This window comes from Actinoplanes sp. NPDC051537 (assembly GCF_055586105.1).
This window is the reverse complement of sequence record NZ_JBVJIU010000012.1, coordinates 134,303-244,959: the sequence shown is the minus strand read 5'-3', so window position 1 is coordinate 244,959 and position 110,657 is coordinate 134,303. Positions and strand designations below refer to the sequence as shown.

The 110,657-nt window shown below is 70.7% G+C and carries 113 protein-coding genes and 2 pseudogenes (1 of these 115 cut by a window edge); 70 read left to right on the top strand and 45 right to left on the bottom strand.

Annotation, left to right across the window (positions count from 1 at the left end; translation table 11 throughout):
* The 15 genes from ACZ6TB_RS29220 to ACZ6TB_RS29150 all read left to right on the top strand — a co-directional run.
* Window positions 1-312, top strand: partial view of a flagellar hook assembly protein FlgD gene (locus tag ACZ6TB_RS29220; RefSeq protein ID WP_465559033.1) — the 3' portion only. Its footprint begins 195 nt before the window's first position; only the last 312 of its 507 coding nucleotides appear in the window; its start codon lies beyond the left edge, outside the window; the stop codon is at window positions 310-312.
* Window positions 313-343: 31 nt separating this feature from the next.
* Complete coding sequence (locus tag ACZ6TB_RS29215) at window positions 344-1,603, top strand: flagellar hook protein FlgE (RefSeq protein WP_465559031.1); 1,260 nt, start codon at window positions 344-346, stop codon at window positions 1,601-1,603.
* A 207-nt stretch (window positions 1,604-1,810) separates the two neighbouring features.
* Window positions 1,811-2,104, top strand: coding sequence for a flagellar FlbD family protein (locus ACZ6TB_RS29210; protein WP_465559029.1), 294 nt, complete (start codon window positions 1,811-1,813; stop codon window positions 2,102-2,104).
* Window positions 2,104-2,895 (top strand): motility protein A, encoded by a 792-nt coding sequence (locus tag ACZ6TB_RS29205; protein WP_465559027.1) that lies wholly within the window; start codon window positions 2,104-2,106, stop codon window positions 2,893-2,895. Before ACZ6TB_RS29210 ends, ACZ6TB_RS29205 begins: the two co-directional genes overlap by 1 nt.
* Before the next feature lie 3 nt (window positions 2,896-2,898).
* Window positions 2,899-3,954 (top strand): flagellar motor protein MotB, encoded by a 1,056-nt coding sequence (locus ACZ6TB_RS29200; RefSeq protein WP_465559025.1) that lies wholly within the window; start codon window positions 2,899-2,901, stop codon window positions 3,952-3,954.
* A gap of 16 nt (window positions 3,955-3,970) precedes the next feature.
* Window positions 3,971-4,420: a flagellar basal body-associated FliL family protein gene (locus ACZ6TB_RS29195; protein WP_465559024.1), complete on the top strand. Its 450-nt coding sequence runs from the start codon at window positions 3,971-3,973 to the stop codon at window positions 4,418-4,420.
* 121 nt (window positions 4,421-4,541) lie between these two features.
* Window positions 4,542-5,489 (top strand): flagellar motor switch protein FliM, encoded by a 948-nt coding sequence (locus ACZ6TB_RS29190; protein WP_465559022.1) that lies wholly within the window; start codon window positions 4,542-4,544, stop codon window positions 5,487-5,489.
* Window positions 5,486-6,244: a flagellar motor switch protein FliN gene (gene fliN, locus ACZ6TB_RS29185; protein ID WP_465559020.1), complete on the top strand. Its 759-nt coding sequence runs from the start codon at window positions 5,486-5,488 to the stop codon at window positions 6,242-6,244. Before ACZ6TB_RS29190 ends, fliN begins: the two co-directional genes overlap by 4 nt.
* Window positions 6,245-6,249: 5 nt before the next feature.
* Window positions 6,250-6,657, top strand: coding sequence for a FliO/MopB family protein (locus ACZ6TB_RS29180; RefSeq protein WP_465559018.1), 408 nt, complete (start codon window positions 6,250-6,252; stop codon window positions 6,655-6,657).
* Window positions 6,657-7,496: a flagellar type III secretion system pore protein FliP gene (fliP, locus tag ACZ6TB_RS29175; protein WP_465559016.1), complete on the top strand. Its 840-nt coding sequence runs from the start codon at window positions 6,657-6,659 to the stop codon at window positions 7,494-7,496. Before ACZ6TB_RS29180 ends, fliP begins: the two co-directional genes overlap by 1 nt.
* The gene (locus ACZ6TB_RS29170) at window positions 7,493-8,257 is read left to right on the top strand and encodes a flagellar biosynthetic protein FliR (RefSeq protein ID WP_465559014.1); all 765 of its coding nucleotides are present in this window, start codon (window positions 7,493-7,495) and stop codon (window positions 8,255-8,257) included. The genes fliP and ACZ6TB_RS29170 overlap by 4 nt, the downstream gene beginning before the upstream one ends.
* Window positions 8,258-8,313: 56 nt before the next feature.
* Complete coding sequence (locus ACZ6TB_RS29165) at window positions 8,314-9,405, top strand: EscU/YscU/HrcU family type III secretion system export apparatus switch protein (RefSeq protein WP_465559013.1); 1,092 nt, start codon at window positions 8,314-8,316, stop codon at window positions 9,403-9,405.
* Window positions 9,406-9,497: 92 nt separating this feature from the next.
* Entirely contained in the window at window positions 9,498-11,540 is a 2,043-nt protein-coding gene (locus tag ACZ6TB_RS29160; RefSeq protein ID WP_465559011.1) for a flagellar biosynthesis protein FlhA, read from the top strand.
* The gene (locus ACZ6TB_RS29155; protein WP_465559009.1) at window positions 11,530-13,083 is read left to right on the top strand and encodes a hypothetical protein; all 1,554 of its coding nucleotides are present in this window, start codon (window positions 11,530-11,532) and stop codon (window positions 13,081-13,083) included. The genes ACZ6TB_RS29160 and ACZ6TB_RS29155 overlap by 11 nt, the downstream gene beginning before the upstream one ends.
* Window positions 13,080-13,316, top strand: coding sequence for a hypothetical protein (locus ACZ6TB_RS29150; RefSeq protein ID WP_465559007.1), 237 nt, complete (start codon window positions 13,080-13,082; stop codon window positions 13,314-13,316). Before ACZ6TB_RS29155 ends, ACZ6TB_RS29150 begins: the two co-directional genes overlap by 4 nt.
* 55 nt (window positions 13,317-13,371) lie before the next feature.
* On the opposite strand, the gene ACZ6TB_RS29145 is transcribed toward ACZ6TB_RS29150, so the two are convergent.
* The 14 genes from ACZ6TB_RS29145 to ACZ6TB_RS29080 all read right to left on the bottom strand — a co-directional run bounded on the left by ACZ6TB_RS29145 (window position 13,372) and on the right by ACZ6TB_RS29080 (window position 26,681).
* Entirely contained in the window at window positions 13,372-15,516 is a 2,145-nt protein-coding gene (locus ACZ6TB_RS29145; protein WP_465559006.1) for a flagellar hook-length control protein FliK, read from the bottom strand.
* Window positions 15,517-15,544: 28 nt separating this feature from the next.
* Window positions 15,545-16,549, bottom strand: coding sequence for a transglycosylase SLT domain-containing protein (locus tag ACZ6TB_RS29140; RefSeq protein WP_465559287.1), 1,005 nt, complete (start codon window positions 16,547-16,549; stop codon window positions 15,545-15,547).
* Between the two features lie 2 nt (window positions 16,550-16,551).
* On the bottom strand, window positions 16,552-17,004 hold the full coding sequence (locus tag ACZ6TB_RS29135) for a flagellar export protein FliJ (RefSeq protein WP_465559004.1): 453 nt from the start codon (window positions 17,002-17,004) through the stop codon (window positions 16,552-16,554).
* A 101-nt stretch (window positions 17,005-17,105) separates the two neighbouring features.
* Entirely contained in the window at window positions 17,106-18,413 is a 1,308-nt protein-coding gene (locus ACZ6TB_RS29130) for a FliI/YscN family ATPase (RefSeq protein ID WP_465559003.1), read from the bottom strand.
* Window positions 18,413-19,096 carry a FliH/SctL family protein gene (locus ACZ6TB_RS29125; RefSeq protein ID WP_465559001.1) on the bottom strand — a complete coding sequence of 228 codons (684 nt, stop codon included), beginning with the start codon at window positions 19,094-19,096 and terminating at the stop codon, window positions 18,413-18,415. Before ACZ6TB_RS29125 ends, ACZ6TB_RS29130 begins: the two co-directional genes overlap by 1 nt.
* A complete protein-coding gene (gene fliG, locus ACZ6TB_RS29120; protein ID WP_465558999.1) occupies window positions 19,080-20,105 on the bottom strand; it encodes a flagellar motor switch protein FliG in 1,026 nt (341 codons plus the stop codon). Before fliG ends, ACZ6TB_RS29125 begins: the two co-directional genes overlap by 17 nt.
* A gap of 91 nt (window positions 20,106-20,196) precedes the next feature.
* On the bottom strand, window positions 20,197-21,813 hold the full coding sequence (fliF, locus tag ACZ6TB_RS29115; protein WP_465558998.1) for a flagellar basal-body MS-ring/collar protein FliF: 1,617 nt from the start codon (window positions 21,811-21,813) through the stop codon (window positions 20,197-20,199).
* A 1-nt stretch (window position 21,814) separates the two neighbouring features.
* Complete coding sequence (gene fliE, locus ACZ6TB_RS29110; protein ID WP_465558996.1) at window positions 21,815-22,165, bottom strand: flagellar hook-basal body complex protein FliE; 351 nt, start codon at window positions 22,163-22,165, stop codon at window positions 21,815-21,817.
* Between the two features lie 11 nt (window positions 22,166-22,176).
* Window positions 22,177-22,569: a flagellar basal body rod protein FlgC gene (locus tag ACZ6TB_RS29105; RefSeq protein ID WP_465558994.1), complete on the bottom strand. Its 393-nt coding sequence runs from the start codon at window positions 22,567-22,569 to the stop codon at window positions 22,177-22,179.
* Window positions 22,570-22,572: 3 nt separating this feature from the next.
* Entirely contained in the window at window positions 22,573-22,920 is a 348-nt protein-coding gene (gene flgB / locus ACZ6TB_RS29100; RefSeq protein ID WP_465558993.1) for a flagellar basal body rod protein FlgB, read from the bottom strand.
* A 185-nt stretch (window positions 22,921-23,105) separates the two neighbouring features.
* Window positions 23,106-23,426, bottom strand: a complete 321-nt coding sequence (locus ACZ6TB_RS29095) for a hypothetical protein (RefSeq protein WP_465558991.1) — start codon at window positions 23,424-23,426, stop codon at window positions 23,106-23,108.
* A 5-nt stretch (window positions 23,427-23,431) separates the two neighbouring features.
* Window positions 23,432-23,806, bottom strand: coding sequence for a flagellar export chaperone FliS (gene fliS, locus ACZ6TB_RS29090; protein ID WP_465558989.1), 375 nt, complete (start codon window positions 23,804-23,806; stop codon window positions 23,432-23,434).
* A 52-nt stretch (window positions 23,807-23,858) separates the two neighbouring features.
* Window positions 23,859-25,265: a flagellar filament capping protein FliD gene (gene fliD / locus ACZ6TB_RS29085; protein WP_465558988.1), complete on the bottom strand. Its 1,407-nt coding sequence runs from the start codon at window positions 25,263-25,265 to the stop codon at window positions 23,859-23,861.
* 120 nt (window positions 25,266-25,385) lie between these two features.
* The gene (locus ACZ6TB_RS29080) at window positions 25,386-26,681 is read right to left on the bottom strand and encodes a flagellin N-terminal helical domain-containing protein (protein WP_465558986.1); all 1,296 of its coding nucleotides are present in this window, start codon (window positions 26,679-26,681) and stop codon (window positions 25,386-25,388) included.
* Between the two features lie 252 nt (window positions 26,682-26,933).
* Here ACZ6TB_RS29080 and ACZ6TB_RS29075 point away from each other — a divergent pair, with 252 nt between their 5' ends.
* The 8 genes from ACZ6TB_RS29075 to ACZ6TB_RS29040 all read left to right on the top strand — a co-directional run bounded on the left by ACZ6TB_RS29075 (window position 26,934) and on the right by ACZ6TB_RS29040 (window position 33,954).
* Entirely contained in the window at window positions 26,934-27,419 is a 486-nt protein-coding gene (locus ACZ6TB_RS29075; RefSeq protein ID WP_465558984.1) for a flagellar protein FlgN, read from the top strand.
* Complete coding sequence (gene flgK, locus ACZ6TB_RS29070; protein ID WP_465558982.1) at window positions 27,419-28,822, top strand: flagellar hook-associated protein FlgK; 1,404 nt, start codon at window positions 27,419-27,421, stop codon at window positions 28,820-28,822. Before ACZ6TB_RS29075 ends, flgK begins: the two co-directional genes overlap by 1 nt.
* Window positions 28,823-28,837: 15 nt before the next feature.
* Window positions 28,838-29,737 carry a flagellin N-terminal helical domain-containing protein gene (locus ACZ6TB_RS29065; RefSeq protein WP_465558980.1) on the top strand — a complete coding sequence of 300 codons (900 nt, stop codon included), beginning with the start codon at window positions 28,838-28,840 and terminating at the stop codon, window positions 29,735-29,737.
* A gap of 41 nt (window positions 29,738-29,778) precedes the next feature.
* The gene (fliW, locus tag ACZ6TB_RS29060) at window positions 29,779-30,177 is read left to right on the top strand and encodes a flagellar assembly protein FliW (protein ID WP_465558978.1); all 399 of its coding nucleotides are present in this window, start codon (window positions 29,779-29,781) and stop codon (window positions 30,175-30,177) included.
* A gap of 82 nt (window positions 30,178-30,259) precedes the next feature.
* Window positions 30,260-30,496: a carbon storage regulator CsrA gene (gene csrA, locus ACZ6TB_RS29055; protein WP_433298464.1), complete on the top strand. Its 237-nt coding sequence runs from the start codon at window positions 30,260-30,262 to the stop codon at window positions 30,494-30,496.
* A gap of 105 nt (window positions 30,497-30,601) precedes the next feature.
* On the top strand, window positions 30,602-32,170 hold the full coding sequence (locus tag ACZ6TB_RS29050; protein ID WP_465558976.1) for a methyl-accepting chemotaxis protein: 1,569 nt from the start codon (window positions 30,602-30,604) through the stop codon (window positions 32,168-32,170).
* A gap of 112 nt (window positions 32,171-32,282) precedes the next feature.
* Window positions 32,283-33,011, top strand: coding sequence for a hydrolase (locus ACZ6TB_RS29045; RefSeq protein WP_465558974.1), 729 nt, complete (start codon window positions 32,283-32,285; stop codon window positions 33,009-33,011).
* Between the two features lie 79 nt (window positions 33,012-33,090).
* Window positions 33,091-33,954 carry an SRPBCC family protein gene (locus ACZ6TB_RS29040; RefSeq protein WP_465558972.1) on the top strand — a complete coding sequence of 288 codons (864 nt, stop codon included), beginning with the start codon at window positions 33,091-33,093 and terminating at the stop codon, window positions 33,952-33,954.
* On the opposite strand, the gene ACZ6TB_RS29035 is transcribed toward ACZ6TB_RS29040, so the two are convergent.
* Both ACZ6TB_RS29035 and ACZ6TB_RS29030 read right to left on the bottom strand, forming a co-directional pair.
* Window positions 33,951-35,720, bottom strand: a complete 1,770-nt coding sequence (locus ACZ6TB_RS29035; protein WP_465558970.1) for a sensor histidine kinase — start codon at window positions 35,718-35,720, stop codon at window positions 33,951-33,953. The two genes, ACZ6TB_RS29040 and ACZ6TB_RS29035, sit on opposite strands and share 4 nt — an antisense overlap.
* Before the next feature lie 57 nt (window positions 35,721-35,777).
* Window positions 35,778-35,990 (bottom strand): DUF7455 domain-containing protein, encoded by a 213-nt coding sequence (locus ACZ6TB_RS29030; protein WP_465558968.1) that lies wholly within the window; start codon window positions 35,988-35,990, stop codon window positions 35,778-35,780.
* Between the two features lie 247 nt (window positions 35,991-36,237).
* Here ACZ6TB_RS29030 and ACZ6TB_RS29025 point away from each other — a divergent pair, with 247 nt between their 5' ends.
* From ACZ6TB_RS29025 to ACZ6TB_RS29015, 3 genes are all read left to right on the top strand, one after another.
* Complete coding sequence (locus ACZ6TB_RS29025) at window positions 36,238-37,470, top strand: S8 family peptidase (RefSeq protein ID WP_465558966.1); 1,233 nt, start codon at window positions 36,238-36,240, stop codon at window positions 37,468-37,470.
* 92 nt (window positions 37,471-37,562) lie between these two features.
* The gene (locus tag ACZ6TB_RS29020) at window positions 37,563-37,967 is read left to right on the top strand and encodes a response regulator (RefSeq protein ID WP_465558964.1); all 405 of its coding nucleotides are present in this window, start codon (window positions 37,563-37,565) and stop codon (window positions 37,965-37,967) included.
* A 168-nt stretch (window positions 37,968-38,135) separates the two neighbouring features.
* A complete protein-coding gene (locus ACZ6TB_RS29015; protein WP_465558962.1) occupies window positions 38,136-39,758 on the top strand; it encodes a CBM96 family carbohydrate-binding protein in 1,623 nt (540 codons plus the stop codon).
* Between the two features lie 76 nt (window positions 39,759-39,834).
* Here ACZ6TB_RS29015 and ACZ6TB_RS29010 read toward each other — a convergent pair whose 3' ends face one another.
* Together ACZ6TB_RS29010 and ACZ6TB_RS29005 are read right to left on the bottom strand one after the other, a co-directional pair.
* The gene (locus ACZ6TB_RS29010) at window positions 39,835-40,596 is read right to left on the bottom strand and encodes a class I SAM-dependent methyltransferase (protein ID WP_465558960.1); all 762 of its coding nucleotides are present in this window, start codon (window positions 40,594-40,596) and stop codon (window positions 39,835-39,837) included.
* Complete coding sequence (locus ACZ6TB_RS29005; RefSeq protein WP_465558959.1) at window positions 40,597-41,355, bottom strand: SDR family oxidoreductase; 759 nt, start codon at window positions 41,353-41,355, stop codon at window positions 40,597-40,599. It lies immediately after the preceding gene.
* Between the two features lie 111 nt (window positions 41,356-41,466).
* On the opposite strand from ACZ6TB_RS29005, the gene mshA reads away from it, so the two are divergent.
* Window positions 41,467-42,771, top strand: coding sequence for a D-inositol-3-phosphate glycosyltransferase (gene mshA, locus ACZ6TB_RS29000; RefSeq protein WP_465558957.1), 1,305 nt, complete (start codon window positions 41,467-41,469; stop codon window positions 42,769-42,771).
* Window positions 42,765-43,247 carry a type III secretion system chaperone family protein gene (locus ACZ6TB_RS28995; protein WP_465558955.1) on the top strand — a complete coding sequence of 161 codons (483 nt, stop codon included), beginning with the start codon at window positions 42,765-42,767 and terminating at the stop codon, window positions 43,245-43,247. The genes mshA and ACZ6TB_RS28995 overlap by 7 nt, the downstream gene beginning before the upstream one ends.
* A gap of 1,392 nt (window positions 43,248-44,639) precedes the next feature.
* Here the strand turns inward: ACZ6TB_RS28995 and ACZ6TB_RS28990 are convergent.
* Together ACZ6TB_RS28990 and ACZ6TB_RS28985 are read right to left on the bottom strand one after the other, a co-directional pair.
* Complete coding sequence (locus ACZ6TB_RS28990; RefSeq protein ID WP_465558953.1) at window positions 44,640-45,878, bottom strand: MFS transporter; 1,239 nt, start codon at window positions 45,876-45,878, stop codon at window positions 44,640-44,642.
* Between the two features lie 54 nt (window positions 45,879-45,932).
* On the bottom strand, window positions 45,933-47,393 hold the full coding sequence (locus ACZ6TB_RS28985; RefSeq protein WP_465558952.1) for an MDR family MFS transporter: 1,461 nt from the start codon (window positions 47,391-47,393) through the stop codon (window positions 45,933-45,935).
* Between the two features lie 107 nt (window positions 47,394-47,500).
* Here ACZ6TB_RS28985 and ACZ6TB_RS28980 point away from each other — a divergent pair, with 107 nt between their 5' ends.
* A complete protein-coding gene (locus ACZ6TB_RS28980; RefSeq protein ID WP_465558950.1) occupies window positions 47,501-48,247 on the top strand; it encodes a phosphoglyceromutase in 747 nt (248 codons plus the stop codon).
* A 75-nt stretch (window positions 48,248-48,322) separates the two neighbouring features.
* On the opposite strand, the gene phoU is transcribed toward ACZ6TB_RS28980, so the two are convergent.
* Entirely contained in the window at window positions 48,323-48,976 is a 654-nt protein-coding gene (gene phoU, locus ACZ6TB_RS28975) for a phosphate signaling complex protein PhoU (RefSeq protein WP_465558948.1), read from the bottom strand.
* A gap of 199 nt (window positions 48,977-49,175) precedes the next feature.
* Between phoU and ACZ6TB_RS28970 the strand changes: the two genes are divergently transcribed.
* Window positions 49,176-50,474 (top strand): sensor histidine kinase, encoded by a 1,299-nt coding sequence (locus tag ACZ6TB_RS28970; protein ID WP_465558946.1) that lies wholly within the window; start codon window positions 49,176-49,178, stop codon window positions 50,472-50,474.
* A gap of 32 nt (window positions 50,475-50,506) precedes the next feature.
* Window positions 50,507-51,190: a response regulator transcription factor gene (locus ACZ6TB_RS28965; RefSeq protein ID WP_020512993.1), complete on the top strand. Its 684-nt coding sequence runs from the start codon at window positions 50,507-50,509 to the stop codon at window positions 51,188-51,190.
* 4 nt (window positions 51,191-51,194) lie between these two features.
* Here the strand turns inward: ACZ6TB_RS28965 and ACZ6TB_RS28960 are convergent, their stop codons facing one another.
* Entirely contained in the window at window positions 51,195-52,025 is an 831-nt protein-coding gene (locus tag ACZ6TB_RS28960) for a DUF3109 family protein (protein WP_465558944.1), read from the bottom strand.
* Between the two features lie 111 nt (window positions 52,026-52,136).
* On the opposite strand from ACZ6TB_RS28960, the gene ACZ6TB_RS28955 reads away from it, so the two are divergent.
* The gene (locus tag ACZ6TB_RS28955) at window positions 52,137-52,958 is read left to right on the top strand and encodes a sugar phosphate isomerase/epimerase family protein (protein ID WP_465558942.1); all 822 of its coding nucleotides are present in this window, start codon (window positions 52,137-52,139) and stop codon (window positions 52,956-52,958) included.
* A 147-nt stretch (window positions 52,959-53,105) separates the two neighbouring features.
* Here ACZ6TB_RS28955 and ACZ6TB_RS28950 read toward each other — a convergent pair whose 3' ends face one another.
* Entirely contained in the window at window positions 53,106-53,642 is a 537-nt protein-coding gene (locus tag ACZ6TB_RS28950; RefSeq protein WP_465558940.1) for a CGNR zinc finger domain-containing protein, read from the bottom strand.
* A gap of 78 nt (window positions 53,643-53,720) precedes the next feature.
* Between ACZ6TB_RS28950 and ACZ6TB_RS28945 the strand changes: the two genes are divergently transcribed.
* From ACZ6TB_RS28945 to ACZ6TB_RS28925, 5 genes and pseudogenes are all read left to right on the top strand, one after another.
* The gene (locus ACZ6TB_RS28945) at window positions 53,721-54,638 is read left to right on the top strand and encodes a proline dehydrogenase family protein (protein ID WP_465558938.1); all 918 of its coding nucleotides are present in this window, start codon (window positions 53,721-53,723) and stop codon (window positions 54,636-54,638) included.
* A gap of 198 nt (window positions 54,639-54,836) precedes the next feature.
* The gene (locus ACZ6TB_RS28940) at window positions 54,837-55,049 is read left to right on the top strand and encodes a helix-turn-helix domain-containing protein (protein WP_020512985.1); all 213 of its coding nucleotides are present in this window, start codon (window positions 54,837-54,839) and stop codon (window positions 55,047-55,049) included.
* 191 nt (window positions 55,050-55,240) lie between these two features.
* The gene (locus ACZ6TB_RS28935) at window positions 55,241-55,342 is read left to right on the top strand and encodes a 30S ribosomal protein bS22 (protein ID WP_007465623.1); all 102 of its coding nucleotides are present in this window, start codon (window positions 55,241-55,243) and stop codon (window positions 55,340-55,342) included.
* A 68-nt stretch (window positions 55,343-55,410) separates the two neighbouring features.
* Window positions 55,411-56,460: pseudogene (locus ACZ6TB_RS28930) on the top strand (NAD-dependent epimerase/dehydratase family protein); the annotation flags it as partial.
* Window positions 56,461-56,591: 131 nt separating this feature from the next.
* Window positions 56,592-57,626: a lysophospholipid acyltransferase family protein gene (locus tag ACZ6TB_RS28925; RefSeq protein ID WP_465558936.1), complete on the top strand. Its 1,035-nt coding sequence runs from the start codon at window positions 56,592-56,594 to the stop codon at window positions 57,624-57,626.
* Between the two features lie 418 nt (window positions 57,627-58,044).
* On the opposite strand, the pseudogene ACZ6TB_RS28920 reads toward ACZ6TB_RS28925, so the two are convergent.
* Both ACZ6TB_RS28920 and ACZ6TB_RS28915 read right to left on the bottom strand, forming a co-directional pair.
* Window positions 58,045-58,923 (bottom strand): annotated as a pseudogene (locus ACZ6TB_RS28920) (DUF5667 domain-containing protein); the annotation flags it as partial.
* A 181-nt stretch (window positions 58,924-59,104) separates the two neighbouring features.
* Window positions 59,105-59,980 carry an ECF subfamily RNA polymerase sigma factor, BldN family gene (locus tag ACZ6TB_RS28915; protein ID WP_465559284.1) on the bottom strand — a complete coding sequence of 292 codons (876 nt, stop codon included), beginning with the start codon at window positions 59,978-59,980 and terminating at the stop codon, window positions 59,105-59,107.
* A 455-nt stretch (window positions 59,981-60,435) separates the two neighbouring features.
* Here ACZ6TB_RS28915 and ACZ6TB_RS28910 point away from each other — a divergent pair, with 455 nt between their 5' ends.
* From ACZ6TB_RS28910 to ACZ6TB_RS28870, 9 genes are all read left to right on the top strand, one after another.
* Entirely contained in the window at window positions 60,436-61,926 is a 1,491-nt protein-coding gene (locus ACZ6TB_RS28910; protein WP_465558934.1) for an AMP-binding protein, read from the top strand.
* Window positions 61,923-62,171: a glutaredoxin family protein gene (locus tag ACZ6TB_RS28905; protein WP_465558933.1), complete on the top strand. Its 249-nt coding sequence runs from the start codon at window positions 61,923-61,925 to the stop codon at window positions 62,169-62,171. Before ACZ6TB_RS28910 ends, ACZ6TB_RS28905 begins: the two co-directional genes overlap by 4 nt.
* A gap of 10 nt (window positions 62,172-62,181) precedes the next feature.
* Entirely contained in the window at window positions 62,182-62,823 is a 642-nt protein-coding gene (locus ACZ6TB_RS28900; RefSeq protein WP_465558931.1) for an HAD family hydrolase, read from the top strand.
* 209 nt (window positions 62,824-63,032) lie between these two features.
* Window positions 63,033-63,779 (top strand): redox-sensing transcriptional repressor Rex, encoded by a 747-nt coding sequence (locus tag ACZ6TB_RS28895; RefSeq protein WP_465558929.1) that lies wholly within the window; start codon window positions 63,033-63,035, stop codon window positions 63,777-63,779.
* Window positions 63,776-65,065 (top strand): glutamyl-tRNA reductase, encoded by a 1,290-nt coding sequence (locus tag ACZ6TB_RS28890; protein ID WP_465558927.1) that lies wholly within the window; start codon window positions 63,776-63,778, stop codon window positions 65,063-65,065. Before ACZ6TB_RS28895 ends, ACZ6TB_RS28890 begins: the two co-directional genes overlap by 4 nt.
* The gene (gene hemC / locus ACZ6TB_RS28885) at window positions 65,062-65,988 is read left to right on the top strand and encodes a hydroxymethylbilane synthase (protein ID WP_465558925.1); all 927 of its coding nucleotides are present in this window, start codon (window positions 65,062-65,064) and stop codon (window positions 65,986-65,988) included. Before ACZ6TB_RS28890 ends, hemC begins: the two co-directional genes overlap by 4 nt.
* Window positions 65,985-67,571: a bifunctional uroporphyrinogen-III C-methyltransferase/uroporphyrinogen-III synthase gene (locus ACZ6TB_RS28880; protein ID WP_465558923.1), complete on the top strand. Its 1,587-nt coding sequence runs from the start codon at window positions 65,985-65,987 to the stop codon at window positions 67,569-67,571. Before hemC ends, ACZ6TB_RS28880 begins: the two co-directional genes overlap by 4 nt.
* Window positions 67,572-67,579: 8 nt before the next feature.
* Window positions 67,580-68,560 carry a porphobilinogen synthase gene (gene hemB, locus ACZ6TB_RS28875; RefSeq protein WP_465558921.1) on the top strand — a complete coding sequence of 327 codons (981 nt, stop codon included), beginning with the start codon at window positions 67,580-67,582 and terminating at the stop codon, window positions 68,558-68,560.
* 393 nt (window positions 68,561-68,953) lie between these two features.
* On the top strand, window positions 68,954-69,448 hold the full coding sequence (locus ACZ6TB_RS28870) for a helix-turn-helix transcriptional regulator (protein WP_465558919.1): 495 nt from the start codon (window positions 68,954-68,956) through the stop codon (window positions 69,446-69,448).
* A gap of 4 nt (window positions 69,449-69,452) precedes the next feature.
* On the opposite strand, the gene ACZ6TB_RS28865 is transcribed toward ACZ6TB_RS28870, so the two are convergent.
* Both ACZ6TB_RS28865 and ACZ6TB_RS28860 read right to left on the bottom strand, forming a co-directional pair.
* Entirely contained in the window at window positions 69,453-70,472 is a 1,020-nt protein-coding gene (locus tag ACZ6TB_RS28865; RefSeq protein ID WP_465558918.1) for a GNAT family N-acetyltransferase, read from the bottom strand.
* A 70-nt stretch (window positions 70,473-70,542) separates the two neighbouring features.
* Complete coding sequence (locus ACZ6TB_RS28860) at window positions 70,543-71,805, bottom strand: lytic transglycosylase domain-containing protein (RefSeq protein ID WP_465558916.1); 1,263 nt, start codon at window positions 71,803-71,805, stop codon at window positions 70,543-70,545.
* A gap of 329 nt (window positions 71,806-72,134) precedes the next feature.
* Here ACZ6TB_RS28860 and ACZ6TB_RS28855 point away from each other — a divergent pair, with 329 nt between their 5' ends.
* Together ACZ6TB_RS28855 and ACZ6TB_RS28850 are read left to right on the top strand one after the other, a co-directional pair.
* On the top strand, window positions 72,135-72,353 hold the full coding sequence (locus ACZ6TB_RS28855) for an FmdB family zinc ribbon protein (RefSeq protein ID WP_465558914.1): 219 nt from the start codon (window positions 72,135-72,137) through the stop codon (window positions 72,351-72,353).
* 1,082 nt (window positions 72,354-73,435) lie between these two features.
* The gene (locus tag ACZ6TB_RS28850; RefSeq protein ID WP_465559282.1) at window positions 73,436-76,141 is read left to right on the top strand and encodes an adenylate/guanylate cyclase domain-containing protein; all 2,706 of its coding nucleotides are present in this window, start codon (window positions 73,436-73,438) and stop codon (window positions 76,139-76,141) included.
* Here the strand turns inward: ACZ6TB_RS28850 and ACZ6TB_RS28845 are convergent.
* Window positions 76,110-76,607 (bottom strand): phospholipase, encoded by a 498-nt coding sequence (locus ACZ6TB_RS28845; protein ID WP_465558912.1) that lies wholly within the window; start codon window positions 76,605-76,607, stop codon window positions 76,110-76,112. The two genes, ACZ6TB_RS28850 and ACZ6TB_RS28845, sit on opposite strands and share 32 nt — an antisense overlap.
* Before the next feature lie 163 nt (window positions 76,608-76,770).
* Between ACZ6TB_RS28845 and ACZ6TB_RS28840 the strand changes: the two genes are divergently transcribed.
* The gene (locus tag ACZ6TB_RS28840) at window positions 76,771-77,784 is read left to right on the top strand and encodes a potassium channel family protein (RefSeq protein WP_465558910.1); all 1,014 of its coding nucleotides are present in this window, start codon (window positions 76,771-76,773) and stop codon (window positions 77,782-77,784) included.
* Here the strand turns inward: ACZ6TB_RS28840 and ACZ6TB_RS28835 are convergent.
* The 3 genes from ACZ6TB_RS28835 to ACZ6TB_RS28825 all read right to left on the bottom strand — a co-directional run bounded on the left by ACZ6TB_RS28835 (window position 77,774) and on the right by ACZ6TB_RS28825 (window position 81,567).
* Window positions 77,774-78,580: an SAM-dependent methyltransferase gene (locus ACZ6TB_RS28835; RefSeq protein WP_465558909.1), complete on the bottom strand. Its 807-nt coding sequence runs from the start codon at window positions 78,578-78,580 to the stop codon at window positions 77,774-77,776. The genes ACZ6TB_RS28840 and ACZ6TB_RS28835 overlap by 11 nt on opposite strands.
* An 88-nt stretch (window positions 78,581-78,668) precedes the next feature.
* Window positions 78,669-79,721, bottom strand: a complete 1,053-nt coding sequence (locus ACZ6TB_RS28830; RefSeq protein WP_465558907.1) for a 2-oxoacid:ferredoxin oxidoreductase subunit beta — start codon at window positions 79,719-79,721, stop codon at window positions 78,669-78,671.
* Window positions 79,714-81,567, bottom strand: coding sequence for a 2-oxoacid:acceptor oxidoreductase subunit alpha (locus tag ACZ6TB_RS28825; protein WP_465558905.1), 1,854 nt, complete (start codon window positions 81,565-81,567; stop codon window positions 79,714-79,716). The genes ACZ6TB_RS28830 and ACZ6TB_RS28825 overlap by 8 nt, the downstream gene beginning before the upstream one ends.
* Window positions 81,568-81,773: 206 nt before the next feature.
* Between ACZ6TB_RS28825 and ndhC the strand changes: the two genes are divergently transcribed.
* The 5 genes from ndhC (at window position 81,774) to ACZ6TB_RS28800 (ending at window position 84,467) form a co-directional block, all read left to right on the top strand.
* Window positions 81,774-82,151 carry an NADH-quinone oxidoreductase subunit A gene (gene ndhC, locus ACZ6TB_RS28820; protein WP_465558903.1) on the top strand — a complete coding sequence of 126 codons (378 nt, stop codon included), beginning with the start codon at window positions 81,774-81,776 and terminating at the stop codon, window positions 82,149-82,151.
* Window positions 82,152-82,220: 69 nt separating this feature from the next.
* The gene (locus ACZ6TB_RS28815) at window positions 82,221-82,724 is read left to right on the top strand and encodes a DivIVA domain-containing protein (RefSeq protein ID WP_465558901.1); all 504 of its coding nucleotides are present in this window, start codon (window positions 82,221-82,223) and stop codon (window positions 82,722-82,724) included.
* Complete coding sequence (locus tag ACZ6TB_RS28810; RefSeq protein WP_465558899.1) at window positions 82,721-83,215, top strand: SRPBCC family protein; 495 nt, start codon at window positions 82,721-82,723, stop codon at window positions 83,213-83,215. The genes ACZ6TB_RS28815 and ACZ6TB_RS28810 overlap by 4 nt, the downstream gene beginning before the upstream one ends.
* A 141-nt stretch (window positions 83,216-83,356) precedes the next feature.
* Complete coding sequence (locus ACZ6TB_RS28805) at window positions 83,357-83,923, top strand: DNA-3-methyladenine glycosylase I (protein ID WP_465559279.1); 567 nt, start codon at window positions 83,357-83,359, stop codon at window positions 83,921-83,923.
* 13 nt (window positions 83,924-83,936) lie between these two features.
* Window positions 83,937-84,467: a hypothetical protein gene (locus ACZ6TB_RS28800; RefSeq protein ID WP_465558897.1), complete on the top strand. Its 531-nt coding sequence runs from the start codon at window positions 83,937-83,939 to the stop codon at window positions 84,465-84,467.
* 461 nt (window positions 84,468-84,928) lie between these two features.
* Here ACZ6TB_RS28800 and ACZ6TB_RS28795 read toward each other — a convergent pair whose 3' ends face one another.
* The 3 genes from ACZ6TB_RS28795 to ACZ6TB_RS28785 all read right to left on the bottom strand — a co-directional run bounded on the left by ACZ6TB_RS28795 (window position 84,929) and on the right by ACZ6TB_RS28785 (window position 87,415).
* The gene (locus ACZ6TB_RS28795; RefSeq protein WP_465558895.1) at window positions 84,929-85,720 is read right to left on the bottom strand and encodes a S1 family peptidase; all 792 of its coding nucleotides are present in this window, start codon (window positions 85,718-85,720) and stop codon (window positions 84,929-84,931) included.
* A 97-nt stretch (window positions 85,721-85,817) separates the two neighbouring features.
* Window positions 85,818-86,606 carry an enoyl-CoA hydratase-related protein gene (locus ACZ6TB_RS28790; protein WP_465558894.1) on the bottom strand — a complete coding sequence of 263 codons (789 nt, stop codon included), beginning with the start codon at window positions 86,604-86,606 and terminating at the stop codon, window positions 85,818-85,820.
* Window positions 86,603-87,415 carry a PaaX family transcriptional regulator gene (locus ACZ6TB_RS28785; protein WP_465558892.1) on the bottom strand — a complete coding sequence of 271 codons (813 nt, stop codon included), beginning with the start codon at window positions 87,413-87,415 and terminating at the stop codon, window positions 86,603-86,605. Before ACZ6TB_RS28785 ends, ACZ6TB_RS28790 begins: the two co-directional genes overlap by 4 nt.
* 257 nt (window positions 87,416-87,672) lie before the next feature.
* Here ACZ6TB_RS28785 and ACZ6TB_RS28780 point away from each other — a divergent pair, with 257 nt between their 5' ends.
* On the top strand, window positions 87,673-87,840 hold the full coding sequence (locus ACZ6TB_RS28780) for a DUF3117 domain-containing protein (protein ID WP_014447667.1): 168 nt from the start codon (window positions 87,673-87,675) through the stop codon (window positions 87,838-87,840).
* A gap of 122 nt (window positions 87,841-87,962) precedes the next feature.
* Window positions 87,963-89,327, top strand: coding sequence for a leucyl aminopeptidase family protein (locus tag ACZ6TB_RS28775; RefSeq protein WP_465559276.1), 1,365 nt, complete (start codon window positions 87,963-87,965; stop codon window positions 89,325-89,327).
* Here the strand turns inward: ACZ6TB_RS28775 and ACZ6TB_RS28770 are convergent.
* Window positions 89,317-89,925: an O-methyltransferase gene (locus ACZ6TB_RS28770; RefSeq protein ID WP_465559273.1), complete on the bottom strand. Its 609-nt coding sequence runs from the start codon at window positions 89,923-89,925 to the stop codon at window positions 89,317-89,319. The two genes, ACZ6TB_RS28775 and ACZ6TB_RS28770, sit on opposite strands and share 11 nt — an antisense overlap.
* Before the next feature lie 239 nt (window positions 89,926-90,164).
* On the opposite strand from ACZ6TB_RS28770, the gene ACZ6TB_RS28765 reads away from it, so the two are divergent.
* From ACZ6TB_RS28765 to ACZ6TB_RS28755, 3 genes are all read left to right on the top strand, one after another.
* Window positions 90,165-91,451, top strand: coding sequence for a S1C family serine protease (locus ACZ6TB_RS28765; protein ID WP_465559271.1), 1,287 nt, complete (start codon window positions 90,165-90,167; stop codon window positions 91,449-91,451).
* Window positions 91,452-91,501: 50 nt separating this feature from the next.
* A complete protein-coding gene (locus tag ACZ6TB_RS28760) occupies window positions 91,502-91,915 on the top strand; it encodes a twin-arginine translocase TatA/TatE family subunit (protein ID WP_465558890.1) in 414 nt (137 codons plus the stop codon).
* Between the two features lie 211 nt (window positions 91,916-92,126).
* Window positions 92,127-92,636 (top strand): transposase, encoded by a 510-nt coding sequence (locus ACZ6TB_RS28755; RefSeq protein WP_465558888.1) that lies wholly within the window; start codon window positions 92,127-92,129, stop codon window positions 92,634-92,636.
* Between the two features lie 213 nt (window positions 92,637-92,849).
* Here the strand turns inward: ACZ6TB_RS28755 and ACZ6TB_RS28750 are convergent, their stop codons facing one another.
* Genes ACZ6TB_RS28750 through ACZ6TB_RS28740 form a run of 3 tightly spaced genes read right to left on the bottom strand, consistent with a single transcriptional unit; the run spans window position 92,850 to window position 95,827 of the window.
* The gene (locus ACZ6TB_RS28750) at window positions 92,850-93,998 is read right to left on the bottom strand and encodes an Mrp/NBP35 family ATP-binding protein (RefSeq protein ID WP_465558886.1); all 1,149 of its coding nucleotides are present in this window, start codon (window positions 93,996-93,998) and stop codon (window positions 92,850-92,852) included.
* 21 nt (window positions 93,999-94,019) lie between these two features.
* Entirely contained in the window at window positions 94,020-94,547 is a 528-nt protein-coding gene (locus tag ACZ6TB_RS28745) for a DUF1003 domain-containing protein (protein ID WP_465558884.1), read from the bottom strand.
* The gene (locus ACZ6TB_RS28740) at window positions 94,544-95,827 is read right to left on the bottom strand and encodes a magnesium transporter MgtE N-terminal domain-containing protein (RefSeq protein WP_465558883.1); all 1,284 of its coding nucleotides are present in this window, start codon (window positions 95,825-95,827) and stop codon (window positions 94,544-94,546) included. The genes ACZ6TB_RS28745 and ACZ6TB_RS28740 overlap by 4 nt, the downstream gene beginning before the upstream one ends.
* 33 nt (window positions 95,828-95,860) lie before the next feature.
* Here ACZ6TB_RS28740 and ACZ6TB_RS28735 point away from each other — a divergent pair, with 33 nt between their 5' ends.
* Entirely contained in the window at window positions 95,861-96,721 is an 861-nt protein-coding gene (locus tag ACZ6TB_RS28735; protein ID WP_465558881.1) for a PhzF family phenazine biosynthesis protein, read from the top strand.
* A 9-nt stretch (window positions 96,722-96,730) separates the two neighbouring features.
* On the opposite strand, the gene ACZ6TB_RS28730 is transcribed toward ACZ6TB_RS28735, so the two are convergent.
* Together ACZ6TB_RS28730 and ACZ6TB_RS28725 are read right to left on the bottom strand one after the other, a co-directional pair.
* The gene (locus tag ACZ6TB_RS28730; protein WP_465558879.1) at window positions 96,731-97,222 is read right to left on the bottom strand and encodes a hypothetical protein; all 492 of its coding nucleotides are present in this window, start codon (window positions 97,220-97,222) and stop codon (window positions 96,731-96,733) included.
* A 25-nt stretch (window positions 97,223-97,247) separates the two neighbouring features.
* Window positions 97,248-97,964, bottom strand: a complete 717-nt coding sequence (locus ACZ6TB_RS28725) for an HAD family hydrolase (RefSeq protein ID WP_465558878.1) — start codon at window positions 97,962-97,964, stop codon at window positions 97,248-97,250.
* 136 nt (window positions 97,965-98,100) lie between these two features.
* On the opposite strand from ACZ6TB_RS28725, the gene ACZ6TB_RS28720 reads away from it, so the two are divergent.
* Together ACZ6TB_RS28720 and ACZ6TB_RS28715 are read left to right on the top strand one after the other, a co-directional pair.
* Window positions 98,101-99,024 (top strand): DMT family transporter, encoded by a 924-nt coding sequence (locus ACZ6TB_RS28720; RefSeq protein ID WP_465558876.1) that lies wholly within the window; start codon window positions 98,101-98,103, stop codon window positions 99,022-99,024.
* 294 nt (window positions 99,025-99,318) lie between these two features.
* A complete protein-coding gene (locus ACZ6TB_RS28715; RefSeq protein ID WP_465558874.1) occupies window positions 99,319-99,978 on the top strand; it encodes a hypothetical protein in 660 nt (219 codons plus the stop codon).
* 88 nt (window positions 99,979-100,066) lie between these two features.
* On the opposite strand, the gene ACZ6TB_RS28710 is transcribed toward ACZ6TB_RS28715, so the two are convergent.
* Complete coding sequence (locus tag ACZ6TB_RS28710; protein WP_465558873.1) at window positions 100,067-100,456, bottom strand: DUF4190 domain-containing protein; 390 nt, start codon at window positions 100,454-100,456, stop codon at window positions 100,067-100,069.
* A 107-nt stretch (window positions 100,457-100,563) separates the two neighbouring features.
* Between ACZ6TB_RS28710 and ACZ6TB_RS28705 the strand changes: the two genes are divergently transcribed.
* Entirely contained in the window at window positions 100,564-101,475 is a 912-nt protein-coding gene (locus ACZ6TB_RS28705) for an SDR family NAD(P)-dependent oxidoreductase (RefSeq protein ID WP_465558871.1), read from the top strand.
* 40 nt (window positions 101,476-101,515) lie between these two features.
* On the opposite strand, the gene ACZ6TB_RS28700 is transcribed toward ACZ6TB_RS28705, so the two are convergent.
* From ACZ6TB_RS28700 to trxA, 4 genes are all read right to left on the bottom strand, one after another.
* Complete coding sequence (locus tag ACZ6TB_RS28700) at window positions 101,516-102,052, bottom strand: DUF4190 domain-containing protein (protein WP_465558870.1); 537 nt, start codon at window positions 102,050-102,052, stop codon at window positions 101,516-101,518.
* A 107-nt stretch (window positions 102,053-102,159) separates the two neighbouring features.
* Window positions 102,160-102,567 carry a CoA-binding protein gene (locus tag ACZ6TB_RS28695; RefSeq protein ID WP_465558868.1) on the bottom strand — a complete coding sequence of 136 codons (408 nt, stop codon included), beginning with the start codon at window positions 102,565-102,567 and terminating at the stop codon, window positions 102,160-102,162.
* A 27-nt stretch (window positions 102,568-102,594) separates the two neighbouring features.
* The gene (locus ACZ6TB_RS28690; protein WP_465558867.1) at window positions 102,595-104,523 is read right to left on the bottom strand and encodes an intein-containing Rv2578c family radical SAM protein; all 1,929 of its coding nucleotides are present in this window, start codon (window positions 104,521-104,523) and stop codon (window positions 102,595-102,597) included.
* Between the two features lie 113 nt (window positions 104,524-104,636).
* The gene (trxA, locus tag ACZ6TB_RS28685; protein WP_465558866.1) at window positions 104,637-104,999 is read right to left on the bottom strand and encodes a thioredoxin; all 363 of its coding nucleotides are present in this window, start codon (window positions 104,997-104,999) and stop codon (window positions 104,637-104,639) included.
* Window positions 105,000-105,448: 449 nt separating this feature from the next.
* Here trxA and ACZ6TB_RS28680 point away from each other — a divergent pair, with 449 nt between their 5' ends.
* The 7 genes from ACZ6TB_RS28680 to ACZ6TB_RS28650 all read left to right on the top strand — a co-directional run bounded on the left by ACZ6TB_RS28680 (window position 105,449) and on the right by ACZ6TB_RS28650 (window position 110,488).
* A complete protein-coding gene (locus tag ACZ6TB_RS28680) occupies window positions 105,449-106,081 on the top strand; it encodes a TrmH family RNA methyltransferase (RefSeq protein ID WP_465558864.1) in 633 nt (210 codons plus the stop codon).
* Between the two features lie 69 nt (window positions 106,082-106,150).
* Window positions 106,151-106,825, top strand: coding sequence for a DUF6758 family protein (locus tag ACZ6TB_RS28675; protein WP_465558863.1), 675 nt, complete (start codon window positions 106,151-106,153; stop codon window positions 106,823-106,825).
* Between the two features lie 151 nt (window positions 106,826-106,976).
* On the top strand, window positions 106,977-107,135 hold the full coding sequence (locus tag ACZ6TB_RS28670; RefSeq protein ID WP_203725175.1) for a hypothetical protein: 159 nt from the start codon (window positions 106,977-106,979) through the stop codon (window positions 107,133-107,135).
* A gap of 9 nt (window positions 107,136-107,144) precedes the next feature.
* Complete coding sequence (locus ACZ6TB_RS28665) at window positions 107,145-107,990, top strand: PH domain-containing protein (protein WP_465558861.1); 846 nt, start codon at window positions 107,145-107,147, stop codon at window positions 107,988-107,990.
* Window positions 107,991-108,060: 70 nt separating this feature from the next.
* Entirely contained in the window at window positions 108,061-108,915 is an 855-nt protein-coding gene (locus tag ACZ6TB_RS28660; protein ID WP_465558859.1) for a PHP domain-containing protein, read from the top strand.
* A 52-nt stretch (window positions 108,916-108,967) separates the two neighbouring features.
* Window positions 108,968-109,579 (top strand): MarC family protein, encoded by a 612-nt coding sequence (locus ACZ6TB_RS28655; RefSeq protein WP_465558857.1) that lies wholly within the window; start codon window positions 108,968-108,970, stop codon window positions 109,577-109,579.
* Between the two features lie 96 nt (window positions 109,580-109,675).
* Window positions 109,676-110,488, top strand: coding sequence for a RecB family exonuclease (locus tag ACZ6TB_RS28650; protein WP_465559268.1), 813 nt, complete (start codon window positions 109,676-109,678; stop codon window positions 110,486-110,488).
* Window positions 110,489-110,657: the final 169 nt, after the last annotated feature.

Genomic DNA, 110,657 nt, shown 5'->3' with positions numbered 1-110,657 from the left:
ACCCAGGTCGAGAAGCTCGGCGACATCGCCGATGTGCTCAAGTCGCAGCGCCTGGTCGGCGCCAGCGGCCTGGTCGGCCACAGCGTCACCTACATGGACGAGAACGGCGCCCGCCAGTCGGGTGTCATATCGGCCGCAAAGCTCAACGGAGACAGCGAACCGATGCTTCGGATCGGGAACACGGACGTGCAGCTGTCCAAGGTCATGGAAGTCCTCTCCACGGGTGCGACGACCGGTTCCACCGGTCAGACGGCCCCGCAGCCGGTCGACGCGAACAAGGTCGACCCGGCAACCGGTCCCGCGACCGCCTGACCCCGCCTCTCTCCGTAAAGGAAACCGATCCATGCTGCGTTCTCTCTACTCCGGCATCAGCGGCCTGCACGCGCACCAGCAGATGATGGACGTCACCGGCAACAACATCGCCAACGTCAACACCGTCGGCTTCAAGGCCAACACCGTCCAGTTCCAGGACACGCTCAGCCAGATGCTCGGCGCGGCCGGCGCTCCCCAGAACGGGCAGGGCGGCACCAACCCGGCGCAGGTCGGTCTCGGCGTGAAGAACGCCGGCATCCTGTCGAACTGGGCGCAGGGCTCCCAGGAGACCACCGGACGCTCCGGCGACATGATGATCCAGGGTGACGGCTTCTTCATCACGCGCAGCGGCAACGAGGACCTCTACACCCGGGCCGGCTCGTTCACGTTCGACGCCAACGGCCTGCTGGTCAACGCGACCGGTCAACCGGTACAGGGCTGGACGGCCACCGACGGCAAGGTCAACACGGCCGGCAAGCCCGGCGACATCAAGATGCCGCTGGGCAGCACGATCGAGCCGGCGCGGACCACGAAGGCCACCCTCAAGGGCAACCTGAGCAGCGATGACATCCCGAACGCGACGGACCCCACGAACAAGGGCCTCACCTACACCACGACGATCCCGATCAAGGCGTACGACTCCCAGGGCGCGCCGCACACGGTCACCGCGAAGTTCAGCCGGACCGCGAACGACAACGTCGCGGACACGTCCACCTGGGGCGTGGAGATGTTCGACGAGGCCGGGAACAGCATCGGCACGGACACGCTGAACTTCGAGGGCGGCAAGCCGACCGACGGCTCCGGCACCGCGAAGAACTCGCTGGCCATCGGCACCGCGCCCAACGACTACACCATCGACACCACCGACATCACGTCGTACTCGGGTCTCTCCGACGCGCGGGTGTTCGACACCGACGGCCAGGCGTCGGGCGCGCTGACGTCGTTGTCGTACACGGTCTCCGACACCGGCCAGATCATCGGTGTCTACAGCAACGGCCTCAAGGAGGTCCTGGGCCAGGTGGCCATGGCGACCTTCAAGAACGTCAACGGCCTCGAGAAGGTCGGTGACTCCGGCTACCGCTCCACGGTCAACTCCGGCTACGCCCAGGTCGGCGAACCCGGCAGCGCCGGCATGGGTCAGGTCATCAGTGGCGCGCTGGAGATGTCGAACGTCGACCTCGCCCAGGAGTTCACCAACCTGGTCATCGCCCAGCGTGGCTTCCAGGCCAACTCCCGCGTCATCACCACCTCCGACGAACTGCTCCAGGAGCTCGTCAGCATGAAGCGCTAGATCTCGTAGCACCACCAGCTCGGCCGGCGGCCGGGACAGGCATTCACGTGCCTGTCCCGGCCGTCACTTCGTAGCCGATCGGCTGCACCCGCAATGCGACCGGACGGATCTCATGCGCAACCGTCAAGTCGCCGAAATGACATGTGAAAGCGGGCCACGGACGGCCTACCAGCCCAGGACCACACCACCACCCAAGGACGGATGTACGTGATCCTCGTAACTCGCATCAACGGTGCCGTGTTCGCCCTGAATCCGGATCTGGTCGAGCGTGCCGACTGCACGCCCGACACGGTCATCACGCTGGTGGACGGCACCAAGTACGTCATCGCCGAGTCCGTGCCCGAGTTCATCGACTCGGTGCGCCACTACCGCGCCTCGCTGATCGCCCAGGCGAGCCGCCTGGAGGCCGAGCCCACGGCCACCGCCCTGACCTCGGATCTGTCCTCGGATGAGGACGACCACGACGCCAAGGTGCTCCCGCTGCACCGGAAGGAACGCTGATGGATATCTCCACCATCGTCGGTGTAGTCGCCGGCCTCGCGATCATCTTCACCGTTCAGATCCTCGAGGGTGGTTCGCCGTCCTCCATCATCCTGATCCCGTCGATGCTGCTGGTGTTCGGCGGCGCGTTCATGGCCGGTATGGCCGGCGGCGTGCTGAAGGACGCGACCGGCGTCGGCAAGCAGCTCCAGAAGGCGTTCCTCGCCAAGGTCACGCCGCCGACCCAGCTCGTCGACAACGTCGTGAAGCTGGCCGAGCGGGCCCGCCGCGAGGGGCTGCTGGCCCTCGAGGACGCGGTCAAGACCGTCGAGCACCCCTTCCTGAAGCGCGGTCTGCAGCTCGCCATCGACGGCACCGACCCCGAGGAGCTGCACGACATCCTGCACGCCGAGATCGCGGCCAAGAAGAAGGCCGACAAGGCCGGCTCGAAGCTCTTCGAGAACATGGGCGGTTACGCCCCGACGATCGGCATCATCGGCACGGTCATGGGCCTGGTCCACGTGCTGGCGAACCTGAACAAGCCGGAGACGCTCGGTGAGTCGATCTCGGCGGCGTTCGTCGCGACCCTCTGGGGCGTGCTCAGCGCCAACGTGATCTGGCTTCCGGTCGCCGCCCGCCTGACCCGCCTCAGCGCGGTCGAGGCGGAGGAGATGGAGCTGGTGGTCGACGGCGTCCTCGCCATCCAGGCCGGCTCGAACCCGCGCCTGGTGGCCCAGAAGCTCCGCAGCCTCCTCCCGCCGGACGAGGCCAAGAAGGCCGAGGCGGCCGCGACCACGAAGAAGGCGGCATAACCGATGAGCTCAGGCGGTGGGGGCGCCAAGCGCAAGAAGCGTGGCCACGAGGAGCACGAGGAGCACGTCAACCACGAGCGCTGGCTCGTGTCGTACGCGGACATGCTGACCCTGCTGTTCGTACTCTTCGTGGTTCTCTACTCGATGTCCGACGTCAACATGAAGAAGTTCGCCCAGCTGGCCTCCGGCCTGTCCTCGGGTTTCGGCGCGCAGAGCGCGGCGTTCACGGGCCAGATGTCGACGCTCGACGGCGCCGGCCAGTCGTCCGAGATCGTGAAGATCGACCCGGGTGCCAACCCGGGCGACGGCAAGACCGGCACCTCGAACATGACCGAGTCCGAGAAGGCCGCGGTTGAGGCCGCGGTCAAGGCGGAAAGCCGGTCGACGGCCTCCAAGAACGCTCAGGCAGCGGCCAAGGAAGCCGAGAATCTGAAGAAGGTCGAGAACAAGCTGTCCGACGCGCTGGCGAAGGCGAAGCTGCTCAACGCGGTGCAGTTCACGATCGACCGGCGCGGCCTGGTGGTCACCATCGTCACCAACGAGGTCGTGTTCGACGGCAACCGCGCCGACCTTCAGGCCGGCGGCAAGAAGATCCTCGACGCGCTGGCGCCGACGCTGGCCAAGCTGAAGAACAACATCGAGGTCGACGGCAACACGAACCAGCTCAAGGCCGCGACCACGTACTACCCCAGCGGCTGGGAGCTCTCCGCGGCTCGCGCCTCGACCACCGTTCGCTACCTGGTCGGGCACGGCATGGCCAAGAGCCGGATGAGCGCGGTCGGGTTCTCCGACACCCACCCGCTGATCGACCCGAGCGACCCGCGCTCGATCACCATGAACCGCCGGGTGGACGTCGTCGTCCTCACCACGCTCTCGGCCGACCAGGCCGCGCTGCTCCCGGCCGCGGCCGGCGACGACGCGAACCTGCACACCGGTCAGACCACGGCCCAGGCCGCGGCGATCGAGAAGGCCGCCGCCGCGGCCGGCAACACCACCACCACGACCACGACCGACTCATCCGCGACCACCGCGACCACTACCACCACCGCGAACGACTGAGGGGAGACCGATTCCGATGGCTGACGAGAAGGAAGGCGCCGCCGAGGCGCCGAAGAAGTCCAGCAAGAAGATGCTCATCATCATCGTGGCGGCGGTCGTGCTGCTCGGTGGCGGTGGCGGCGCGTTCTTCATGATGAAGAGCGGCTCGAAGGCCGAGGCCGCGCCCAAGAAGGGCACGATCGTGAAGATCGAGGACGCGCTGACGGTCAACCTGGCCGACAGCCACTACCTGAAGGTCCAGTTCTCGCTCCAGCAGACCACCGACGCCGCCGAGGACGTCGACACCAGCGAGGCCATCAACATCGCGATCGACGAGTACACCGGCAAGACGGTGGCCGAGCTCTCCACCGAGAAGGGCCGCGAGGAGGTCAAGAAGGACCTGGTCGCGAAGCTGGTCAAGGCCTACACGGTCGACGGCAAGCAGGAGGTCATGGACATCTACTTCACCCAGTTCGTGACCCAGTGACCAAGTAACTCGGACAACCAGGACGGGCGGGCTCACTCCGGTGAACCCGCCCATCCGCCGATTTCCGGATAAAAACGCGTCTCCGGCTCAGCGGATCAGGAAATGAGCCGATGGGGACGACGTGACCTCCGCAACACGCTCCCCGGGCAAGATGTCGCGTCGCGGCCAGGGCGGAGGGCCGGCGCCGTACGACTTCCGTCGCCCGATCAAGCTCTCCCGGGAACACGTACGCACGCTGCAGATCGCCTTCGAGACGTACGCGCGCAGCTGCGGCACCCTGCTGACCACCCGCCTGCGCGTGGTCAGCAACGTCACGCTCGCCTCGATCGAGCAGCTGAACTACGAGGAGTACGTCGCCTCGCTCTCCAATCCCACGGTGATCGCCGTGGTGAATCTCGATCCGCTGCCCGGCACGGCCTTGATGGAGATGTCCTCCTCGGCCGCCATGACGGCGATCGACCACATGCTCGGCGGCCCCGGCGGGCCCCAGCCGGAGCGCCCCCTCACCGAGGTCGAGATGCCGCTGCTGCGCGGCCTGCTCGAGCGGATGCTGGGCGAGCTGCGGTACGGCTTCGAGCAGCTGGTCCACATCTCGCCGAAGCTCAAAGAGATCGAGTACAACGCCCAGTTCCTGCGTGCGCACGCGCCCGGCGACGCCTGCGTGGTGGCCACCTTCGACCTCAAGATCGGGGCCGAGGAGTGCCTGGCCAGCATCTGCATCCCGTTCAACATGATCCTTCCGGTGCTGTCGCGCACCGAGGCCGTCGTGCTCAGCGACAGCGAGCGGGCCAGCCGTGACCTGGCGCTGCGCAACCTGACGGCCGGCCTTTTCTCGGCTCCGATCGACGTTGCGGTGCGATTTCAGCCCATTCGCATGCGTACCGATGACATCGTGGATCTGCGTCCCGGTGACGTTGTGCCGCTGGCTCATCCGACCAGCCGGCCGCTCGAGGTGACCGTCAACGAGACCGTCTTCGCGCACGCAGTTCCCGGTAATCAGGGCGCCCGGCTCGCGTGTCTCGTGGTGCCGTCGCCCAAGGAGCCCTCCAAGGAGTCTGGCCGCTCATGACCGCGCCCACCATCACCGCGCCCCAGCTGGCGCTCGCCCGGAACGCCGCCGAGGCCGCACTCGCCGTCCTGCCCACCAGCCGCGCGCTCGCCGCTGCCGCCCCGGTCTCCGCGACCGCCGACGCCCTGCCCGACGGCCAGGCGGTCACGGCCAAGTTCAGCGGCGCGGCCAACGGCGAGGTCGTCGTGGTGGTCGGTCAGGACCTCGCGGACGCGCTCAAGGAGAGCCCGCTCGGCGAGCTCGACCTGACCGCCGCGGTGCGGCCCGCTCTCGAGGCGGCGGCCCGGGTCTTCGGGCCGGTGGTCCTCGACCCCGGGGTGGTGATGGAGCCCGGCGTCGCGCTGAGCGCGCTGGCGGCCAAGGAGGACGCCGTCGTGGTCCCGCTGGTCGAGGGGGAGGACGTACGCGCGGTGCTCGCGCTCGCCCTGAACCCCTGGCCCAACGAGGAGCCCGGCCAGATCGACATCGCCCGCCCGCAGGCGACGACCGCGGCGTCGGCGTTCGCCCGCGGCGGGCTCGACATGCTGCACGACGTCGAGATGGAGGTGTCGGCCGAGCTGGGCCGCACCCGGATGAGCGTGCGCGAGCTGCTCTCGCTCAACCCGGGCGCGATCGTCGAGCTCGACCGGGCCGCCGGAAGCCCGGCCGATCTGCTGGTCAACGGCCGGCTGATCGCCCGCGGCGAGGTGGTCGTGGTCGACGAGAACTTCGGCATCCGGATCACCGAGATCGTCGCTCCGGGCGCCGAGGGGTAACGGCCTTGTTCGAGCTCGTCCTGCGGATCGGCTTCTCGCTGTTCGTCGTCCTCGGCCTGATGTGGGCCCTGGCGCGGGTGGTACGCCGGCCGCTGGGCGCGCGGCGGCCGCACGGCGAGCTGGCGGTGCTCAACCGCCAGCAGCTCACCCGCAACGCCGAGGTCATCGTGGTCAAGGTGGCCGACCGGGCGATGATCCTGGGCGTCACCGAGGCGCAGGTGAACGCCCTGGGCGAGGCCGACATCGCCGACTTCGAGCACCACGACGAGCACCGGGACCACCTGGAGAACGTCGAACTGCCCGGCGCGCACCCGTCGTCGGCGGCCGCGGGGCGGCTCGACAAGTCGTTGCTCTCGCCCAAGACGTGGACCTCGACGATCGACTTTCTCCGCGACCGGACATCGAGGCATTGATGAAACGCGCGATCTGGCTACTGTTCGCGAGCGTGGGACTGGCGCTCGTCCTGCTACCGGGCGCGGCCTCGGCGGAACCAAGACCCACGCCCGCCGTGGTGACGGTGGCGCTGCCCGATCGCGTACCGGAGGCTCCCGGTCCGACCGCGCCGGTCGCGCCGACCAAGCCCAGCATCAACCTGAACATCAACGGGACCAATCCGGACGGCAGCCGCCCGGCCACCTCGTTGGTGATCATGATGGGCCTCACCGTGCTCTCGGTGGCGCCCGCCCTGCTGCTGCTCTGCACGTCGTTCACCAAGGTCTTCATGGTCCTCGGGATCACCCGCAACGCGCTCGGCCTGACCAGCATGCCGCCGAACCAGGTGATCGCCGGGCTCGCGCTGTTCCTGACCCTGTTCATCATGGGTCCGACCGTCTCGTCGATGAACCAGCAGGGCGTGCAGCCCTACCTCAAGGGCGACAAGACCCAGACGCAGGCGTTCCACGACGGCGTCAAGCCGCTGCGCGAGTTCATGTGGAAGACGACCCGCGAGGACGAGGTCGCCCTCATGATCAAGCTGTCCGGCACGGACAAGCCGAAGAACAAGGACGACGTCGAGCTCACCACGCTGATCCCGGCGTTCGTCCTGTCCGAGCTGCGGGCGGCCTTCATCATCGGCTTCGTCATCTTCATCCCGTTCCTGCTCATCGACATGGTCGTGTCCGCGTCCCTGATGTCGCTGGGCATGATGATGCTGCCCCCGGTGACCGTGTCCCTGCCGTTCAAGCTGTTGCTGTTCGTGCTGGTCAACGGTTGGGGGTTGATCCTCACGGCGCTGGTGGCGTCGTACCGATGAACTGGAACATCCCGATCGCGGACATGCTCGCGATCCTGCTCGGGGCGGCCCGCACCGGCGCCTGGCTGATGATCAGCCCGCCGTTCAACTCGCGGTTCATCCCGGGAACGGTCAAGGCGCTGCTCTCGATCGGGCTGACGCTGCCGCTCGCGCCGTACCTCCGGGGCACCGTGCCCTCGTTGCAGACGTCGGACATCATCTACAGCGCCATTCTCCAGGTCTTCGTCGGCGCCGCCCTCGGCTTCGTCACCCTCCTGCTCTTCGCGGCCCTCCAGGCCGCGGGCGACATGCTCGACCTCTTCGGCGGCTTCACGCTGGCCCAGGCCTACGACCCGCTGTCGATGAACCAGAGCTCGGTCTTCGGCCGCTTCTACAACCTGGTGGCGGTCACGATCCTGTTCGCCGGCGACGGGCACCAGGTGATCCTGCGCGGCTTCCTCCAGTCGTTCCGGACGATGCCGCTGAACCTCTCGTTCGACCTGGCCACGTTCAGTCAGCTGCTGCTCAAGGGCCTCGGCGAGATGTTCCTGGCCGCGCTCCAGATCGCCGGGCCGCTGGTGGTGGTGCTGTTCCTCACCGACGTCGCGTTCGGCCTGCTCAACCGCGTCGCGCCGGCGCTCAACGCGTTCCAGCTCGGCTTCCCCGCCAAGATCTTCCTGCTGCTCACGCTCTCCGGGATCGCGATCACCACGCTGCCGTCGGTGATCGAGTCGCTCGTCGACCGCTCGGTGACCGCGGTGCTGAAGCTCACCGGCGGCTGACGCTCTGCCTGCCCGCGGCGGAAAACAGAAGGGAAAACGGGGGGAGGAGGTGAGCGATGGCGGGCGAGAAGACCGAACAACCGACACCGCAAAAGCTCAAAAAGGCCAAGCGTGAGGGCCAAATCGGCCGTAGCCAGGACGTCGGCGCCTGGTTCGGCATGCTGGCGGCCAGCATCATGCTGCCCAAGACGCTCGGCGCGGCGCTCGACCACGCCCGTGACCTGATGGTCAAAGTGCCCGAGGTGATCCGCAACCCCGAGCCGGCCGTCGCCATGCACATGCTCAAGGACGCCGGTCTCGGCGTGGCCTGGTCGGTGCTGCCGCTGTCGGCCACGCTGATGGCGGTCGGCATCGCCTCGGCCGGGGCCCAGGGTGGCATCCGGGTCGCCACCAAGCTGTTCATCCCGAAGTTCAGCCGGCTCAACCCGCTGCCCGGGATCAAGAAGATGTTCGGCCCGCAGGCGCTGTGGGAGGCGACCAAGGCCCTGGTCAAGACGTCGGTGCTGGCCGCCGTGCTCTACACCACGACCAAGGGCGTCATCCCGCAGCTGATGACCGCCGGCCACCTGCCGTTCGCCGCGCTGCTGTCGGTGGTCAAGGACGCGACCCTCGGACTGGTCCGGGCCGCCGCCGTGGCCGGCATCGTGATGGCCGCCGGCGACTACTTCGTGGTGCGCCGCCGCACCAACAAGCAGCTACGGATGACCAAGGAAGAGGTCAAGCAGGAGAACAAGAACACCGAGGGCGACCCGCTGGTCAAGGCTCAGATCCGTTCCCGGCAGATGGCCATGGCCCGCAACCGGCAGATGGCCGACATCCCGACCGCCGACGTGGTGCTGGTCAACCCGACGCACGTGGCCGTCGCCCTGCGCTACGAGCCGACCAAGGGGGCGCCGCGGGTGGTGGCCAAGGGGCAGGGCCCGATCGCCACCAAGATCCGCGAACTGGCCACCGAACACCGGGTGCCGATGGTGCAGGACGTGCCTCTGGCCCGGGCTCTGCACGGCGCCGTCGAAGTGGGCGCCGAGATCCCCGCGGACTTCTACGGCGCGGTGGCAAAGGTGCTGGCGTTCGTCATGAGTCTGAAGGCTCGCGGCTCTGCTGCTGGTCTGCACCGCAACCCATCCTCAGCCTCAGCAGCCGCATAACCGAAAATTTAGGAGATTTCCTCACATGCGTCCCTCGAACGAGGGAGACTCACCGTGATGGGTGAGCTACACCATGTGCTCGGGAAGGTGCCGTGAAGAACCGCAACATCAGCCGTCTTGCCGTCCCCGTGGGGGTCATCGGCATCATCATCATGATGGTCGTGCCGCTGCCGACCTTCCTGCTGGACACGCTGATCGCGCTCAACATCACGGCCGCCCTGCTCATCCTGCTGACCAGTATGTTCGTACAGAAGCCGCTGGATTTCTCGGTCTTTCCGGCACTGCTCCTGGTCGCCACCCTGTTCCGGCTCGCGCTGAACATCAGCGCCACCCGGCTGGTGCTGCGCGACGGCGACGCCGGCAAGGTGATCCACGCGTTCGGCAGCTTCGTGGTCGGGGGCAACCTGGTCATCGGCCTGGTCATCTTCCTGATCCTGGTGATCGTCCAGATGGTCGTGGTCACCAAGGGCGCCGAGCGGGTCGCCGAGGTCGGCGCCCGCTTCACCCTCGACGCGATGCCCGGCAAGCAGATGGCGATCGACGCCGACCTCAACGCCGGCCTGATCGACGAGGCCGAGGCCAAGAAGCGCCGGGCCGAGGTGTCCGCCGAGGCCGACTTCTACGGCGCGATGGACGGCGGCTCGAAGTTCGTCAAGGGCGACGCGATCGCGGCCATCATCATCACGCTGATCAACCTGGTCGGCGGCTTCGCGGTCGGCCTGCTCCAGCAGGGCCTGTCGGCCTCCGACGCGATGAACCAGTACAGCCTGCTGAGCGTCGGCGACGGCCTGGTCTCCCAGGTGCCCGCCCTGCTGCTGTCGGTGGCCACCGGTCTGATCGTGACCCGCTCGGCCACCTCCGGCGACATGGGCACGACCGTCACCGCCCAGCTCGGCCAGAACAAGCTCGCGCTGCGCATCGGCGGCGGCGCCGCGCTCGCCCTCTGCGTCATCCCGGGCCTGCCCAAGATCCCGTTCCTGCTGGTCGGCACCACGGTGCTGGTGCTGGCGCAGCGGATCAAGGACCCGGAGCCCGAGGCCGAGGCCGCGGTCACCGAGGCGGTCGAGATGCCGGCGCCGGACTCCCCGGAGCAGCTGCTCGGCGAGATGCGGGTCGACCCGCTCGAGCTGGCGCTCTCGCCGGACCTGGTCGACCTGGTCGACGCCAGCAGCGGGGATCTTCTCGACCGGGTACGCGCCCTGCGCCGCAAGATGGCCATGGAGCTGGGCGTGATCATGCCGCCCGTGCGCACCCGGGACGACCTCGACCTGCCGCTCTCCTCGTACGCGATCCGGATCTCCGGGGTCGACGCCGGCACCGGCGAGGCCCCGCCCGGAACGGTGCTGGCGATCGGCGAGGGCCTGCAGGGCCTGCCCGGCCGCGCCGGCGTCGAACCCGTCTTCGGCCTGCCCGGCAAGTGGGTGCCGGCCGAGCTGCACTACCAGGCCGAGCTCTCCGGAGCCACGGTCGTGGACCGGGCCAGCGTGATCATCACGCACCTGGCCGAAGTGGTCCGCAGCAACGCGAGCCGGCTGCTCGGCCGCGAGGACGTCCGGGCGCTGACCGAGATGGTCAAGCGCACGCATCCGGTCGTCGTGGAGGAGCTGACCCCGTCGCTGCTCAGCCTCGGTCAGATCCAGAAGGTGCTGCAGGCCATGCTGGACGAGGGCGTGCCGGTGCGCGACCTGGTCCGGATCTTCGAGTCGCTCTCCCTGAGGGCGAAGGTCTCCGTCGACTCGGACGGCCTGGTCGAGGCGGCACGCGCCGCGCTCGGCCCGGCCATCGCCGCCAACTACGTGCGGGACGGCCGGCTCACGGTGATCACTCTCGAACCCATGCTCGAGCAACAACTGCTCGAATCGTTGCGGCCGAGCGAGACGGGAGCCTTCATGGCGATCGACGGCTTGCGTGCCGAGGCGATCGTCACCGAAGCCGCCCGCCTGGCCGAGACCGCCGAGCAACAGGGCCTCCAGCCCGTGCTCGCCTGCTCGCCACAGCTGCGGCTGCCATTGATGCGACTCCTGCGGGCCGGCTCCCGCCGGGTGCAGGTGTTGTCGTACGGCGAAATCTCTGGTTCCACAGCACAGATCGAGACGATAGGGGTGGTGAACGGTGCCTACGCGGGTGCTGCTTGAGGGACCGGCCATCGAGCCTTTGCTGGCTCAGGTACGCGATGAGTACGGCTCCGGTGTCCGGATCATCTCCGCCGACAAGGTCCGCAGTGGCGGCGTCGGAGGCTTCTTCGCGAAGCAGCATTACGAGCTTTCCGTGGAGGTGCCGGACCTGAACGAGGACAGGAATGACATGGCTAAACGGACGATGACCCAAGACAACGGCCACACGCTGGAGCGACTCCTGGAACGGGCCGAGTCGCAGGATCGGATCGACGAGCAGGTACGGCCGGCCGCGCACTCGGCGCCGGCTCGCACCGTCACGCCGGCGACGTTCGGCCAGGCCCGGCCCGGCGAGACGACGTTCTCGCGCCCGGCCGCGCACGCCCGGCCGGCCGCACCGCGCCCGGCCGAGCCACCGCGAATGGCCGAGCCGCCCCGGCTGGCCGAGCCACCGCGCCCGGCCGAGCCCGTGGCGCCGGACACCGAGCTCAGCCGCGGTGCCGGGGTCAGCGACACCAGTGCGGCCTTCGCCGAGCTGATGGCGGGCCTCGACACGACCGCCGAGCCCGGCATCGAGCGGAACACGGTCCGGCCCAAGCCGGCCGTGCCGCTGCGAGGCGAGGACGTGCCGACGGTGCGTCCGTTCCGGCCGGCCGAGACCAACGAGATCCCGGTCAACGTGCCGCACAAGCCGGCCATGCCGAGCCTCGCCGAGCGCATCGGCGGGCTGGCCGCGGAGATCGAGATCGAGGAGGATGCGCCGATCCCGGCGCCCGAGGAGGAGGTGGCGCCGCCCGTGGCCGCTCCCGTCCAGGCGGTCAAGCCGCTGCCGCCGGTCGTGACCCCGGCGCACGCCGCGCCGGACAGCGATCCGGTGATCCGCAACCTCATGTCGGTGGGCATGCCCGAGCCGATGGCCCGGCAGATCACCGGCGCCGACACATACGCCGGAGTGCTCAGCGTGCTCGCCGCGCGTCCGTCGGCGCCCGCCATCCCGGACGGCCCGGGGGAGATCCTGGTGCTCGCCGGGGACATCAACCTCGGCGTGCCGATCGCCCGGCACCTGCTCGAGCAGATCGGCGTGCCGGAGAACCACCTTCTCCTGGCCGCGCAGAGCACGGCCGGCACCGGCCTGCACTCCTCCCGGCTGATCTCCAGCCGCGAGGCGGCCGAGTCGCGGGTCGAGAAGCTGCACAACGCCGAGCAGGCCTGGGTCGTCGTGATGGAGGCGGCGGTCGGTGGCACCGACCCGCTGTGGGTCAACGAGATGTGCGACGCGATCGGGGCCACCGCGGTCTGGGCGATCGTCGACGCCACCCGCAAGACCGCCGACACGGCGCGTCACATGCGGACGCTCGGCGAGGTCGAGGCGCTCGTGGTGCACAGCGTGGAGCTCACCGCCGACCCGGCCTCGGTGCTCGGGCTGGACCTGCCGATCTTCTCGCTGGACGGCAAGCCGGCCACCCCGCACGCCTGGGCGGCCATGCTCTGCGCCCGGATCGCGACCGACGTGATGCCGGTGGCGGCGCCGCCTCGCCGGGCGTCCCGCACGGTGCGGCAGTGATCCGTCCGTCGGTCCTGCTGTTCGCGCTCGTGATAAGCGCGCCGGCGTTGTACCGGTACGTGCTCGACCAGCTGGACCTCACCGACGTGTTGATCAGGTTCATCATCGCGGTGCCGATCGCGGCGCTGCTCCTGGCCGCGCTTCGGTTCGTCACGGCGGGGTACGGGCGGAACGACGAGGGTGGGGAAGCCGTCGCCGTAACGCCCACGCCGGTGGACGTGCACGAGGTGTAGTAACGCGCATGACGAAGGCCGGTGGACCCCAAGGTCCACCGGCCTTCCTCGTTCGTCAGGCCTGCACGTCGAGGCGTCCGCTGCCCGGCGTGCGGCGCGTCGTCGGTCCGGTCTCGGCCGGCGCCGGCGCACTGGGCCCGGCCGGGCCGTTGTCCCGCCGGCCCGAGGCGTAGCCGGCCGAGGCGAACTGCTGCCGGGCCTGCTCCTGCTGGGCGCCACCCTGGCGCAGGTCGAGCGTGCAGTTGCCGAAGCCCGAGTCCTCGAGCTCCCGGCGCAGGTCGCCGAGCGCGTCGCGCAGGGCGTCGGTGCCGGCGTCGGTGGTGCCGGTCAGCTGCAGATTGATGTCGCCGTTGCGGATCTCCGCCACCACCTGGACCGGACCGAGGTCGACCGGGTGCAGATGCACGGTCAGCCGGTGCACGCCGTCGGCCTCGAGGCGCAGCGGCGCGATCCGCATCGCCATCTGGGCGGCGGGCGGCGGCGCGGGCATCGTCGGCGCGGGCGCAGCGGCGGGAGCCGCCGGGGCGGCCGGGGCGGCCGCCTGCGGTCCGGTGACGCCGGCGAGCCCGGCCTGGCCGAGCACGCCCGGGGTGGCGGTCCCGTCGGCGGCGATTCCCGGGGTCGTGGCCGGGGCCGGCGGGAGACCGGTCGCCTGGGGGGCCGCGGGGTCCGGAACGGGCCGGTCGACGGTGGCCGGAACCGGGGACGGTGCGGGCTGGAGCCCGGCGTCGGGGCCGGTCGGGGTCGCGGCCGGTGGGTTCTGCCCCTGGCTCTGACGCTGACCCTGGTCCTGGCCGGGTGTGCTGCCCTGTTGTCCCTGACCCTGTACCTGAATGCCGGCGACGGGCGCGGTGGTCGCGGGGTCGACGGGGTTCTGGGGGCCGGTTGTGGCCGGCGTGGTTGCCTGCGCCTGCGGGGCGGGGGCGACGTCAGGGGTCGGGGCGGCCTTCGGGTCGGCGGTCGCCGGCTTGGCGTCGGTCGGTGCGGCGGCCGACAGCTTGCCCGCGGCATCGGCCCGGGGGCCGGTGGCGAGCGCGGCGGTGGTCGTCGGCGCGACGTTCGCGGACTGGGCGCCGGGCTGGGCTGTCCCCGGCGTGCCCAGAGCCGCGGTCGCGCCGGCCGGGCCGGCCGTGGCGGTCGCACCGGTCGCACCGGTCGCCGTGGTCGGGCCGATCGGGCTGGCCGGGCCGGTCGCGGTGGGTCCGCCGGTCGCGGTGGGTCCGCCGGTCGCCGCGACACCGGAGGTCGGAGCGGCGCCCTTGGTGCCGGGCTTGGCCGTCGGGGTGGTGGCGGGCGTGGTGGTCGAGGTCGGAACGGCCTGCGCGGTGACGGCGGCGGCCTGCGCGACCGCGGCGGCGGCCGGCGGGGCGGGCGGCACGGGCTGTCCGGCGGCGGGGTCGGTCGCGGCGGCCGCGTCGGTCTGGGCGGTTCCGTCGGCCTTGGTGTCGCCGGCCTTCGCGTCGGTCTTCGCGTCGCCCTTGGCCGCGGTCTTGGTGGCGGACTCGTCCTTGGCCGCGGGATCCTTCACCGCGGTGGGGTCGCCGGCGCGCCCGGCGTCCGGCCGGTCTGCGTCGGAGGCCTGCTTGGCGGCGGTGTCCGCCCGGTCGTCGGCGGCACGCTTCGCGGCGTCGGCCCGATCGCCGGCGGCGCGGTTGGCGTCGGCCCGTGCGCCGGCCCGTGCGGCGTCCCGAGCGGCATCCCGGTCGGCGCCGGCCCGTGCGGCGTCCCGGCCGGCGTCGGCCCGGTTGGCGGCATCCGCCCGGTCGGACGCTTCGGCCCGGTTGGCGTCGGCTCGGTTGGCGTCGGCTCGGTTGGCGTCGGCTCGGTTGGCGTCGGCTCGGCCGGCGTCGGCCCTGGCGGCGTCGGCCCTACTGGCCGCGTCGGCCCGGTTGCCGGCGTCGCGGCGCAGGGCGGCGTTGCGGTCGGCCGCCCGGTTGGCCGCGGCCCGCTCCGCGGCCGCGCGATCGGCGGCCGCCCGGTCGGATCGCTGGGCGGCGGCCCGGTCGGCGGCGTCCCGGTCGGCGTGCGAGGCGGACCGCTCGGTCGCGGCGGCGCCGTCCTCGTCGCGGTCCGACCGGTCGAGCTCGGCCGAGAGCGCCGACCCGAACTCGTCGCCACCCTCCCCGCGCCGGTGGGCCCGGCGCGTGGTGTCGGGCGTGCCGGCGCGGTCCGGTCCCGTCACGGAACTCGGCAGCTTCATGCGGCTCTCCTCATGGGGGTCGGCGTGCTCAGCCGCCGAGTGCGGCCAGGGCCTTCTGGACCTTGGGCACGTACGCCTGGGTCTCGGCGAACGGCGGGATGCCGCCGTACTTCTTCACGGCGCCGCCGCCCGCGTTGTAGGCGGCGATGGCCAGCGGGAGCGACTTGAACTCGCGGAGGTTGTGCGCGAGCAGCTTGGCCCCGCCGAAGATCGCCTGCTCGGGGTCGAACGCGTCGTTCACGCCGAGGCCGTGGGCGGTCGACGGCATGAGCTGCATCAGGCCGCGGGCGCCGACCTTGCTGACGGCCTGCGGGTTGTAGCCCGACTCGACCTTGGCGACGGCGGCGAGCAACTTGGGCGAGACGCCGTACTTGGCGCCGGCCTTGACGAACAGGTCGCCGTACGGGACGCCGTCGAGCGCGCCCGAGCCCTGCAGCGCGGCCGGCCGGACCGCCGCCAGGTTCTGCGCGGCGACCTGATCCACGTCGGAGATCACGCGCCGGATGTGGGTCGGCGTCTCGTACACCTTCTGGATCTTGACGTGATCGCCGGGCTTGGGCGCCGCGATCATCTGGTTGTTGCCGAGGTAGATGCCGACGTGGTCGACCGGCGCGTCGAAGGCCAGGATGTCGCCCGGCTTCGCGTCGGCCAGGGTCGCCACCGGCTGACCGGCCTTGGCCTGCTCCCACGAGTTGCGGGGCAGCTGGATGCCGAGGTCGGCGTACGTGCGCTGGACGAGCGCCGAGCAGTCCAGGCCCTTGCCCGGGTCGGTGCTGCCGAAGACGTACGGCGTGCCCAGGTATTTCTTGGCCGAGGCGATCACCTCGTCGCCGGAGACGCCGCCGGCGCCGGACGACGAACCGCCCCCGGTGGCGTCCGCGAGCATCGAGGCGAACGTCGAGTCGGTGCCGGTGGCGCCCTTGGTGGTGGTGGCCGAGCCGGCGACGGTCGTGCCGTCCGGGTTGAGCGGGTTGAGGCCGAGCTGGCCCTGGAGCTCCTGGATGCGGGACAGGACCCCGCCGACGCCCATCATCGTCACGCCGGGCTCCCCTCGGCGAGGCCGCGGGCCATGTTGCGGGCCTTGGAGGTCACCGCCAGCTCGTCGATGTTGGCCTGGTCGACCCGCAGGTCGTGGGCGCGCAGCTGCTCGGCGTGCCGCTCGGCCATCAACTCGACGGCGCGCCGGCGCTTGGCCGCGTCGGCGAGGACCGCCAGGCGCTCCCGCTCGACCTCCTCGGCGCCGGTCACCATGCGCTGCGCGCCGATCAGGGCGCCGGCCAGCGACTGGCGGGCCACCAGCGAGGCGACCATGGCCCGGGCGGTGCCCTCGGACGGCGCCTCGGCGCCGACCAGATCCAGGTGACGGCGCTTGACCAGAGCCTGGGCTTCGCGGATCTCGGCGCGCGACTGGTTGACGGCGCCCCGGGCGGCGTCCTCCTGCGCCTTGCGGGCGCGGAGCACGGGTCCGAGTCGGAACAGGCGGTTCAAGGTTTCGGCCTCCTAGCGCGGGCGAGCGTCCCTCACATCTCCGCTTCGGCCCGCCCGGAGATTCGCTGAGTGCTGCACCCGACTAGCAACAGATCAAATCGTCAAGCCGACCGTACGATCGCGTGCAGCGTGGCCCAGGCCTGTTCCGGCGAGACGCGCTCATCCAGGTCCTGGCGCAGGAACGCGGTGATGTGCGGCCAGATGGCGTTGGCCCGGTCCGCCTCGGGGTTGGTGCCGGGCACGTACGCGCCGATCTCGACCAGCTCCCGCACCTCGCGGTGGGCCGCCATGAGCCGGCGCAGCTCGGTGGCGTCGGCCCGCTGCTCGGCCGTGGTGATCTTGTTGGCCACCCGGGAGATCGAGTCGAGCGCCTGGACGGCGGGGAAGTGGCCGGCGGTGGCCAGCTTCCGGTCGAGCACGATGTGCCCGTCGAGGATCGAGCGGGCGGCGTCGGCGATCGGCTCGTTGTGGTCGTCGCCCTCGACCAGCACGGTGTAGAGGCCGGTGATGCTGCCGCGCGCGCCCGGCCCGGCCCGCTCGAGCAGCGAGGCGAGCATCGCGAAGACCGACGGCGGGTAGCCCCGGGTGGCCGGCGGCTCGCCGACCGACAGGCCGACCTCGCGCTGTGCCATGGCCGCACGGGTCACGCTGTCCATCAGCAGCAGCACGTCGGCGCCCTCGTCCCGGTAGTACTCGGCGATCCGGGTGGCGACCGCGCCGGCCCGCAGCCGCACGAGCGGGGCCGCGTCCGAGGTCGCGATCACCACCACGGACCGCGCCAGCCCCTCCGGTCCCAGGTCGTGCTCGATGAACTCGCGTACCTCCCGGCCCCGCTCGCCGACCAGGGCGACGACGTTGAGCTCGGCCGAGGTGCCACGGGTGATCATGCTCATCAGGCTGGACTTGCCGACGCCGGAGCCGGCGAAGATGCCGATCCGCTGGCCGCGGCCGCAGGGCACGAGGGTGTCCAGCACGCGTACGCCCAGGGGCATCGGCACGTCGACCAGTTGCCGCTCCATCGCCGAGGGCGGGGCGGCCTCGATGCTGACCAGTTCCCCGAGCAGGGGCGGCCCGCCGTCCATCGGCCGGCCGAGACCGTCCAGGATCCGGCCCCGCAGGTCGGGCCCGACCGGCACCCGCAGCGGGCCGCCGGTGCTGGTCACCGGCGTTCCGGCGCCGATGCCGGCGAGCGGGCCGAGGGGCAGGCAGGACAGCTTGTCGCCGTCGATCGCGGCCACCTCGGCGAAGACGGCGTCCGGGCCGTCGCCCATCCGCACCAGGTCGCCGACCCGGGCCTCGAGGCCGCTCACGGTCACCCGCAGACCCACCGCGCCGGTCACCTTGCCGCGGGCGAGCGGGCGGGCCGCGGCCAGGGCCGCGTTCATCCGGTGCCGGAACAGATCGGTCATCAGAGACGCAACGCCTCCCGGGCGCGGGCCACCGCGGCCGCGACCGTGGCGTCGATGGTCGTCATGCCGGTCTCCGCGACGGCGTCGCCCGGGCGCAGCGAGGCGTCCGGGCGCAGGCTCACGTGCCGGCCCTCGTGGTCGAAGTCGCTCGGCCCGTCCGGGCCGATCAGCGTCCGGTAGTCCTCGGGGCAGAGGTGGACGACCAGCGCGCCGGCCTCGGGCGACGCGGCCATCGCCCGGCGCAGCGCGTCGGCGGTCCGTCGCTGCGGGTCGTCCAGCGACCGGCCGACGATCGCCTCGGCCAGCTCGAAGGCGTGCGCGAGCAGCACCTCCTGCAGCTCGGTGAAGGTCGGCATGAGCTGGGTCTCGAGCTCGGTGACGGCCCGGCCGAGCGCGTTGATCGCCTGGGCCAGGGCCGCCGCCCGGCGCTGGTCGTGCGCGGCCTCGGCGGCTCGGGCCCGTTCGACGGCGCCCTCGGCCGCCTGCGCCGCCTCGCGCTGTCCCTGGGCCCAGCCCGCGGCGTACCCGGCCGTGCGGGCCTCCTCGCGGGCCCGCTCGAGGGACGCGCCGCTCGACTCCGGGCTGCCGCGCCGCAGGTCGACGCCGAACTGGGCGGCGGTGGCGGACTCGGCCACCGTGCCTCGGATCACCGGGTTGCGGGGCGGCTCAGGCGATGAGCTCATCGGCCTCGCCGCCGCGCTGAACCTCGATCTGGCCGGAGTCCTCGAGCGAGCGGATGACCGAGACGATCTTCGCCTGGGCCTCTTCGACCATCTTGACCTTGACCGGGCCGAGCAGGTCGATCTCCTCGATGAGGTTCTCCCGCCCGCGCTCGGACAGGTTGCGGGTGACCTTGTCGCGTACGGTGTCCGGCACGCCCTTGAGCGCGGTGGCCAGGTCGGCCGGCTCGACCTGCCGCAGCACCAGCTGCACGGCACGGTCCTCGAGGTTGATGATGTCCTCGAACATGAACATCCGGCGCCGGATCTCCTCGGCCAGCTCGGGGCTGCGGGCGTCCAGGGCTTCCAGGATGAGCCGCTCGGTGGTGCGGTCGGCGCGGTTGATGATCTCCACCAGCGGTTGCAGGCCGCCGATCGAGGAGAGCTCGTCCGGCTGCAGCACGGTGGAGAGCTTGCGCTGGAGGGCGGCCTCGACCTGGCGGATGATCTCCGGCGAGGTGCGGTCCATCACCGCGATCCGGTGCGCCACCTCGGTCTGCACCTCGAGCGAGAGCCCGGCGAGGATCGACGAGGCGAGTGCCGCCGGGATGTGCGCGAGGATCAGCGCGATCGTCTGCGGGTGCTCGTACTGCACGTAGGAGAGCAGCTGCCGGGGGTCGGCGTGGCTCAGGAAGTTGAACGGGATGTCGTTCATCGAGGCTTCGAGCCGGTCGAGGATGAGCGCCGCGCGCTCCTTGCCCAGCGAGGCCTCGAGCAGTTCGCGGGCGTAGTCCATGCCGCCGGAGCCGGCGTACCGCGTGGTCGCCATGGCGTAGAACTCGTCCAGCACGTCGTCGACGACGATCGGGTCGAGCTTGCCCAGCCGGGCGATCTCGGCCGAGATCATCTCGACCTCTTTCTCCGACATGTTGCCCAGGACCTGCGCGGACTGCTCCTTGCCGAACTGCACGAGCATGATCGCTGCCTTGCGCACGCCCGTCATAGACAGCGTGGTGAGCGCCGGTGTGGTCAACGCAAACTCCCTCAGCCCGTCCCTAACCCATCATAAAACGCGAAGCGCAGCAAAACGGGCGGCCGGCAAAAAGCCGGTCGCCCGTCTGGCCTCAGTGCGTCGAGTCGGCGGCGAGCCAGCCGCGCAACAGCACGGCCATCTCGTCGGGCTGGTCCTTGACCATCTGCTCGATCTCGCGGACGCGCTCCTCGCGCGCCTCGTTGTCGGCGAAGGACTCCGGGGCGGCCTCGAGCATCTGCGCCGGGATCGCCTGGTTCAGCTCCTGGAGGCGCTGCTGCTCGAGCGCGGCCTGCATGTCCTCGAGGTGCTTGCGCTCCTCGGGGCTCAGCGACTTGCGCTTCTTCGACCGGCGGCTGGCCCGCCAGGCCAGGAAGATCAGCGCGAGGACGACGAAGCCGAGCGCGCCGGTCTTGATCAGCGACATCTGCTTGGCCGACTGGTCGGCCACGGTCGCGGCTTTCAGGGCGCTCTGTGCCGCCTGAGCGGCGCTGGTGTCGAACGGCATGGCGCTGACCGCGATGGTGTCGCCGCGGGTCGAGTCGATGCCGGCCGCCGCGCTGACCAGCTGCTGCACCTGCGCCGGGTCGACGGTGCCGGCCGTGGTGCTGTCCAGCAGGACCGCGACGTTGAGCTTCTTGATGCTGCCCGGCGCGCTCTTGCGGACCTCGTTGGTCTCGTTGATGGCGTTGTTCTTGACCGAGTTGCTGTTCTCGTACTGGCCGGTGCCCGTGGTGCCGGTGGTGCAACCGGGGCCGGAGACGTTGTCCGGGCCGAGGACGCCGCCGGCGCAGTTGCCGGCGCCGTTGTACGCCTCACGGCTGTTGCTCTCCGAGAGGGCGGGCAGCGAGGGGTCGGCGTTGTACGACTTGCTGGTCGTCTGCGTCTGGTCGAAGTCCAGCTCGGCGGTGGTCGTGACGACCGCGTGCCCGGGACCGACCACGCTGTCCAGCATGTTCTGCAGCGAGGTGTTCATCCGATTCTGGAACGCGACCGTCTGTGACTCGTTGCCGCTGTCCCCACCGGTGCCGACGGCCGCGCCGCCACCGGTGGAAAGTATCTTGCCGTCCGCGCCGGCCACGGTGACCTCGGTCGGATCGAGGCCCTCGACGCTGGACGCGACGAGGTGCACGATCGCCTGCACCTGGTTGCTGCTGAGCGGCTGGGTCTGCTTCGACGCCACGAGCACCGATGCCGTCGGCTGGTCCTGGTCGTCGGAGAAGACGTCCTTCTGCGGGATGACGAGGTGCACGGTGGCCGCCTCGACGCCGTCGATGGATTTGATGGTGTTGGAGAGCTCGCCTTCCAGAGCCCTCTGGTAGTTCGTGTGCTGCATGAAGTCGCTGGTCGTGATGCCCTGCTGGTCGAGCAGCGCATAGCCGGTGCCGGCGTCGCCGGGCAGGCCCTGACCGCTCAACGACAGCCGCAGGTCGTTCACCTGGTCCTGGGGGACCAGGACGGTCTGCCCGTCGTTGGCCAGTTCGTAACTCGTGCCGGACTTCTGCAAGGACTGCACGATCGCGCTGGCGTCCTTGGTCGACAGGTTGTTGAACAGGATCGCGTACGTCGGCTTCGAAGCCCAGGTGGCGAAGAAGTAGCCACCGACGACGAGAGCGATCACCGCCGCGATCGTGACGGCCTTCTGGCCCGGCGAGAAGGACCGGAAGGTGTCCGTGATGCGGCGAACCGGAGCGGGAAGGCGGTCCGTCATGTCAGGCCTGCATCCTCATGATTTCCTGGAAGGCTTCGACGGCCTTGTTGCGAATGGCGAGGGTGAGCTGGAGGCCGAGGGAGGCCTCGTTGGCGGCCATCGTGTACTGCGCCGGGTCCTGGAGCGTCCCGTCGGCGGCCTTGACGGCGAGATCGTCGGCCTTGCTCTGCGAGGCCTGCACGCTTTCCAGTCCCTTGGAGAGCATGCTCGTGAAGTCCGCGTTCGGGCCCTGCGCGGCGTCCGTGCCGGTGGCGGCGAGGTTGTCGAGGCCGCTGAGGCCGTTGACGCCCTTGAGCGCGTCCACCCCGCCGATCGAGGAGATTCCGCTGAGGGCGCTGATCGGGGAAGTCATCTACGAACGCCTCACTTTCCGAGGTTGATCGCCGCGGTGTAGGACTCCTTGGCGCGGTCGACGACCGACAGGTTGGCCTGGTAGGCGCGCTGAGCCATCATCATCTGGGCCATCTGGCCGCCGAGGTCGATGTCCGGCCGGCGGATGTAGCCCTTGCTGTCGGCCAGCGGGTTGTCCGGGTCGTAGGTCACGATGCCCTGGGCGCTGCCCAAGGCGACCCCGCCGACCTGGGCGCCGTTGCCGTCCGACGCCTCCTGGGCCACGACGTAGCGCGCCTGGAAGGCCTTCTCGGACGTACGGCTGACGTTGTCGATGTTCGCGATGTTGTCGGACACCGCGTCGAGCCACTTGCGGTAGACCGTGACGCCGGTGCCGGCGACCCCGATCGCGTTGAACGTGCTCATTTATCAGGCCCCCTTGATGGCGTCGCGCAGCATGCCGTACTTGCTGTCCAGAGCGCGCATCGTCAGCTGGTAGCGCATCGTGGTGTCGATGTGCGACAGCGTCTCCTCGTCGAGGTTGACGTTGCTGCCGTTGAGCCGGGTGGGCTCCAGCGAGGTCTGCATGCTCGGGCTGACCGAAGCCGGCGAGTCGCCGTGGGCGATGGCGCCCTGCAGCGCCTGCTCGAATTCCACCTTACGGGCCCGGTAGCCGGGGGTTTCGATGTTCGCGATGTTGTTGGCGATGGCGCTCTGCCGGGCGGCGAGACCCGAGGCGGCGACGCGGAGGGAGGAGGTGGAGAGATCGTCAAACACAGCTGCTCCTTGGATGGTGTCGTCCAGGGGCGCCGATCCTTGGCTTTTCCTCTGAGCAATCCGTGCTCGTACCATGCAGTTCGGCCTGACCGCCGATCCGCTGAGCCGGTAACGGTTGCCGCGAGGTTGCACGCAAAAACGTCCCGGAACCCCGCGTGGGGGCTCCGGGACGTTCGGCGGGGCGACTACATGGCGCGATCGACGTAGACGGGGCGTTTGACCGCCTCGCCGGTCTCGATCCGGGCCGTGATGACCTGCTGGCGGCGGTTCGAGGTGAGTCGCCGGGCGATCTCCTGGGCCGCCTTGAGCTGCCGGGTCAGGATCTCGTCGGCCCGCGGCTTGAGCTCTAGCGGCAGCGCGCCGAGCTCGGTCGGCGGCTTCCACAGGTCGGCCGGCGGCGTCTCCGCGTTCCGGCGCTCGTCGGCCAGCATCGTCTCGATCCGGACGACGTCCAGCTCGAGCTCGTCCAGTGCGGCCATCCAGGCGCCCCGCCACTGTTCGGTCATGAGGATCAACCGGCGACCGCCGCGGCGGCCGCCTCTCGCCACGTGTCCCGCAGCGGCTCGACCAGACCCCGGACGGCGGCCACCCGGTCGGTGTCCCGGGCGATGTTCGCCCCGATCAGCTCGGTGAGCATCCAGCCGTACAGGTTCGCCAGCGCCGGGGCGCCGGACCAGGCGTCGACGTCCAGGCTGGTGCGCAGCTCGAGCACGATCTCCTGGGCGTGGGTCAGCCGCTCGTGCGACTCCTCGCGCTGGTTGGCGGCGAGCGCCTCCTCGGCCTTCATGAGATCGAGGACGAGGCGGTCGTACAGCATGATCAGCAGTTTGGCCGGCGACGCGGTGTTGATCGAGTCCTGAAGGTATCGGTCACGCGGAGAGGTCATCGTGCTCCTCGGTCAAGGCCCTGGGGCGTCAGGGACGGAAGGGACGGACGGGTCAGGAGAGGCCGGCGAGCTGACCGGAGAGCCAGCTCGACTGGTCCTTGAGCTTGCCGAGCGCGACCTCGAGGTCGGAGTACTGCTTCTGGAGCGCCTCCCGCTTCGCCGCGAGCCGGACATCCCAGTTGCTGATCTGGTCGTTGAGGCTGTCGATCTCGTTGTTGCGGTTGAGGACGATCGAGGTGACGTTCTTCGCCATGGAGGTGCCGAGCGCCTCCATGGTGTCGCCGAACTTGATGCCGGCTTCCTGGGTGCGGGCCGGGTCCTTGCTGTACGAGTCGAGGAAGTCGCTCCGGTTGAAGGTCAGCCGGCCGGTGTCGTCGAGCTGGATGCCGAGTTCCTTGAGCGTCTGGATCTTCCCGGTTACGTCGGTGCCGGCCTTCTTCTCGACCGACCAGTCGACGCCGAGGCTGATCGAGCTCAGGATCCTCTGCGACATGTCGCGGACCGCGAAGTCGCCGGTGAGCGGCGAGCCCTTCTTGGTCGATGCGTCGTACGCGGTCTGCTTGCTGATCTCGTCGAGCGACGCGTTGGCCGCGTCCACCATCGCCTGGAACTGGTCGGCGATCGAGTCCACGTTGTTGGAGACGTCGATCTGGACGTTGTCCTCCTTCTTCGCGACCGTGAGGGTCACGCCGGCCATCAGGCCGGTGAAGGTGTTGGTGCTGCTGCTGACGCTGTACGAGGTGTTGTTGCCACCCTGGACGGCGAGCACGGCGTCCTTGGGGTACGTGGTGGCCGGCGAGTCGCCGCCGACGCCCGCGCCGTCGAGGCCGTGGATCACGAACCCGGCCGCGCCGCCGGTCTTGGTGCTGCTCATCTGCAGCACGCCCTCGGTGTCACCGGTCTTCGTCACGTACGCCGAGATGCCGACGCCCGCCAAGTTGAGCGCCTTCGCGATGCCGGCCGCCGACTTGTCGGCGTGGATGTCGACCGGGACGGTCTTGGTGAGCGTGAAGTTGCCGTCCGCGTCGTACGTGCCGAGGTCGACCGAGAGCGCGTCCGGCACGCTCAGCGGCGCCGGGTCGTCGACGGCGCCGTCGGCGTCGGTGTCCGCCGTGGTGGTCACCTTCATGGTCGTGAACTGCTTGCTCGCCAGCGAGGTCACGTTGAAGGTGAGGCTGCCGGTGGCGGCGTTGATGTTGCTCGACGTGCTCGCCGTGACGTTGGCCGAGCTCGAGGTCGCCTTGATGGCGCGCCAGGTGGGTAGCTGGCTCAGCGTGTCGCCGGCGCCCTTGAATGTCTGGATCTTCGAGTTCACGGACCGGTACGAGGCCACGGCGGTCTGCGCCGTCGACACCTTGGTCTTCAGCCGGTCCTGCGGGGCCGCCTCGACCGTCATCAGCTGGCTGATCACGCTGGAGGTGCTGAGGCCGCTGACGAGGCCGTCAACTGAGCTGGTCACGTGGCCTGCCTTTCGGTACGCGAAAACGCGAAAGTGGGGATAGCCGGCGCCGTCTGCCAGCTACCCCCACCTATTCGGTCGTGAGCGGTACGTATTCAGTTTTAGCCGGTGGCAGTTCGGTTAGCGAAGCAGCGACAGAACGTTCTGCGCCGACTGGTTCGCCTGCGACAGCATCGAGGTGCCGGCCTGGGTCAGGATCTGCGCCCGGGTGTAGGACACCATCTCCTGCGCCATGTCGGTGTCACGGATACGCGACTCCGACGCGGACAGGTTCTCCACCGCCACGTTGAGGTTGTTGATGGTGTGCTCGAAGCGGTTCTGGTACGCACCGAGCGCGGCACGCGAGTCGGAGACCGACTGGAGCGCCTTGTCGATCGTGGTGATGGCGCTGTCCGGGTCCGTGCTCAGGTTCAGCGCCGCGGTGCCCAGGCTCTGCGAGTCGACGGCGCCGATCGCGATGTTGATCTTCTGGTTGGCGTTCGAGCCGACCTGGAACGCGCCCTTGTTGCCGTTGGTGGAGGTGAGGGCCGTGGTCAGGTCCATGCCCAGGCCGCCGGTGTTGGCGCCGGTCGTGAGGTCGACGACGGCCGCGGCACCGAGGACGGTGTCGTTGGTGACCGTGAAGTCGCCCGCGCCCTTCATCTGGAACGTGGTGACGTTGCTGGCGTCGACCTTCGCGGACACCGAGATCTCGTTGCCCTGGTAGCCCTTCGCCTTCAGCGCGGTCTGCAGGCCGTCGTTGATCGACTTGGCGATGTCCTGCGGCGAGGCGGTCGCGGGTGGCTTGGTGACCGTAACCGTGATCGGCGAGCCGCCGGACGCGATGTTGGTGCCGTCGGGCGCCGTGGCGCTGCCGCCGACCTTCTCCAGGGTGAAGGTGTAGGTGCCGCTCGCACCGGTCGCGAGGCTCGACGCGCTGGCCGCGGCGCCGGCCGTGGTCGCCGCGATCTTGTTGCCGGCGCCGACGACGGTCTGCTTGGTGGCGCCGAAGCTGCCGTCGAGCAGCTTCTGCTTGCCGAACGCGGTGGTGCTGCCGATCCGGTCGAGCTCGGCGTTGAGCTGCGTCATCTCCTTGTTCGCGGCGGCGGCCGCGTCGGAGTCGGTCGCACCCGAGTTCGAGGCCTGCACCGACAGGTCACGCATGCGCTGGAGGATCGAGGTGACCTCGTTGAGCGAACCCTCAGCGGTCTGCGCGACGCTGACGCCGTCCTGGGTGTTGCGCACGGCGACCTTGAGACCGCCGATCTGCGAACGCAGGCCCTCGGAGATCGAGAGGCCGGCCGCGTCGTCGGCCGCCCGGTTGATGCGGAAACCGCTGGACAGCTTCTCCAGGGACTTCGACATCTGGCTGTCGGTGACCGACAGATTCCGGTAGGCGTTCTGCGCGGCGATGTTCTGGTTGATGCGGAGACCCATGGGGTTTTCCTCCTTGAGTGGGGTCTATCCGGCCCATCCGTGAGCCGTGGCGATACGCCGGGTCCGATCGGCGTGGCGCCGACGGTCATGAGCAGTCTCCGAAATTTCTTCGCCCTTTTCCGGCAAACCGGAAGAAAGCCCGGGATAGCCATATCAGCGAAAATTCCTCAGTGAAGCGGCGGGCGTGCCGACCTGTCCGAATGAGCGGGCATGTCGTGGGGGCACGCCCGGCACCCGAGACGGAGGACCAGGGTGAGCCTGACCGACCTGGCCAGCGTCCTGTGGCGATCACGTGAGCTGCTGGAGATGCTGCTGTTCAAGCTTGAGGAGGAGCAGCTGCTCCTCGCGTCCAATCGCTCACGCTGGCTCAGCCACGCCACCCGTGAGGTCGAGGTGGTGCTGGACCAGATCCGGCAGACCGAGGTCATCCGCGCCGCCTACTCGCAGGACGTCGCCGTCGAGCTCGGGCTCAACCCGGAGGCTTCCCTCGGCGAGCTGGCCGACGCGGCGCCTCCGCCCTGGGCGGACCTCCTCCACCAGCACCGCAAGGCGTTCCTGACGCTGACCTCCGAGATCGGCGCGCTCGCCGACGTGAACCGCGACCTGCTCACGGCCGGCCAGCGCGCAGCACGCGAAACCATGCTCGCGTTCGCCGAAACTGTGGAAACGTACGGACCGCAGGGCCAGACCGTTTCCGGCGCCGTCCGCCGCTCGAACCTGGTTGATGAGGCGATCTGATGGCTAGCACATTCGGCGGTATCAACACCGCGCTCACCTCGCTCTACGCGCAGCGTCGGGGCCTGGACGTCACCGGGCAGAACATCGCGAACGCGAACACCGAGGGCTACACCCGGCAGCGGGTCCGGATGCAGGCGCAGAGCGGCAGTCTCAACCCCGGCGTCTACTCCACGACCGAGCAGATCGGCACCGGCGTCTCGGTCGCCGAGGTCGAGCGCGGACGCAACGTGTACCTCGACGAGCGCGGCCGGACCGAGCACGCGAACTCGGCCTTCCTGGCCAGCCAGAAGGGCTCGTACGACCAGATCGAGAGCGTCCTCGCCGAGCCGAGCGACACCGCGATCCAGGCCCGGCTGCACGACATGTGGGACTCGTGGAACGACGTCGCCAACAACTGGCAGGACTCGTCCACCCGGTCGACGCTGATCGAGCGCAGCAAGACGGTCGCGATCTCGCTGAACGACACCCACACCGCGCTGGCCAACCAGTTCCAGGCCCAGAACGGCCAGATGTCCGGCTTCGTCGACCAGGTCAACACGATGGCGAGCTCGATCGCCGACATGAACAACCAGATCGTCATCGCGCAGCAGGCCGGCCTGCCCGCCAACGAGCTCCAGGACCAGCGCGACACCAAGGTCATGCAGCTGTCCGAGCTGGTCGGCGCGACCGCGCAGACCACCAAGAACGGCGCGGTCAACGTGTACGTCGGAAGCGCCGCCCTGGTCGAGGGCTTCAACGCGCGCTCGCTCAAGCTCGCCGGCCCGCCGACGCTCGACGGCATCAGCGCGACCGACAAGGTCGCTCTCCAGTGGACGGACACCGGGCTCAACGCGTCCGCCGGCGGCACCATGGGCGCGATGCTCGACACGATGAACAACGTCATCCCGGGTATCGCCGCGGGCCTCGACACGGTCGCCAAGAGCATCGCCGACACGGTCAACAAGGCGCAGGCCGGCGGCTTCACGCAGGACGGCACGCCGGGCGGCGACTTCTTCACCGGCACCACCGCCGGGACCATCGCGGTGAAGCTGACCGACCCGAGCCAGGTGGCTTTCTCCAAGGGCAACCCGCTCGACCCGACCACGCCGAGGCTGGACCACGGTGTCGCGGACGAGCTCGTCGACATCGGCTCCTCGGCCGGCGGGCCGGACGCCACCTACCAGAACATGATCGGCCAGCTCGGCGTCGCCGCTCAGGCGGTGTCGCGGCGCAGCGAGATCCAGGACGCGGTACGGGATCAGGTGGACACCTCTCGCGACGCCGAGTCGGGCGTCAACCTCGACGAGGAGATGACCCACCTGCTGACCTACCAGCGCGGCTACGAGGCGGCCTCGCGCGTGCTCACCACGATCGACTCGATGCTCGATCAGCTGATCAACCGCACGGGCATGGTCGGCCGGTAACGGGGGGACTGACACATGACGATTCCCAGCAGGGTCACCGAGACCAGCATGCACACCAAGGCGCTGGGCGATCTGCAACGCTCGATGGCGCGCGGTCAGAAGATCCAGTCGCAGATCTCCAGCGGCAAGCTTCTGAGCCGGCCGTCGGACTCGCCGACCGGCACGGTCACCTCGCTCCAGCTGCGCGGCGAGGTGCGGGCCACGCAGCAGTACGGACGGAACGCCGACGACGGCCTGGGCTGGCTCGGGACCATTCAGGACAAGCTCGGGGACGCGTCCAGCCAGGTCATTCGCGTACGCGATCTGACCGTGCAGGCGCTCAGCACGGGCGACAACGACCAGGCGTCCCGGGAGGCGCTGGCGGTCGAGATCGACAACATCCGCTCGTCGCTGATCGGCGAGGCCAATTCCAAGTACATGAACCGGCCGGTGTTCGGCGGAACCACTCCCGGCGGCGTCGCCTATGACGACACCGGCGCGTACGTCGGCAACGACGACCCGACGACCAGGACGGTCGGCCCCAACGCCAAGGTGCGGATCGAGACCACCGGGCCCGAGGCGTTCGGCGCGAAGGGCAGCGACACCGAGCTGTTCAACGTGCTTTCCACCCTCTCGAAGAACATTCGGGACGGGGACGACACGGGCCTGAACACAAGCCTACAAAATCTCGATAGCGCCCACGATTTACTAAAATCCGCCCTTTCGGACGTAGGCGCCCGATATAATCGAGTTGAACAGATGAAGCAGTCCGCGGACGACCATCTGTTATCCGTGTCGTCGCAGTTGTCGGACATCGAGGATGTCGACCTGCCCAAGGCGATCATGGAACTGCAGATCCAGCAGACCTCGTACCAGGCCGCCCTGGCCGCCACGGCCAAGGTGATCCAGCCCTCGCTCATCGATTTCCTGAGGTGACCATGAGTACTCGCACCGCGTCCCGACCGATTGAGGCCACCATGATCGACCCGTCGCTGGGTCTGCCGACCATCTCGATGGCGGTACCGATGCCGGGGTTCCCGGCACATCGGGAGTTCGTCCTGGTGCGGCTCAACGAAGACGGACTGCTCTACGCCTTCACGTCCATCCAGGACCCGGAGCTCCGGTTCCTGGTGGCCCCGCCGGAGCCGTTCTTCCCGGACTACGCCCCGGAGATCGAGGACGAGGTCTTCGCGGCGCTGAACACGTCGGACCCCGACCGTCTGCTGCTCATGACGGTCATCACCGCCGGCGTCGACGAGACCACGGCCAACCTGATGGCGCCGATCGTTCTCGACCGGGACACCATGCGGGCCATGCAGGTCGTGCTCAGCGGCTCCGGGTACCCGGTCCGCGCGATCATGCACCGGACCTACTGACGTCTCGTCGCCGGCGCGGCCGGGATGGTTACGACCGCGCCCCTCGCGATGCTGTCCGTCCACGGATGGAGGAGGGCACCGGATGCTTGTGCTGACCCGGCGGGCCGGCGAGAGCGTGATGATCGGCAATGACGTGATCATCACCGTGCTCGAGGCTCGCGGCGATGTCATCCGACTGGGCATCCAGGCCCCGCGCGACGTGCAGGTCCATCGTGAGGAAGTGTTCCGGGAATTGCAGGCGGCCAACCGCGAGGCGGCCTCGCCCACCGAAGATGCGGTCCGGGCGGTGTCCGAGATGCTGCAGACGCCGGAGGAGTGAGGACCCGTTCCTCCCCTCCGGCGTGGTGGCCACCGGCAAAAAACTACCGCGCCCGGCCGACCGGAACGGGTTCCGTCGTGGCGCAGAACGGTTGCAGGGGGACACATGTCGCGACTGGCGGAGCTCGGCATCGCCAAACGCCTGACGCTCATCGTGGTGACCGGCGCCGTCGCGCTCGCCGCCCTGGCCCTCATCACGGTGGCCAGCCAGAAACAACTCAGCAAGCAGAGCGCCACCGTGGCGGGCCTCGAGGCCGGCCTGGCCGCGCTCAACCACCTGGACACCCGGCAGAGCGAGCTCAAGGTCGACGCCTACCGCGCCGCCCTCGGCCAGGACGTCACGCAGGACGTCGCCGATGACGTGCAGTCGTCGACCGACGCCGCCGACGCCGCCGACGCCGTGGTCGCCGCCGGTCTGCCCGCCGCGCTGGCCGCGAAGTTCGCCGGCTACCGCCCGGACTTCGTGTCGTTCAGCGACTTCATCACCTCGTTCGCGGCCGACGCCAAGAAGAGCGCGTCCTCGGTGCGGCCCCGGCTCGGCGAGATCGCCGACCGGAACCACGCGACCGACGACGAGCTCGGCGGCCTGGTCGACGAGGTGACCGCGGCCGTCGCCACCGAGCGGACCGACATGCGCGCCACCGTGCGCTCCACCCGCTGGACGGTGCTCGGCGTGGCCGCGGCCGGTCTGATCCTGCTGGTCGCCCTGGCGGTGCCGATGGCCCGTTCGATCCTCGTGCCGGTGCGCCGGCTCGGCCGCGTGATCGAGCAGCTGGCCGCCGGTGATCTCACCGCGCGCAGCGGCATCGTCAGCCGCGACGAGGTCGGCCGGATGGCCACCGGGCTGGACTCCGCGCTCGAGTCGATCCATCAGTCGTTGCGGACCATCGGCAAGGACGCGGACGAGCTGGCCAGCGCGGCCGGCGAGATGTCCGCGGTCGCGGCGCAGATCGCCGCGGCGGCCGGCGACACCGACCGGCAGACCGCGTCGGCCTCGGCCGAGGCCGAGGAGATCTCCCGCAACGTGCAGTCGGTGGCGGCCGGCTCCGAGCAGATGGGCCTGTCGATCCGGGAGATCTCCCGGAACACCAGCGAGGCCGCGCAGATCGCCGCCGTGGCGGTCGCCGAGGCGGCCCGGGCCACCGAGACGATCCGGCAGCTCGGCGCCTCGTCCGAGGAGATCGGCAACGTGATCAAGCTGATCACCTCGATCGCCGAGCAGACCAACCTGCTCGCGCTGAACGCGACCATCGAGGCGGCCCGCGCCGGCGAGATGGGCAAGGGCTTCGCCGTGGTCGCCTCCGAGGTCAAGGACCTGGCCCAGGAGACGGCGAAGGCGACCGAGGACATCGGGACCCGGGTCACCGCGATCCAGCAGGACACCGGCGGCGCGGTCGAGGTCATCTCCCGCATCTCCGACGTGATCGCGCAGATCAACGACTTCCAGACCACGATCGCCTCGGCCGTCGAGCAGCAGACGGCCACCACCGGCGAGATGAGCCGCAGCATCGCCGAGGTGGCGAACGGCTCGGCCCGGATCGCCGGGAACATCTCCGACGTGGCGGCCGCGAGCGCCACCGCGGTGCAGGGCGTCGAGCAGACCCGGCAGGCCTCGGACGAGGTCGCCCGCACGGCCGATGACCTGCGCGGACTCGTCGGCGCGTTCCGTCTCTGAAGGCGGCGAGCGGCACCCGGACTGCACCGCCTACGGACCGAGTCGTCAACACCGCACCCGCACTCTGTGTCAGGACGGGATGAGCTCGTCGACTGGACGCCGGGGAGCAATAGTGGGCGCAGGGCTGGAATCGGTGATCGGCGGCGCGCTGGACCTGACGATCGACGCGCACGTGCACACGGGCTTCGCGGCCGGGCGGGACAGCGTCGGCGTGATCGTGTCGGCCGCCGACCAGGCCGGCCTCACCGCGGTCACCTTCGCCGACCAGGTCGGGCCCGAGACGTCGTGGCTGTCCGCGTACGCCGACGCCGTCCGCCGCGCCCGCCGCCGCACCGAGATGACCCTGCGCGTCGCCGCCGAGGTCGAGGTCGTGCAGCCGGACGGCTGGCTGGCCCTGCCCGCCGACCTCGGCCACCTCGAGAACATCTCGGTTGCCGTCTCCCGGCTGCCGCTGGCCGGCGAGCTTTACGACGCCCGCGACCTCCGCGCCATGCTCGGCACCGGTGAGCTCACCGCCGAGCGGGTCGCCGAGGGCCTGATCACCGCCACCGTGCGTGGCCTCGAGCGCGCCTCCCGCTACGCGCCCACCCAGCTCGCCCGCCCGCTCAGCCTGCTCGCCCAGGTCGGCCTCGACGACGCCGCGATCACCCCGGACCTCCTCGAGGCGCTCGCCGCCGCCTGCCGGGAAAACGGCACGGTCGTCGAGATCAGCGAGGCCTGGCGCTGCCCGTCGCCCCGGATCGCGGCGATGCTGCGCGCGGCGCAGGTGACGCTGGTGCCCGCGAGTGACGCCCGGTACGCGGCCGAGGTCGGCCGCTGGCAGTACCTGCGCCGCGTCTGACCGAAACTGAACACGAGCAGTAGTCGTCTCCGTACGCTCGATCATGCCGGGTTTACCTTCCGAGCATGGGAGACAAGCGATGAGTATGGTTCAGCAGGCCATCGAGGTGAGTGCACCGCTGCACACGGTGTACGAGCAGCTCGCCGCGTTCGAGAACTACCCACGGTTCATGAACGGAGTCCGCGAGGTCACCCCGATCGGCGCCGATCAGACGCACTGGATCATGGATGTCGACGGTAAGCGCCGCGAGTTCGACGCGCAGATCACCGAGCGCTCCCTCGACGAGCGGGTCTCGTGGTCCACGATGGAGGGACCGCTGCTCGCCGAGACGCTCACGCTGCGGCCGCTGGGCGAGACCAAGACCCAGGTCGTCGCGCAGCTCGAGGCGGACATCGCCTTCCTGATGCCGAGCGACCGGCACGGGCAGGCCTCGCTGACCAGGCGGCTCAAGGAAGACCTGACCACGTTCAAGGGCCTGGTCGAGAGCGGCGTGCTGGGCGGTCATCCCAAGCCGGTCGCCAGCCGGCCGTCGCCGAAGCGCCCGACCGCCGGCGCGAGCTCGAAGCGCCTCGCCGCCCTCGCCAACAACCCCGCCGCGAGCCCGGCCGCGGTCGCCGCCCGCATCCGCAACCGCAACCCGCATCCGGGCGCGGGCTGGGGCACGAGCGCGGCCGAGCAGAGCAACGCCAGCACGGTGAGCCTGCCCCGGCACGATCTCGCGGCGTCGACCATGGGCACCAATGTGGACATCACCACCGCGCCCGGCATCACCAGCGAGCACGACCTGGACGAGGTGCTGGCGCCGGGACGCCGGATCGCGAAGATCGGCCCGATCAGCGGCGGCGCGGCCGGCAGCGCGCCGATGGGCGGTCGCACCAGCCCGAAGGACACCTGGGGCGACGGCATGATCAACGAAGAGGATCGCGGGTCCCACGACCGTTAGAAGGATGCCTCCAGCGTCACGATGAGGCGCGCGCCACGCGGCTCGGCCCGCTCGTAGCGGACCGAGCCGCCGTTCGCTTCGACCAGGTGCCGCACGATGAACAGGCCGAGGCCGGCGCCGCGCATGAATCGCCCGAACAGGCCGGGCACCAGCTCCTCCGGAATGCCCGGCCCGCTGTCCTGCACGACCAGCTCGACCTGATCGGCCACCCGCCGGGCACTGATCCGCACCGGCGGGTCCCCGTACGCGAACGCGTTGCTCAGCAGGTTCTGCACCACCACCGACAGATGCCCGCGATCGACCAGCACGGCGAAGTCGTCGACGTCGACCTCGAGCTCCTCGTCGAGGGGCACCACCTCGATCAGTGGCACCGGCGCCCGCCGTGCGGTGACCGACCCCATGTCCAGCCGGAACAGCAGCTGGAGGTCGTTCATCATCTTGATCAGCCGCTGCGTGTTCTTGTCGATCTTCGTGGCGAGCTCGAGCCGTATGTCGTCGGGCAGGTCGTCCCAGTCGGCCCGGAGCAGCTCGGCGAGGCTGGCGATCGAGCTGATCGGCTGGGCCACGTCGTGGGTGAGCATCGAGGTCAGGTCGTTCTTGAAGGCGAGCGCGGCCTCGAGCCGCGCGTTCGCCTCGCGCAGCGACGTGTTCTGCTCGCCGAGCGAGTCCTCGGCCCGCTTCCGGTCGGCGATGTCGACGTACGTCGCCACGTAGGCCCGCGGGTCGCCCTCCGCGTCCGGGATGGTCGCCATGGTCGCGAGCACCGGCACCGACGTCCCGTCGACCCGCGGCATGAGCCAGTCGCCCCCACCGGCCGGCGGCAGCGGTGGCGGGTCGAGGCGGATCGGCTCGTCCGGCCCGTGCCCGGTGAGCTCCCGCCAGCGCCGGTTCACGTCGATCACCCGGTGGTTGGCGTCGAGCACCATGACGGCCTCGTTCATCGACTGGAGCAGGGTGGCCGCGAACTCCTGGCGGTCGTTCAGCTCGTCGACGAGCCGGCGCTGCGCGTCGTCGGCGCCGTCCAGCGTGCGTACGAGATAGCCGGCCAGCCCGAGCAGGGTGAGCGCGGCGAGCACCGCGCCGGTGCTGATCGCGGCGGCCGGCCGGCCCAGCCCGGTGCGCGCCGCGAACGCGCTGACCAGGGCGGCGACGGCGGGCACGGCGATCAGCACGGGAAGCATCCGGCGCACCGTCGTGCCCGGGCGGGCGGTGGTCTCGGCCGTGCGCAGCGGGCCGGTCTCGGGCCGGGCCAGGATGGCGCCGAGCGCGAGGGCCAGCAGCGCGCCGGCCGCGACCGGGGCCATCACGCCACCGGGACCGCGCCCGGCCGGAAAGGTCGGATCGAACATCCGGGGGACCAGCGCCACCAGCGCGATGATGGCGGCGCCGGCGACCAGCGGGTCGGCGACCCGGAGGCGGGTGCGGGCGACCCGGACATCGAGGCAGGCCAGGCCGAGCCCGGCGAGCAGCGTGGCGGCGCCGTCGGCCGGGTGGCGGCCGAGCGCGGCGGCGCCGACGGCGGCGGCGGTCAGGGCGAGCAGCAGGGCGAGGACGCGGACGATCCGGCCGGCGATCGGCGCCGCCGGAAGCACCTGCAGCAGCAGCGCGAGTCCGGCCGGAACGAGCGCGGCCGCCGGCTCGAGAGCCGGCGGCGCGCCTGAAGCCGAATGAGGCAAAGTCGCGGTGCCGACGACGGCGACCGCGACTCCGGCGCCCCCGGCGATCAGCCGGGAGAGCCTACCCACATCATGCGCCGCGATACGCACATATTTCCCCTCTGATAAGAGGAAATGAGCATAACGCGGCCTTTTATGTAAAAGCGGCTACTTGCCCGCCCACTCGAAGCCGTCCTCGAGCACGACGCTCTCGGCGACCCGGACGATGTCGTCGCGGTGACGGTTGGCGTGGTGGCCACAGAAAGCCAGCTCGCCCCCACTGGTCAGGGTGACGACCAGCTTCGCGGCCGCGCTGCATCGGTCGCAGCGGTCGGTCAGCGACGCAGCAGTGGTGATCTCGGGCGACAGCAGGCTGGTCATATCGCTCTCCTTGCTCGGTGGCGGTGTGCAGCGGTACAGCGGGTAGATCGGCCCTCCGATGCACAGCCTTAGCTCTTTCCTCCCGGCGTTCCGGGCCGTCCGCGCAGGGCGGAAACCTTGCACCCGGGCTACACCGTCATGGATCCCGGTCCGGCAGTTCGGCCACCCCACCATTTCCCTCAGCCGCCTTCGGCATGCCTGATCACCCCGGTGAGAAGGCCGAAGCGAACCGAGAGGAAACACCAGCTTGCGCATCGACACCGGCCGTCTCGCCACTCGCCTCACGCTGCTCACCGGCGCCGCCGCGGCCACGCTCTGTGGTTTCGCGGGCGCCGCCATGGCCGCTCAGCCCGTGGCGCCGACCGGCGTCATCCTCGACGCCGGCTCCGCCGACGCGATCGCCAACAGCTACATCGTGGTGCTCGAGCCGGGCGCGGAGGGCGTCGGCCCGGCGTCGGATCAACTGCTTCGGCGGTACGGCGGGAAGGTCGCCACCACGTACGCGGCCGTCCGTGGTTTCCACGCCACGATGACCGCGCCGCAGGCCGCCCGTCTCGCCGCCGACCCCACGGTCCGCTACGTCGAGCAGGACGCCACCGTCGCCGCCGCCGCCACCGCCGGCACGCCGACCTGGGGCCTGGACCGGATCGACCAGCGCGCGCTGCCGCTGTCGAAGTCGTACACCGCTCCCTCGGCCGCGGGCGTCACCGCGTACGTCATCGACAGCGGGATCCGGATCACGCACAAGGAGTTCGGCGGCCGGGCCTCGAGCGGCTGGGACTTCGTGGACGACGACGCGAACGCCGACGACTGCAAGGGACACGGCACGCACGTCGCCGGCACGATCGGCGGCGCCACCTACGGCGTGGCCAAGAACGTCAAGCTGGTCTCGGTGCGGGTGCTCGACTGCAAGGGCAGCGGCTCGTACTCGTCGATCATGGCGGGCGTCGACTGGGTGACCAAGCACGCCGCGAAGCCGGCCGTCGCCAACATGAGCCTCGGCGGTAGCACGAGCAACAGCAAGGCCCTCGACGAGGCGGTCAAGCGGTCGATCGCGGCCGGCGTGACCTACGTGGTGGCGGCCGGCAACGACAACCGGGACGCGTGCAAGCAGACCCCGGCCCACATCGATGAGGCGATCACCGTCGGCGCGACCGACAACAAGGACGCCCGCGGGTCGTTCTCGAACTACGGGTCCTGCCTCGACCTCTTCGCGCCCGGTGTCGGGATCGTCTCGGCCGGCGCTTCGTCGAACACGGCCACGCAGACGATGAGCGGCACCTCGATGGCGAGCCCGCACGTGGCCGGCGCCGCGGCGCTGGTCCTCGCGACCCACCCGGCCTGGACCCCGGTCCAGGTCCGCGACGACCTGGTCGGCCACGCCGGCGCGGGCCTGGTGCGCAGCCCCGGCGGCGGTTCGCCGAACAAGCTGCTCTACACCGGCTACCTCACCGGCGTCAGCGCTACCAACGCCCACTGAGCTGGGACAACGGGATTTCGCGAAGGCCGGTTGGTGCAACCGTGCGCCGATAGCGTGAATCGGGAACCTCGACGCGCACCCAGGAGGACCCCATGTCGCAGACGCCCGACGCGGAGAACCGGCCCACCGTCCTCGTCGTCGACGACGAGGAGGACCTGCGCGACATCATGCGACGCATGCTGGAACGGCGCGGTTTCACGACCCTGATCGCCGGCGACTCCCAACAGGCCATCGCGGTCTGCCGGGACCACCCCGGTGAGATCGACATTCTGGTCACCGACCTCGGCCTGCCCGGGGTCTCCGGCGGGGAGCTCTCGCAGGCCGCGACCGAGCTCCGGCCCGGCATGCGAGTCGTCTACATCTCCGGCCTGCCCAAGGAGATGGCCGTCGCCGACGGCCTGATCGAGCAGGACTCGCTGCTGGTCAAGAAGCCGTTCAGCACCGAGTTGCTGATCGACGCGCTGCGCTCGGTTCTCGCCGAGCGCGCCGCGCCGTAGTTCGCACACCGAAGAGCGCCGCCGTCACCTGACGGCGGCGCTTTTTTGTGCCCGGCGACCGTCCACATCGTCCGCACCCCATCTGCTCCCGTGCATATACCAAGGCGGCACCTGCCCCGGCCGACCTTGGAGGCACAACACCGGAACAACATGTGCGGGGGTAAACAAGTGGGGGCCAGAAGGACAGCGATCGGGGCGGCGGCGATCGGGGCGGCGGTGAGCGCCGGCTTCGTGATCTCGGGATCGGCGGACGCGGCGACCGCGCCGTCCATCCGCACTGTCTTCGCCGGGGATGACGCGTACGTCTCGAGCACGCGCACCACGACGAACTTCGGTGCGGCGAACCAGCTCGTGGTCGGCGCCGCCGGCGGCGAGACCAGCACGTCCTTTGTGAAGTTCACGACCGGCTCGTTCCCGGCCGGGTCGACCCTCTCCAACGCCCGGCTGATCCTGCCCTACGACGGAACGCCGGTCGAGTCGCGGGTGAGCGTCTTCCCGGTCACCGGGGACTGGAGCGAGGGCACGATCACCGGCGCGAAGCAGCCGGCGATCGGCGCCACGGCGGTCGGCTCGGCGGTGCCGAAGGCGGCCGACCAGACCGTGACGATCGATCTGTCCACGGTGGTCACCCAGGCCGGGACGTACGCGTTCGCGCTGCGCTCGGCGTCGACCAGCGCGGTGACGCGGTTCCAGTCGGCCGAGTCGAGCACGCAGGGTGGCCCGCGTCTGGTCGTGAACTACACGGCGGCCGCTCCTACGACCAGTCCCACGACGGCCAGTCCGACGACGGCGCCGACCAAGGCGCCGACGACGACCGCTCCCACGACCGCGCCGACGACGAAGCCCGCGTCCTGTGAGACCGGCGCCCTGCTGGTGCCGAACTGCGGCGTGCTCTGGGGCGCGGCCGCCGGCGGCTTCACCGACACGCCGCGGGACACCGCGCTCAAGGACTGGGAGACCCTCACCGGCCGCACGTCGACGATCTACCACACGTACCACAAGGGCGACGAGAAGTTCCCGACCAAGGCCGAGATCGCGATGACGCAGGACAAGGCGCACCCGCGGGTCCTGCTGCTCAACTGGAAGGTCGCCTACAACACGACCTGGGCCAAGGTCGCGGCCGGTCAGCAGGACGCGCGCATCGACGCCTGGGCCGCCTACGTGAAGGCCAACTACACCCAGAAGTTCTTCCTGGCCCTGCACCACGAGCCGGAGAACGACGTCAACGCCACCGCCGGCTCGGGCATGACCGGCAAGGACTACGCGGCCATGTACCGGCACGTGATCCTGCGCCTGCGCGCCGACGGCGTGACCAACGCGATCAACGTGCTCGCCTACATGGGCAACGAGAAGTGGATGGCGCAGTCCTGGTGGAAGGACATCTACCCGGGTGACGACGTCGTCGACTGGGTCGGCCTCGACTCGTACGTCAGCGTCGAGAAGAACTACTACCACTACGGCGACTTCGGCAGCCTGCTCGACCGGCAGCCGACCGGCGGCGGCCTCGGCTTCTACGACTGGTCGGTCACCAACCACCCGAACAAGCCGATCATGGTGGCCGAGTGGGGCATGTACCACCGCCTCGCGTACCCGACCAGCAAGGCGGCCGCCTTCGGCACCGTCGTCGCCCAGCTCGAGAAGCACCCGAAGGTCAAGGCCGTCGTCTACTTCGACACCGCGTCCGACAACTCCGGCGACCGCAACATCGCCGTGAACTCAACCGCCGACAGCCTCACCGCGTTCCGCCAGGTCGCGGTGTCGCCGATCTTCAACGTCGCGCTGAAGAACTAAGTCGCGCCGAAGAACTGAAGAGCTTTACTCACCCCCTGGGGTCGGGCCGGTCCGCTGCGGAGGACCGGCCCGACCTTTATCCGCGTCCGGGCCAGGGGAGAGTCAGCTCGCCCAGCCGCCACCGCGACGGCCCGCCGAGCACCGGCCGGCCCTCGTCGCGCAGCCGCCGGCAGGTCGCGATCCAGCGCTGCCGCGGCCCGAACGGGGTGGCCTCGGTCTCCCAGGCCCGGCCCAGCGCCTGCAACAGCTCGTGGATCGGCTCGCCCTCGACGTTGCGATGGATCAGCGCCTTGGGCAGCCGCTCGGCGAAGACCGCCGGATGGTCCAGATCGGACAGCCGGGCCGAGAAGGTCAGCGTCTCCGGTTCGCCGTTTTCGACCACCGCCCAAGTGGCGATCCGGCCCAGCTCGTCGCACGTGCCCTCGACCAGCAGCGCGCCGGTCGCGGTCATCTGCCGCCAGGCCGGGGCCACCTCGTCCTCCGCGTACTGCCGCAGCACGTTGAACGCGCGCACCACGACCGGGCGCAGGCCGGCCAGCTCGAAGCCGCCGCGGCGAAAGCCGAGAAGGGGGGCAGCTGCGTACGGCTGGGCTGCTTCGACGCGTACGGGATCAATTTCCAGACCCACCACCGCGACATCCGCTCGCACCGCTCCCACCAGGCGGTTGTGCAGTTCGACGGCCGTGACCGGCGTCGCCCCGTAGCCGAGATCGATCACCAGCGGCCGGTCGGCTTCCCGCAAAAGGCGACCGCAGCGGTACGCGATGAAGTTGTCCACGCGACGCAACCGGTTCGGGTTCGTGGTTCCCCGGGTGATCGCGCCGATGGGCTTGGTCAACTACTTCTCCCGGTGCACCTTGTGCTGGGCGGCCTGGGCGATCGGGCGCACCACCAGCTGGTCGATGTTGACGTGCTGGGGGCGGGTGGCGACCCAGGCGATGCAGTCCGCGATGTCGTCGGCGGTCAGCGGCTCCTTGACGCCCTCGTAGATCGCGTCGGCCTTGGCCTGGTCGCCGCCGAAGCGCTTGAGCGAGAACTCGTCGGTGCGCACCATGCCCGGGTCGATCTCGATGACCCGCACCGGCTTGCCCGACAGCTCCAGCCGCAACGTCCCGACCAGCGCCTTCTGGGCGTGCTTGGCCGCCGCGTATCCGCCGCCGCCCTCGTAGACCACGAACGCCGCGGTCGAGCCCACCGTCACGATCGTCCCGGCGCCACTGGCCTCGAGGGCCGGCAGCAGCGCCTTGGTCATCCGGAGCGTGCCGAGCACGTTCACGTCGTACATCCACTGCCAGCCGTCGACGTCGCCGGCCGCCACCGGGTCGAGCCCCTGGGCGCCGCCCGCGTTGTTGACCAGCAGCGTGACGTTCTTCTCGAGAGCCTCGACCGTGCGGGCCAGGCTCGCGACCGACGCGTCGTCGGTCACGTCGCACTCGACCGCCGTGGCGTTCTCCGGCCCGATCTCCTTGACCAGCTCGGCCAGCCGGTCGGCGCGACGGGCGGCCGCGACGACGTGGAAACCCTCCCGGGCCAGGCGGCGGGCCGTGGCCGCGCCGATGCCGCTGGAGGCGCCCGTCACCACTGCGATGTTCTGCATGCCCCCATCCTTCCCGGGGTGATGACTTGAGTCACCCGGGGGTGCCTGCATGGTGGTTGCACGCGCAAGTACGGGGAAGATTGACAAGGACGTAACAAGTGGACGTTACGTTTGACCGCTTCGGGAGGAAATATCGTGGTTGACTGGCCGACCCCGCGGCGCATCGCCACCCTTTCGGTGCATACATCCCCCCTGGAACAGCCCGGTACCGGCGACGCCGGCGGCATGAACGTCTACATCGTCGAGGTGTCGAAGCGGCTGGCCCGCCTCGGCGTCGAGGTGGAGATCTTCACCCGGGCCACCCGCAGCGAGCTGCCCCCGGTCGTCGAGATGGCGCCCGGCGTGACCGTCCGGCACGTCAGCGCCGGCCCGTTCGAAGGCCTCGCCAAGGAGGAGTTGCCCTCACAGTTGTGCGCGTTCGCCAGCGGCGTCCTGCGTGCCGAGGCCGCGCACCCGCCGGGCCGATACGACCTGATCCACTCGCACTACTGGCTCTCCGGGCAGGTGGGCTGGCTGGCGCGCGAACGCTGGGGCGTGCCGCACGTGCACACCGCGCACACGCTCGCCAAGGTCAAGAACAGGCTGATCGCGGCCGGCGACCGTCCCGAGCCCAAGGCCCGGGTGATCGGCGAGGAACAGGTGATCGCCGAGTCGGACCGCCTGGTGGCGAACACCCGCTTCGAGGCGCAGGACCTGGTGGCCTCCTACGACGCGCCGCCGTCGCGGACCGAGGTCGTGCAGCCGGGCGTGGATCTCGATCGCTTCCGCCCCGGGTCGGTTGACCGCGGCTTTGATCGCGGCCGTCTTGGGCTGCCGTCTTCCGGGCGAATTGTCGCCTTCGTCGGCCGCATCCAGCCGCTCAAGGCGCCGGACGTGCTGATCGCGGCGCTGCCGTTCCTGCGCGATCCCGACACGACGCTGGTGATCTGCGGCGGGCCGAGCGGGAGCGGTCTCGACCGGCCGTCGGCGCTGATCGAGCTGGCGGCCTCGCTCGGCGTCACCGACCGGGTCATGTTCCTGCCGCCGCAGACCGGGGACGACCTGGCGGCGCTGTATCGGTGCGCCGACCTGGTGGCGGTGCCGTCGTACAACGAGTCGTTCGGGCTGGTCGCGCTGGAGGCGCAGGCGTGCGGGACGCCGGTGGTGGCGGCGGCGGTCGGCGGGCTGGTCACGGCGGTGCGGGACGGGGTCAGCGGCTTGCTGGTGGACGGTCATGATCCGCGGGACTGGGCGCACGCGCTGGACTCGCTGCTCGCGGCGCCGCGGCTGCGGGCCGCGCTGTCCGAGGGGGCGGTCGCGCACGCGGCAAGCTTCTCCTGGGACCGTACGGCCGAGGGTTTGTTACGGGTCTACCGTGAGGCCGTGATCCAGCACCGGGCAATGATCGCGGCGCGGTTGGAGGCGTACGCGTGGTAAACGTTCTTCTGGAGCGGGTGCTGACCGAGCGTGACCTCGAGTGGGACAAAACCGGCGATTCATCCTATGTGGTGACTCTTCCGGGCAGTCACAAGCTCAAGACCGCGTGCAATTTGATCGTGGGTTCGCACGCGTTGCGCATCGAGGCGTTCGTGATGCGCCAGCCGGACGAAAACCGCGAGCAGCTGTGGGCCTGGCTACTGCGGCGAAATGCCCGGATGTACGGCGTCTCGTTCTCGATCGACGCCGCCGGCGACATCTACTTGACCGGCCGCGTGTCCCTGAACGCCCTCGACGAGGACGAGCTGGACCGCCTGCTGGGCGCCGTGCTCACCTACGCCGACGAGTCCTTCGACACGATGCTGGAAATCGGCTTCGGCTCGTCGATCCGCCGAGAGTGGGAGTGGCGAGTGAAGCGCGGCGAGTCGGTCGCCAATCTGCAGGCTTTCAAGCATCTGGCTCCGCCGAGTTCGTAGGCTTCGCCGGGTCTTCAGCCTCCCGTGCATCCCGGCCTTTCACGCATCCGGCCCGGCCGCGTCTCCTGGCCTTCCATGCAACTGGCCCGGGCGGGTCTCCTGGCCTCCCGTGCATCCAGCCCGGCCGGGTCGCTCGCGGGTTTGCCATGCACTCGGCCCGGCGAATCTCCCAAGGCCGATTCCCGCTTATTGCCCGGATTGCCCCGGTAGATTGCCCCATCGACCCGAGATCAAGAGATTGATAGAGTCACACGCATAATCATGCGGTTGCGTGATTCCGAAAATCTCTGATGAACGCCGGGTGTACTCCGCCCCGCATTACACCTCTCGCCGAGGGGATGAGGGCCCAGAGGTGCTATGGGTCACTCCGCCGATCGGCCATTTGTCGGTGACTGTGACGGTCCAGACAGATGGCAGACAGCCAACTGGCTTGTAAGCCTTGACCGGCCCAACTAGCGTAATCAATGGACGCCGAACCGTTAGTTCGGGGAACGGGTGATCAGCAATGATCACCGCGGTCGGCGTTTGGGGACGGGTGGCATATGCCGTTGGGGGACGGCGCGACCCGAGACCGGCGGTTAGTGCGGGCGACGCCTATGGGGATGGGCGTCGTCCGCCGCCGCCGGTGCATTGTTTCCGGGCCGTTTTAGCCCCTGCTTCCTGCGCCGCCGCGCCTCTCGCGCCGCCCGCCTCGTGCGCCCAGCGCATCCCGCACCGGCTGACTCTCTCGCCCAGCGCCACGTCGCGCACGTGCCTTCCGCGTCGATTACCGGGCGGTCGCCCCGCATCTGCCGCTTCGCCCATGCCTGGGTCCTCGCGCCGGCTTCCTCGCGCCGCCTTCCTCGCGCCGCCTTCCTCGCGCCGGCTGCGGCTGCGTGCTTGCCTCGTCGCCCACGTCGACCTCGGGCTCGCTGCGCGCCTGCGGCTCGGCGCTTGCCGCCCTCGCGCCGCCGCCCTCGCGCCGCCGTCTCGCGCCCGCCGCGCCCGCGGCGACGTGCTTGCCGCGTCGCCCATGTCGACCCCCGGGCTCACCGCACCTGCGGCCCGATACCTGTCGCGTTGCGCGCCTGTCGCGTTGCGCGCCTGTCGCGTTGCGCGCCTGCCGCGTCGCGCGCCCGCCGCGTCGCGCGCCCGCCGCGTCGCGCGCCTGCGGCCTCGCGCCTGCCACACGTCGCCCACGGCGGCCTCCTCGCGGCCCGCAGCGCGCCTGCCCCTAGCGCCCGCGCCGCACACCCGCCAGCCGCGCGACCCCCTCACCCAGGCGACCAGCTCTTGCCAACAGCCCTGCGCCCGAACCCGCGCCCCCGCATTCAGGTCCCCAAATCCGACTCCGGAACCCCACGCTCCCGATGCGGCTAGCTTGGTGTCTCCCCCAGGGGGAGAGTCAAGGCCTCAACGGCTCGCCGCATCAGGCAACGCCGTAGCAGCCGTCTCCGCGCGGATCGATGTCACGTGCCGTTCGCGGCTTGGGCCCGCCACGAGGTGCAACGCCGCCGCCGCGAGGCCTACGCCGGCCACGATTGCCCAATGGGCGCTGCCGAGATACTGCAAGCCCGCCCCGCCCACAGCCGGCGCCAGGAACGACGCGGCTGGGTAGGTCAGATAGAACACCGCCTGGTAGCGGCCCCGCAGGGCGGGTGGTGCCAGCTCTGAGTTGATCTCGGCGTTGGGGGGAGCGGCGAGCATGCTGCCCACGGTCCAGATCGCGGCGGCGGCCAAATAGGCCGGTAGGCGGTCGGCGACGATCAGCACGGCGAAGCCGGCCGCCATTGCCGCCTGGGCCACGGCCAGGACGCGGGCCTTGCGGTGGCGGTCGATCAGCCGGGGCACGAAGAGCTGGCCGATCACGATCAGGGCGCCGCCCAAGGCCGTCACCGTGCCGTACGCCGAAGGGCTCAGGCCGTCCTCGCGCATCGCCAGCGGGACGATCGTGCTCGTCTGCGTGTAGAGCAGCGCCTGCAGCAGGGTGAGGCCGGCGAAGACGAGGAAGATCCGGTCGGTCAGGACGGTTCGCAGGCCGCGTACGGGCGCATCCGCCACGTGGGCCCTCGCCGGGAGCGTCTCCGGCAGCTTCAACGCGAACACCAGGCCGGCGATCAGCGAGGACACGCCGTCGAGGAGGAACAGCCCGACGTAGCTCCACTCGGCCAGCAAGCCGGCGACCAGCGACGCGCCGGCGGTGCCGATGTTGAAGGCCCAGAACTCCAGGTTGAAGGCGCGGGAACGGCGCGCGGCGGGGACCATGTCGGTGATCGCGGCGACGAACGCCGGGCCGGGCATCGACTGCGCCAGGCCCAGCAGCGCGCACAGCGCGGCGATCGCGCGGAGGTCGGTGGCCAGCGCGAGCGATCCGAGCACCACGGCGCAGGCCAGGTGGGACCAGACCAGCGTGCGCCGGCGACCCCATCGGTCGGTCAGCACGCCGCCGGCCAGGGTGCCGATCACCCCGCCTATGCCGTACGTCCCGACGACCAACCCGGCGAGGGCGGGGCTCGCCCCACGCTGTGCCGTCAGGTAGAGCGACAGGAACAGGACGGCGAAACCACCGACCCGGTTGATCAGCAGGCCGCCCCAGAGGTACCAGTACGTCGCGGGCAGTCCGCCGGCCGTGTCCCGGAGCCAGCCGCGCACCGTACCCCCGATTAAGAAAGCTTCTTAACGATTCACCGTGGAGGCTACCCGAAGTCAGGAAAGCCGCGCGGGGTCGTCGGCCACCGGCTCGGCCACCATCGGCGGCAGCGCGATCGGCGCCTCAGCAGGCCCGGCGACACGGGAGTCGGGAGCGGCGCGGGCGACGGCAGAGCCGGGCGCGGCGGAAAGAGAGGTGGGCGCGGCGGAAAGAGTGGTGGGCGCGGCGGACAGAGAGGTGGGCGCGCCGGCCGCGGCCGGGGTGAGCACCGCCGGCGTGGCCAACAGCTGCGTGATCCGGCGCTCCCGCCGCGGTCCGGTAACCAGATGACCGACCGCAACCAGCGCGCAAACCCCGAAACACCCCATCCACAGCGCGGCATCGCCGAGGTGCTCCTGGGTGAAACCGCCCAAAATCGGGGCCAACGCCGTCCCGGCCGACCAGTTCAGCGAGTTCAGCCCCTGGTAGCGCCCCCGCAACGTGGGCGGCGACAGCGCCGCGACCGTAGCCGCGTTCGACGGCGACTGGAGCATCTCGCCGAGCGTCCAGATCACCACGGTCAGCGCGAAGAACCAGGCCGCATCGGCTAACGCGACCAGCCCGAACCCCACCCCGATGACCAGCGCCGCCAGGGCCAGCACGCGCGAGCGGTCGAACCCCTCGATCAGCCGCGGCACGAACAGCTGCCCGAGCACGATCAGCACCCCGTTGACGGCGATCACCCAGCCGTACGTCGCGGCCGACAACCCGTCGGCCGTCATCGCGATCGGCAGCGTGGAGAGGTGCTGCATCATCACCATCACCGAGCCGAGGCTGATGACGAGATAGATCACGTACGTCCGATCGCGCAATGCCGTAAGCAGGCCACCCGACGCAACATGCGAATGTCCGGAATGAGAATGAGTGGCCGCCGGGCGCGTCTCCGCCAGGAAGATCAGGCTGATCACGGCGGTGACCAGGGTGGTGCCCGCGTCGACGACGAACAGCAGCAGGTAATCGGCCTTGGCGGCGAGCCCGGCGCCGACCGCGGACAGCGCGAACCCGAGGTTGATGGCCCAGTAGTTGAGCGAGTAGGCCCGGACCCGATCACGGTCCGGCACCACGTCCACCATCATGGCCGAGAAGGCCGGCCGCACCGCCTCGGTGACCACACCCAGGAAAAAGGTCACGCTCAGGATCTGCCAATAGGCGTACGAGAAACCGAGCGTGAGCATCAACGCAGCCGCACCGAATTGCGCCGTGAGCATCGTCGGCCGCCGGCCCCATCGGTCGGCCAGCACCCCGCCGACCGTCGTGCCGATCGCCCCGCCGACGCCGTAGAGGCCGATCACGAGGCCGGCCTGGCTCTGCGTGAAGTGCCTCTCACCGGTCAGGTAGATGGCCATGAAGATCACTACGAACGAGCCGAGACGGTTGATCAGCGTGCCGACCCAGAGGAACCAGAACTGCCTGGGCAAACCACCCGTGGCCTGCTGAAACCAACCGTGCACGTCGCCTCCGGAGTAAGTGCTGTTCATGCATGTCGCACTTACAACCTAGGTGCCGGGGCAAGCGAGTTTCCACGTGGTGGTCGCCACTGGACCTCTGCGCCCGCGCGGATCACGCCTGCGGCAGGATGGAGGCCATGACAGGGACTTTGGTGCTGCTGCGACACGGCAACAGCGAGTGGAACGCCAAGAACCTCTTCACCGGCTGGGTCGACGTCGACCTCGACGCCAAGGGCGAGGACGAGGCCCGGCGCGGCGGCGAGCTGCTGAAGGAGCACGGTGTCCTGCCGGACGTCGTGCACACCAGCGTCCTGCGCCGCGCGATCCGGACCAGCGAGATCGCGCTGCACATCGCCGACCGGCACTGGATTCCGGTGAAGCGGTCGTGGCGGCTCAACGAGCGTCACTACGGCGCTCTGCAGGGCAAGGACAAGAAGCAGACCCTGGAGGCGTACGGCGAGGAGCAGTTCATGCTCTGGCGACGGTCCTACGACGTGCCGCCGCCGCCGATCGAGGCCGACTCCGAGTTCGCGCAGTTCGGTGACCCGCGCTACGCGACCCTCCCGCCCGAGATCATGCCCAAGGCGGAGTGCCTCAAGGACGTGCTCGAGCGCGCGCTGCCGTACTGGTACGACGCGATCGTGCCCGACCTCGCCGCCGGAAAGACGGTGCTGGTCGCGGCCCACGGCAACTCGCTGCGCGCGATCGTGAAGCACCTCGACGGCGTCTCCGACGAGTCGATCGCGAAGCTGAACATCCCGACCGGCTTCCCGCTGCGCTACGACCTCGACGAGGCCTACCGCCCCACCAACCCGGGCGGCACCTACCTCGACCCCGAGGCGGCCAAGGAGGCGGCCGCCGCGGTCGCCAACCAGGGCCGGTAACTCGCCGGAGACAAGCGAAGGCCGGGACGCCCCCGTGGCGTCCCGGCCTTCGTCGTGACCCGGCGAGCGCGAGGCTCAGCTCGGGTCGCTCACCGGCTCACCGGTGATCAGGTAGACCAGCTGCTCGCCCACGTTCACGGCGTGGTCGGCGTACCGCTCGTAGAAGCGGCCCAGCAGCGCGCCGTCGATCGCGGTCTCCGCGCCGTACGGCCAGTCGTCGTCGAGCAGCACCTGGAACAGCCGCCGCTCGAGGTTGTCCATCTCGTCGTCCGCGGACTCGAGCCGGGCCGCCTGCTCGGCGTCGGGCTTGCCGAGCAGGGTCGCGATCTGCTCCGCCATCTGGTCGGCCACCTCGGCCATGCCCTTGAAAACCTCGCGCAGCTCGGCCGGGACGGCCGGCGACGGGTGCCGCCGCTTCGCCGTCTTGGCCACGTGCTCGGCCAGGTCGCCCATCCGCTCGAGGTCGGCCGAGATGTGCAGGGCGGTGATCACCATCCGCAGGTCGCCGGCGACCGGCGCCTGCCGCGCGATGGTGTCGGCCACCTTCGCCTCGACCTGCCCGTAGATCGTGTCGACCTCGACGTCCCGCTCGATGACCGACTCGGCGGCCTTGAGGTCGGCGGTGAGCAGCGCCGTGGTCGCCTTGCGCATGGCGGCGCGGACGGCCTCCGCCATGGTTACCAGCAGGCGGCTGACCTCGTTGAGATCTGCCTGGAACTCCTCGCGCATGTCCTCGTCCCGGGGGTGTCGGGGTCGCGCCGTTTGCCAGGTCGCGACCTTTGTTGATGCCTAACCTAGGTCGGCCCGACTTCGTCAACGTGAACACCGATGAACGACGCCGGGCGCAGTGGTGAACATTATTCGACGCGCGCCCGGTATGTCCGGTTCAACGTAGGAGCCAGGTAAACAATGACCCTACGATCGCTGCGTGGACTTGGTGTACAGCATCCTCCTCGCCCTCGTCGCGCTCGTGGCCGGCGCGGTCGGGGGCTCGCTGTACTCCCGCGCCCGCAGGTCGCCGGAGCAGGCCGGCATCACCGGCCCCCGGTCGGACGAGGGGGGACCCACCATCGAAACGGACGACGAGCCGCAAGCCGGCAAGCACGGCATGAAGGGGCTCGGCCGTAAGAGCCTCGACTCGCTGCGCGTCGGCGTGGTGGTTCTCGACGTCGACGATCACCCGGTGCTGGTCAACCCGGCCGCCCGCGCCATGGGTCTGCTGCGCTCGGGTGGCGCGCCCGGCACCATCGCGGCGCACCCCATACTCCGTACGCTCGCCGGTCAGGTCCGACGCACCGGCGTTCGCCGCGAGGTGGAGCTCGACCTGCCGCGAGGTCGCGCCGGGGGCGCCCACGCCCCGCTCGGCCTGCACCTTCGCGCGGTCGCGCTCAATGCGACGCATGTGGCGATCGAGGCGGCCGACGTCACCGAGGCGCACCGGCTGGCCCGGGTCCGCCGCGACTTCGTGGCGAACGTGAGCCACGAGCTGAAGACCCCGATCGGCGCGCTCCAGCTGCTGGCCGAGGCGCTGCTGGACGCCACCGAGATCTCCGCGAGCGCCGTCCGGCCCGACGACGAGCAGTCCGAGGACCTCGTCGCCGCGCGCCGCTTCGCCGAGCGGATCCACCACGAGTCGGCCCGGATGGGCCGGCTGGTCAACGAGCTGCTCGAGCTGACCCGCCTTCAGGGCGCCGAGCCGCTGCCCACGCCCGAGCCGGTCGCGGTCGACTGGGTGATCGCCGAGGTCGTCGACCGCACCCGCACGACGGCGTCGGCGAAGAGCATCGAGGTCACCTACACCGGCCCCAAGGGCGCGATGGTGTACGGCAGCGACAGTCAGGTGGCGACCGCGGTGACCAACCTCGTCGAGAACGCGATCGCGTACTCGGGTGAGGACACCAAGGTGATGCTCACTCTGCGTCAGGACGAGGACTGGGTCGAGATCGACGTCGAGGACCAGGGCATCGGCATCGCCCCGCACGACGTCGACCGGATCTTCGAGCGGTTCTACCGGGCTGATCAGGCCCGATCCCGCTCGACCGGCGGCACCGGTCTCGGCCTGGCCATCGTCAAGCACATCGCCACCAACCACGGCGGGCGGGTCGACGTGACCAGCACGCTCGGCGACGGCTCGACGTTCACCCTGCGCCTACCGGCGCGACCCCCCGAAGCCCCTTTGCCGTTACCGGCGGCAATTGAGATCGAGTCCGGTGCGGCCGGGCGCTAGCTCCCGGAGTACGGAAGATGGAAGGAACCACTTTGGCCCGCGTGCTCGTGGTCGAGGATGAGGAGTCGTTCTCCGACGCCCTGTCGTACATGCTGCGCAAGGAGGGCTTCGAGGTGTCGGTCGCACCGACCGGGACCTCGGCACTCACGCAGTTCGACCGGACCGGCGCCGACATCGTCCTGCTCGACCTCATGCTTCCGGAGATGTCCGGCACCGAGGTCTGCCGTCAGCTGCGTCAGCGGTCGGCCGTCCCGATCATCATGGTCACCGCCCGGGACAGCGAGATCGACAAGGTCGTCGGCCTGGAGATCGGCGCCGACGACTACGTCACCAAGCCGTACTCGCCCCGCGAGCTGGTCGCCCGCATCCGCGCCGTGCTGCGCCGTCAGGGCACCGAGGCGGCCGAGGTCTCGACCCCGACGCTCGCCGCCGGCCCGGTCCGGATGGACGTCGAGCGCCACGTCGTGACCGTCGACGGCGCCGGGGTGCAGCTGCCGCTCAAGGAGTTCGAGCTGCTCGAGCTGCTGCTGCGCAACGCCGGCCGGGTGCTGACCCGCGGCCAGCTGATCGACCGCGTCTGGGGCGCCGACTACGTCGGCGACACGAAGACCCTCGACGTCCACGTGAAGCGCCTGCGCTCCAAGGTGGAGCCCGAGCCGTCCGCCCCGCGCTACATCGTCACGGTGCGCGGTCTCGGCTACAAGTTCGAGCCGTAGGCCGTCAGGCGTCCCTCGGGGTGGCCGGCTCGCGGCCGCCCCGGGTCTTCGGCCGGCCGGCCGCCACGGTGGCCGGGTGGATCGCGATCAGGCCGGACTTCTCGCGGGCGGCGCACAGCTCGGCCAGCTTCTCGTAGGCGGCCTTGCCGACCAGCGCCGCCAGCTCCGGGCCGTAACTGATGTACATCGGGTCGCTGCCGACGTGGGCCTCGGGCGAGGACGTGCACCACCAGTCGAGGTCGGCGCCGCCCGCACCCCAGCCTCGGCGGTCGAACTCGGTCAGGGTGGACTGCAGGACCTTGGTGCCGTCGGGGCGCTTGATCCAATCCTGCTCGCGGCGGACCGGGAGCTGCCAGCACACGTCGGGCTTGTAAACCAGCGGGTGTACGCCGTCGCGCAGCGCCTGGGCGTGCAGGGCGCAACCGCCACCGCCGCCGAACCCCGCGTCGTTCAGGAAGACGCAGGGGCCGTCCTCGGTGCGGATCGCGGTGCGGCGAGCGGGGTTCGAGCCGTCGACCGTGTCCATCTCGGTGTAGTTCTTGAAGCCCTTGCGGTAGTGCTGCCACGTCTCGGGGGTGAGCTTGGCCGCCGCGGCCTTGACCCGGTTCTCGTCGTCGGCGTCGGTGAAGAACGCGCCGTGCGTGCAGCAACCCTCGTGCGCCCGGCCGGCCACGATGCCGTGGCAGGCCGACCCGAAGACGCACGTCCAGCGGGACAGCAGCCAGGTGAGGTCGGCGCGGATGAGGTGCTGCTCGTCGTCCGGGTCGAGAAACTCGATCCACTCGCGAGGGAAATCGAGGCCTACCTCGGCGGGGATTTGGTCACGGCGGGTCACTTGCGTCAGCGTACGCGTGCAGGTGACTAATGCCGCGTCGCCGCCCGGTATGACCGCATATACCCGGCCGTGTAGAGGGTGCGTGCGACAAACGGGTCTACCCTTTACCTCGTGAAGTCCCGCGTCCCCGTGCTTCTGTCCAGTTCCTCGGTCTTCCCCGAACCGACCGCGGCCGCCTTCGAGATGGCCGCCACCGTGGGCTACGACGGCCTCGAAGTCATGGTCTGGACGGACCGTGTCAGCCAGGACGCCGGCGCCCTCAAAGGTCTCGCCGAGCACTACGACGTTCCGGTCCTCTCGGTGCACGCGCCCTGCCTGCTGGTGACGCAGCGGGTGTGGAGCTCGGACCCCTGGGAGCGGCTGACCCGCGCCGCCGAACTGGCCGAGACGCTGGGCGCGCCCACGGTCGTGGTGCACCCGCCGTTCACCTGGCAGCGGGACTACGCGCGCAACTTCGCATCCGGTCTGGCCAAGGTGCAGGAGCGTCATCCCGGCCTGAACTTCGCGATCGAGAACATGTTCCCGGTGAAGATGGCCGGCCGCTGGTTCGTGCCGTACACGCCGGGCTGGGATCCGACCGAGACCGGCTTCGACGCGTACACGCTCGATCTGTCGCACTGCGCGGCGTCCCGGATCGACGCGCTGGAGATGGCGCACAAGATGGGCGCCGGCCTCAAGCACGTGCACCTCGGCGACGGCACCGGCGAGGGCCGCGACGAGCACCTGGTGCCCGGCCGCGGCAACCAGCCGTGCGCCGACGTGCTGCGGTCGCTGGTCGCCCGCGGCTTCACCGGCTCGGTGGCGCTCGAGGTCTCCACCCGCCGGGCGGCGAGCCGCGCGGCGCGGGAGGCCGACCTGCGCGAGTCCCTCGAGTTCGCGCGGCGCCACCTGGCACCTGCGTCGTCGCAGGCGCCGGCGGTCACGCGCGCCTGACGCGAGTCCCGTCGATCGTCACGTTGCCGATCAACAAAGCCCGCCCTTCCCTGGGGGCGCCCCCGTCGACCATTATCGCGAAAAATCGGTCGAGGCGCGCGGGAGCACCGCGCGAGCTGTGGATAACCCGCGATTGTGGATAACCGATCAGGCCGGGGTGAGGTTGGCGGCGCGCTTGCGGGCCCGGTGGGCGGCCACGTGCGAGCGTGTCGCGCACCGCTCCGAGCAGAAGCGCCGGCAGTTGTTGGACGACGTGTCGAGGTAGACGTTGCCGCAGCGTTCGTCGGCGCAGATGCCGAAGCGGGCGCTGCCGTACTCGCAGAGCCAGACGGACAGGCCCCACACCGCGCCGGCCAGGAACTCGGCGCTGACCGTGGCGCCCCGGCTCGTCACGTGCATGTGCCAGTCGCTGGCGTCGTGCCCGGAGATGCGCGGTTGCACCGGGAACGTCTCGAGCAGCGAGTTCAACTCGTTGACCGCGTCGGCATCGCGGCCCGTCGTGCCGAGCTCGAAGACCTCACGCAACCGGCGTTGGGCACGGCGGAACACGCCGAGCTCCTTCTCGGTGACGTGTTCACCCATCCACGTCTGGTCGTCGGCGAAGAGGGCGCGCATCCCGGCCACGTCGCCAAGGTCCGCGTTGACGAGGTCGACCGCGGTGCGTGCGTACGCATCGAAGTTCACGCGACAACGGTAGCCGCACCGCGCGCCGACGGACACGGTTGCCGCGACCGGCGCGGTTTCTGGCGATACCCTCGGCCCATGCTCCGTACCGTCTTCCTGGCCGCCGCGGGCTCGTCCCGCCTGGGGCGGCTGGTCTCCTCGACGTCTCTCAGCAAGAACGTGGCGCGTCGTTTCGTGCCCGGTGACGACGTCGACGGCGCGCTGGCCGCGGCCCGCGAGCTGGCCGACGACGGTCTCTCGATCACGGTGGATCATCTGGCGCCCGAGACGCTCACGGCGGAGGACGCGAAAGCCACCCGCGATGAGTACGTCGCCCTCCTCGGACGGCTGACGACGGCCGGCCTGACCCCGGCCGCCGAGGTGAGCGTCAAGCTGTCGGCACTCGGCCAGCGCATCGACGAGAAACTGGCCGCCGAGCACGCGGAAGCGGTCTGCGCCGCGGCGGCCGAGGCGGGCACCTCGGTGACCCTGGACGCCGAGGACCACACGACCACCGACTCGACGCTGGAGATCCTCACGGCGCTCCGGAAGGACTATCCGTCGACGGGCGCGGTGCTCCAGGCGTACCTGCGTCGCACCGAGGGCGACTGCCGGGAGCTCGCGTCGGCCGGGTCCCGGGTGCGGCTGTGCAAGGGCGCGTACGCGGAACCCGAGTCGGTGGCCTTCCAGGACGCCCTCGACATCGACAAATCGTTCGTCCGCTGCCTGAACATCCTGATGTCCGGGGACGGCTACCCGATGGTCGCGACCCACGATCCGCGGCTGATCGCGATCGCCGAGGACCGCGCCCGCTGGTTCGACCGGTCGGCCGAGGAGTTCGAGTTCCAGATGCTCTACGGGATGCGCACCGAGGAGCAGGCCCGGCTCGCGGCGGGCGGCAACATCGTGCGCGTCTACCTGCCCTACGGCCCGCAGTGGTACGGCTACCTGATGCGCCGGCTCGCCGAGCGTCCCTCGACCGTGACCCAGTTCGGCCGGGCTCTCACCCGCAGGTAGGCCGCGAAAAGCCCCCCTTTCGGGCGAAAACCGCACAGATCCGGCGTGTCGGCCTTGACTTTTTATGGCCATTTCACGGAACGCATCGCGTCGGTCACAGCCGTATCGATAACGTTCTGATGACACGCACGTAAGCCGCCGCGTCGCGAAGCCAATCCGGTCGCGCGGAGCGTGCCTGCGAAAGGATCGGTGCGAGGGATGACGGGTCCAGCCCAGACCGAGGAACGCCTCTCGGAGGTGCGGTTCCTGACCGTGGCCGAGGTGGCCGCTCTGATGCGGGTCTCCAAGATGACCGTATACCGGCTGGTGCACGGCGGTGATCTCACCGCCGTTCGGGTCGGCCGTTCGTTCCGCGTGCCCGAGCACGCGGTGCACGACTACCTGCGGGGCGCTTTCTCGCAAACCGCGTAGGGAGGGGAGCCGTTTTGGCTCCACCGCGGCCGGGCCGGTACGCTGGTGCGGTTGGTTCCCGGTCTGCCATCCGCCGCTGCTTCGCGCGGCGATAAGACGGCGATAAGACCGGGACGCCGTCCAGATCGGATGCGGTGCGTGCCGGTGGGCACTCCGGGTCCGAGCCACATGGTTTCGAGAGGCAAATTCGTATGGGCTCCGTGGTCAAGAAGCGCCGCAAGCGTATGGCGAAGAAGAAGCACCGCAAGCTGCTGCGCAAGACCCGCGTCCAGCGTCGCCGTCTCGGCAAGTGATGACCGGCCGGGCGTAAGATCCCGGCCGTTCCGCACTTGCCGCACATCGCCGCTCGAGAGGTGCGCCTGTGGTGACCTCACCTCCCCGTGTCGTCGTGGTGACCGGCGTAAGCCGGCCTCTCGGCGCACGGGTGGCAGCCCGCCTCGCCGCCGATCCGCGCATTGAGCGCGTCGTCGGCCTGGATCCGCATGAACCGCCCCCGGCCCTGCGTGCCGTGCTGGCGGACGTCGAGCTGATCCGGGCCGACGCCCGTGCGGCGTCCGGCGCCTTCGTCGACCTCGGGGCCGAGGCCGTCGTTCACATGGCGGTCAGCAGCTCGCCCGACGCGCAGCACGGTGGCCGTCAGGCGATGAAAGAGCAGAACGTCATCGGCTCGATGCAGCTGCTCGCCGCCGCCCAGGCCGCTCCCGGCCTGCGCAAGCTCGTCGTGCGCTCGTCGACGGCCGCCTACGGCGCGTCGTTCCGCGACCCGGCGGTCTTCACCGAGGACACCGAGCCCCGGGCGGTCCCGCGTGGCTCCTTCGCGCGCGACATTCTCGACATCGAGGGTTACGTACGGGGTTTCCGCCGCCGCCGTCCCGAGGTCTCGGCGACCGTGCTGCGGTTCGCGCCCTTCATCGGCTCCGAGGCGCACACCACGCTGACCCGGCTGTTCGCCCAGCCGCTGGTGCCGACGGTCTTCGGCCGCGACGCCCGCCTCCAGTTCGTGCACGTCGACGACGCCCTCGAGATCCTCCACCGATCGGTGATCGAGGACCATCCCGGCACGTTCAACGTGGCCGGCGCCGGGGTGCTCGCGCTGTCCCAGGCCGTGCGCCGGGCCGGCCGGCTCTCGCTGCCGCTGCCCGAGGGCACCCTCTCCACCGTGCTCGCCCTGGCCCGCAACGTCGGGATCGGCGAGATCGGCCTCGACCAGATCGACCTGTTCGTGCACGGCCGCGTGGTCGACACCAGCCGCCTGGTCCGCGAGTTCGGGTTCACCCCGCGCGACACCGCGACCGCGTTCGACGACTTCATCGAGGCGCACGCCAACGGCTCGTCGCTGACTTCCGACCGGCTCGCCGCGGCCGAGCGGGCGATCCTCGACGGCGTCCGTCGCATCCGGACGGCGATGGCCGAGAGCGCGACCGCTCGCGCCGAGCGGGCGGCCGTGACGGAGAAAGGCGGACGTGAGGCCGGGGATGCGGAGACCGGGGACGAGAAGGTGGCGGTCAGCGCCGAGAAATCGTCCGCCGGAGGCGACGCGTCGTGAGCCAGCACGAGTACCGTGACATGCTGCCCGGCCACGCCGACTTCACCCTGCCCAAGCCGGCCGAACCGGTCCGGGTCAACGGCCGGCGGCCGATCCCGGAGGTGCCGCAGATGAACGGTCATGCGGAGCCCGGGCCGGAGGAGTCGAGCCGGCCCGACGACGGCGTCGTCGAAGAGCGGGTCGACGCGATCGACGTCTGGGACCAGCGGGTCGCCGCCGGTCTCGCCTTCCTGCGCCGGCGGCTGGCCGGGGCGTACGAGGTCGACGACTTCGGTTTTGATCGTGAGCTCACCGACGCCGTCTTCCATCCGCTGCTCCGCGTGCTGTACCACGACTGGTTCCGCACCGAGGTGTTCGGCATCGAGAACGTGCCGGCCGACGGCGGCGGCCTGGTGGTCGGCAACCACTCCGGCACGCTGGCGCTCGACGCGCTGATGCTGTCGGTGGCGATCCGCGACCAGACGCCCGAGGGACGGCACCTGCGGCTGCTCGGCGCCGACCTGGTCTTCCGGATGCCGTTCGTGAGCGAGCTGGCCCGCAAGTCGGGCGCGACCGTGGCCTGCAACCCCGACGCCGAGCGGCTGATGAGCCAGGGCGACCTGGTCGGCGTCTTCCCCGAGGGTTTCAAGGGCATCGGCAAGCGCTTCGCCGACCGCTACAAGCTGCAGCGCTTCGGCCGCGGCGGCTTCGTCTCGGCCGCCCTGCGCACCGGCACCCCGATCGTCCCGGTGGCGATCGTCGGCGCCGAGGAGATCTACCCGATCCTGGCCGACGTGAAGCCGCTGGCCCGCCTGCTCGGCGTGCCGTACTTCCCGGTCACGCCGACCTTTCCCCTGCTGGGGCCGCTCGGGCTGATTCCGCTGCCGAGCAAGTGGATGATCCAGTTCTGCCCGCCGATCCCGACCGCGCACCTCACCGAGCACGCCGACGACCCGATGGTCGTCTACAACCTCGCCGACCAGGTGCGCGAGACGATCCAGGCCACGCTGCTGGAGCTGCTGGAGAAACGCCCGGACCCGTTCGGCATCTGACGTTGCTGGAGGGCCGCGAGTGATCCGGCTAAAATGACGGCTGAGGGGCGGTCCGGTAATTCCCGGCAACCGCCCCTCGCCATGCCCTGCGATAAATGCCCGACTAGTTGCTGTTGACCCCGAAGAGCTCGCCGAGCAGGCCACCCAGCCCGCCACCACTGCTCGTGCCGGTGTCGTCCTGATCGTCGGTCCCCGGCGACTCCGAGGTGAGCGGGGTCCCGCCGAGCGGGGCCAGCCCCGGCACGGCCGAGGTTCCCGGAGTGTCCGGCTCGTCGGCGACGTCCGAGGTGGCGGCCGGCGTGGCGGTCGGGTTCGTCCGCTCCGGCTTGACCTTCGACTCCCGCGGGTCATGGGTGGTCGACACCTTGCCGCTGCGTCCGGTCGACCGCGCGGCGCCGCTGCCGCTCGCGGTCGTGGTGCAGTCGCGCAGCTTGGGCCCGAGCGCATCCGACCCGGCCGACAGCACCGACGAGCAGTTCAGCCCGGCCCGCAGGTCGTCCGTGCGCCGGTTGACCGAGTCGAGCAGCGACAGCGACGACTGCGCCCGCTCGAGGTTGGCCGGGCTGAGCCGGCCGAGCACCGGCGCCAGCGTCTGACGCTGCTTCGCGACGAAGGCGTCGACCGTGGCGAGCGGTTTCGCGTCGCGGTGGGCGACGGCCGAGGTGTCCAGCAGGCGTACGCCCTTGCGGGTGTCCGCGTCCATGTCCTCGAGCACGCCGCCGAAGCCCGGTGCGTCCCCGGCCATGGCGGCCGCCTCGTTGAGGCGGGTCTTGGCGAAGTCCAGCGACAGCTGACCCCGGCTGACGTCGGAGCCGGCCATGGCCAGCTGGGCCCGCTCGGTCGAGCGCTTGACCCCGTACAGTGCGTCGCCCGGCGACGCGTTCTCGCTTGCGGCGGAGATGCCGGACACCGCCATGGCGCCGGCGGCGACCCCGATCACGATCGCTCCCCGCGCCCGGATCCGGCGGCCACCACGGCCGCTGACCAGGCCGCGCAGGCCGGGTCGGCCCGCGGGGGCCGGATCGGACACGGGTTCCGCCGCGACGGCCGCGGCGGTACGGCCGATGCCGTCCCGCTCGGCGGTGGCGACCAGCATGGCCCGCAGCCCGACGCGGAACTCGGGATCGACCTGGATCCCGGGCCTGGCCGCTTTGAGGCTGGAACCGATGGCGACCAGTTCGGCGAGCTGCTCGTCGGCCGGGACGTGGCTGTGGTGCCGCCGTCCGCCGGTGGGCTGCTCGTCGAGAAGCTCCGCGAAGCGCTCGGCGCTCCGCCGGTCCAGGAAATCGAAGTTCACCGCGGGCACCTCCCCTCGCTCGTGACTGTCTCGTCGGCAGCGTCGCCGACGGTCGCGACAATTCCGGGGGCCGGCAGAGCCGCCCAGGGTCGCACCCGGACAAACGCGTGACACTCGCCCCCGGTTACGGGGCCGAACGGCCGGTGATGTGCTACGGAGATCGACATGTGCCGCGCCCGGGTCACCACTGGAACCCTTCGGGCAACAGCCGGGCGAGTGCCCGTACCGCCCGGTACTGGAGGGCCTTGATGGCGCCCTCGTTCTTTCCCATGGTCTGCGCGGTCTCGGCCACCGAGAAGCCCTGGAGGAAGCGGAGCACGATGCACTCCTGCTGCTCCGGGTTGAGCTGCTTGACCGCGGTGAGCAGCGCCACGTTGGTGATGTGGTCGACGACGGCCGACTCCGGGCTGCCCTCGGGACCGCGGTCCTCGCGGTCGGCGTCCAGGACGTCCCCGGTGGTCACCTCGAGGCGGTACCGGCCGGACTTGAAGTGGTCGGCGACCAGGTTGCGGGCGATCGTGACGAGCCAGGCGCCCAGGTCGCGGCCCTGCCAGGTGAAGCTGCCGATCCGCTTGAGGGCGCGCAGGAACGTGTCCGAGGTCAGGTCCTCGGCCAGCTGGCGGTTGCCGACCCGGAAGTAGACGAACCGGAAGACGGTGTCCACGTACCGGTCGTAGATCAGGCCGAAGGCCTCGGCCTCGCCCGCCTGGGCCCGCTCGACCAGCGCCCACACCTCGGCGGCGGCATCGCCGGGGTCGGGGCGGGCCGGGTACTTCGGCGGCTCGCTCTCGGTCGGCGGCCCCGAGGTGCTCTGGGCCGGGACGACCACGGTGAGGTCGTTGGCCGGGCTCTCCGGCAGGTTGCTGCGCTGACCGGCGGTCGGTTGGGCGGGCATCGGCGGCCGGCCCGGCACCGCGACCCGGCCGCCGCCCAGGCCCCCGTTGGGCAGCGGCTTGGCGTTGCTGGTCGGTGGGATCCGGACCCCGGGTGACTCGTTGACATGCCGGCGGTTGCTGGTCCGCTTGGCGCCCTCGCCCCGGATCGTGTGGGCAACCAGTGAGTCGACCGACTGCCGCAGGGCGCTCAGGCCGTTGAAGGCCAGGTGGTTCGGGTCCCCGGCGTAAACATGACTCACTGCGCCTCCTCAACCCGGCGGGCCTGGTACGACTGCTGTTCCGTCCCGCCAGACGTGGAACAGCAGTAATTCCGTGCTTTTTGCGGCACAGCGGCCTCCTCGGGATGAGGGGTGATCACTCATAGCAAAACGGGTGGGGCGGCCCGCGAACCGCCGGACCGGCCTCACCCAGGGCTGTGGAGTCCGTTACTCAGACGCGAAGTATCACGGACACCGAACACACGGAGTCGCACACCGTGTGCGCTGCGCGAAAATAGTACGAAGTGGCGCAGACAAGACACAAGGAACGTCTGCCACGATGGTGGACACCTAGGATCAGGCGACGGACAGACTGTCCGCCGTCCCCCTCCCGGCATCTTTGTGCCAAACTCGCCAGCGTGGATTCGAAGGTCGTTGCTGCCGCCCGAACGCGCCCCGGCCACCCGGCATTGATCACCGCCGCCACCACGCTGACCTGGGCCGAGCTCGACGAGCGCGTCGACGCCGCGGCCCGCCGGCTGGTGATGCTGGCCCGGCCGCGCGAGCGGGTCGCGATCGTGCTGGGCAACTCCGTCGACTTCGTGGTGACGTACCTGGGAGTGTTACGGGCCGGGCGGGTCGCGGTGCCGCTCAACCCCGGCTACACCGCCGACGAGCTCGAGTACGTGATCGCCGACTCCCGGGCCGCGCTGGTGGTGGGCGAGCGGGCCACGGCGGCCAAGCTCCGGTCGCCGACGCCTCCGTGCGTACCCCCGGATCTCGCCGGACCGGCCGGTGACCTGCCGGAAGTCGCCCCCGAAGATCTCGCCGTGCTGCTCTACACCTCGGGCACGAGCGGGCGCCCGAAGGGCGCGATGCTGACCCACGCCGCCCTCACCGCCAACCACGAGCAGCTGGACGCCATCGACCCGCCGGTGGTCGGCCCGGACGACGTGGTGCTGCTCGCGATGCCTCTTTTCCACGCGTACGGGCTGAACACCGGCCTCGGCACGGTCCTGCACCACGGCTCGACCGGCGTCCTGATCGACCGCTTCGACGCGGCGGCATCACTCACGGTGATTGCCGAACGTGCCGTCACGGTGACGGTCGGGGTCCCGCAGATGTACGCGGCGTGGTCGCAGCAGCCGTCGGCGAAGGCGGCCCTCGGCAGCGTCCGCACGGCCGTCTGCGGCGCGGCGCCCCTCTCGCCGGACGATGCCGCTCGCTTCACCGCCGCCACCGGGAAGACGATCATCATCGGGTACGGGCTGACCGAGACCGCACCCGTGCTGACCACCACGGCCGTGAGCGACCGCACCAAGACGGGCTCGATCGGGCGGCCGTTGCCCGGCGTCGCGCTCCGGCTTCGTACGGCCGCGGGTGATGTTCTGTGGGAAGACGGCACCGCGTCGCCCGACGAAGACCTCGCCGAGCTCGACCTCGCGGTCGCCGACTCCGCCGGCACCGACCCCGGCGAGATCGTGGTGCGCGGGGCCAACCTGTTCCTCGGCTACTGGCCGGACGGCGAGGGCGGGCCGGACGCCGACGGCTGGTGGGGCACCGGTGACGTGGCCTACGCCGACGGCGACGGCGACCTGCACCTGGTCGACCGGATCGGCGAGCTGATCCTGGTGAACGGCTTCAACGTCTACCCGGCCGAGATCGAACGGGTGCTCGCCACCCACCCGGGAGTGGCCGAGTCGGCGGTCGTGGGCGTGGCCGATGACGACACCGGTCAGCGCCCGCACGCGTACGTGGTGAGCGCCCTTGATCCTGCTCCTACGCCGGCCGAGCTCCAGGTCTTCTGCGCCGGGCAGCTCGCCCGCTTCAAGCTGCCGAGCATCGAGCTGGTGCGTGAGCTTCCGCACTCGGCGATCGGCAAGGTCCGCAAGAGGGAGATCGCGCCATGAACCGGGTCGTCCTGATCAGCCGGGCCGGCTGTCACCTCTGCGAGGACGCCGAGGCGGTGCTCGACCGCATCGTGCCCGGCGCCTGGACCAGGGTCGACGTCGACTCCGACGTCGAGCTCGAGCGCGACTACGGCGACCGGGTGCCGGTGGTGCTGCTGGACGGCGCCGAGCACGGCTACTGGCGGGTCGAGGAGGCCCGGCTGTTGCGGGATTTGGCGCGACAGCCGGGGGAGCCCCGCATATAGGTTGTCTGCCGTGACACGCACTCATCTTGTCTGGGACTGGAACGGCACCCTGCTCGACGACCTCAGCCTGGTCGTCTCCTCGACCAACGAAGCCTTCGCCGCGGTGGGGGGCCGCGCGGTCGACTCCGACGAGCACCGCGCCCGCTTCCGCCGGCCGGTTGCCGACTTCTACGCGGAGATCCTCGGGCGCGCGGTCGACGAGGAGGAGTTCGGCGAGCTCGACCGGATCTTCCACGACGCGTACCGGCTGGGCCTGACCGACATGACGCTGGCGCACGACGCGATGACCGCGATCAAGACGTGGCCGGGCTCGCAGTCGCTGCTCTCCATGTGGTTCCACAGCGAGCTGGTGCCGGCCGTCGAGACGTACGGGCTGAACGGGGTCTTCACCCGCGTCGACGGGCTGCGCACCGAGGTCGGCGGGCACCTCAAGGCCGGGCATCTGGCCCGGCACCTGGCCGGGCTGGGCATCGAGGGCGTCCAGGCGGTGCTCATCGGCGACTCGCTCGACGACGCCGAGGCGGCCGAGTCGGTGGGCGCCGCGATCGTGCTCTACACCGGCGGGTTCACCCATCCCGACCGGTTGCGCGCGTCGGGTCGTCCGGTGGCCGACACCCTGGTGGACGCCGTTGCGACCGCCCGCTCGCTGTAGCGGGGTGGCCGGTCGGCCCGGTCGGCGGGCATACTGCTACTAGCACGTCTCGTGGATCTTTGTCCATTCCCGGGCCCAAGATCGCGATTTGTGCACGCCTTCACAAGCGCCTATTCTGTGACTTCAGAGCCCCGATATCACAGCCGGTCGAGCCGGGCGTCAGAGGGCTCGTACCGCAATGGTTCGACACCTCGTCGGCACGGAGTCAGATGAGTCAGCAGCGTCACGGAAGCACGCCCGGCAATGGTTCGGGCAACGTCCCGGCCTTCCCGGACCTCCCGGAGGCGACGATCGCCCGGCTGCCCGAATACCTTCGCGCACTGCACAACCTGGGCGAGGGCGGGTCCGACACGATCTCCAGCGAGGGTCTGGCGGCGGCGGCCGGGGTCAACTCGGCCAAGCTCCGCAAGGACCTCTCGCACCTCGGGTCGTACGGCACGCGCGGCGTCGGCTACGACGTCGCCCTGCTGATCGAGCAGATCGAGTTCGTGCTCGGCCTCGACCAGCGCCGGGCCGTCTGCCTCGTCGGCGTCGGTAATCTCGGTCACGCGCTGGCCGGCTACGACGGCTTCGCGAGCCGCGGCTTCAAGATCGTCGCGCTGTTCGACGCCGACGAGGCGAAGGTCGGCGAGGTGATACACGGTCTGACCGTGCGGCACATCGACGAGCTGGGCGAGGTCGCGGTCGAGGAGACCATCGCGATCGGGGTCATCGCCACCCCGGCCGGCGCCGCCCAGGCCGTCGCCGACGAGCTCGTCGCCGCGGGCGTGACCAGCATTCTGAACTTCGCACCGTGCGTGCTCTCGGTGCCGGCCAACGTCGACGTGCGCAAGGTCGACCTCGCTATCGAGCTGCAGATCCTCTCATTCCACGAGCACCGCAAGGCGTCGCTGACCGCGTTGCCCGGCGGCCGTTCCGCCACGGGGGCGGGAAACCAGGAGGCGGTCGGGTCGTGAACCTGCTCAGCGTCGGTGCGTCCTATCGCACCGCCGACGTCAGCACGCTGGAACGGCTCACCATCGCGGAAGAGGCCGTTCCCGCGCTTCTCCAGAAACTCGTCAGCCAGCCGTACATCGGCGAGGTCGTGGTGCTGTCCACCTGCAACCGGGTGGAGATCTACGCGGCCGTCACCGGGTTCCACGGCGGCCTCGGCGACGTCTGCAACGTGCTCGCCGGCGTCTCCGGCATCCCGGCCACCGAGCTGGCCGGGCACCTCTACGTGCACTACGACGAGGCGGCGGTGCTGCACTCGTTCCGGGTGTCGTCCGGGCTCGACTCGATGGTGGTCGGCGAGGCCCAGATCCTCGGACAGCTGCGCGACGCGTACCACGCGGCCACCGAGGCCGACACCGCCGGACGCCTGCTCCACGAGCTCATGCAGCAGGCGTTGCGGGTCGGCAAGCGGGCGCACGCCGAGACCGGCATCGACAAGGCCGGGCAGAGCGTGGTCACGGCCGCCCTCGAGGTCGCGTCGGCCGAGCTGGGCGACCTCGACGGCAAGTCGGCGCTGGTGATCGGCGCGGGCGCGATGGGCGCGCTGACGGTGGCCACCCTGACCCGGGCCGGCATCGGCCCGGTGCGCATCACCAACCGGAGCGCGGCGCGGGCCGACCGGCTGGCCGAGGCGTACGGCGCGGAAGCCGTCCCGTTCGAGGAGCTGGACGCCGCCCTGCGCGACGCCGCCCTGGTGATCTCCGCGACCGCGGCGACCGAGCCGGTCCTCACCCGGGCCCGTCTCGCGGCGGCCGGCCGGCTGGTCGTGCTCGACCTGGCCGTTCCCCGCGACGTCGCCCCCGACGCGGCGGGCCTGCCCGGCATCACCGTGATCGACATCGAGAGCCTGGCCGCCTCCCGGCGCGCGCTGCCGGCCGCGGCCGAGACCGCCGCCGTCGAGCAGATCGTCGCCGCCGAGGTCGAGCACTTCCTCGCCTGGCTGCGCGGCGCCGACATCGCGCCGACCGTGGCCGCGCTGCGCACCCGCGCCGAGGACGTGGTGGCGGCGGAGCTGCGCAAGCTCTATGGGAAGCGCTCGGAATTCACCGAGGAGCAGCGAGCGGATGTTTCCCGTACGCTGCATCGGGTCGTTCAGCAGTTGCTGCACTCGCCGACCGTCCGGGTGCGCCAGCTCGCCGCCGAACCGGGCGGCGATCAGTACGCGGCGCTGCTGCGTGAGCTGTTCGACCTCGACGTTCCCCACGCCACCCAGGCCGACGCCGTACCGGAGATCGGAGGAAAAGCGTGAGTGCTCCACTGCGTCTCGGCACTCGCGGCAGCGCGCTGGCTCTCGCCCAGTCACAGCTGACCGCCGACGCGCTGACCGCCGCCACCGGCCGCCCGGTCGAGCTGGTCCGGATCGTCACCTCCGGCGACCGCTCCAGCGCCCCGGTCGCCCAGCTCGGCGTGGGCGTCTTCGTCTCGGCGCTGCGTGACGCGCTGCTGGCGGGCGAGATCGACTTCGCCGTCCACTCGTACAAAGACCTGCCCACGGCGGTCTTCCCGGGCCTGCACATCGCCGCCATCCCGCCCCGCGAGGACCCGCGCGATGTGCTGATTTCTTCGCGTGACCGGACGCTGGCCGAGCTGCCGCCCGGCTCCGTGATCGGCACCGGCGCGGTGCGCCGAATCGCGCAACTGCACGCTTTGGGCCTAGAGTTGCAGGTCACGCCGATCCGCGGGAACGTCGACAGCCGGATCGCCCGGGTCCACGGGCCCGAGGCCGATCTGGACGCCGTCGTCCTCGCCCGGGCCGGCGTGGCGCGTCTCGGTCGTGCCGCCGAGATCACCGAAACGCTCGACCCGATGCTCATGCTGCCCGCCCCGGCTCAGGGCGCGCTGGCGGTGGAGTGCCGGGCCGACTCCGACCTGGTCGAGCTGCTGGCCGTGCTCGACCATGCACCGTCCCGCGCCGCCGTCGTGGCGGAGCGGGCGATGCTGGCCACGCTCGAGGCCGGGTGCTCCGCCCCGGTCGCGGCACATGCCGAGCTCGCCGAGGGCGAGACCGGCGACGAGATCTACCTGCGCGGTGCGGTGATCAGCCCGGATGGGTCACGAGCCATCCGCCTGTCGCGCACCGGAACGCCCGCCGACGCGGCGGAGATCGGCAAGGCACTCGCCGCCGATCTCCTCGAGAACGGCGCCGATACCCTGATGGGGAGCACAGAATGACCACCCGCACCGCCCGCAAGCCAGCAGGCCGCATCGCCTTCGTCGGGGCCGGACCCGGCGACCCCGAGCTGCTGACCCGTCGCGCGCACGCCGCGCTCACCGACGCCGACCAGGTGGTGTACGACCGGGGAGTCCCCGACTCCCTGCTGTCCGCGATCAAGGCCGAGGCCAAGGCGGACGCGCAGTTCAGCCCGGCCGAGGGAGCGCCCGGCGACGTCGCCAAGGTGCTGCTCTCCGCGGCCAAGTCCGGTCTGTCCGCCGTGCACCTGGTGGCCGGCGACCCCTTCGGTCACGACGCCGTGGTCAAGGAGGTGCAGGCCGTCGCCCGCACCGCCGTGCACTTCGAGGTCGTGCCCGGCATCGGCCAGGCCGAGGGCGTCGCGACGTACGCCGGCGTGCCGCTGCCCGCCGTGCGCACCACGGCCGACGTCGGCGACGTGACCGCGCTCGACTTCGACGCGCTCGCCGCCTCCGCCCGCAAGGGCTCGTTCGCCGTGGCGGTCGACGCCGGTGACCTGGCCGCCGTGCGGGACGGGCTGCTCGCGTCCGGCGTGGAGCCCGGCACCCCGGTTGCGGTGACCGGCGACGGCACCGGCGAGACGCAGTACACGACCACCTCCACCGTCGACAGCTTCGTCGCCGCGGCGCTCGGCTTCACCGGCCGGGTTGTGCTGACGGTCGGCTCCGACGTGGCCGAGCGCGACAGCCTGAGCTGGTGGGAGAACCGCCCGCTGTACGGCTGGAAGGTGCTCGTGCCGCGGACCAAGGAGCAGGCCGGGGCGATGAGCGCGCGGCTGCGTGCCTACGGCGCGATCCCGTGCGAGGTGCCGACCATCGCGGTCGAGCCCCCGCGCACCCCCGCCCAGATGGAACGGGCGGTCAAGGGCCTGGTCGACGGCCGGTACGCGTGGGTCGTCTTCACCTCGGTCAACGCCGTCCGCGCGGTCTGGGAGAAGTTCGACGAGCACGGCCTCGACGCCCGGCACTTCGGCGGCGTCAAGATCGCCTGCATCGGCCAGGCCACGGCCGAGGCGGTCCGGGCGTTCGGCATCCAGCCCGAGCTGATCCCGGCCGACGACCAGTCGAGCGAGGGGCTGCTCGCCGAGTTCTCCCCGCACGACGAGATCCTCGACCCGGTCGGCCGGGTGCTGCTGCCCCGCGCCGACATCGCCACCGAGACCCTGGCGGCCGGGCTCATCGAGCGCGGCTGGGAGGTCGACGACGTGACGGCGTACCGGACGGTCCGCGCGGCCCCGCCGCCGGCCGAGATCCGCGACGCCATCAAGTCGGGTGGCTTCGACGCGGTGCTGTTCACCTCGTCCTCGACCGTCCGCAACCTGGTCGGCATCGCCGGCAAGCCGCACGCCCGCACGGTCGTCGCGGTGATCGGCCCGAAGACCGCCGAGACCGCGACCGAGTTCGGCCTGCGCGTCGACGTCCAGCCCCAGCACGCGTCCGTGCCGGACCTGGTCGAGGCGCTCGCGTCGTACGCGATCGAGCTGCGCGAGAAGCTGGCCGCGATGCCGGCCAAGCAGCGCCGCGGCTCCAAGGTTCAGGGACCCACGGCCCTCCGCTTCCGCTAAGGATCTCCATGTCGTTCCCGGATGTCCGCCCACGCCGCCTGCGCCGTACCGCGGCCCTCCGCCGCATGGTGGAGGAGACCCGCCTCGCGCCCGCCGAGCTCGTGCTGCCCCTCTTCCTCAAGGAGGGGCTGACCGAGCCGCGAGCGATCTCCTCGATGCCCGGTGTCGTGCAGCACTCGCGAGAGTCGCTGCGCAAGGCCGCGCACGAGGCGGTCGCGGCGGGCGTCGGCGGCCTGATGCTGTACGGCGTGCCGACGGACGACCACAAGGACGAGACGGGTTCGTACGGACTCGACCCGTCCGGAATCCTGAACGTCGGCATCCGTGACCTGGTCGCCGAGGTGGGCGACGCGACGGTCATCATGAGCGACCTGTGCCTGGACGAGTTCACCTCGCACGGCCACTGCGGCGTGCTGGCCGCCGACGGCTCGGTCGACAACGACGCGACGCTGGCCATCTATGCGGAAATGGCGGTCGCGCAGGCGTCCGCCGGAGCGCACATGCTCGGCGCCTCCGGCATGATGGACGGCCAGATCGGCGTCGCCCGCAAGGCTCTGGACCAGGCCGGCTACCAGGACACGTCGCTCCTGGCCTACGCGGCCAAGTACGCCGGCGCCTTCTACGGCCCGTTCCGAGCCGCCGTCGAGTCCTCGCTGCAGGGCGACCGCCGGCAGTACCAGCAGGACCCGCCCAACCTGCGCGAGGCCCTGCGCGAGGTCGACCTGGACGTGGCCGAGGGCGCCGACATCGTCATGGTCAAGCCGGCCCTGCCCTACCTGGACGTGATCGCCGCCGTCCGCGACCGCGTCGACATTCCGGTGGCCGCCTACCAGGTCTCCGGCGAGTACGCGATGGTCGAGGCCGCGGCCGCCAACGGCTGGATCGACCGCGACCGAGCCATCATGGAGTCCTTGACGTCGATCAAGCGAGCGGGCGCCCAGATCATCCTGACCTATTGGGCCACCGAGGCAGCCCAGCGCCTCCGCTGAGCCACGCTCCAGCCTCGAGTCCACCCCCAGCGCCACCTCTTCCCGGCCCTTTGCTCTGCTCACCTATACGCGCATCGAGGCCAACCCCCGCAAACCCCAAGCTCTGCTCACCTATACGCGCGGGCCGGGGTCGCTCTGCTCACCTATACGCGCGGGCCGGGGTCGCTCTGCTCACCAATACGCGCGGGCGGGGGAACGCTTTGCTCACCAACGTGAGCTATGCGCTGCGAGCTGTGGTGGGCGCGGATGCGCGTATAGGTAAGCAGAGCAAAGTGCCGGGAAGAGGCAGGTCGGAGGCCCGCCGTCGAAGGCCGCGAGGTGCGCCGTCCACAGGCGCGAGCGCCTGTCCACAGGCGGCCCCCAGCGAGCGGAGAACGGTGCGATAGTCCCGGGATGCCGAATCCGGACCCGCCTGCCGACACGATCTTCTGTCACCTTCCGGTTGCCGGTCTGGTGCGTCGCGTACGGCGAATCGGGGATCTCAGCCAGCGTGAGCTCGGACATGCCGCGAAGGTCTCGCGCGCGACGATCGGTCGCATCGAGAAGGGGGCACTGGCGCCGAGCCTGGAGGTGCTGGAACGGATATTCGACGTGGTCGGGTTGGGGCTGGTGCTCATCAACCACGAGGGTCGGGTGATCCAACCGATGCTCGACCACGCGGACATCCTCGACGGCGCCGATCGGCGGTATCCGAGTCATCTCGACACGATCGTCGATCCGGAGCCGGGCGAGTGGTGGGGCGACCAATACGGGCTGGCCCGGCCACCGGAGACCTTCTATCGGGATCGAAGGCTGCGCGAGATGCAGCGGCGGCGCAGTCAGTGGGAGGTTCGGGTGGCCAAGCACCGGCGCGAGCCACCGCCGCCGCCGGTGCGGGGCTGCTACTGAAGAGCTACTCGACCGGCTCGAGCAGCTGCACCAGCTGGGCCACGTCGGCGCCGTACTCGTACCAGTCTCGGTCGGGCAGGTAGCCGAGCTCGGCGTTGACCTTCAGCATCGACTCGTTGTTGTGCGCGTTCCAGGTCTGCACCTCGCGGGTGCCGGGCTCGGCCGCGCGCAGCTCGAAGAGCATGCGGGACTTGATGGCCCGGTCGATGCCGTAGCCGCGGTGGGCCCGCACGACGATCGTGTCGTACTGATCGGCCCGCTCGGGGTGCTGGGCAGGGACGACGACCTCGGTGAGGCCGGCCACGACGCCGGTGGACTGGTGGATCGCGAGCACGATGTACGGCTTCAGGCCGCGTTTGTGCAGGGTGCCGAGGGAGTCACGCAGGCGCTGCGGATCGGACGAGCGCGGCGCGAGGTCGAGGTCATCGTCGTCGTCCTGAGCCTCGAGCTTCGCCTGCGCGTACGCCTCCAGAAGGTCTTCGGGCGGCCCGCCGGGGTGGAACTCGACGCGATAGCCGGCCGCGATGCCGTCGGCCATCTCGGTCAGGGCGGGCCAGTCCACCGCGTTGAGGTTCAGCACGCTGCGAGTTTCGACGTACTCCCGCTCGAAGCCCAGCGACTCGTAGAACGGCATCGCCGGGGTGCCGCCGATCGCCTCCACGCCGATCGACGAGAAACCCTCGAGGTAGGCCCGCCGGGCGGCCACGGCCACCAGCTCCCGGCCCAGTCCGCGACGGCGCAGCGAGGGCTTGACCAGCACCTCGAGCACGCCGATGTCGCCGAGCAGCAGGACGCTGACGTGGGCGAAGATCTCGCTCTCCCCCTCGGGGAGACGGTCGTCCTCGGCCACCCAGCTGATCCGGCGCTCTCCGGGGACGGTCTCGGCCAGATACTCCCTGACCTGGACGTCCTGCCATGGTGGATCGTCCGGGAGATCGGTGGCCAGCACCGCGTTCAACGTCTCCACGAGCGATCGGATCTCCCCTGCCGACGCTGACCGGGGATCCCACTCACGCACCCTCACCCGTACAGCTTGCCGGTAAGCGGACCTTCAGGGAAGGTCCCCCCACGTAAATGTGCGGGTGCCGTCACAGTCAGCGACTGCGTTGTCCGTAGTCGTTCGCCGCTTCGAAAACCTTCTGGGCGTACGGCTGGACAGCGTTATAGGAGAGGATCGCGTCCCACCAGGACTCCGCCTTGGACATGTCGCGCCCGCCCTGGCACAGGTAGGTGGCCGCGGTCAGTGACGCATCGTCGATGTCGTTGGGGTCGGCCACGCCGTTGTTGTCGGCGTCCACCTTGTAGCTCTGCCACGTGGACGGGATGAACTGCAGCGGTCCGACCGCCCGGTCGTAGGTGGGGTCGCCGTCGATCATGCCCTGGTCGGTGTCCCGGATCAGTTGCCGGCCACCCTTGCCGTCGAGCGGCAGCCCGTAGATCGGCGGCTGCACCGACCCGTCCGCCCCGAGCACCGCGTGGTTGGCGCTGCCGTGCGACGACTCGACCTTGGCGATCGCCGCGATCGTGGTCCAGCTCAGGTGACAGGACGGCATGGTCTTGGCGACGACCAGCTCGGCGTAGCCGTAGGCCTGCACCGCGACAACCGGGATGCCCACCTTGGTGCCGACCTGCTCGGCCCATCCGGCGAGCGCGTCGGCCGGGCGGGCGCCGTTCTGCGCGGGCTGAATCGGCGCGGTGGTCGCCGGGTTGGGCAGGCCGTTGGCGCCGACCGGCGCGGAGTCGGTGGGCAGACCGGCCGGGAGACTCGCCGCCGGCGCGGACTCGGCCGCCGCGCCCCCCGGGAAGAGAGGCGTCGCGCTGGGCGTCGGTGCGGCTTCGAGGGCTTGCGGTACGAGGTAAGCCCCCGCCGTGACCGCGGCCCCAAGCAGCAGGAGAGCGATGATGCCCGGCAGCACGAGCCGTCCGCTGGGTCGCTTGGCCCAGTCCGAGGTGTTACGCCCCGCCTGCCGAACCACCCGAACCGGATTGGCCCGCCGAAGCCCCGGCGTCGCCGCCGCCGCTTTTTCGCCCGCTTTGTTGCCTGCCGCCTCGCCCGGCTTGGTGGCTCCGGCCGCCTCGTCCGTCCCCGTCGCGCCCGATGCGAGGCCCGGCTTCCCGGCGTTCTCGCCCGGCTTGTCAGTCCCGGCGCTGCTCAGTACCTCGCTCGGCTTCTCGCCCGGCTTGTCCGTCCCGGCGGTGCCCGGAGCTTCGGCCGGCGTCTGGGTCGTCTCGGCCGACTCGCCAAATTTGGCCGTCTCGCCGGACTTGGTCGTCGCCTCGGCCTGGCTCTCGTGGGTGGCAGGTGCGGCCTTACTCTCCGCCGCGCCCCTATCCGCGACCCGGTGCTTTCCGGCCATGTCGGAATTGTCGCCGGTAACCGGCAAATCCGACGGCGATTCGCCTTCGCCCTCGGGCGCGGTTTGAGCGGGCTCGACCGTCTCGGCGCCGGGCACGGCTGTCCGAACGACGGCCGCCGGCTCGGGCGCAGCACCGGAACTCCCGAGCGGTCCGCCCTGGTGCGGCGCGGCCGCGCGCAGCTCAGGTTGCCCCACCGGTGTCTCCCGCCCGTTCGCCACGGCCCCGACCATACCCGCACGAAGCCCGTCGCAAGAGGCCGCGTAGACGCCCGCAAATGACTCCCGGCGGCGGGTGCATTTCTGTCGTGCCGGGGGCCTACTCTTTGCCCATGCCGCGTTACGAGTTCCGGTGCCGCGCCTGCGGCGACACGTTCGAGGTCAGCCGACCGATGCGGGAGGCCTCCGCGCCCGCCCCGTGCCCCCAGGGCCACGACGACACGGTCAAGCTGCTCTCCACGGTCGCCGTGACCGGCCGCGGCGGCGGCGCAGGCTCGGCCGCCCCGGCCCCATCCGGCGGCGGCTGCTGCGGCGGCGCTTGCGGCTGCTGACCAAGCCCGACGCCGGCGTCGTCGGGCGCATTGCCGGGAGTGCCGGGAGACGCTCCCGGTCAGGGAAGGCTGGCCGGGCCGGCTGGGAGACGGCCGAGGGCGTGCTCGGTCGGGGCGCCGTGCGGGTCGCGCGGAGTGCGGCGGCATGCGGCCGGATCGGCAGGGTGTGGGCGCTGCCGTGGCGGCACCGCTGCGCCTGACGGGTTGCGTGGGTGCGGCGCGGGCTGTGGCCGGCCACGCGGGCACAGCGGGCGCGTCGGGCAGTGCAGGGGCGCGCTGGGCCCTGCGGCGGCGCGGCGGGCTGTGCGGGGCGCGCTGGGCCCCTGCGGCGGCGCGGCGGGCTGTGCGGGGCGCGGCTGGCTGTGCGGGGCGCGGCGGGCTGTGCGGGGCGCGGCGGCCGTGACGAGCTGTGCGGGGCGGTGCGGGGCGCGACAGGGCTGCGCGGGGTCCTGCGGGCTTCTCGAGAGCGGTGAGCTTCGAGGGTGCCGACCGGGCTGGGTGGCGCGGCGGCCGTGACGAGCTGCGCGGGCGGTGCGGGGCGCGACAGAGTTGCGCGGGGTTCCGAGGGCGGGCGCCACAGAGCTGCGCGGGGTCTGGCGGGCTAGCTCGGGTGCGTGGGCTACGCGGGTGTGGACGGGGCGGGCCGGGCGGCGGGGGTGTTGCCGGTCGTAGGTTCCTGTCCAGTAGGGGTGGTCCTCGCGGGGGCGCGTTCAATATGGTGCGCGGCGGCCGGATCGGGGTGGGCTGCGGTGACTACGCAGGGTTGTGCGTGTGCGACGTGGAGAGACGTCGCGAGGGTGACTCTTGCGGGTACGGCCGAACGGGCGGCCGGAACTGGCCGACTGCGGCGTGTCTCGGCTCGATCCATTTCGTTACGTCACGCGTAGTGCATAGAGAACGTTGATGACTTCGGGAGCCGTGTCCTCCGTCCGGGGTCGGTCGGGGCGGGTAGATCGTTACCGTCCGTTTCTACGATGCACAGTTACGCTGTGATACGGCAGCATGAGACACGACTTCCTAGAAGGAGGCGGAGGTTCACCGTGTCGGGACGGACCGAGCTGCCGAGTGGGCTGGTGACCTTTATGTTCACCGACATCGAAGGCTCGACTCGTTTGGCTCGGATGTTGGGTGACGATTACGGCCACGTCCTAGGTGCTCACCGAGCGTTACTGCGTGACACGCTGAGTGACTTTGGCGGTGTTGAGCTTTTTACTGAGGGTGATTCTTTCTTCGTTGCCTTTCAGGAAGCCGGCGCGGCCATGGCGGCCTGTGTGGATGCCCAACGGCGACTGTCCGCACACGAGTGGCCCAGTCCGGAGGCGATGCCCCGGGTTCGAATGGGCATGCACACCGGACCGGCGAAGCCGATCGGCGACGAGTACGCGAGCGTCGAGGTGCACCGGGCGGCGCGAGTGGCGGCGGCGGCACACGGTGGTCAGATCCTCTGCTCGGGGGCGACCGTCTTCTCCGTACTCACCTCGGGAGTCTCCGTCCCTTTCGGTCCGCTCCCGGTAGCGCCCCTCGCGGTGCCGGGACGCGCGAAGGCCCAGGCGAGCGCCACGATCACGGTGGAGCGACCGTCCGACGACCCGATCTCCTCCTTGTTGGCCGGCGTGGACCTGCTCGATCTCGGCGCGCACCGGCTGCGCGGCTTCGACGACGACGAGCGGCTCTTCCAGGTGGTCGCCGCCGGCCTCGACCGTGAGTTCCCGCGCCCGCGCACACCGGGCGCCGCCCAGCACAACCTGCCCGCCCCGCTCACCTCCTTCGTCGGCCGCCGAGCCGAGATGGCCGAGGTCGCCCACCTGTTGACCCGGCACCGGATCGTCACGATCGCCGGGCCGGGCGGGGCGGGGAAGACCCGGCTCGCCCTCGCGGTGGGGGAGCAGGCGCTCACCGCGTACCCGCAAGGAATCTGGAACGTCGATGCCGTGAGCGCGGCAACCGGCCTGGCCCCCGCCCTCGCCGCGGCCCTGGGCCTGCGCGCCGAGCCCGGCCGGCCGGTGCTCGACACCCTGCTCGAGCATTGCGCCGACCGGCGGATGCTGGTGATTCTGCAGACCTGCGACGTCGCCCCCGCCGCCTGCGCCGGCCTGGTGCGACGGCTGCTGGCCGCGTGCCCGGGCGTGGACGTGCTCGTCACCGGGCGCGAACCGCTCGGCCTGCACGGCGAGGCCGTCTGGCGGATACCGCCGTTGCTGCCGGCCGACGCGTTCGCGCTGCTCGGCGAGCGTGCGGAGGCCGCCCGCGGCGGACGGCCCGGCCCGGACGGAGAGGGTGGCGACCTGGTTCGGGTGGCCGAGCGGCTGGAGGGCTCCCCGCTCGCGATCGAGCTCGCCGCCGCCCGGATGCGCCTCTTCACGGCGGGACAGCTCGCGGCACGGCTCGACGATCCGATCGCGGCGCTCGACCCGGTCGACGCCGAGCCGGTCGACGCCGAGCCGGGCGAGCGGCACGACAGCATCACCGCCTGCCTCGACTGGTCCTATCGGACGCTCACCGTGCGTGCCGCCGGCCTGTTGCGCCGGCTGTCGGTCTTCGCCGGCGCCGTCGAGCTGTCCACGATCGAGTGGTGCGGCCCGGACGCGCTCGGGTCGCTCTCCGAGCTCACCGAGAAGTCCCTGATCGACGTCGTTCCCGGCCCGCGTTATCGGATGTCGGAGCAGGTCCGGTCGTACGCGGTCCGCCAGCTCACCGCCGCGGGCGACGAGCGCTCGGCGCGGGACCGGCACGTCGCCTGGTCGATGCACACGCTCGAAGCGGTCACCGTGGACACCGACGGCCAGCCGCGTACCGTCTCGCTCACCGAGCTCGCGCCGTTCGTCGGCGAGTGGCGGGCCGCGCTGCGCTGGGCCGCCTCCGAGGGCGCGGTCGGCGCGGGCCTGCGGCTGGCCGGCGCGCTCGGCCCCTGGTGGCGTGAGCACGGCGGCGCCCGGGAGGCCCGTGATCTGCTCTTCCGGCTCTACCGGCGGCTCGACGAGGCCGAGATCGCCCCGGCCGACCTGGCCCGCGCCTACCTCGCGCACGCCGAACTGGCCGACGACACCGACGAGCGGATCCGCTTCCTCGACCGCGCCGAGCGCATCGCCCGCGTCACCGACGACCAGGATCTGCTGATCCGGGCGCTGAGCGGGCACCGGCACACGCTGCTGGACAGCCGGCACTACGACGAGGCCGAGCAGTTCTGCCGCGAGGTGATCGTGCTGGCCGAGCGCTCCCGGGTGGCCGGCGCGTCGCTGCCGGCCGTGGTGACGCTGGCCGAGCTGCTGTGGCGGCGCGACGCGATCGACGAGGCGGCCGAACTGCTGGGCGGCGCCCGTCAGCTCGAGGCCGGCCGTCCCGAGGACCGCGGCCGGCGGACCGTGGACTGGCTGCTCGGGATGGTGGCGCTGCGCCGCGGTGACCTGGTCGCCGCCCACGATCACCTGGTGGTGGCGCTGCGATCGCGGCTGCGGCACGGGTTCGGCGGCGAGGCGGCCGACGCGGTGGCGGCCATCGCGGTGCGGTGCGCGCTCGGCGGGGACACCACGATGGCGGCCGTGCTCTTCGGCGGTGCGGAGGCGGCCCGCGGCGCCCGTCGTACCGAGATGTTCGGGCGCTTCTGGTCGGCGCGGCAGATTTCTCTCCGCACCTCCCTCGGCGACGCGACGTTCGATGCCGCGTACGCCGAGGGGGTGGGTCTCGGTTTTGATCGGATCGTCGCGATGGCCCTCGCCGTCGAGCACCCGGACCTCGAGGACGGCGCGGCCCGGTTCGCTACTTCGGCATCAGGGCTGACGCTCGATTGATGTCGGCCTGCTTGACCGCGGCGAGCGAGCCGAAGGTGTGCACCGCCTCGTAGTACGTCCAGGCCAGGCTGTAGCAGGCCGGACGGACGATCGAGCTGTACGTGGCGCAGACCCGCTTGAGGTCGGCGTAGAACATGTTGTCGACCCGGTCCTTGTTGGCCGGGAACTGACCGATGGCCTTGTAGTTGCGGTAGCCGAAGTCGTGGTGCCAGCAGGACAGGTCGAACTTGAAGCCGAGGGGATTGTCCGGGCTGGCCGAGCAGTAGTCGGTGGACCAGTCGAAGTTGTAGGACTGCCAGGGCGCGCGGTCGAGGCGGGCCGCGTTCCAGGCGCTGGTGCTGGCCGCGGTGGGCTGGGTCCAGCCGGCGAGGACAGTTGCCTTGTCGGTGGTGGCCGCGGCGGCCGCGCTCGCGGGGACGAGCACGGCCAGGGTGAGGACTACGACGAGGAGGATGCGTCGGGTCATGAGGCAGTTTCGGCTTCCCCGGCCGTACGCATAAAGCTCTGTCGATTTGCTTTGCTGCTCCCCGCTGAAGTTACCGCCGGGTATTCCTTAACGATCGTTTATGTGATGTCCTGGAGGGCGGGCCTGCGCACGGCCGCTATGGTGTGCGTGTGCGGGACGAGAAATGATCCATCTGCCGCTGGTCCGTCAGGGACCGTTGCGTGCGCTTGCCGTTCGCGTGGCACTGGCAGTGCTGCTGGTCCTGCTCACGGTCACGGTCATCTATCTCGATCGGGACGGCTACCGGGACGTCAACGAGGACGGCCTCACCCTGCTCGACTGCTTCTACTACGCGGTCGTGTCGCTCTCCACGACCGGCTACGGCGACATCACCCCGGTGACCCCCGAGGCCCGGCTGGTGAACGTCCTGGTGATCACCCCGGCGCGGGTGCTCTTCCTGATCATCTTGGTCGGCACCACCCTCGAGGTGCTCACCGACCAGTACCGCAACAGCCTGCGGGTCGGCCGGTGGAGGCGAAAGTTGAAGGACCACGTCATCGTCTGCGGCTACGGAACCAAGGGCCGGGCCGCGGTCGCCGCGCTGTTGGAGAACGGCTACGAGAAGTCACGCATCGTCGTCGTCGAGAACCGGGAGGCCGGAATTCGTCAGGCCACCGCGAACGGGCTGACGGCGATCGAGGGCAACGCGACCCGCTCGTCGGTGCTCAACGAGGCGGACGTCAAGAACTGCAAGGCCGTCATCATCGCGACGGACAGTGATGAGGCGTCGGTTCTGATCACTTTGACCGTACGTCAACTGACCGCCGGCCAGGTGCGCATCATCGCCGCCGTCCGGGAGCAGGAGAACGCCGCGCTCCTGAAGCAGAGCGGCGCCCACCACGTGATCGTCTCGTCGGCGACCGCCGGGCGGCTGCTCGGCCTGACCACGACGGCGCCGCCGCTGATCGACGTGGTGGAAGACCTGCTGACGCCCGGGCAGGGGATGGCGCTGGCCATGCGGAGCGCGGAGCGCAGCGAGGTCGGTCAGAATCCACGGGGGCTGTCGACGCTGGTGGTCGCGTTGATCCGGCGCGGGAAGGTGCTGGCGCTGGGCGGGGAGCAGACCGTGACCATCGAGACCGGGGACATGCTGGTCTACATCCGGGTCGAGGAGAGCAGCGTCGGCGTTACCGTTTGAGCCCGACCGCCGCGAACTCCGAGACTTTCTCCGAGATCCCCGACTTGTCGGCATCGGGGCGCCAGGCCGTGCACGTCACGACGCCCGGCTCGAGGATCTCCAGGCCGCTGAAGAAGGCGGCGATCTCGTCGCGGGTGCGTGCCTTGATCGGGGCGGCGCCGCTCTCGTTCCACTGGCGCATCGATTCGCGTACGGCCGGGCCGTTGACCTCTTCGGTCGGATGCGAGATGACCAGGTGGCTGCCGGGCGCCATCGCTTCCACCAGGCGGGCGACGATCTCGTGGGCCGCGGCGTCGTCGACGATGAAGTTGAGGATGCCGGACAGGATGATCGCGACGGGCTGCCCGAAGTCGAGCGTGCTGCCGGCGCCGTCGAGGATCGCGGTGGTGTCCCGGATGTCGGCGTCGATGTAGTCGGTGGCGCCCTCGGGCGTGCTCACGAGCAGGGCGCGGGCGTGCACGAGCACCATCGGATCGTTGTCGACGTAGACGATGCGGCTCTCGCGGGCGACGCCCTGCGCGATCTCGTGCGTGTTGCCGGCCGTGGGCAGGCCGGTGCCGACGTCGAGGAACTGCCGGATGCCGGCGTCGCCGGCCAGGTAGCGCACGGCGCGCCCGAGGAACTCGCGGTTGGCCCGGGCTGACTGGACGAGCTCGGGCATGAGCTTGAGCGCGTACTCAGCGGCGTCCCGGTCCGCGGCGAAGTTGTCCTTGCCGCCGAGAAGGTAGTTCCACAGGCGAGCGGAGTGCGGCACGCCGGTGTCGAGCAGCGCGCGCAGGTCTTGTTCGTCGGTCATCGCGGCGACCCCCGAAAGTCAAAGAGGGAGCGAGCTTAGCGCGTTCCCGCCGGGCGACGGAGCCCCTCCGCCGCCGCGTCGGCTGCCGCTAGATGATCGTCCAGGTGTCGGCCGCGTTCAGGAGCGAGTCGAGCATCTGGTCGGGGGTGCCGTCGGCCTGGGCCTTCGCGTCCGCCAGCTGCTTCTGCAGCAACTGGTCGTACGTGGGGCGCTGGACGTTGCGGAACACGCCGATCGGGGTGGTCGACAGGTCGGAGCCCGAGAGGCGGGACAGGGCGAACGCGTAGGCCGGATCGTCCACCGTGGCGTCGTGCACGACCGGCGACTCGCCGCCCAGCGAGTCCGAGTCGCGAACCGACAGGCCGAAACCGCCGGCGGGGTGCACGACCGAGAACTGCTCGGTGGAACCGAACGTGATCGGCCGGCCCTGCTCGAGGCGGATCAGGTGGTCGTCGCGGGTGGACGCGTCCTTGATCAGCTCGAAGGCGCCGTCGTTGAAGATGTTGCAGTTCTGGTAGATCTCGACGAACGCGCTGCCCTCGTGCTCGGCCGCCGCGCGCAGCACCGACTGCAGGTGCTTGGCGTCCGAGTCGATCGTGCGGGCCACGAAGGTCGCCTCGGCGCCGAGCGCCAGCGACAGCGGGTTGAACGGCGAGTCGGCGGAGCCGGCCGGGGTCGACTTCGTGATCTTGCCGATCTCGGAGGTCGGCGAGTACTGACCCTTGGTGAGGCCGTAGATCCGGTTGTTGAACAGCAGGATCTTCAGGTTCACGTTGCGCCGCAGCGCGTGGATCAGGTGGTTGCCGCCGATCGAGAGCGCGTCGCCGTCGCCGGTCACGACCCAGACCGAGAGGTCGGGGCGGGACGCCGAGAGGCCGGTGGCGATCGCCGGCGCACGGCCGTGGATGGAGTGCATCCCGTACGTGTTCATGTAGTACGGGAAGCGCGAGGAACATCCGATGCCGGAGATGAAGACGATTTTCTCCCGCGGAATGCCCAGCTCGGGCATGAACCGCTGCATGGCCGCGAGGATCGAGTAGTCACCGCAGCCGGGACACCAGCGGACCTCCTGGTCGGACTTGAAGTCCTTGGCGGTCAGCTTCAGTTCGCCTGATTTGACGAGCACAGTGGGGCTATCCATTTTTCACTACGTCCTCGAGCATGCTTTCCAGCGTCGCGGCGGTGAAGGGCAGGCCGCTGATCTGGTTGAACGGAACGGCGTCGACCAGGTACTTCGCCCGGATCACGTGGGCCAGCTGCCCCAGGTTCATCTCCGGGATGACCACCTTGTCGTACGCCTTGAGCACCTCACCGAGATTGGCCGGCAGCGGTGACAGGTGGCGCAGGTGCGCCTGTGCGATCGGCAGGCCGCGCTGGCGCAGGGCCCGGCAGGCGGCGCCGATCGGACCGTAGGTCGAGCCCCACCCGAGCACCAGCACCCGGGCGTTCTCGTCGGCGTCCTCGACCTCGACGTCGGGCACCTCGATCGCCTCGATACGCGCCGCCCGGGTCCGCACCATGAATTCGTGGTTAGCCGGGTCGTACGAGATGTCGCCGGTCTTGTCCGCCTTCTCCAGGCCGCCGATCCGGTGCTCGAGGCCCGCCGTGCCCGGGATCGCCCACGGCCGGGCCATCGTCGCGGGATCGCGCAGGTAGGGCAGGAAGCGGCCGTCCTCGCCGTTCGGCGCGCCGGCGAACTCCACCGACAGATCGGGCAGTTCGTCCGGCGAGGGCAGCAGCCACGGCTCGGAGCCGTTCGCCACGTAGTTGTCGGAGAGCAGGATGACCGGCGTGCGGTAGGTCAGCGCGATCCGCGCCGCCTCGATCGCCGCGTGGAAGCAGTCCGACGGCGACTTCGGCGCGATCACCGCGAGCGGCGCCTCGCCGTGCCGGCCGTAGAGGGCCATGTTGAGGTCGGCCTGCTCGGTCTTGGTCGGCATGCCGGTCGACGGGCCGGCGCGCTGCACGTCGACGATGACCAGCGGCAGCTCGAGCGCGATCGCCAGCGAGATGGTCTCGCCCTTGAGCGCGACGCCGGGACCACTCGTCGTCGTGACGCCGAGCGATCCGCCGTACGAGGCGCCGAGCGCCGCGCCGATGGCCGCGATCTCGTCCTCGGCCTGCATCGTCGTGATGCCGAACTTCTTGTGCTTCGAAAGCTCGTGCAGGATGTCGGACGCCGGCGTGATCGGGTACGCGCCGAGGAAGACCGGCAGCTTGGACCGGACCCCGGCGGCGACGAGGCCGAGCGCGAGCGCCTGGTTCCCGGTGATGTTCCGGTACGTGCCCGGGCGCATCTTGGCCGGCTTGACCTCGTAGCGGACGGCGAAGTCCTCGGTCGTCTCGCCGAAGTTCCAGCCGGCCTGGAAGGCGGCCTTGTTGGCGGCGACCAGGTCGGGGCGCTTGGCGAACTTGCGCTCGAGGAACCGGATGGTCGACTCGAACGGCCGCGAGTACATCCAGCTCAGCAGGCCGAGGGCGAACATGTTCTTGGCCCGCTCGGCGTCCTTCTTCGAGACGCCGTGCTCGCTCAGCGCGCCGACGGTCATCGAGGTCAGCGCGACCGGGTGCACCGCGTAGCCGTCGAGCGAGCCGTCGTCGAGCGGGCTCGTCGCATATCCGACCTTCGCCAGGTTTCGCTTGGTGAACTCGTCGGTGTTCACGATGATGTCGGCGCCCGACGGCAGGTCGGAGATGTTCGCCTTGAGGGCGGCCGGGTTCATCGCGACCAGCACGTTCGGCGCGTCACCGGGCGTGAGGATGTCGTAGTCGGCGAAGTGCACCTGGAAACTCGACACGCCCGGCAGGGTGCCTGCTGGTGCACGAATCTCCGCCGGGAAGTTGGGCAGCGTGGAGATGTCGTTACCGAGCTGGGCGGTCTCGGATGTGAACCGATCACCGGTCAGCTGCATGCCGTCGCCCGAGTCGCCCGCGAATCGGATGACCACCCGATCCAGTTGCTCGACTCGCTTTGCTCCAGCGGCCACGATCTCAACCTCCAAGGGGCGCCGGCCGAACGGGTTACGCACGTCGATGGGCCGGCCCGCAATAGTCACTTCCAGCCTACGTCGGCGGTCCTTACCACCGGCCGAAGGCCGTTGACCACAGTACTTAGGCGATGCTTGCCCGAGCCAGGGGAGTCCACCATGCGGCGGGTCATCCATCTCACTTCGGTCAACTAAGCTGCCTGTTCGTGGACGGCTACCTCGGTTCGTACGCCACGCTCGGCCTGGTGATCGGCGCCGGCGTCCTGGTTTTCGTCGGCGCGTTCTCGGCCAACCGGCTGCTGAGGCCGGGTAACCCGGCGAGTCCGCCCGGCAAGTTCATCTCGTACGAGAGCGGCATCGATCCCGTCGGCGGCGACTGGGCACAGGCCCAGATCCGTTATTACGTCTACGCGTACCTTTATGTGCTTTTCGCCGTGGAAGCCGTTTTTCTCTTCCCGTGGGCGGTCGTGTTCGACCTGCCGGGATTCGGCGCGGCCACCGTGACCGAGATGGCGATCTTTGTGGCGGTGCTCGCGCTGGGCATCCTCTACGCCTGGCGAAAGAAGATCCTGACCTGGACCTGACCCGACCGTGACCATCCGGCCGGGGTGGCGGACTCGCCAGGAAAAGGCGGGCATGCCAACATCGTGCGCATGGGTCAGCTTCTCCTCTTCGTCGTGGTCGCCTTGGTGGTCGCCGCGATCGTCTTCGGCGTGACCGTGATGCTGAGCGGAGGCGATTCGGGATTGACGCCGGTCGAACCCGATGGTCAAGCCGTGCCGCTGCCGAGCGATCGGCCGCTGGGCGAGGACGACATCTCCGAGACGCGGTTCGACACGGCCTGGCGGGGTTACCGGATGAACCAGGTCGATCAGGCGCTGCAGCGGGCGGCGTACGACATCGGTTACAAGGGTGAGCTGATCAGCGTGCTCGAGGCCGAGGTCATCGCCCTGCGCGAGGGCCGCACCGCGGACGCCGACGCCCTCCGCAAGGCCCGCGAGGCCGCGATCGCGCCGAGCGCGGTCCCGCCCGCCAAGCCGGACGGCCCGGTGATCGAGCTCGACGCCGTCCCGCCGCCGGACGACGAGGTGCCGCCGCCCCAACCCGCTCCCGCCGCCGACACCAAGGAGTCCGAGCCGGCGGCGGAGCCGCGGTGAGCGCGGCCGAGCCGGTCGACGACCTCGGCGACGCGTCCCGCCCCGGCACCGGCGAGGTGACCGCGACGGTCATCGTGAAGGCGCCGGCGTCCCGGGTCTTCGAGGCGTTCCTGAACTGGGAGAGCCAGTCCCAGTGGATCCCGTTCACCAAGGTCCGGGTGGTCGAGGGCGACGGCGGCGAGGGCAGCCTGGTCGAGGCGATCACCGCGATCGGCCCCGCGTCCCTGCGCGACGAGCTGCGAGTCGTCAAGGTCAACCCACCTTATGAGGTACGGGTGGTGCACTGCGGCAAGGTTCTGCGCGGTCCCGGTGCTTTCCGCTGTACGGCGATGTCCGGCGACCGGACCCAGGTGGTGCTCCACGAGTGGTTCCACCTGCCCGCCGGCGCGGCCGGGAAGGTCGCGTGGCCGGTGCTGTGGCCGGGGTCGAAGCTGGGTTTCACGGGAGCGCTCAAGAGGTTCGGCCGGTTGGTCGAGCAGGGGCGTATTTGAGTTTTCGGATTTTCGGGCCGGCTGCTCGCCGGCCCGTTTTTGTCGGACCCCACCTCTACGGTGGTCGCCATGACAGACACCTCGCCGTTCGGCGCCCCGCAGGCCGGCACGGCACCGGCCGAGTTGCTCGAGGCCGGCGTCGTGGTCGGCGACGACGGCCGCGCCCGCTGCTTCTGGGGCGGCAGCACGCCCGACTACGTGGGCTATCACGACGCCGAGTGGGGTCAGCCGATCCGCGGCGACGACGCCCTCTTCGAGCGGATGAGCCTCGAGGCGTTCCAGTCCGGCCTCTCCTGGATCACCATCCTGCGAAAACGGCCGGCCTTCCGGGCCGCGTTCGACGGCTTCCACATCGACAAGGTGGCGGCCTTCTCCGACGCCGACGCCACGCGCCTGATGGCCGACCCCGGCATCGTCCGCAACCGCATGAAGGTCGACGCCACCCTGCACAACGCTCGCGTGGCCGCCGACCTCCAGGGCGGGCTCTCCGCGCTGCTGTGGTCGTTCGCGCCCTCGCCGCGGCCGCCCCGCCCGCGCACCCGCGCCGAGGTGCCGGCCACCACGCCCGAGTCGATCGCGATGGCCAAGGCGCTCAAGAAACAGGGCTTCAAATTCGTGGGGCCCACCACGGCGTACGCGTTGATGCAGGCCACGGGCATGGTCGACGACCATCTGGCGGGCTGCTGGGTCGCGCCGATCGGTGCGTGATGAGATGGACCGCATGGCGCAGTGGGCGGTGATCATCCCGGCGGATCAGTGGGCGACCGAGCGGCTCTTCCACAACGAGACCGTGACGGTGCCGGGCGCGGCGGGCCCGGTGGCGCCCGACGACGAGGTGCTGCTGATCGCCGACGACCACGTGGTGGCGCTGGCCCGGGCCGCGAAGACCAGCGGTGACGACCTGGTCGTGACCTATTTGCGGCGCGCGTTCGACGTCCCTGTGTCGGCCACGGGCTTGCCGCTGGCCGACGCCCCGGTCGAGGTCGAGCCCGAAGTCTTCCGCCGCTTGTCCGCCGCACTCGGCGGCGAGCCCGGCCCCGGCACGCCGAGCTGGCTGGTGAGCGTCGCCCTCCCGATCGAGGCCGACACTCCGGCCGACGCGGTGCGCCAGTTCTGGACGCACCTGGTCGAGTTGGGGCCGCGCGAGCTCCCGACCTACGTCTGGCCGTCGGGGGACGAGTTGGCCATGCAGGCCTTCGTGCTGGGGGCCGAGGCCAACCAGGACCCCGAGGAGGAAGACGAGGACGACTGACCGCCCGAGCCCGGGTCGCGGCCGCCATCGCGGGGCGCGGCCGTTCGCGGGCCGAGCGGTGGCGCGCGGTGGCGTGCGCTGGGCGAGGCGGTCTTTGGCTGGATGACGGCCGTCGCGGCGTCAGGCTCGGGAATTCCCCGGGCGCGGCGAGCGAGCTCTGCAGCCGGGCGGTGGTGGCGGCGCGGGCTGGCCGGCTAAGCGGGACGGGTGGTGGCGGCGCGGGCTGGGGCGGTCCTGCGGGCCGGGCGGTGGTGGCGCGGGCTGAGGCGACTCCGCGGGCCGGGCGGCGGTGGTGCGGCCCGCGGCGAGGCGGCTCCGAGGCCGGTGGACGGCCGCTGCGCTATCGGTGCACGTCAGGTGCCCGCGGGCATGCCACGGCCCCCCAGCGAGGGCTACGGGGCCGTGGGAGGGCGACGCCGGCCGACAGGGCGAGGCGCGGCCGGCATCGCGGTCGGGGGCCGCTAACCGCCCAAGGTCGCAGCGGCCGACTTGATGGCTGACGAGAATGTGCTGACCTGGGAGTACACGCCGGGCTTGTTGGGCCGTGCGCAGCCGTCACCCCAGCTGACGATGCCCACCTGGACCCACGCGCCGGCCGCGTCGGCTCGGAACATGGGGCCGCCCGAGTCGCCCTGGCAGGTGTCCACGCCGCCGGAGGTGTAGCCGGCGCAGATCTCGTCGGTGGCGATGATCTCGCCGTTGTACATCGACGATGAGTTGCAGGTGGCGTCGCTGACGAACGGCACCTGGGCCTTCAGCAGGTATCGCTGCTGGCCGCCGCCCTCGGTCGCCGCACCCCAGCCGGCGATCGTGAACGTTCCGGAGTCGTAGGCGGTGCTCGACGCGATCGGCAGCGTCGCCAGGCCGGTCACGGGGCTGGCCAGGCGGATCAGCGCCCAGTCCTTGCCGTTGCCGTTGTAGCCGGGCGCCCGGTAGACGTAGTTCGACTTCCGGGTGATTCTGCTGCTCGAGTCGAGGTCGACCACGCCGAGCGTCGCCGTGATCGATGTGTTCGTGCCGGTGCGGCCCACGCAGTGGGCGGCCGTGAGCACGATCGTCGGGCTGTAGAGCGCGCCGCCGCAGCCCATCGACAGGCGCACCATGAACGGGAACTCGCCCTGCGCGGCCCGCGAACCGCCGACGACGTTGGCGGAGGGCCCGCCCCCGGCCGGCGCCGCGGACGCGGGCGACGAGACAGAAGCGACGGCGAGCACGGCGGCCGCCGTACTCAGGAGAATGCGCCACCTGACCATCTAGGTCCTCCCAATTCGGAAAGCGATGGGAGGAGCCTAGATAGACATTCATGGATGCGGTGATCCCAAAACGGTCATAACGCCGGCGAGGGCGACGTCAGCGTCCCGAGAAGACCGGCTTCTGCTTGGCCAGGAACGAGCTCACCGCCGCCTTGTGGTCCTCGGTCCCGCCGCAGATCGCCTGGGCCTGGGCCTCGGCGGCGAGCGCGTCGGACAGCGTCCCGGCGTCACCGATCGACAGCTCGCGCTTGATCGCCCCGTACGCGACCGTCGGTCCCGCCGCCAAGCGGGACGCGAGCGCCTGGGCCGCCGGCAGCACCTCCTCGTCCGAGTCGGCCAGGCGGGAGAGCATGCCGATCCGGTGGGCCTCCTCGGCCGCGATCGGCTCGGCCAGCAGCAGCAGCTCGAGCGCCCGGGCGTGCCCGACGATGCGCGGGAGCGACCACGAGACGCCGCTGTCGCCGGCCAGGCCCACGTTCGCGAACGCCATCAGGAACTTGGTCGACGGGCCACCGATCCGGAAGTCGGCGAGCAGCGCGAACGACGCGCCCGCGCCGGCCGCCATGCCCCGCACGGCCGCCACCACCGGCTTGGGCATGCTCGCGAGCCGCTGCGCGATCGGGTTGTAGTGCGCCCGTACGGTGTCGAGGTCCGTCTTTCCCGATTCCAGCTGCTCGGCGTGCTCGCGCAGGTCCTGCCCCACGCAGAAGCCGCGGCCGGCCCCGGCCAGCACGATCGCCCGGCAGCTGCGGTCGGTCTCCAGCGACGCGAGCGTGTCGCGCAGCGCCTCCTTGAGGTCGACGTCGAGGGCGTTCATGGCTTCGGGCCGGTTGAGCGTGAGCGTGACGACCGCGTCGGTGCGGTCGACGAGCAGGGAATCCGTCATGAGTCCGAGAATCCCACACGTCCGCCCCTCGAGGCCGATTGCAGGCAGCGTTCGACATAGCGGTCCGCCGCCGGTCGCAGCCGGGCCGAGTGCCGGTCGAAGAAGCCGGCCGCGCTCAGCCCGGGCCAGCGCGGGGGCAGCAGCGAGGGCGGCAGCTGCGGGTCGCGGAACAGGAACGAGCGCCAGGCGTGCACGAGACGGAAGCGGGCCGCGTACGCCTCCTCGTCGCTGCTTCGCGCGTTGACCGAGCTCACCACCGGCCGCAGGTCGGCCACGAAGGTCTCGTAGGACGACGCCAGCGAGGGCAGGTCCCAGGCCTTCCCGACCACCTCGGCCGCTCCCGGCGAGCCGGCCGCGTGGGCGGCGCTGAACCGTTCGTACGGCACGTCGGCGTCGGCCAGGACGGCGTCGACCTCCTCGGCCGCCCGCGGCGCCACCCAGGCGTGATCACCCAGCGTGCCGTATCCGAGGAAGGACAGGCGGTTGGCATCCTTCTTGGCGAGCGCGCCGTGCAGCAGAATCAGATCGAAGCGGCCGTCCCACCCGGCGCGGCCGGTTCGGTAGATCCGGGCGGCGGCCTCGTCGAGTCGGCGCGCGGCCTTCGGGGTGAGCAGATAGCCCGGTCCGGAGACCAATCGCAGGGGGTGCAGCCAGCCCTGACGCACCATCCGGGAGACGGCGGTGCGCACGGCGGGGGGCGCGATCCCGAGCGGCGCCAGCAGCCTGACCAGGGCGGCGACCGGCGCGCGACCACCGCGAGGGCGGAGGTAGTCGCCGTACAGGTCGAAGAGTGCCGACCGCGCCTGCATGACCGCACATTGTGACAGCCCAAAAGACGATATGCTAGACGCTGTCACATCCGCCCGGGCTGGGTTTGGGTTCGCCGGTGTTCATCAGGGAAAATGTTTGATCGGCACGGTGGGCTGGGTCGCGTGAACACGCGCAATGGCCCTCGGCCGCCGGTCGGATTCGAGGTACCGCGCCGCGTGGGGCTGAGCACGCGACGTATGGAAGTGGCTGTGGGGTAACCCACCGACACCCTGATGTAGGTCTGAGGGGAGACGAAATGGCGGCGATGAAGCCGCGGACGGGCGATGGTCCGCTGGAGGTCACCAAGGAAGGGCGGGGCATCGTCATGCGCGTCCCGCTGGAAGGTGGTGGCCGTCTCGTCGTTGAGATGACTCCGGACGAGGCCAACGCGCTGGGCGACGCGTTGAAGTCGATCGCCGGCTGACGTTTCGCGCGAGCCCGCCGGTACGGTACCGCCCGTACCGGCGGGCTTTCCACGTCTTCGAGAAAGGTCACGCTCTCGTGTTTCCGATCCGGCTGACCGCCCATCTCGACGACCAACGGACCATGATCACGCCGATCGCCACCTCGGGCCCACTGTCGCATGCCGAGGGGGAACTGGCGGCCGAAACAGCCGCGCTGGCGGAAGGAATCAAACCCGGCGAGGTCCGTACGCTGCCGCGCCCGTTGCGGCGGCCGACGAAGGTCCTGCTGGTCGGTGTCGGCAACGATGACGACGACTGGCGGGCGGCCGGCGCCGCGGTGAGCCGGGCGACCGGCGGTGACGAGCCGTTGCTGGTCACCCTGGGCGACATCGCGGCCGATGCCGTGCGCGACCTGGCGGAGGGCCTCTGGCTGGGCGGCTATCGCTATCGCGATGCCCGCGAGGAGCCACGGTCGGCCGGGATCGATCTATTCACTGCGGACATTGGCCCGTACGCGGAAAGCCTCGCCCGCGCCGAGACGACGGCCCGCGCCACCTGGCTGGCCCGGGATCTGACCAACGCGCCCTCGTCGCTGAAGAGCCCGGACTGGCTCGCCGAGGAGCTCGTCGGCGCCTCCGCGAAACGGGCCGGCGTCGAGATCCGCATCCGCGCCGGCGCCGAGCTCGAGCGGTTCGGCGGCCTGCGTGCGGTCGGCGGCGGCTCGGTCTATCCGCCCTGCCTGGTCGAGCTGACCTGGCGGCCGCCGACGGCGAGCCGGCACGTGGCGCTGGTCGGCAAGGGCATCACGTTCGACTCCGGCGGCATCTCGATCAAGACGCGGCCGGGCATGAAGAACATGAAGATCGACATGGGCGGTGCGGCCGCGGCGGCCGCGGCGACGCTGGCGGCGGCCGACCTCGATCTGCCCGTACGCGTCACCGCCGTCCTGCCGCTGGCGGAGAACGCAATCGGCGCCGCCGCGTTCCGCCCGGGCGATGTGATCACCCATTACGACGGCTCCACCAGCGAGTCCACCAACTCCGACGCCGAGGGCCGCCTGGTGCTGGCCGACGCCCTCGGCTATTGCGCGGCCGAGCTCGACGCCGACGTGGTCATCGACATCGCCACGCTCACCGGCTCGCAGACGGTCGCGCTCGGCACCCGTACGGCCGCCCTCTTCTCCGACGACGCCGCGCTCGCCGCCGCACTCACCGAGGCCGGCCGCCGAGCCGGCGAGAAGATGTGGCGCCTGCCGCTGCCCGACGATTACCGCGAGCATCTGCGCAGCGACATCGCCGACCGGCACAGCTCGCCGACGCCGGGTGGCGGGGCCGTGATCGCCGCGCTCTACCTGCGCGAGTTCCTGGGCGACAAGGCGGACTCGTGGGCGCACCTCGACATCGCCGGGCCGGCCTGGGCCGAGGAGGACGAGCTCGAGCTCACCAAGGGCGCGACCGGTTGGGGCGTACGCACGCTGGTCCGTTATTTGGAATCGCTCAGCGCTTGACCGCGGTCAGCAAGCCCGCCCCGGACGGGATCACCGCCGGGATCCACTCCTCCGACTCCCGCACGGTCCGGACCGTCTCGCGGATCGTCAGCGTGTCCACGTCGCGGGCCGCCGGGTCGCTGATCCGGCCGCCGGCCATCGCGCCGTTGACCACCAGCACGCCGCCCCGCCGCAACAGCCGCAGCGCCGCCTCCGCGCAGGCCCCGAACTCGGTCGCGTCGGCGTCCACGAAGACAAGGTCGTAAACCCCGTCGGCGAGCCGCGGCAGCACGTCGAGCGCGCGGCCGGTGATGATCCGGGTACGCGACGGGGCGAACCCGGCCTCCACGAAGATCCGCCGGGCGATCCGCTGGTGCTCGTTCTCCACGTCGATGGTGGTGAGCACCCCGTCCGTCCGCATGCCGCGCAACAGCCAGGTGCCGCTCACGCCCGTGCCGGTGCCGATCTCGACCACCGCCTTGGCGTTGCCGGCGGCGGCCAGCACGCGCAGCACCGACCCCGCCGCCGGGGTGACGCTGTCCAGGCCGAGCTCGTGTGCGAGTCCGCGCGCGGTCTGCAGCACGACGTCCTCGCTCGCGTACGCCTCGGCGAACTGCAAGGACTGGGCCGTCTGCGGGCCGATCGGACGTGCTGGCGGGACGATGACGACCTCCGGGCCGGTGGGGGGACGCACGTGCGGAACTGGCGTACATCGGATATGAGAGTAGAGCGATGCTCTCGCGGGATGCAGTGGGCCGTCGATGGGATATACGGGCCGGGGCCGGGCGTGGCCCGGGATCCGTGTCATTCTGGAGGGGGAGCCGGGCTCCTGAGGAACCACGAGTGGGAGGCACCGACGTGACCGACGGCTGGAACGCGCACTCCGCTCAGCCGCCCGCCACCGGTCAGCCCATGCCGTACCAGGGCGGTCCCGCCTCCAGCGGGGGCACGTCACCCTGGTGGTCGGACGCGCTGACCGACCCGTGGCGTGATCCCTACGCGCCGAGCCACGTGCTGCTGCCGCCGCCCCCGCCGGGCGGCGGACCGGCGCCCGAGCCGGTCGCCGACCCCGACGCGCCGCGCCGCTCGCTCACCCCGGTACTGCTGATCTGCCTGGTCACGGCCCTGCTCGCGGGCGGGCTCGGCGGCACGCTCGGCTTCGTCTTCGCGGTCCGCGGCGGCCTCGCCACCGGCGGCTCGACCCAGCTCGGCTCGCCCCCGGCGTCCGACCCGTCGGCGCCCGTCAACCGGCCGCCCGACTCGCTGGCCGGCGTCGCCAAGAAGGTGCTGCCGAGCGTCGTGACCGTGCGCGTGACCGGGGCGATCGGCTCCGGTTTCGTGGTCTCCGCCGGCGGTTACGTGGTCACCAACGACCACGTCGTCGAGGGCGGCGGCGACACCATGTCGGTCTCGTTCAGCGACGGGTCCACGGCCAAGGCGACCCTGGTCGGCCGCGACCCGGAGTCCGACATCGCTGTGATCAAGGTCGCCAAGTCCAATCTCACGCCGGTCGCGCTCGGCAACTCCGATACGATCGCGGTCGGCGACCCGGTGCTCGCGTTCGGCTCGCCGCTCGCCCTGGTCAACACCGTGACCGCGGGCATCGTGAGCGCGCTCGACCGCACCATCCAGGCCGGCGACCCGGGCGGCACCACGCGCTACTACGCGGCCATCCAGACCGACGCCGCGGTCAACCAGGGCAACTCGGGCGGCCCGCTGGTCAACGCGGCCGGCCAGGTCATCGGGGTCAACTCGGTGATCCGCTCGGTCAGCGGCACGGAGACCGAGGCGGGCAACATCGGCCTCGCCTTCGCGATCCCGATCAACCAGGCCAAGCGCATCGCGACCGACATCATCGACCACGGCAAGGCCCGCCGTACGGTGATCGGCGCCGAGGTGGCGACCGGAACCGCGACGGTCACCGGCGCCCGGTTGCGCTCGGTCGAGCCGTCCGGCCCCGCCGCGGCCGCGGGCCTCAAGTCCGGCGACGTGATCACCAAGCTCGACAACCACCTCCTCGAGGACGGCACCGACCTGATCGCCCTGGTCCGCAAGTACGCCCCCGGCGCCGTGGTCCCGGTCGAGTACCGGCGCGGCAGCAAGACCCAGACCGCGTCCGTGACGCTCGTCGCCGACTCCAATTGATCGCCCGAGCAGGGGTGCGGTTCGGGCAGTCCCGTGCGTAGTCTTGGCGCGTGTTCGAAAACCTGAACTGGTGGGAGATCGGGGCGCTGCTGCTGCTCGCGCTGCTGATCTTCGGTGAGCGCCTGCCCAAGGTGATCGGCGACGGCATGCGCATGCTGCGCGGCCTGCGAGCCATGGCGCAGAACGCGACGTCCGACCTCAACAAGGAGCTCGGCACCGACCTCCAGCTGCAAGATCTGCATCCGAAGGCCTTCATCCGGAAGCACATCCTGAGCGAGGAGGACGAGGAGGCGCTGCGCAAGCCGCTGCAGGGCCTGTTCGACGACGTGAAGAACGATTTGAATGGCGTCAAGTCGGATTTGTCGGAGGTAGCGGCCGCGGCCGACATCAAGAAGGCCTCCACCCCGAGCAGCGCGGTCGAGAAGCGCCCGGCGGCGCAGAGCTTCGACCTGGACGCTACGTAGCGCAGGGCACCGCCCCGGGAGCACGCCACGGCCGGCGGCGCCGCGCCTCATCGCCCGGCCCGCGCTGCGCCCGTCGCCTGGCCGCACGCCATCGCCTGGCCGCTCCCCGCCGCCACCGCGAAGCGTCGCGTCGACCGCGCATCCCGCCCCACCCCGTAACCGCGCGTCCTGAGCTTCCCCGGTGGTGTGGACACCTTGAGACTGGGCGTTGATGTCCAGAGGAAAGGGTGTCTCGTTGGGGCGTCCACCGAAGTTCACACCCGAGTTCAGGCGTGATGCGGTTGATTTGGTGTTGTCGTCCGGTCGGGCGGTCAATGACGTCGCCCGCGAGCTCGGCGTCGGGAACGAAACGTTGCGGAACTGGGTCAACAAACGCCGTCGGCAGCCCGAGTCCGACGAGCAGGTGCCGACATCGCCGGCGGACAAGGATGCGGAGATCGCCAGGTTGCGGGCGCAGGTCGCGGAGCTGCAGCAGGAGAAACCTGATCCTGCGGAAAGCGGCCGCGTATTTCGCCAAGGAGATGGATCGGTGACCAGCCGCTTCCGGTTCATCTCCGCTCATCGAGCCGAGTACGGCGTGAAGCGGTTGTGCCGGGTCCTGACGGTTTCGGCCTCCGGCTACTACCGGTGGCTGTACACCGAGCCTGCCCGAACGGCGCGGGCCGCCGACTACGAACGACAGCTTCAAGCGGCTACCGTCAACCAGCCGATTGCGGCATAACCCGGTGTCCACATCCCGGGTGGAAGCTCATCCCGCCCCACCCCGTAACCGCGCGTCCCGCCCACCCCGTAACTGGGTGGGGCGACGTTAGCGCCCGGCTACGACATTTCCCGCACGGTGGTCCACAGCCCGCGGCATACAACCCGCAAAACCGCCGACAAACGAGCCCGGGCGCCAAATCGGCGACCCGGGCTCAACGCGCAACAACCGCGACTACTTCCTGGCGTTGACCATCAGCCCCAGCGGCTTTCCGACCAGCGAATCCCTCCGCACGGCCAGCCGCGCCGCCACCTCGTCCAACGCCTTCGCCGCCGGCGACGAGGGCTCGGCCAGCACGACCGGCGTGCCCGCATCCCCGGCCTCTCGCACTCGGGTGTCCAGCGGCACCTGGCCGAGCAGCGGCACCGAGGCGCCCACCGTCTTGGTCAGGGAGTCGGCCACCGTCTGGCCGCCGCCGGACCCGAAGACCTCCATGCGGGAGCCGTCCGGCAGCTCGAGCCACGACATGTTCTCGACCACGCCGATCAGCCGCTGGTGGGTCTGCAACGCGATCGCCCCGGCGCGCTCGGCGACCTCGGCCGCGGCCGCCTGCGGGGTCGTCACGACCAGGATTTCCGCGTTCGGCAAGAGCTGGGCCAGCGAGATGGCCACGTCGCCGGTGCCGGGCGGCAGGTCGAGCAGCAGCACGTCGAGGTCGCCCCAGTAGACGTCGGCCAGGAACTGCTGCAGCGCTCGGTGCAGCATCGGGCCGCGCCAGACGACCGCGGCGTTGCCGGCCGTGAACATGCCGATCGAGATCACCTTCACGCCGTGCGACTGCGGCGGCATGATCATGTCTTCGACGCGGGTGGGGCGGCCCTCGACGCCGAGCATCCGGGGCACCGAGTGACCGTAGATGTCAGCGTCGACCACGCCGACCGAGAGCCCGCGCTTGGCCAGGGCGGCCGCCAGGTTGACGGTCACGCTCGATTTGCCGACGCCACCCTTGCCGCTGGCCACCGCGTACACCCTCGTGCGGGAACCCGGTTGGGCGAACGGGATGACCGGCTCGGCAGCGGCGGAACCACCGCGCAGCGTGCTCTGCAGCGCCTTGCGCTGCTCCTCGGACATCACGCCGAAGTCGATGCTCACCGTGGTGATCCCTGGGATCTTGGTGAGGGCGGCGGTGATGTCCGCGGTGAGCTTGTCGCGCAGCGGGCAACCGGCCACGGTGAGCAGCAGCTCGACCTTGACCTGACCGTTCGCGGCGGTGAAGCCCTTGACCATGCCGAGGTCGGTGATCGGGCGGCGGATCTCGGGGTCGTCCACGGTCGCCAGCGCGGCCTGGATCGCATCCTCGAGGGTGGGGGCAGGAGCGGACATGAGTTCGAGATTACCCGCCGGTCAGGACCGGTCCTCGTCCCACTCCGAGCGGGCCCGCTTCTCCCGCCGGTGGGCCGCCTCGTCCAGCTCATCGGCGAGCCGGGCCAGCTCGGAGCGCAGGAAGTCGCGGGTGGCGACCTCGCCGAGCGCGATCCGCAGCGAGGCGATCTCGCGAGCCAGGTACTCGGTGTCGGCCTTCTGCATCGCGGCCCGCCGGCGATCCTCCTCCATGGCCACGCGGTCGCGGTCGGTCTGCCGGTTCTGCGCGAGCAGGATCAGTGGCGCCGCGTACGAGGCCTGCAAGGACAAGATCAAGGTCAGGAACGTGAAGGTGTACGGGTCGAAGCGCAGTGACGCGGGTGCCAAGGTGTTCCAGGCGAACCATGCCCCGATCACGATCGTCATCCAGACGATGAACTGAGCCGTTCCCATGTACCGCGCGATCGCCTCCGACCAGCGGCCGAACGCCTCGGGGTCGAAGCGGGGCAGGCGCACGCGGCCGGGCTCGACCGGCTGGTCCAGTCGATCGCGCCGCGGCTCGGTCGTCACTGCTCGACCTGCCGGTCATCGGAAGACGACGACGGCGCGTCCCGGTCCCGCCAGTCGCGCGGCAGCGAATGGTCGAGCACGTCGTCGACCGTGACCGCGCCGAGCAGCCGGTGTGCGTTGTCGACCACGGGCATGGCCACCAGGTCGTACGTCGCCATCTGCTTGGTGACGTCGGTGAGCGTGACCTCCGGTCGCAGCGGCTCGAAGTCGCTGTCGACGATGCCGCCCAGGATGGACGCGGGTGGCTCGCGCAGCAGCCGCTGGAAATGCACCATGCCGAGATACTTACCGGTCGGCGTGGCCGTGGGGGCGCGCGCCACGAAGACCTGCGCCGCGACCACCGGGGAGAGCTCCGGCTCGCGGATCCGGGCGAGCGCCTCGGCGACCGTCGCGTCCGGGGTGAGGATCACCGGCTCCGAGGTCATCACCGAGCCCGCGGTGCCCTGCTGGTAGTTCATCAGCTGGCGGACCGGGGCCGCCTCCTCCGGCTCCATCAGGTCGAGCAGCACGGCCTGCTCGGTCTTCGGCAGCTCGGCGAGCAGGTCGGCGGCGTCGTCCGGTTCCATCCGCTCGAGCACGTCGGCGGCCCGTTCCCGGTCGAGCCGGATCAGGATCTCGACCTGGTCGTGCTCGGGCAGCTCCTCGAGCACGTCGGCCAGCGTCCGGTCGCTCAGTGCGGCCGCGACCTCGTTACGCCGGGTGTCGGGGAGGTCCTGCAGCGCGTTCGCCATGTCGGCCGGGCGCATCTGCTCGAGCAGGGCCAGCAGGTTCGCCGTGCCCTGGGTGTCGGTCGGGCCGAACATGTTGCGGATCCGCTCGTACTCGGCCTGGTAGACGTGCCCCCGCCGGCCCAGCCGTCCGCTGTGCTCGCGCACGGCGACCCGGGTGACCAGCCATTCGTTGTTCCGGTTCAGCGCCATGCCGATGTCGACGACCGTGCCCTGGGTGCCGGGGCCGTCGCCGCTCTCCGGGGTCACCGTGACCCGGCGGTCGAGCAGGTCTTCCACCACGAGCAGCTCGTTCGGCCGTTTCTCGAACCGGCGCAGGTTGAGCGTGCCGGTGGCGAGCACGACCGCCTCGGCGTCCATCGAGGTGATCCGCCCGAGCGGCAGGAAGATGCGCCGGCGCAGCGCCATCTCGGCGACCAGTCCGACGATTTGCGGTGGGCGGTTCGTGGTTCTCAGCCGCACGACGGCGTCGCGGACGCGGCCGACCCGGTCCCCATTGGGGTCGAACACGCCCAGCCCGGCGAGCCGGGCCAGATAAATCCTCGTCCCCATGGTCACAGCTCCACACTAGGTTAGGGTCCGGACATGTCAGGAGTGGCGTACGAGATCGTCGACGTGTTCACCGATCGCCCTTTCGCCGGAAATCCGCTCGCGGTCGTGTACGGCGCCGACGATCTGGCGGCCGATCAGATGCATACCCTGGCCCGCGAGTTCAATCTGGCCGAGACGGTCTTCGTGCTTCCGCCGACGTCCGGGGCGACGTATCGGGCGCGCATCTTCACCCCCGAGCGTGAGCTGCCGTTCGCCGGTCACCCCAGCGTCGGCGCGGCGGTGACCTCGATGCGCCGCGGCCTCTTTCCCGCGGGCCCGGTGGTGCAGGAGTGCGGCGCCGGTCTGCTGTCGATCGACGTGCACGAGTCCGGTTCGGCGAAGCTGACCGGCGGCACTCCCGAGCTGGGCGATCCGCTCGATCCGGCGCCGCTGCTGGCGATGGCGGGCCTGTCGGCCGCCGATCTTCTTGGTGCGCCGCGTCTGGCTGGGTGCGGCTTGAGCTGGGTGTTCTTGCCCGTACGGCGGGAAGCGCTGGCCGCCGTACGGATCGATCTGCCGTCCGCGGAGAAACTGGGCGTCGGCGAGCTGGCGATCTTCGCGTGGTCGGGGTCGGAGGCGCACGCCCGCGTCTTCTGCCCCGGCGCCGCCGTTCCCGAGGACCCGGCCACCGGCTCGGCCGCCCTCGGCCTGGGCGTGTGGCTGGTGTCGGCCGGGTGGCTGCCCGCCGACGGCGAGTCGTCCTATCGGGTCCACCAGGGCATCGAGATGAAGCGACCGTCCCTGCTCGACTGCACGGTGACGGCGACCGGCGGGGTGGCGACGGCCGCCACCGTGAGCGGCCACGTCCAGCCGATCGCGAAGGGCGAGATCACCGTCCCGCCATTCATCGGCTGAGCCGTCGCGTCAGTTCTTACGAACCCGATGCAGCCGGTACGGGCGGCGGGTCTCGACGCGGGCCGGGGTATCCCGCGGGGCGGCGGCGCCCGACTCCGACGGCAGGTCGGGAGCCGTCGTGTGCTGGTCGGACGGGGTCAGGCGGACCACGGCGCAACCCGTCTCGGCCCAGCGGGCCACCACGTCGTCGGCCGTGCCCGAGGCGTTCAGGCGCTTCTGGGCCAGCTGCGGGGCGACCGTCGTCCAGTCCTCGGAGCCGGGGGCCAGGCGGGTCACGGCCATCTCGCTGACCACGATCAGGCCGCCGTTGTCGCCGCGCAGGCGGACCGTGGCCGTGGACGCCTCGGCCAGGCCCGGCGCGTACTGCTCGCCGGGGCCGCTCACCGCGATCAGCGAGCCCTCGAGCGGCATGCACCAGATGCCGAGGGCCGCACCGTCCCCGACGGAGACCCAGGCCACGGCCGCCTTCTTGAGCGCCTCATCCAAGACCGCTGACGTCACCGGGCCATCCTCGCACGGCCCGCGGTCAGCGGGACGCCACGGCGGTCGGCGTGATCTGCTCGTGGTCGATCAGGCCGACCACCTCGGAGAGCGACCGCACCGTACGGCCGGCAAAGTTGGTGTCGGCGTCGAAGACCAGGTGGTGGGCGAGGTCGGGGGCGGCCAGCCGGACCGGGGTCATTCCCACGGCGCCGGCCCCGGTCAGCTCGTTGCTGCCGCCGTCGCCGACGTAGAGGCAGTCGGCCGGGGCGACCCCGAGCTCATCGCACGCCGCCAGGTAGATCCGGGCGTCCGGCTTGCACACGCCCAGGCGTACGGAATAGATCTTGGAATCCAGCAGCGGCGCGACCGGAAGTTGCGGCAGGAAGGCCGGCAGTTCGTGGGTGCAGTCGCTGATCACCGCGGTCGCGAGACCGCGCCGCCGGAGCGCCGTGAGCGCGCTGACCGCGTCCGGCCGCAGCCGGGTGTCGGCCCGGAGCGCGTCGATCCGCGCCGGCACCAGGGCACGTATGTCGGACGGCCGGGGGCGGCCACCGGCCTGCTCGATGACCCACCGTAGGGTGGCCTCGGCGGAGCCGTACCGGCCCCGGGCGCGGGCCCGGAAGGTGCGGTCGAGCACGCCGCGCACGGCTTCGGGGTCCGCGCCGAGCGCGCGGGCGATCTCGGCGTGCTGTGGTCCCCGTTGGACCGCGCGGGTCAAAGTGCCGAAAAAGTCAAATACCACCGCACGGTACGCGGACACGGTAAACCAGCCTCCCGGGCATCGGGTGGTTCAAAAGGGTCGGGGTTGACGCGACGACTGTAGTCGGGACGTCACTTTCCGTTCAATAGTGATCAATAAACGTGCTGGACAACTCTGCAAGAAGCGACGGCCGGGGATGAATACGCGCTCACCGCACCAACGGCCGGGAATCACGACGGTCATCGCGCTCGCCGTGGCCGTGCTGGCCGTCTCGTCGTCGGCCCCGCTGATCGCGTTCGCGGCCGCTCCGGCCCTGGCCATCGCGTTCTGGCGGAACGGCCTGGCCGCCGTGGCGCTCACTCCGGTGACGCTCGGGCCGCGCCGGGCCGAGCTGACCGGCGCCGGCCGCCGCAACCTGATCTTCTGCGTCCTGGCCGGTGTCGCGCTGGCCGCCCACTTCGCCACCTGGATGCCGAGCGTCCAACTGGGCTCGGTGGCGACGGCGACGGCGCTCGTCGCGACCCAGCCGGTCTGGCAGGGCTTGATCGCGGCCGCGCAGGGGCGGCGGCCCTCGACCGCCGGCTGGTGCGGCATCGCGCTGGCGGTGGCCGGGGCGGCCTGGGCCACCGGGGTGGACGTCGGCGTCTCCGGCCGGGCGGTGCTGGCCGACGTGCTGGCCCTGCTGGGCGCCGTGGCCGCCGCCGTCTACACCGCACTCGGCGAACGGGCGCGCGCCACGCTGAGCACGACGACGTACACCTGGGTCTGCTACGGCACCTGCGCCGCGATCCTGCTGCTCGTCTGCCTGGCCGGCCGCGTCGACCTGGCCGGCTACGACGCGCGTACGTGGGCCGCGATCCTCGCCCTGGTCTGCGGCGCCCAGCTGCTGGGGCATTCGATGTTCAATTACGCGCTCCAGCACACCTCGGCCACGACGGTGAGCGTCCTGATCCTCCTCGAGGTCCCCGGCGCCGCCCTGCTCGCGTGGGTGTGGCTGGGGCAGCAGCCGCGCACGGCCGCCCTGCCTGGCTTGCTGCTGCTCCTGGCCGGCGTGGCGGTGGTGATCCTGGGCGCGACGCGGGCCGATCGGCCCGTGGTCGATCCGGCTCTCACCGACTGACGGCTCGCCGCCGCTTCGCGCTCGCCTCGGCCCGCCCTCGGCCCGTTGCTTCGGGCCCGCGCGGGCGTGCCCTCGGCCCGTCATTTCGCGCCCGCGTTGGCGTGCCCTCGGCCCGTCGCTCCGCCCGCCATTGCCCGCCCTCGGCCCGTCGCTTCCGGCCGCCCCTTCTCCATCCGCTGCCCGATCTGGCAAGCCGCCCGGTTTGCCCTGTCTTGGCCGGGTGTCGCTCGTTGAGCCGACGGGGGCGTCGCGTTTGGCGGCGTCCGGGGGTGGCGGGTAGAGAGGGGGAATGCGATGTACCGCGATCGATTCCGGATCGGCCCGGCGCTCGCGCTCGGGCTCGGGGTGGTGGTTCTCATGATCGGTGGATGCGTCGACCCCGTCGACCCGCAGGACGTCGACTCGCCCGCCGTGGCCGGCGGCTGGAGCACCGCCGGTTGTGCCGTGCCCCGCGTGCCCGAGCACGTCACCGTCGGCGGCGCCCGGGTTCCGGTCACGCCGCCCAAGCTGGACGCCGTGATGAACCGCATCGACCAGGCCGGCCGGGCCGAGTTCCGGCAGAGCTTCGCCGGCCTCGAGGTCGACCAGGAGCACGTGCGGGCGATCGTCTACCGCGTGCCCTCCATCCCGTTCGACGACTTCATCCGCAAGGCCGCCGAGGACATGTGCGTCGACGTCCGCGACGCCGTCCACTCGACCGCCGACCTGGCCGCCTGGCACGACCGGGTGCTGGCCGACCTGCCGTACTGGAGCCACGAGGGAATCGGCATCGTCAGCGTGGGCGCCCGCCACGACGGCAGCGGCGTCGAGATCGGTGTCCTCGACGCGCAGAAGGCCCGCCCGCCGCTGGTCGCCCGCTACGGGGCTCGCGCCCCGCTGATCATCGTCTCGGCCGACCCGGTGCGCCCGCTGCCGGCCCAGACGAGCCGGGTCGCCCCGCCGCCCGGCATCTGAGCCGTCGCTCTGCTCACCCGGGGTGAGCGGGCGCGCCCGCGGTGGGGGCTGGTCCGGCGGCGGCCGCGGTCTTTCGCCGTACGGGCGCTCAGGAGAAGTCGGGATCCATCACGATCAGGATGACGATGCCCGTGACGGCCAGCGTCGCGATGCCGGCCGCTATCCAGCCGACGATGACGCCGGCCAAGGCCATGCCGGCGCCCTCCGCGCCGCTTCGGGCGATGCGGCGGCGGGCCGCGTGGCCCAGGCCGGCGCCGACGAGGCCGAGGATGCCGCCCAACCCGTAGGCGCACAGGCCGAGCACCGCGGCGCACGAGACGACCAGGGACGCGATCGCCAGGCCGTCGGTCTGGCGGGGCGGCGCGAGGCCGTACGGGTAGACGGGCTGCTGGTACATCGGCTGTTGATATTGCGGCGGGAAGTAGGGGCCGGGCTGCTGTTGATCGTCCGGCGGGGGCGGCTGGTACGGGTAGGTCATCTCGCCTCCGATGGCATGTTCTGCGAGGACACTCTAAACAGCCAGGTCACGTACGCCACGTGGGTGCGATGTTTGCCCTGGACCATGCGACGCGGCAGGATCGCCGCATGGTCTTCGACGCCCGCTCAGCCAGCGGAAGCCGTTCCCGGCGCGACGCCACCCGACCCGCGGCAGGTCGCCGGCCGCGCGCCACCGCGCCCGAGACTCCCGAACTGACCGATGCGCCGGTGGAGGCGTCGGAACCCGAGGAGGCACCTGTGACTCTCCGTCTCGACGGCAAGGTGGCGCTGGTCACCGGCGCCGGAAGCCCGGACGGCATCGGGTACGCGACCGCCCGCCGCCTGCGTGACCTGGGCGCGCGGGTGGCGATCGTGTCCACCACCCGCCGCATCCACGAACGGGCCGCCGAGCTGGGCGTCACCGGTTTCGTGGCCGACCTGACCGACGAGGCCGAGGTGGGCGCGCTCGCCGACGCCATCACCGATCAGCTCGGCGACGTCGAGGTGCTGGTCAACAACGCGGGCCTGGCGAGCCGGGCCTCGCCCGAGGTGCTGCGTCCGGTCTCCCAGCTGACCTACGACGAGTGGAAGTCCGAGATCGACCGCAACCTGAGCACGGCGTTCCTGTGCAGCCGGGCGTTCCAGGGCGCGATGGCCGAGGGCGGCTGGGGCCGGATCGTGAACCTGGCGGCGACGGCCGGCCCGGTCAACGCGCTGCCGACCGAGGCGGCCTACGCGGCGGCGAAGGCGGGCGTGGTCGGCCTGACCCGGGCGCTCGCGATGGAGCTGGTCGCCGACGGGGTCAACGTGAACTGCGTGGCGCCGGGGACGATCTACACCGCGGCGTCCACGGTCACCGAGATCAAGCAGGGATTGGGTACGCCGATCGGCCGTCCCGGGACGCCGGACGAGGTCGCGGCGGCGATCGCCTTCCTCTGCTCGCCGGCCGCCTCGTACATCACCGGCCAGATGCTGGTCGTCGACGGCGGCAACAGCGTGCGCGAGGCCGAGTTTCGCTGAGTGACGGGCCGGCCGGGGACACCGGCCGGCCCGTGCCTGCTCAGTACGAGCTGGAGCCGCCGCTGCTCGCGGCCCAGATGATCACGATCACGTAGAACGCGCAGACCAGCACGCCGAGGCCGGTGAAGATGTAGCCGAGCCAGAGGCCGGCCGTGGCCAGGCCCTCGCCCTGCTCGCCGGTCTGCCGGATCTGCTTCTTCGACAGGTGGCCGAGCACGATCGCGGCCGGGGCGAAGATGAACGCGAACACCAGCGCGAGGATCGCCATCGTGTTCGTGGTGGCGACCGGCGCGTAGCCGGGCTGCGGATAACCGCCGTAGGGCTGCTGCCCGTACGCCTGCGGGGGCTGGCCGAACCCCGGCTGCTGCTGCCCGTAGGCCGGCTGGCCGCTGGACGGCGCGCCGTAGGGCTGCCCGCTCGACGGCTGGCCGTAGGGCTGACCGTACGGCTGCCCGCTCGACGGCTGCGCCGGGTCGGGCGGCGCCGGGTAGGGCGTGGTCGGGTCGTACGGCTGCTGCCCGTAAGGCTGCTGGGGCTGATATGGATCCGGCGTTCCGCCGGACGTCGGATACGTCATTGGTCCTCCTTGTTTCCCGGCACCGTACTAGCCCCGGTGGAGGGGAGAACACGTTAGGCGTACCCGATCTCGGTAAGCGACCGGAATCGGACTGAATTTCGCCGATCTCAAGACAGCTTGGTCAGCTGCCCGACGGCACGCTCGACGGCGAGGCAGCGGTCCTCCACGTAGTCGATGCCCGCCTCCTCGGCCAGCCGCCGCGCCTCGGCCGACACGATGCCGCTCTGCAGCCACACCGCGGGCGCCTTGATCGCGATGGCCTGCCGGACCACCTCGACCGCATCGTGGGCCGGGCGGAAGATGTCGACCAGGTCGACCGGCTCGCCGATGTCGGCCAGGGTCGGCACCGTCTTGACGCCGAAGACCTCGTCGACGAACGGGTTGACGGGGATGATCCGCCAGCCGTGCCGGAGCATCTGCAGCGGGACGGTGTGCGACGGCTTGAACGGGTCTCGCGAGGCCCCGACCACGGCGATGACGGTGGCCTCCGCCAGGATCTGCTGTGCGCTCCTCATGTCATCGACTGTAGTCACGCTCCCCGGTCACAGGAGTGTGAGCTGCCGCGCTGCCGGAGCCTCCTCCGCCCCGCCGACGTCGCGCGCCTGGACCGGGTCGGGCCGATGCAGGCCGTGCCGCCGGGCGGCCATCCGCACCCGGGCGCCGATCTCCTGCTGGTAGGCCTCGGGGAGGTAGGACCGGTCGCCGTAGAGCTCGCGATAGCGCGGCGCGAGCTCGGGATAGGTGCGGGTCAGCCACGCCGCATACCACTGTTTGGCGCCCCGGCGAAGGTGCAGCGGCAACGGGGTGACGCCGGCCGCGCCCGCCGCGGCGATGGCGGCGACCGTCTGCTCGATCGACTCGTCGGTGTCGGTGAGCCCGGGCAGGATCGGCGCCATCAGCACGGCCACCTCGAAGCCCGCGTCGGTCAGCCGGCGGACCACGTCGAGCCGGCGCCGGGGGCTGGGCGTGCCGGACTCGACCTCGCGCCAGATCGTCTCGTCGACGAAGCCGACCGAGACCGCGAGCCCGACCTTGGTCACCTCGGCCGCCTGCTTCAGCAGCTCGAGGTCGCGCAGGATCAGCGTGCCCTTGGTGAGGATCGAGAACGGGTTGGCGTGGTCGCGCAGCGCGGCCAGGATCTCGGGCATCAGCCGGTAGCGCCCCTCGGCGCGCTGGTAGACGTCGACGTTGGTGCCCATCGCGATCGCCGCTCCGGACCACCGGGGCGCGGCCAGCTCGCGCCGGATCAGCTCGCCCGCGTTGACCTTGACGACGATCTTGGAGTCGAAGTCGTGGCCGGAGTCGAGGTCGAGATAGGTGTGGGTGTGGCGGGCAAAGCAGTTGTGGCTCACCACGCCGTCGGCGATGAAGTCGCTCGTGCCGGTCGAGATGTCGAAGAGCGGGAGGGTGAGCCCGAGGTCTTCGATGTCGGCGACCGCGAGCTCGCGGCTGCCGCGCACGCCGACCCCGGAGGCGTCGAGCGGCGCGCCGTCGACGCCGGTGAGGTGCCGGAACCGCAGCGCCGCCCACAGGTCGCGGTCGATCTCGACGGTGCCCGCGGCGCCGGGCCGGGTGCGCACCGGGGCGCGGCTGGGCAGGCCGAGCTGGGTGAGCGCGTCGGTGACCCGGCTCAGGAAGAGCTGGTCGCCGCAGGTGAACGTGATGGCGAGCCGGTCGGCCCGGCCGGTGGCGCCGAACGCGCCGGCCAGGAATCCGCGGTACCACCCCGCGGTGGGCTGCTCGGGCCAGCGCAGGGCCTCGTGCAGGGGCATGTCTTCGAGATAGCCGTCGGCGCGGATCCAGGCGTCGCCCTCGCGGGACGTGCGGCCCCCCATCGAGGCGTCGCCGCGGACCAGGCCGCAGAGGAAACCGGCCTGGTAGTCGGGGGTCTCCTTGGGCGGCTCGGCGAAGTGGCCGACGCCGAGCATCAGGTCGCCGACCGCGAGCGCGGGCTGGTGCGGCTCGGCCGGGCTCACGTGCCGCCAGCCGCGGTCGGTGAGGAAGCGGTGGTCGCCGCTCGCCACCAGCCGGGTGCCGTCGGCCAGGGTGACCCGGAACGCGGGCTTCGTCGTGCTCCAGTGGTCGAGCACCGTGGTCGGCACGTAGCGGCGGCAGGGACCGGCGCCCATGGTGCCCATGATGGCGTCGCCGGGGCGCAGCTCGGCGAGCGGGCGGGTGGACCCGTCGGCCATCAGGATCGGGGTGTCGCCGGCCAGGCAGTAGGAGCACGCGTGCGAGCAGCCGCGGTAGGGGTTGACGGTCCACTGGAACGGCACGCGCGACTGACCGGGCACCCGGTTGATCAGGCTTTTCGCCCGGATCTCGTAGAAGGTCATCCCGGCGAAGCCGGGGGTGTCGAACGTGCGGACCGTGGCTCCGGGCAGCGCCAGCGGCAGGGGTGGAGCCGCCGGCGCCGCCCTGTCGAGGAGCGGGTCGCCGTCGTGGGGAGCCGACAGGTTGGACCATCGCATGGCGAAGATTCGAACACATGTTCGATCGGCTTGTCCAGCCGAATCGCGCATCCCGTGCCGGCCGAAAAAGAGACCCGCGGACCGAGGGGCCCGCGGGTCGGTGACGCGAAAGGTCAGTGGCTGTGCGCGGCGAGCTGCTTGCGCACGTCGTCCATGTCGAGCTTCTCGACCTGCTCGATCAGGTTCTCGAGCGCCGACTCGGGGAGGGCGCCCGGCTGCGAGAAGACGATGACGCCGTCGCGGACGGCCATGATCGTCGGGATCGAGCGAATGTCGAACTTCGCGGCGAGCGCCTGCTCGGCCTCGGTGTCGACCTTGCCGAAGGTGATGGTCGTGTGCTTCTCGGAGGACCGCTCGTAGGTCGGCGCGAAGCGGACACAGGGGCCGCACCAGCTGGCCCAGAAGTCGACCAGGACGATGCCGTCCTTGCCGGTGACCTCGTCGAAGTTCTCAGCGGTCAGGGCAACCGTCGCCATGATGTCTCCGTCCACGGGAAAATTGGCTTGCGCGTGTTCAAACCCATCGTCCCCTTGTGCCATTCCCGCTCGTGGGCGGACGACACGTGTCGTGCGGCACGATTTCGGAACTCCTTGTTGACTTCAGGACACCCATCGTAACGATAAGTAGGGAGAGCGCTCTCACTTCTGCTGCAAGTTGTGACGTCCGTTTTACGGTCAGATACCGCGACATGGAGTCCCTCGGGTGGTCACACCGCTGCTCGCCTGCCTCAATATCCCAACCGACGGTAATAGGAAACAAAGTTAAATGTGATTTGGCTCACATCTGAAAGTCCTTCACATCGATACGCACGGTGAGGCAGACTGGCCTTCAACAGAGCGTGGGCGGCGGGTGCCGGGGAGGGCCCCGCCGCTCATTGCGTCTCCCGTCGGATCGCCTCCGACCGCGCTCGGTAGCGTAACCGCCCATGATTGCCGGTGAGGACCAGTCCACCGAAGTCGGCGTCGGCCCGTGGGCCGGGGAACCGCCCACCGACCCGCACTACGACCCCGAGCTGCTCGCGCACGGCGACCGGCGCAACGTCGTCGACCGCTACCGGTACTGGAGCCGCGAGGCCGTCGTCGCCGATCTCGACCTGCGCCGGCACGACTTCCACGTCGCGATCGAGAACTGGCAGCACGACTTCAACATCGGCACCGTGGTGCGCAACGCCAACGCGTTCCTCGCCGCCGAGGTGCACATCGTCGGGCTGCGGAAGTGGAACCGGCGTGGGGCGATGGTCACCGATCGTTACCAGCACGTCCGGCATCATCCGACAATCGGTGATTTCGTGACGTGGGCGGCCGGGAACGGGCTCCCGGTGATCGGGATCGACAACCTGCCCGGCTCGCGGCCGATGGAGACGACCACGCTGCCCCGCCGCTGCGTTCTGCTCTTCGGCCAGGAGGGTCCCGGCCTCTCCGCCGAGGCCCGCGCCGCGTGCAGTCAGTTGTTCTCGATCGCGCAGTACGGCTCGACCCGATCGATCAACGCGGGGGTCGCCAGCGGCATCGCGATGCACGCCTGGGTCCGCACGCACGCGGGACCCCCGCCGGAGTGAATCTTCCGAATACGTCCGGGTTCTGCGGATCCGCTTGACGGGTGCTTCCCGGACCCGCACCGTAGATGCGTGGGTGTCACGGTGAGTTGCCCCAGGTGCGGAGCGCAGGTCCGGAAGCCGGATCTGATGCACAGTGACTGGCGCTGCGACAACTGTGGGGACGTTCCCCCGTTCCACGTGGCCGAGCACATCAGCGGCGAGATCGTGGACAGCATGCTCCGGCACCGCTCTCCGCAGTCCGGGAAGGTGCCGTTCTGGTGCCCCTGGCCGCTGCCGGCGGGCTGGATGGTGACCGGTGTCGGCTGGGCGGGTGACGACCGATTGGGCGTACGCGCGAGTGCCGTCTCGTGCAGCGGACCCGAGCCGCTGGGTGGCGGCCCGGCCGACGTGGTGCTGATCGCCGAGCAGCCGGGCGTCGGTCTCGGCACGCGTTTCGCCGGGATTCCGGGCATAGATCCGGGATATCTGATCGCCGAGGCCCTCGCCGACCCCAGTGGACACCCGGGTCCGCATGCCAAGATCAAAGCGGCCGGACACCCCACTCCACTGTGGTGCGTCAAGTCCCCGGAGGATAGAAGCGCGTACGTGAGTGAGGCCAAAGGAATGTGGCTCTATGCGGTAGCGTGGCCGGCAAGCGCGGGCTACTTCCTCGCGGAGCACGTCGTACTGCACGACCTCTCCGAGGGGGTGCCGCCCGAGCTCGTGTACGGAGCGCCATCGCCGTACCTGCATGGAAGGGCCTGAGCGTTTCGTGTCGTCGGACGAGACATCGGAGCCCTGAGCTGCGGTTACGGTATCGGCTTTTCGGTCACATTGTTCACACGGAGCGACGAAGCTGATACCGTCAGTACTGCCGGCGCTGACCGTCACCCGCACCCACAGGAGAAGGCCCGCCATGATCAAGAAGGTTCTCACCTGGCTTGGTATCGCGTTCTTGATCTTTTTCATCGCCTTCAACCCGAACTCGGCGGCCGACGTGTTCTCCTCCCTAGGAGGAACGATCGCCGATATTGCCCGGGGCTTCGGCCAGTTCTTCACGAACCTCGTCGCTTAGCATCACCACATGGGTGGTCCAGCTGAGCCGCACGAGCCTCGAGGCGAGGGTGCTGGGCGCCCTCGGGACGACGATGACAGCTTCGGGTTCGACGATCCGGCCTACGATCCCGGTCCCGGCTACGCCCGCGGCTATTCGGACGGTCCCGGCTTCTCGCCGGACGCCGGTTTCAACCCCGACGCCGGCTACAGCGGAGACGCGGGCTACGCGACCGACCCGGGCGAGTACGAGCGGCCCGACTTCACCGAAGAGGAGCTCGCCGGCCTCGGCCCCGAGGGCGGTGGCGGTGGTCCGCGGCGGGTGCTGCCCCTCGAGGACGAACCGACCACTCTGGTCGCGCGCTATCTCTTCCCGACCGAGCGCTACCGCGGCGAGTGGAAACGGCACTGGATCCACCTCTCCACCCCGCTGCTGATCGGCGCGGGCGCGACGCTCGCCCTCGGCTATCTCGCCGGCTTCCTGACCCGCCAGCACGTCGACGGCCTGGTCACGGTGGCGGTGCTGATCTGGCTCGGCGTGATCGGCTGGGTCGCCTGGCGGGTCTTCGACTGGTACTTCGACCGGTTCATCCTGACCAACAAGCGGGTGATGGTGGTCAACGGCATCGTCACCCGGCGGGTGGCCATGATGCCCCTCCTGCGGGTGACCGACATGAAGTACGAGCAGTCCGCGCTCGGCCGCATGCTCAGCTACGGCACGTTCGTGCTCGAGTCGGCCGGCCAGGACCAGGCGCTGCGCGAGGTCAAGCACCTGCCCAACCCCAACGAGCTCTACCTGCGCGTGGTCGAGGAGATGTACGAGCCGCAGGCGGTCGAGGCGCGGCTGGGCAAGGACGGCGACGGCGACGACGCCTGATCTCGCCGTGTGACGGAGAGATCTCGGCTCCTCGCGGTCGGCGCTGGTAGCCGGCCGGTAGCGTTTTCGAGTGACCAGAATCGACCTGCACTGCCATTCGACCGCCAGCGACGGCACCCTCACCCCCGCGCAACTGGTCACCGCGGGGGCGGCCGCCGGTCTCGACATCATGGCGATCACCGATCACGACACGACCGGTGGCTGGGCCGAGGCGGCCGCGGCCCGGCCCGACGGGCTCAAGCTGGTGCGTGGCGCCGAGCTGTCCTGCCGCTGGTTCGGCGGCGCCGAGTGGCCGATCGCGCTGCACCTGCTGGCCTACCTCTTCGACCCGGCCGAGCCGCGCCTGGCCGGCGACCTGGCCACCCTGCGGATCGACCGGGAACAGCGGGCCGAGAAGATCGTCGGGAAGCTGCGGGCGGACGGGGTGCCGATCACCTGGGACGAGGTACGGGATTACGCGGCGGGCGGCTCGGTCGGCCGGCCGCACATCGCGCAGGCGCTGATCCGGGCCGGCCTGGTCCGGACGACCAATGACGCGTTCGCCTCGCAGTGGCTCGGCGCCCGCTACTTCGTACCCAAGACCGATCTTGATGTTTTCGAGGCGGTCCGAGCCGTACGTGCTGCTGGTGGGGTGCCGGTTTTTGCGCATCCGCGGGCAACCGTGCGTGGCCGGGTGGTGCCCGACCGGCTCATCGCCGATCTCGCCGACGCCGGCCTCTTCGGACTCGAGGCCGACCACGAGGATCATTCACCCGGCGAGCGCGAACACGTGCGGGCCCTGGCGGACGAGCTCGGCCTGGTGGTCACCGGATCTTCCGACTTCCACGGTACGCACAAGACCGTCCAGCTCGGCGCGTTCACCACGGCCTTCGAGTCGTACGAGAAAATCGTCGCCGCCGCCTCCGGAGTTCCGGTCCTGGGGTGACCCTCGACGCACCGGCCTGCGTGAACGCGGGCGCGCACCCTACCTTGATCGGGTGAATCTCAAGTTCCTCGGCGAGGTCTTCGTGACCCTGCTGGTGATCGTGGACCCGCCCGGCATGGTCCCGGTGTTCCTCGCGCTCACCGGCACGATGTCGTCCCGCGCCCGGATGAAGGCCGGCACCCAGGCGGTGCTGCTGGCCCTCGGCGTGATCATCGGGTTCGCCGTCGCCGGGCAGACGCTGCTCGACTACCTGCACGTCCAGCTGCCGGCCCTCCAGGGCGCCGGCGGCCTGCTGCTCGTGCTGGTCGCGTTGCAGCTGCTCACCGGCAAGGCGGACGAGCCCGAGGAACAGGGCGGCACCAGCAACGTCGCCCTGGTGCCGATCGGCACGCCGCTGCTGGCCGGGCCGGGCGCGATCGTCGCCACCATGCTGTTCGTCCGGCGGGCCGACGGCGTCAGCGACTACACCGTGATCGCCATCGGCATCCTGCTGGTCATGCTCACGGTCTGGCTGGTGCTGCGCTTCTCCGGCGTGATCGTCAAGCTGCTGCGCCCGGCCGGCATCGAGGTGCTCACCCGCATCGCCGGCCTGCTCCTGGCGGCCATCGCCGTGCAGCTGATCGCCGATGCCGTGGACTCGTTCGTGAAGCTCTACACGGCCTGATTTTTTGTCGGGGGGTGCTGGCAGGATTGGGGCGTGGCCTTCACCCGCTCCGTACCTTCGGGGAAGTCTGTCCCCGAGCAGCTCGGCTTCGACGGCATGCCCGAGCGGTTGTTCGTCTGCACGCCGAGCAAGCTGGGGACGTTCGTGGACTGTCCGCGGCGCTACCGCTATTCCTACGTCGACCGCCCCACGCCGCCCAAGGGCCCACCCTGGGCGCACAACTCGCTCGGCGCGAGCGTCCACACGGCGCTCAAGAATTGGTACGCGTTGCCCACCGACCGCCGGGCGCCGGGTTCGCTGCCGAGCCTGCTGCGCCCGACCTGGGTGCGCGAGGGCTACCGCGACGTCGACCAGGAACGAGCGAGCTACCGCCGGGCGCTGGGCTGGCTCGAGACGTACGTGGCGACGCTCGACCCGGCCGAGGAGCCGCTGGGCGTGGAGCGGGTCGTCGCCACCAAGACCGCGGTGCTGGCCTTCAACGGCCGAGCCGACCGCATCGACGGCCGCGACGGCGAGGCAGTGATCGTCGACTACAAGACCGGCCGCTCGGGCCTGGACGCCGACGACGCGCGCGGCTCGCAGGCCTTGGCGCTCTACGCGTGGGCGGCGCAGCGGGTGTTCCGGCGCCCGTGCCACCAGGTCGAGCTGCACCACCTGCCGACGGGCACGGTCGCGACCCACGAGCACACCGACGAGTCGCTGGCCCGGCAGGTGCGGCGGGCCGAGGAGACGGCGCAGGACATCATGGCCGCCGAGCGGGCGGTGGCGGGCGGGGCCGACGCCGACGCTTCGTTCCCGACCAATCCCGGCTCGCTGTGCGGCTGGTGCGACTTCCGCAAGGTCTGCCCGGCCGGCAGGGAGATCCCGGCCAAGGAGCCCTGGGCGGCCGTGGAGCAGGCAGGCACCTGACCGCGCGCGCTTTGCTCTGCTTACCGATACGCGCGCGTCGGTGGCTCGGCTCTGCTTACCGATACGCGCGCGTCGGTGGCTCGGCTCTGCTTACCGATACGCGCGCGTCGGTGGCTCGGCTCTGCTTACCGATACGCGCGCGTCGGTGGCTCGGCTCTGCTTACCGATA

What these genes read in the sequence shown, in the direction of transcription:
- ACZ6TB_RS28985 (WP_465558952.1), bottom strand. Translation starts at nt 47,393, where the DNA reads ATGAACAGCACTTACTCCGGAGGCGACGTGCACGGTTGGTTTCAGCAG.
- ACZ6TB_RS28945 (WP_465558938.1), top strand. Translation starts at nt 53,721, where the DNA reads ATGCTCCGTACCGTCTTCCTGGCCGCCGCGGGCTCGTCCCGCCTGGGG.
- ACZ6TB_RS29125 (WP_465559001.1), bottom strand. Translation starts at nt 19,096, where the DNA reads ATGAGCTCATCGCCTGAGCCGCCCCGCAACCCGGTGATCCGAGGCACG.
- ACZ6TB_RS28670 (WP_203725175.1), top strand. Translation starts at nt 106,977, where the DNA reads ATGATCAAGAAGGTTCTCACCTGGCTTGGTATCGCGTTCTTGATCTTT.
- ACZ6TB_RS29095 (WP_465558991.1), bottom strand. Translation starts at nt 23,426, where the DNA reads ATGACCGAACAGTGGCGGGGCGCCTGGATGGCCGCACTGGACGAGCTC.
- ACZ6TB_RS28855 (WP_465558914.1), top strand. Translation starts at nt 72,135, where the DNA reads ATGCCGCGTTACGAGTTCCGGTGCCGCGCCTGCGGCGACACGTTCGAG.
- ACZ6TB_RS28720 (WP_465558876.1), top strand. Translation starts at nt 98,101, where the DNA reads ATGAATACGCGCTCACCGCACCAACGGCCGGGAATCACGACGGTCATC.
- ACZ6TB_RS29030 (WP_465558968.1), bottom strand. Translation starts at nt 35,990, where the DNA reads ATGACCAGCCTGCTGTCGCCCGAGATCACCACTGCTGCGTCGCTGACC.
- fliE (WP_465558996.1), bottom strand. Translation starts at nt 22,165, where the DNA reads ATGACTTCCCCGATCAGCGCCCTCAGCGGAATCTCCTCGATCGGCGGG.
- ACZ6TB_RS28705 (WP_465558871.1), top strand. Translation starts at nt 100,564, where the DNA reads ATGGTCTTCGACGCCCGCTCAGCCAGCGGAAGCCGTTCCCGGCGCGAC.
- ACZ6TB_RS29065 (WP_465558980.1), top strand. Translation starts at nt 28,838, where the DNA reads ATGACGATTCCCAGCAGGGTCACCGAGACCAGCATGCACACCAAGGCG.
- ACZ6TB_RS28850 (WP_465559282.1), top strand. Translation starts at nt 73,436, where the DNA reads ATGTTCACCGACATCGAAGGCTCGACTCGTTTGGCTCGGATGTTGGGT.
- ACZ6TB_RS28700 (WP_465558870.1), bottom strand. Translation starts at nt 102,052, where the DNA reads ATGACGTATCCGACGTCCGGCGGAACGCCGGATCCATATCAGCCCCAG.
- phoU (WP_465558948.1), bottom strand. Translation starts at nt 48,976, where the DNA reads ATGCGCGAGGAGTTCCAGGCAGATCTCAACGAGGTCAGCCGCCTGCTG.
- ACZ6TB_RS28665 (WP_465558861.1), top strand. Translation starts at nt 107,145, where the DNA reads ATGGGTGGTCCAGCTGAGCCGCACGAGCCTCGAGGCGAGGGTGCTGGG.
- ACZ6TB_RS28715 (WP_465558874.1), top strand. Translation starts at nt 99,319, where the DNA reads ATGTACCGCGATCGATTCCGGATCGGCCCGGCGCTCGCGCTCGGGCTC.
- ACZ6TB_RS28695 (WP_465558868.1), bottom strand. Translation starts at nt 102,567, where the DNA reads ATGAGGAGCGCACAGCAGATCCTGGCGGAGGCCACCGTCATCGCCGTG.
- ACZ6TB_RS28840 (WP_465558910.1), top strand. Translation starts at nt 76,771, where the DNA reads ATGATCCATCTGCCGCTGGTCCGTCAGGGACCGTTGCGTGCGCTTGCC.
- fliP (WP_465559016.1), top strand. Translation starts at nt 6,657, where the DNA reads ATGAAACGCGCGATCTGGCTACTGTTCGCGAGCGTGGGACTGGCGCTC.
- ACZ6TB_RS28690 (WP_465558867.1), bottom strand. Translation starts at nt 104,523, where the DNA reads ATGCGATGGTCCAACCTGTCGGCTCCCCACGACGGCGACCCGCTCCTC.
- fliS (WP_465558989.1), bottom strand. Translation starts at nt 23,806, where the DNA reads ATGACCTCTCCGCGTGACCGATACCTTCAGGACTCGATCAACACCGCG.
- ACZ6TB_RS28940 (WP_020512985.1), top strand. Translation starts at nt 54,837, where the DNA reads ATGACGGGTCCAGCCCAGACCGAGGAACGCCTCTCGGAGGTGCGGTTC.
- ACZ6TB_RS29080 (WP_465558986.1), bottom strand. Translation starts at nt 26,681, where the DNA reads ATGGGTCTCCGCATCAACCAGAACATCGCCGCGCAGAACGCCTACCGG.
- ACZ6TB_RS29050 (WP_465558976.1), top strand. Translation starts at nt 30,602, where the DNA reads ATGTCGCGACTGGCGGAGCTCGGCATCGCCAAACGCCTGACGCTCATC.
- fliW (WP_465558978.1), top strand. Translation starts at nt 29,779, where the DNA reads ATGATCGACCCGTCGCTGGGTCTGCCGACCATCTCGATGGCGGTACCG.
- trxA (WP_465558866.1), bottom strand. Translation starts at nt 104,999, where the DNA reads ATGGCGACGGTTGCCCTGACCGCTGAGAACTTCGACGAGGTCACCGGC.
- ACZ6TB_RS29200 (WP_465559025.1), top strand. Translation starts at nt 2,899, where the DNA reads ATGAGCTCAGGCGGTGGGGGCGCCAAGCGCAAGAAGCGTGGCCACGAG.
- ACZ6TB_RS28980 (WP_465558950.1), top strand. Translation starts at nt 47,501, where the DNA reads ATGACAGGGACTTTGGTGCTGCTGCGACACGGCAACAGCGAGTGGAAC.
- ACZ6TB_RS29145 (WP_465559006.1), bottom strand. Translation starts at nt 15,516, where the DNA reads ATGAAGCTGCCGAGTTCCGTGACGGGACCGGACCGCGCCGGCACGCCC.
- ACZ6TB_RS28800 (WP_465558897.1), top strand. Translation starts at nt 83,937, where the DNA reads ATGGCGCAGTGGGCGGTGATCATCCCGGCGGATCAGTGGGCGACCGAG.
- ACZ6TB_RS28750 (WP_465558886.1), bottom strand. Translation starts at nt 93,998, where the DNA reads ATGTCCGCTCCTGCCCCCACCCTCGAGGATGCGATCCAGGCCGCGCTG.
- ACZ6TB_RS28860 (WP_465558916.1), bottom strand. Translation starts at nt 71,805, where the DNA reads ATGGCCGGAAAGCACCGGGTCGCGGATAGGGGCGCGGCGGAGAGTAAG.
- ACZ6TB_RS28755 (WP_465558888.1), top strand. Translation starts at nt 92,127, where the DNA reads ATGTCCAGAGGAAAGGGTGTCTCGTTGGGGCGTCCACCGAAGTTCACA.
- ACZ6TB_RS28780 (WP_014447667.1), top strand. Translation starts at nt 87,673, where the DNA reads ATGGCGGCGATGAAGCCGCGGACGGGCGATGGTCCGCTGGAGGTCACC.
- ACZ6TB_RS28895 (WP_465558929.1), top strand. Translation starts at nt 63,033, where the DNA reads ATGAGTCAGCAGCGTCACGGAAGCACGCCCGGCAATGGTTCGGGCAAC.
- flgK (WP_465558982.1), top strand. Translation starts at nt 27,419, where the DNA reads ATGGCTAGCACATTCGGCGGTATCAACACCGCGCTCACCTCGCTCTAC.
- ACZ6TB_RS28880 (WP_465558923.1), top strand. Translation starts at nt 65,985, where the DNA reads ATGACCACCCGCACCGCCCGCAAGCCAGCAGGCCGCATCGCCTTCGTC.
- ACZ6TB_RS28935 (WP_007465623.1), top strand. Translation starts at nt 55,241, where the DNA reads ATGGGCTCCGTGGTCAAGAAGCGCCGCAAGCGTATGGCGAAGAAGAAG.
- ACZ6TB_RS28650 (WP_465559268.1), top strand. Translation starts at nt 109,676, where the DNA reads ATGCCCGAGCGGTTGTTCGTCTGCACGCCGAGCAAGCTGGGGACGTTC.
- ACZ6TB_RS29105 (WP_465558994.1), bottom strand. Translation starts at nt 22,569, where the DNA reads ATGAGCACGTTCAACGCGATCGGGGTCGCCGGCACCGGCGTCACGGTC.
- ACZ6TB_RS28680 (WP_465558864.1), top strand. Translation starts at nt 105,449, where the DNA reads ATGATTGCCGGTGAGGACCAGTCCACCGAAGTCGGCGTCGGCCCGTGG.
- ACZ6TB_RS29040 (WP_465558972.1), top strand. Translation starts at nt 33,091, where the DNA reads ATGAGTATGGTTCAGCAGGCCATCGAGGTGAGTGCACCGCTGCACACG.
- ACZ6TB_RS29130 (WP_465559003.1), bottom strand. Translation starts at nt 18,413, where the DNA reads ATGACCGATCTGTTCCGGCACCGGATGAACGCGGCCCTGGCCGCGGCC.
- ACZ6TB_RS29215 (WP_465559031.1), top strand. Translation starts at nt 344, where the DNA reads ATGCTGCGTTCTCTCTACTCCGGCATCAGCGGCCTGCACGCGCACCAG.
- ACZ6TB_RS29205 (WP_465559027.1), top strand. Translation starts at nt 2,104, where the DNA reads ATGGATATCTCCACCATCGTCGGTGTAGTCGCCGGCCTCGCGATCATC.
- ACZ6TB_RS29170 (WP_465559014.1), top strand. Translation starts at nt 7,493, where the DNA reads ATGAACTGGAACATCCCGATCGCGGACATGCTCGCGATCCTGCTCGGG.
- fliN (WP_465559020.1), top strand. Translation starts at nt 5,486, where the DNA reads ATGACCGCGCCCACCATCACCGCGCCCCAGCTGGCGCTCGCCCGGAAC.
- ACZ6TB_RS28830 (WP_465558907.1), bottom strand. Translation starts at nt 79,721, where the DNA reads ATGGATAGCCCCACTGTGCTCGTCAAATCAGGCGAACTGAAGCTGACC.
- ACZ6TB_RS28815 (WP_465558901.1), top strand. Translation starts at nt 82,221, where the DNA reads ATGGGTCAGCTTCTCCTCTTCGTCGTGGTCGCCTTGGTGGTCGCCGCG.
- ACZ6TB_RS29165 (WP_465559013.1), top strand. Translation starts at nt 8,314, where the DNA reads ATGGCGGGCGAGAAGACCGAACAACCGACACCGCAAAAGCTCAAAAAG.
- csrA (WP_433298464.1), top strand. Translation starts at nt 30,260, where the DNA reads ATGCTTGTGCTGACCCGGCGGGCCGGCGAGAGCGTGATGATCGGCAAT.
- ACZ6TB_RS28775 (WP_465559276.1), top strand. Translation starts at nt 87,963, where the DNA reads ATGATCACGCCGATCGCCACCTCGGGCCCACTGTCGCATGCCGAGGGG.
- ACZ6TB_RS28795 (WP_465558895.1), bottom strand. Translation starts at nt 85,720, where the DNA reads ATGGTCAGGTGGCGCATTCTCCTGAGTACGGCGGCCGCCGTGCTCGCC.
- ACZ6TB_RS28870 (WP_465558919.1), top strand. Translation starts at nt 68,954, where the DNA reads ATGCCGAATCCGGACCCGCCTGCCGACACGATCTTCTGTCACCTTCCG.
- ACZ6TB_RS29195 (WP_465559024.1), top strand. Translation starts at nt 3,971, where the DNA reads ATGGCTGACGAGAAGGAAGGCGCCGCCGAGGCGCCGAAGAAGTCCAGC.
- ACZ6TB_RS28790 (WP_465558894.1), bottom strand. Translation starts at nt 86,606, where the DNA reads ATGACGGATTCCCTGCTCGTCGACCGCACCGACGCGGTCGTCACGCTC.
- ACZ6TB_RS28710 (WP_465558873.1), bottom strand. Translation starts at nt 100,456, where the DNA reads ATGACCTACCCGTACCAGCCGCCCCCGCCGGACGATCAACAGCAGCCC.
- fliF (WP_465558998.1), bottom strand. Translation starts at nt 21,813, where the DNA reads ATGACGGACCGCCTTCCCGCTCCGGTTCGCCGCATCACGGACACCTTC.
- ACZ6TB_RS28835 (WP_465558909.1), bottom strand. Translation starts at nt 78,580, where the DNA reads ATGACCGACGAACAAGACCTGCGCGCGCTGCTCGACACCGGCGTGCCG.
- hemB (WP_465558921.1), top strand. Translation starts at nt 67,580, where the DNA reads ATGTCGTTCCCGGATGTCCGCCCACGCCGCCTGCGCCGTACCGCGGCC.
- ACZ6TB_RS29005 (WP_465558959.1), bottom strand. Translation starts at nt 41,355, where the DNA reads ATGCAGAACATCGCAGTGGTGACGGGCGCCTCCAGCGGCATCGGCGCG.
- ACZ6TB_RS28845 (WP_465558912.1), bottom strand. Translation starts at nt 76,607, where the DNA reads ATGACCCGACGCATCCTCCTCGTCGTAGTCCTCACCCTGGCCGTGCTC.
- ACZ6TB_RS28905 (WP_465558933.1), top strand. Translation starts at nt 61,923, where the DNA reads ATGAACCGGGTCGTCCTGATCAGCCGGGCCGGCTGTCACCTCTGCGAG.
- ACZ6TB_RS29020 (WP_465558964.1), top strand. Translation starts at nt 37,563, where the DNA reads ATGTCGCAGACGCCCGACGCGGAGAACCGGCCCACCGTCCTCGTCGTC.
- ACZ6TB_RS28735 (WP_465558881.1), top strand. Translation starts at nt 95,861, where the DNA reads ATGTCAGGAGTGGCGTACGAGATCGTCGACGTGTTCACCGATCGCCCT.
- ACZ6TB_RS29140 (WP_465559287.1), bottom strand. Translation starts at nt 16,549, where the DNA reads ATGATGGGCGTCGGCGGGGTCCTGTCCCGCATCCAGGAGCTCCAGGGC.
- ACZ6TB_RS28785 (WP_465558892.1), bottom strand. Translation starts at nt 87,415, where the DNA reads ATGCAGGCGCGGTCGGCACTCTTCGACCTGTACGGCGACTACCTCCGC.
- ACZ6TB_RS28740 (WP_465558883.1), bottom strand. Translation starts at nt 95,827, where the DNA reads ATGGGGACGAGGATTTATCTGGCCCGGCTCGCCGGGCTGGGCGTGTTC.